Below are 109154 nucleotides of genomic sequence, written 5' to 3'. Positions count from 1 at the left end.
CGCGGCTTGGCGTCGACAAGTGCTCCAGCGCCATCCCATCCCGAAAAGAAAGACGCGAGATGCTCCACGGGCATTTCGGGCCATTCGCGCATAACGTGACGAGCCGCCTTAAAACGGTTGTCAGAACAGTCGGCGCTCGGATTGCTGTACAGCGAATGGAACTCAGTGTTCTCGTCTTGCAGCTTGCTGAAATCGTACTCGCCAAGCGGCGTGCAGAGTTCTTCCCAATCAGGGACGTCAGCTCCGTCGAGTTGCTTGACTACCTCCCGCTCTTTGGACGGGGCGATGTCCTCGTTAAGCTCGGACGACGGAGCACCGATCAGCTCGACAATGTAATCCGGGAGCGGCGGTATTGTCCGGCTGGTGTACGCCTCAATGAACGCCCTGAGTGCGGCCTGATCGCCGTAGCGCTTACCGTCTTCGCGAACAGAGCCAGGGGCCACGAACTGACCGCCGCGCCCGCGCACGTCGCAGCCGTACAGCTTCTTAAGCGCACCCGCGCTGTTCGTGAACGCGTTGTCGGGATCGCTGAAGATGTAGTGGCGCCCACCTGATTGCGTCGTGATGACCTGAACGCCTTCGGGCACGCCGCCATTCGCTTCGAAGAGCGCGGCAATCAGCTCGGGGCCGTTGAATTTGGTATCGGCGTCGATCACGACCAGACTTGCAGGCCCGCATGCAATGGACGGCACAGCGTCCCAGTTGGGCGCGCGCCACATGCGCTTGACAATGTCGGGATCGGTCGTCGCGCCGACGAAGATTGTAAGCTGTTTGTTGCCCTCTTCCCGCGCTTGCTCAATCGCCGCTTCGCGTTCTTCAGGGCTGATTTTGGTGTCGCGGCGATTGTAAAGCTTTACGAGCGGAATTTTGCCGCTCGACGGAAAGACCGGAATCCCGTTGCGGGCAAGCAACATGGCGTTGTGCTTGTTCTGCACGCGGCGCGCGTCATCCCGGTTAGGAAGGGCAACGATGTTTGATGCAGTAGACACGAGCATTCACACTTCCAGTTCAGAGAATTCTAGCTCTGCGTCCTCGACGCCAGCGGCATGCATCGTTGCGCGCAGCGTCGACAGGTTGTCGGCGCTGATTAGCAACTGTTCGCCCTGAAGTACTGCGGGGACAATGACTGTCAGCTCTTCGCCGTCGCGCCCTCTTAGGCTCGCCGTGGCAGTGCCTCGTTTCGGTGATGACATGCTCTAAGCTCCCGCCCGACTGACCGGAAATTCGAATGTAAGCCGCAGCGTCAATCGGCCACGCTCCAACAGTTTGCGAACGTTCGCCTCGCTTAGCCCCAGGGACGCCGCAATCTCCGCGCTTGTCGCCCCCTCGCCTGCCTGAAAGAGCGCGCGTCGCGTGCGTTCAGGCATGCGACCTATTGCTTCGACGATCTGTCTCATTTCCAACTTTGCATGAGGATTATGGGCGTCGGGGAATTCATTGTATTCCCTAACTTCGTCGCGCCCTGCGCCGTCGCGCCCCTCGACGCGCGGCAGATCGGCGTGAAGGACTTCCCGCTTCCGGGTGCGACCACGCTTGCGGTTGTAGTCGTGAAGCAGGTTGCGCATTAAGGCGTAAAGCCAACCAGCAACAGAGCCGCCACAATACTGGTCGTGTCGTTCGATGGCGCGCACGCATGTGGCCTGTAGAAGGTCCTGTGCCGTGTCGTCCGCGTTAGGTTGTCGCGCACAAAGCCCCCGAGCTGCGGTACGAAGAATGGGCTGACAGCGGGCTATTTCGGCGTCGAAATGCTGTCGAGTGATGGGTGATGACATTAGGCTTGGCCCAGGCGACCAATGAGAGTCGCCGCAATCGCGTGAATGGTCAGCCCCTCAGGCTCGCAGTTAATCAACGCGGCAAGAGCAGCGAGTGATGCGGGAGCGGGGCGCCGGTCATTCAGAAGCGACCTCAGCCATTCGAGCAGCGGAAGGTTGCCGACCTTTTGAGGGAGCGGCAGGAAGCCCACGTGGAGCCGGATTACTTGGTCCAGCTTGGCGATCTGTGCGGGGCTCATTGGGCGGCTCCTTCGCTGGTGAGGACGGCGGCAATGGTGCTGGAACGGTAGCGACGCGAGCCACCGAGCTTGAAGCCGCTTCCGACGACGGCGCGACCGGCAGGCGAATACAGCCACGCTCGGCTGACCCGGAGGGCGGTGCAAACTTCATCGACCGTCAGGGCCGTTTCACCTGCGAGGGCGGCCGGGCTGCGCTTATCGACGTGGCGCTCAGAAAAGGACGGCCGGGCAATGGCCGGTTGGGATGACATGGCAAAGGTCTCCTGTTCTCGCAGCGCGGGGCGTTGCGAGTTGTTTGGTTGATGGGGAATTAATGGTTGGCGCCCACCCCTCTCCCCTGATCGGGAGGCCAGTCAGCCGGGATCAGATGCGCGCCTACACATCTAAAAAGCCCCATCTCTGCGGAGCTGTCGATTTTTTCGCCACGACCACTGAAAATATTTTTGGGCGTATCACGACGCGCAAAGACGCTCCCGAGCGCCTCAGGCGGCGTGACAAAAGTTTCCCCACGGTTTCCCGCGAGCAATTTCAGTTGGAAAGGATTTACAAGAAGTGTTTGAAGATCAGCCACTTAGATGGCGCGCTCGGAGAGATTCGAACTCCCGACCCTCGGAATCGAAATCCGATGCTCTATCCAGCTGAGCTACGAGCGCCTGACCCCGGGTATTGGGCCACCGGCCGAAGCGCCGCGGTCCTATGCTGGCAGGCCAGCGCACCGACGACGTTCGGATTGGCTCGAATTAGCAGAGAGGCCGGACAATAAAAAGCCCTCCCCGCCCCATTTCGAGGCGGGCCAAGGCACCCTCACCAGGTGGTGTTGAACAGACCGAAATGCGGCTGCTGCGCCACCAGCATCATCGGCTGGCCACGCTGAGGTGCCGGATGCGCCCGGACGACCTTGCGCTTCGGATGCGCCGGAGCCTGAGGCGTCTGGGCCTGGGCAACCTGAGCTTGCTGAGTGGCGTCGGCCTTCTTCGCTGCAGCTGCTTCGGCCGGCGTGAACTGGGCGAACGTGTCGCGCACCCGTGCCTTGGCCGACATGTCAGCCAACACGTCCGCCTGCGCGGTCGACTGTGGCGCGGCGGCAGCCGTCTTCACCATCGGCGCGGCAAAGGTCGGCTGATTGGTGTCGAGCACGACCCGGTCAGGCAAATGGCGGTCGGACCGGATCCGGATCGCCGGCTGATCGTAGCTCGCAACCCCAATGGTCTGCGCAACCGGCGCTGTCGGCCAAACGAAATCTGCCGCAAACAGCAATGCGAGCAGCGCTCCGCCGACAAACATGAAATACCGAAAGATGGGCATTGACCGCACTCCGCCCCCGCATCCCCGCGTGGGTCCTTCGCCTCAACCGGCGATCCATTAATTGGTTCCTGCGCCCAGCCTTTGGTTCAATTGGCGACGCCAAGATTTCCGGCCAAGGGGCACGGACGGTAACTTTTCCGCTAGCGAATGCGTGGCCTTTTAGGCGCGCCGCGCCGTGACAACCGAGCACTTCGCCTGATCGGCATTCACATTGACGAATCCGACTGGAACGCGTGCAAAAGTCTTGCGGCTCTTCATGCTGACCGTATCAGCCAGCACGCGGCTGCGGTCCGTCAAATGACTGCCGTCGCGCCGCGTGAAGGCGCAGACGATCTCGACATCCTTTACGGCATAGTCGTTGTCATTTCGCACGGTGAACGTCACCAGCGCCTTCGAGCCGAGCCCGCCGCGGCGCCAAGTCTGCGACGATATCTTCATCCGGTCGAGCCCGGCGGCTTTCGTAGCGGAGGTATCTGGGGCTGACGTTGGCGAAGCAGAATCGACTCCTGCCAGCGCCAATTTTACAGGTTCGGTTTGAGCAACATTGCCTTCGGAGGGAGGCATCAACAGCCAGATTGCACCACCGACCACACTCGCGGCGAGCAGCGACAACAGGCCCCGCTTCAACCAAACGCCTGTGGCTGACTGGAGCCGCTGCCGCTCCTCGCCGTCCCCGACGAAATGTCCCAGTCCGATCCGGCCAAACCCTGATTTCATGGGTGCGCTGCTCGCTCATCCTTCAATCCGCGAGGCGAATTAAGGTTCCCACAACTAGGCGGATCCTCCTAGAGCCATGTGGCGATCGTCCATGGGGATCGCTAACATGCGCCGCAACATCGAAGACCCTATCGGGAGGAATTGAAATGCCTGTCGTCGTCACCTGGGATCACGTCCATCTGCGCAGCCCGGATCCGGAAACGACCGCCGCCTGGCTGCGCGATATCCTCGGCGGCGAGATTGTGCGCGCACCGGGACGAATCGACGTGAATCTCGGCGGCGCAAAGATCTTCATTGCGCCTCTGGAAGGCGAAAGCGCCGTCAGCCCGCCGCCTCCACATCCCCATCAGGGCCTCGACCATTTCGGGCTCACCGTGAAGGACATCGACGCGGTCGCGGCCGAGATCAAGGCCAAGGGCGTGACATTCACGCGGGAGCCGACCACGATCCGGCCCGGCGTCCGCATCTGCTTCATCCGCGGTCCCGAAGGCATCTCCGTCGAGCTGCTCGAGCGCGACAAGAAATATACGTGACGCGGCAGGCGAGGCGCTGCCCGGCCAGCTAGGTCATGCTGCCGGGCATAAAGCAGCGGATGGTGACGCCCATATAGCCATAGATCGGCCACACCATGGTTCGTCCAACCCGGTTGGGCTCCGAGATCACGGCCTCCTCCGGCACGTCGACCCAGACGAGTTCCTGCTGCTTGCCCTCAATCATGTAGCCGAGGCGCGGGATGCGGACACGGTAGTGCCCGTCCTTGCTTTCCCAATCGGAGTCCGAGATCGCCGAGCCGTCGGCATCGGAGCAGCATGGCCCTTTGCCGCTGCGCAAGCCGTCGAACCAGGCTTTCAGCTCGGCGTTGGTATTGACGAACTGGCCGCGGTCGCGTGCGTGGCCCCTAGGGGCAACCAACGCGATCAACGCCAGCGCGCAAGCAAGACTTGCCGCGCTTCGCCACCGTGTCGGACGGCCGATCCGCCGTCGTTGTGTTTCGCAAATCGTGGGACGCGCACTGTACAGACGCGGCTCATCGCCGCCGGAATCGATCCAGTTGCTCACGTTTGTCTTGCTCCAGCACCCCGCGGCCAGTGCAACAATGGTTATGCATTTCGCGGGCCAACTCTGATTCGTTGGACAGGCCTCGCTGCATGATGAGACCGTCATGTCAGCGTCACACGCAAGCCGGGACAACTACGGCTCGCGTGCCGGCGCGGGACACAGCCAGCAAAATTGCCGCGTTGCGCGGGAGGTTGCGCTTTGGCATAAAAGCTTCACCGGTGACGCCATTGGGCGATGGTGACCGGCCGATGGGACGTTATGAAGAACGGCCTCTATTCGATTCACGTGAGCCTGCTCGATGGTCGGACAGGGAAAGGCAGCGGCGTGATTCTTTTTCGCGACGGCAAGATCCTTGGCGGCGATGCCTACCTCTATTACACCGGCAGCTACGTGGTGAAGGACGACCACACCTTCAAGGGCGAGGTGCTGGTGCAACGACACACCTCCCCGCGCGGCGATGACAATCCGCTATTCGGTGGCCCTGCCCCTGTTGGCATCGGCGTCAGCGGGACCTACACGGACACCCGTGCGGAGATGACGGGCACGGCGCTGGTCGGCAAAGCCAGCCTGATTTTCGGCGCCACCCTGCACAAGCTCGTCGACGTCGATTAGCCACAGATTTATTCGGCAGCCTGCTCCAGCGGTGCGGTACGCGGCAGGATCATCTGGATACGCGTACCACTGCCAGGCTCGGAATCGAGATCGAGCCGGCCGCCGAGCCGGTTGGTGACGATGCTGTAGACGATGTGCAATCCGAGACCGGTACCGCCCTGGTCGCGCCGCGTCGTGAAAAACGGATCGAAGGCGCGGCGCCGCACGTCGAGGCTCATGCCACAGCCATTGTCAGACACGATGACCTCGACATTGTCCTTGCCGGACTCGCGCACCTGGATGTCGATGATCCCGGGCCGCCCGTCGGGAAAGGCGTGCGCGACCGAATTCAGGAATAGATTGGTCAGCACCTGGCCGTACGGGCCGGGATAGCTGTTCATGGTCAGATTGGGCTGGCACTCGACGTTGAGCGTCAGGTTCTGCTTGCGCAGGCCCGGACGCAGGCTCATCACCACCTGCTCGGTGAGGTCGGCAAGGTCGAAGCTGCGCTGGTCCGAATAGTTGCGGTCGGCCGCGACCTGCTTGAATGACTGGATCAGCTCGGCCGCACGGTTCAGGTTGGAGACGAGCTGCGAGGACGCATCGCGACTGGTGCTGAGATAGTCATTGAGCGTGGATCGGCGAAGCTCGCCGCGCTCGACCTCGGCGCTGAACATGGCGGTCTTGCGCTCGAGCGCCGAGGCGACCGTCAGGCTGATGCCGACGGGATTGTTGACCTCGTGTGCGACACCGGCGACGAGGCGTCCGAGGGCGGCCAGCTTTTCCGCCTCGATCAGCGAGGCCTGGGTCTCGCGCAGATTGCGCAGCGCGGTTTCGGCGGCGTCCTTGGCCTTGCGCATCTCCTGCTCGCCGCGCTTGCGTTCGCCGATGTCGAGCGCCACGGTGACAATCCGCTCGATCTCGCCCTCGGCATCGAGCAGCGGCAGCTTGTTGACCAGCCATTGCCGCATGTTGCCGGAGGCGTCCTTGTATTCCTCCTCGTAGAAGCCGAGACCCTTGCGCTGGCTGAGCACGCGCTTGTCGTTCTCGTCGGTCTTGGCCGCGCCATAGCGCGACATCAGATCGGCGGTTGTGCGGCCGAGCGCGTCGCCGGGTTCGATACCGAAGATGCCGGCCATGTAGCGGTTCATCAGCACGTAGCGGAGATCGCGGTCCTTGACGTTGATGACCGCGGGCACGGTGTCGATGACCTGCTGCAACAGGCGCCGGCCTTCGGCGATGGCATCCTCCGCCCGCTTCTGGTCGGTAATGTCGCGCAGCGTGCCCTCGTAGCGGACGATCGTGCCCTGCTCGTCCCGCACACCGGTCGCGCTGTCGGAGAGCCAGAGGATGTTGCCGCTGCGCTGGCGCACCTGATACTCGAACTCGCGCACCATGCCGTCGCGATGCATCAACCGCTGGTATTCCGCGCGCGCCTCGGGATCGACATAGATGGTGTGGGCGATGTCGTTGATGCTGTCGATCAGGTGTTGCGGGCTGTCATAGCCCATCATCCGCGCCAGCGCCGGATTGGCATTGAGAAGATCGCCGGCCGGCGTCGTCACGTAGATGCCGTCGACCGAGCCCTCGAACAGCTTGCGATAGCTCTCCTCGGCCAGCCGCTGCTCGGTAAGCGCGCGCACCGCCGCCTCGCGCGCGGTATCGGCCTCCTCCAGCGCGCGACGAAACACCTCCGCGGCGCGTGCGATGTCGCCGATCTCATTGTTGAGATCAGCCGAGGGAATCGAGGTCCTTTTCTCGCCGGCCGCAAGCGCGCGAATGGAGCGTGCGATCTGGGCCAGCGGCCGCACCGTCCGCCCCACCACGAAGACGGCGGCGAGGATGCCAATCAACACGCCCATGCTGCCGAGCACGATGCTCTGCCAACGCGCCTCGGCTAGCGTCCGGGCAAAGTCGCGCGACAGCACATGGCCGCGGCGGTCGCTGACGTCGCGCAGCAATTCGGTGACACGGCCGATCAGCCGGCCCTCGGTGCCCAGCACCTCGCGGTCGATATCGGCGATCTGCCGTTCGCGCACCGCGACCGCGATGATGGCATCGGCGTAATTGTTCACCGCCGCCTTCAGCTTGCCATCGGCAATGTCCATCCTCCGCATGCCCTGCGCGGCCTGTTCGGCCGCGGAGGGATTGCGCGCGAGCAATCCAAGCGCGATCCGGCTCTGGGCCTCCGAAAGGCGCGCGGCGAGATCACGATCCCCGCTTTCGGAGACCGCCGCGTCGAACTGGTCGCGCAGCGGAGGCAGCCCGGCAAGCAGTTGCGCGCGGCGATCGATCAGGGTCGATATCCGATCCAGCCCGCTGCGATAGGTCGCAAGCCGCTCGGAGACGCCGTCGATCATGTCCTGCTGTTCGGGGGCAAGCTCGATGCGGGTCTTCTTGAGGATGTCGCTCAGGGTCGACGCGGCCTCGCCGACCTGCTTGAACTGGATGCCGGCGCCGGGATCGGTGACGAAGTCACGCGCGGCGAGCCGCAAATCGTTCATGCGGCGGTCGATATCTTCGGCGAGATCGCCGACGCTTTGCAGCCGCTGGAGCTCGGCGAAGGTGGCGTCGATGTGCCGGATTGCGATCACGCTGGCGGTCGAGGTGACGATGATCACCGCCAGCACCAGGATGAAGCTGCCATACGTCATCTGGCCGATCGAAAGCGAAAACGATCGCTTCGGCGGCGGATTCGGTGGCGTTTCGGCGGACATTGGGGCGGAACCGGACTCCATACCCTCCTAATATACGCTGTATCGCCCCTCCGGGGGAACATGCCTCCACGGGCCGGAACGGGCTGTTTTTCATGATGGTTTAGCGACAGCTGCCCGCCGGGCCGGGATCGTCATGGCGGCGACGCCGAGGACGACGCTAGCCAAGCCAATCCAGGCGGTCCGGCTCAGGATCTCGCCGAGGAAGGCGACGCTGATGGCGACCCCGATGGGGACGCGCAAGTAGGCCTGTGCGGTGGTGCCGACCGAGCCGAGCGTCTGGATCAGCCGGAAATAGATCGCGAACGCGGCTGCGGTCGAGAACACCGCAAGTGCCAACAGCGCGAGGACGGAGCTGAGCGAGGGCGACAGCGTCCAGGGCTGCTCGAGCACGAGCGAGGCCGGGATCAGCACGGCCGCGCCCGCCAGCAGCGAGCCGGCGGCGGGTGCCATCGGATCGAGGCCCTTGAAGCTCCGGCCGAAGATCGCGGCGCAGGCGTAGCAGATGGTGGCGGCGACGATCGCCGCTTCCGCGAGGAGGCCGCTGCCGATCTCGCGGAACGCATCGACGCCGACGATCAGTAGGATGCCGGCCATACCCGCCACCACGCCGAACAGCTTTCGCGGCGTCGTGGCCTCATGGCGCGTGACCATTGCGGTGAGCAGGAAGGTGAAGATGGGGCCGGCCGAATTGAGGATAGTGGCAAGCGCGGCATCGACGTGGCGCTCGCCCCAGGCGATCAGGGTCCATGGGATGACGCTGTTGAGCACGGCCTGGAACGCGAAGCGCTGCCAGGTCGCGGCATCCGTCGGCATGCTGATGCCCCTCGCCCACATGACCGCGAGCAGCAACAGGCCCGCGACCGTCGTGCGGGCGGCGATCAGCGTCACCGGCGGGATGGTGGCGACGCCGAGCTTGATGAAGGTGTAGGAGCCACCCCAGAGCGTTGCGAGCGCGACCAACAGCGCCAGCTCGACGGCGATGTTGGTGTCCTGTCTGACGTCCATCTGATCCGTCCCGTCCATTCGCGATGGACGGAACCTAGCGCATCAGCCGCCGCCAATACTTCGTTCGGTATCGAAGTGTCTTAGCCGACCGCTCCGACCTCGAACACCTCGCCGTCATAGCCGGCCTCGCGGGGAATGCGGAGCTGGCGACCGGTGTCGGTCTTGGTCATCACCGGCATCACCGTGACGATCGACATCCCCTTGGCATGATCGAGCGCGGCCCTCACGCTCGGCTGCTTGGCGAGCCGGATCAGATTGCGCGTGGTCGGGAACGGCAGCTTGAAGCGGCCGCTGTCGCCGCCCTCCACCGCCTCGCGCGCTGAGAGCCAGATCGAGTCGGTCGACTCCCTCCCGTCATGCGCGCCGAGCTGGTCGGGCGGTGCGGCCGCAAGGAAGAACCAGGTGTCGAAGCGCTTCGGCATGCCCTCCGGCGTGATCCAGTGCGCATAAGGCACGAGCGTATCGAGTGCGAGCTGGAGACCGTTGTCGGCCAAAATGCTGAGGAAGCTGATCTTGTGCTCGTTGAGCGCGACGCGATGTGCGTCGGCGATCTCGCCGGCGCGCTTGGCGTCAACAGGTGCGTTCGAGCCCTTCGCACGCGCAAGCAGGATGCCGCTCTCCTCAAACGTCTCGCGGATCGCGGCGATCCGAAAGCCGCGGTCGGCTTCGCTGAGGCCCTCGCCGCCCGAATAAAGATCGGCGCGAGCGACGATCTCATTGTCGCCCGCATCGACGCTGCCGCCCGGAAACACCAGTGCGCCCGAGTTGAACTCGATCTGATGATGGCGGACCATCATGAAGATCTCGACCTCGCCGCGGCCCTCGCCGTCGGCCTTGGCGCCGTCGCGCAGCAGGAGGATCGTCGAGGCCGGGCGTGATGCTGATGTCTCGGGCATTCAACTAACCTGCGGCGCTGGATTGCGGGCCGAGATTGGCGCGCTTGTCGAAACGGGCGACGCGCGACAAGAGGTAATCGACCTCGGCCTTCGCGGTCGCCGTCATCGTCGCGCCCGGCTTGCGCTGGGCGCTGGAGGCGATGATGCCGCGCTTCTGCAACACGTACTTGCGCACGGTCAGCCCGACACCGGGCTGCTGCTCGTAGCGGATCAGCGGCAGATGCGCGTCGAACAGGTCATGCGCGGCGTCGCGCTTGCCCGCCTTGGAGAGGTTGACGACATCGATCAGAAGCTCGGGGAAAGCATAGCCGGTCATGGCGCCGTCGGCGCCGCGCTCCATCTCGAAGTCGAGGAAGGTGCCGCCATTGCCGCAGAGGATCGAGAGCGGACGGAGTGAGCCGTCCTTCTGGAAGCCGCGCAGCGTCGAGATCTTCTCCAGGCCCGGCCAGTCCTCATGCTTGAGCATCACGCAGTTCGGATTGTCCATGACGATCTTGCGGATCACGGCGGGGGTGAACACCACCGTGAGCGTCAGCGGATAGTCCTGGAGCACCCAGGGCACATCGGGGCCGATCGCCTCGGCTGCCTGCTTGAAATAACCAACGATCTGGTCGTCAGTGCGCAAGCTCGGCGGCGGCGCGATCATGACGCCGGCTGCGCCTGCATCCATCGAGGCCCTCGCCAGCGAGCGCATCGTGGCAAAGCCCGGCGCGGAGACGCCGACGATCACCTGCATCTTCTTGGCGCGCTTGACGTAGCGCACTGCCACCTGCTCGGCCTCGGCGGCATCGAGCTTCGGCGCCTCGCCGAGGATGCCCAGCACCGTGACGCCGTCGCAGCCGACCTCCTCGTAGAAATCGGTCAGGCGGTCGATCGAGCGCTCGTCGATCCGGCCGTCGTCGTGGAAAGGTGTCGGCGCGATTGCGAAGGTGCCCTTGGCGTCGGCGGTGAGTTTCATCGTCGTCCTTGTCTCTCTGTCGTGTGGCTAAAACCGCCGCGCGCCCATCTTGATCTGCTCCTCGGAGAAGAAGATCTCCTTGGCATGATCGACGATGTCCTGGGCATTCCACCCCGCATGCGGCGGTTTCCAGCCTTCCATTTCCATCATCCGCATCTCGCGTACGCCGCGGGGCCCGGACACGCCCAGCACCTTGCCGGTCTGGTCACCCGACAGATCGCTGACCATGTATAGCACGGCCGGTGCGATGCCGTCCGGCCCCAGCGCCGCACCTGGGTTCTCCTTATAGCGGGGCAGGTCTGCGGTCATGCGGGTCAGGGCGCCCGGCGCCAGCGTCCAGATCCGGATGTTGTACTTGCGGCCCTCGATCGCCAGCACGTTGGACAGGCCCCAGATGCCGCCCTTGGCCGCGCCGTAATTGGTCTGGCCGAAATTGCCGATCAGACCCGAGGTCGAGGAGGTGTTGACGATGACGCCACCGCCATTTTCCCGCATCCAGCGAAACACCGGCATGGTGCAACAAAAGGTGCCTTTCAAGTGCACCTTGATGACCTTGTCCCAATCGGCCTCACTGGCCTTGTGAAAGGTCTGGTCGCGCAGGATGCCGGCATTGTTGACCAGGATATCGGCGCGTCCGAAATGCTTGATGGCGTCGTCGAACACCGACTGGCCACCTTCCATGGTGGAGATGTCGGCGCCGTTCGCGACCGCCTTGCCGCCCTCGGCCTTGATCGCGTCCACCACAAGCTGCGCCATCGATTTGTCGGCACCGGAGCCGTCACGGGGCCCGCCGAGGTCGTTGACTACGACCGCGGCCCCTTCCCGCGCGAACAGTTTTGCGTAGGCCTCACCGAGCCCGCCGCCCGCGCCGGTAATCAGCGCAACCTTGCCATCGAGTAGTCCCATGGTGGCTTCTCCCTGTTTTTTGTTGTCATTCCGGGGAAGCGCGCAGGCTGAACCCGGAATCCAGAGCCTGTAGAACGAGATTCCGGGTTCGCGCTTTGCGCGCCCCGGAATGACAGCGAGGGCTAACCCAGCACCGTCTTGCCGTTCTTGATCACCGTCACCCCGCGCGACTTCACCTTGGCTTCGAACGAGATCGTGTTGCCGTCCTTCCAGAGGTCCATAGTCACGGTCTCGCCGGGAAAGACCGGTGAGGAGAACCGCGCGACATGCTGGCGGAACGCTGACGCGTCGTAATCGGCATAGGTCTGGAGCACGCCGCGGCAGGTGATGCCGTAGGTGCACATGCCGTGCAGGATCGGACGCGGGAAGCCGGCCTTCCTGGCGAACTCGGGATCCGAATGCAGCGGGTTGCGATCGCCGCAGAGGCGGTAGACCAGCGCCTGGTCCGGGCGCGTGACGATGTCGATGGTCTTGTCGGGCGCGCGCGAGGGGATCTTGTGCGGATCGGGCTGGGTCAGGTTCGGCCCGCCAAAGCCGCCATCGCCGCGAGCGAAGCGCGAGGCGACGAGCGTTGCCAGCTTCTCGCCCTTCTCGTTCTTGAGAACGGTCTGATGGCTGATGACGACACCCTTGTCCTTGCCCTTGTCGTAGACCTCGAGCACGGAGGAATCGGCGGTGATGTTAGCGGCCACCGGCAGTGGCTGATGAAAGGTGATGTCGCGCTCACCATCGACAACCATGACGCGGTTGAGGTTCATCTCGCCGGGGCCCGAGCCCCAGGCGGCGACGGAAGCAAAGGTCGGCACCACCTTCAGTGGCCGCGGCGTGAACGTGCCCTCGTTGACGAAGGCGAGCTCGCTCTCGTCCATCGGGTCTGCGCCGAGGCCGATGCCGTAGGCGTAGAGCATGACCTCGCGATCACCGTAGGCATATTTCTGGCCGAGGTTTTTCAGGCCCTTGAGTTCTTCATATCTAGCGGACATGTTTTGTTTCCTCTCGTTCTCATCCTCATGGTGAGGAGGCGCTCTTGCGCCGTCTCGAACCATGAGGATGCCCGAAACGCTTTCTTGTCGTGGCCATCCTTCGAGACACTTGCTTCGCAAGCTCCTCAGGATGAGGACCGCCCTAGGCCACCGTAAAGAACGGCAGTGGCGCCCCGTCCGTCGGCTTGAACACCACCTTCACCTTCTGGCCGATCTTCAACTTCTCCAAATCGCAGTCGACGAAGTTGGTCTGCACCGAAGGCCCCTCCTTCAGCGTGACGTAGCCGATGGCGTAAGGACCGGTCGGCGACTTCCGCATCAGGCTCCAGGTATAGATCGTGCCCTCGCCCGAGGCCTCCTCCCACACCGTCTTGTCGGAATAGCAGAACGGGCAGATCGAGCGCGGGAAGTAATGCGCCTCGCCGCACGCGGAGCAGCGCTTGATCATGAACTTGCCCTGCTTGGCTGCGTCCCAGAACGCTGCAGTCTCCGGATTGGTCACTGGGGCCGGATATTTCTTCACTTCACTCATCACACGCGCTCCAGAATGGCGGTCGAGGCAGCGTGGCGAACGCCCAAAAGGCCACCTGTGCCGTGCGCGATGGCGAGATCGCAATTTTTCACCTGCACCTTCGGATGCGCCTCGCCGCGCAGCTGTCTGACCGCCTCGATGATCTTGGTCATGCCGCCGCGGTTGACCGGATGGTTGCTGCAGAGGCCGCCGCCGTCGGTGTTGAACGGCAGCTTGCCGACGCCCGAGATCAGATTGCCGTCGGCGACGAACTTGCCGCCCTCGCCCTTCTTGCAGAAGCCGAGGTCCTCGAGCTGCATCAGCACCGTGATGGTGAAGCTGTCATAGATCGAGGCGTATTTGATGTCCTTCGGCGCGATGCCGGCTTCCTCGAACGCGCGCGGGCCGGACCACACACCGGCTGAGTAAGTGAGGTCGAGATCCTTGCCGCCGCGCGGCCCCTTCATCGCCTCGCCATGGCCGATCAAGCGCACCAGCGGCTTCTTCAAGCTCTTGGCAATCTCCGGCGTCGTCACGATCAACGCGCCGCCGCCGTCGGAGACGACGCAGCAATCCATGCGATGCAGCGGATCGGAGATCATCGGCGAGTTCAAGACGTCCTCGACGGTGACGACGTCCTTGAGCATCGCATGCGGATTATATTGCGCATGGTGCGAGGCCGCGACCTTGATCCAGGCGAGTTGCTCGCTGGTGGTGCCATAGTCGTGCATATGGCGCATGGCACACATGCCATAGGCATTGTGCGTGGTCGCGCCGTAAGCAGATTCAAAATCGACCTCGGCGCCGGCCGCACGCGGCGGCATCACGCCGGTGCGCGGCTTGCCGGCCAGCGTGATCAGCGCGATCGAGCATTTGCCCGCGGCGATGGCTTCGGCGGCATGGCCGAGATGGATGATGTAGGAGCAGCCACCGGTCTCGGTGGAATCGACATGACGCAGCTTCTTGGTGTTGAGGCCGAGATAATCGACCATCGGCCAGGCGCCGCCGGGCGCATCGCCCGCGCAGAAATAGCCGTCGACATCGTCCTTGCTGATCCCGGCATCCTCGATCGCGCCCTTGGCGACCTCGGCGTGAAGCTGGGCGGTGGATTTGTCCGGCGCATGCCGGGTCGGGTGTTCGTAGATCCCGGCAATGTAGGCCTTGCCCTTGATGGTCAAAACAGAGGTCTCCGCTCGCGTTTCTTCTTGGCTCTTTTTTCTGGACCGCTGATGCCCTGTTGGCAAGCGCGGAAATATTCCGTCGGGCGAGAGGGCGGCGGATTGGCGCAAATGCGGTGAGGCTGTCGTGTCCCGGATGCGCTTGCGGCCGGAGCACGAAAGGCTGAGCGAAATCCTAAAGATGTTTTGCCCGACGGCACAAGCAATTTTTCGTTTTATCGAAAACGAACCTGCTGGCCGAAAACAACCCCATGCACAGTAGAACGCCGACTGATTTCGAACAGAAAATCGAAACGCCACGAAGGCAGGCGCCCCCTGTGCCAGTTTCCGGAAAATCGCGGGAACGGGATTCTTTCAGGTCTCGAACCCATCGGTACGGTCGAACCAATTCCCGCGTCCGTCCTACTAACGAACACGACGGGCCTTTCTGTTCAAACGAATCTGCCCGGAAGACGCTAACGGACGAGCAAGCATGTTCAGCGGCCGGTCGGAACCCCTATCCTTGGGCGCTATACGGCCGCCCACGACACGTTTATGTTGCAGCGTCAGAAGCCGCTCCGTTCGCCTGGCCGGGAGACACGGAGCGATCGGTGGAGCTAAGAATGCCCGATAGCAAGCCAGCCGCGCCTCTCGATCTCTCCGTCTTTGACAATCTCGACTCATCGCCGGGACAGGTGCCGGCCGTCGCCCCAGTCCCGCAGCCTTTGACCACGACGGACCCGCGGTTGATGCCGGAACCGGCGCCTGAACGGCTTGTCGAGATCGCCAATCTCAGCGCCGCGGATTTGACGGCCGCCCAAACCTCGGCCGCGAAGGTGGATTTCCGGAACACCACCACCCTATTGGCGCACGGCGATGGAGCACTCGCCGCCATCGCCCAGACATCGCGGCAATTGTTGACGGGCGTCCGGCTCGAGGATGCCGGCGAGGTCGGACGAATTGCCGCGAGTGTGATTGACGGCGTGAACATCCTACGGATCCAGGACCTACAAGCCGAAGCAAGAGGCGATCAGCCGGTCACACGCAAAGGGCTGCTCGGCAAATTGATCGGCGCCGTAGCCGATGCTCGCACTGCGTTCAGCGGCTTCCTGGAGAACCGCAAGAAGTTCCTCGACTTGATGGATGCCGAACAGGCCAAGGCGCGCAAGACCAAGGCGGACCTGACGATTGCAGTCCAGCTGCTCGACCAGCAGGCGCTGGCAGTGCGGCAAAGTCTCAACGACCTGAAGATCGAGATCGCAGCCGGCCAACTCGCGCTCGACCGCGGTCAGGCCGAGCTGGAAACGCTGCGGCAGCATGCGGTCGGAACCGGCGATGCGACTGATGCCGCCGACGTGATGGAGTTTCGTTCGGCGGTCGCGAACTTCCGCGGCAAGATCGCCGAGATGCGGGAAAATCTCGTGGCATCCGCGATGTTGATCCCGATCATCGGACAGAACAAGAAAGCCGCCGAGACCCGGCTCATGAAGATATCGAACGGGATGCTGGTGGTGATCCCGCGCCTGATGGCGGTGGCAAGCCAGGCGGTGGTGCAAGTCGATATTGCGAGGGCCGCTTCCGAATCCGAGAAGCTGGATGAAGCGGCACGGCAAATCACCATCCTGGCCTCGAAGGGCGCGCATGACGCCGCGACCAGCGCCGCCCGCAGCCTGGGTGGCGATCAGCGCAACATCGACGTGCTGGCGCAGGTCGCGGACGAGGCGATCCAGACCATGCACGAGGTCATCGCGATCGAGCGCGAGGTCGCCTCGGGCGACCGCGAACGCGAGGCCAAGCTGACGGCGATCCGCGACCGCCTGGTGCAGGGCATGCAGGGCGTCAACGCCGCGGCGGTGCAGCGGTGACCGACAACCTCAATTTCGACATCCAGGCCGCGTGGCTGCGCAGGTTCAAGTCGGACGCCGAGAGCAATCTCCGCGCCTTCGCACTCAGGCTCAAGGAAGCCCTGCCAGAACTTGTGACGGTCCACGAAAGCCGTGGGCTTTTTTCGCGCAGTGTGAAGACCAGGGGCGTCTCGGTCGAGCTCGGCGAAAAGCGATACAACCTGGAGATCGACGGCGGCCGGCTCAAGGCTAGCATCGCCATGGTGGTTCACGGCGTCGTGCTCAACACCAAGAGCGTCGACCCCGCCGAATGGTTCGCGCGGCTGGCCGAGGAAACCCGGAAGGCCAGCGACTACGCGCGGGCTCTGAGCGGATCGCTCGGCGATTTCATGGCGGGCTGAGATGGGCATTTTCGACATCTTCAAGCAGCCGGATGCCGAGACCCTCGCCCGGCGTGCCGCCCACGACGAACGCATCGCCGACATCCAGGACTCCCTGCAAAGGCGCGAGGTGCCGAAGGTCATCAAGGAGCGGCTGGAGGGCGTACGCAGCGGACGCCGGCCCTGGACCGCCACGCTGACGCCGGCCGAGCTGTTGATCGCGCGATCACATGGGTTGCGCCCGATCGCGGCGATCTCGGCGACCTGCTGGCTGCATTACGGCTGGTCGTGGACCGAGGGTCACGCCGAGGGCTGGCACACGGCCCTGCGCCGGTTGAAGGAAGAGGCATGGACCGCCGGCGCCAACGCAGTTCTCGATGTCAAGATGCGGACGATCCCGCTCGGCATCGACAACAGCATGGATTTCACCCTGACTGGCACCGCGGTCCGCGTCGAGGGATTGCCGCCAAGCGATGACCCGATCGTCGCCACCGTCCCTGCCCTCGAGTTCGTCAAGTTGCTCGAAGCCGACGTGGTGCCGACGGGCCTCGCGATCGGCGCCTACTATGAATGGCTCAACGACTGGCTCAACAACACGAATCTGACGTGGGCGGGCAACATCGAGTCCACGCGGCTGAGCGAGCTCTGGCAGCACGTTCGCCAGCGGGCTCATCAGGAGCTGCGAACCAATGCGCGCCCCCAGGGCAACGGCGTGCTGGCGCATCTCAATTTCAGCGAGATGTTCGAGCGCGAAGGCCAGAACGATCGAAAGCAGTATCTCGCCCGCCACATCGTCGTGGCGACGACCGTCGACGCCAGGCGCGGTGCCACGATTCTTCATGAGGTGCGCATGGTCGTGGACATGCATGACGGCCGCACGCCATTGGTCGGCACTACGCCACATCACCAATCCTACCAGTCCAATGAGTCCGAGGGAGCCATTTGACATGACCGACGAGATGCCGGCGCACGCCAGGGACCGCCTCAAGGGTTTGCGCAGCTCGGCGCATTCGACCGGCGTGTTCACCTCCGATTTTTCGGTCAATGAGTTCTTGCTGGTGCGCAAGGCCGGCTTCGAGCCGATCGGCTTGTGCGTTGGCAGCTGCGTCTACCATGTCGGCATTCAGTACCGCAGCTGGAGCAAGAACCAGGAGCTCGATGTCCTCTCCAAGGCGATGTATCACGCGCGCGAGCTGGCAATGAGCCGAATGCGGGCAGAAGCCACCGCCATGGGGGCAGACGGCATCGTCGGCGTGAAGCTGACGATCAAGCGGCTGGAGTGGGACGAACATCTGCTCGAGTTCATCGCCATCGGCACCGGCGTCGTGCATGGCGAAGGCCATCCCGGATTCCGCGCCCATGACGGCGGCCCCTTCACCTCCGACCTGTCGGGGCAGGATTTCTGGTCGCTGCTGCATTCCGGCTATCGTCCGGTCGAGATGGTGATGGGAAGCTGCGTCTATCACGTCGCCCATCGCGGCATTCTGGCGGGCCTTGGCAGCATCGGGCAAAACGTCGAGCTCGAGAACTATACCTCGGCCATGTACGAGGCGCGGGAGATTGCCATCGACCGGATGCAGTACGAGGCCGAGGCGGCTCATGCCGAAGGCGTCGTCGGGGTCGATATCCACGAAGGCAGCCATGGCTGGCAGACCCATGTGATCGAGTTCTTTGCGATCGGAACCGCCGTGCTGCCGCTCGACCAGGAAATCGCGCCGGAGAAGATCGCCGATCCGATGATGGTGCTGTCGGTGAACGACTAGGGCGCGATCGGTCGCACGCGATATCGGAACGCCGATCCGTAGGGTGGGCAAAGCGAAGCGTGCCCACGTCTTTCAATATGACTCTGACCAAGATCGTGGGCACGGCGCAAGTGCGCCTTTGCCCACCCTACGAGACCGTCCTATTCGGCAGCGATTTGTCTCGGCGCAGGCGGAGGGCTCGCCAGATCGGCAGCGAGCTGGGCGTAGCGGGCCTTGGCATCCGCCACCGCCTTCTCCTTCACCGGGCCGTAGCCGCGGATGCGGTCGGGCAGCGAGAGGAGTTCGACAGCAGTGTCAACCGTGACGGGTGACAGCAGGCCGAGCACGGTGGCGACGTCCTTCTCGTAGCCGACGATCAGATCGCGCTCGAGCTTGCGGTCGGCGCTGCGGCCAAAGATGTCGAAGGGCGTGCCGCGCAGGAACTTGAACTTCGCCAGCGTACGGAACGCCTTCAGCATCCACGGGCCGAAGGCGCGCTTCTTCGGACGGCCGAGCGCGTCGACGCCGCGGCTGAGGATCGGCGGAGCGAGATTGAAGCTGAAGACGTAGTCGCCTTCGAACTGATCGCGGAGCTGCTGCTCGAACGCGCCGTCGGAGAACAGGCGCGCGACCTCGTACTCGTCCTTGTAGGCGAGCAGTTTTGCGTAATTGATCGCGACCGCGCGCGGCAGCGCATCGCCGTAGCCGCCCTTGACCGCGGCGTCGCGGACCTGGTCGACCAGCTTGCGATAGCGCTTGGCCAGGCGGCCGTTCTGATAGGCGGTGAGATGCTTGGCGCGGTGCTCGATGATCTCGTCGAGCGTCATGGCGTCCAGCGACTTGGGTGCTGCAACCTCGTCCGTTCCCTTCAGCATCTCGGCGAGGCGCGCGGGGTCTGCCACCGCAAGGCGGCCGAGGCGGAAGGCCTCCTTGTTCATCTTGATCGAGACGCCGTTGACCTCGATCGCCTGCTCGATCGATTCAGCCGACAACGGGAACAGGCCCTTCTGATAGGCATAGCCCATCATCATCATGTTGGTGGCAATGCTGTCACCGAGCAGCTGCTCGGCCGGCTTGGTGAAATCGAAGAAGACTGAGTCCTTGTGCAGTGCCGTCTCCAGCAGGCCGTTGAGCTTGCGGGTCTGGAAGTTGAAGTCGCGGTTGAGGACGAAATCGGCGGTGGGGATGACGTGGCTGTTGATGATGCCGCGGGTACGGCTCGAGTCGCAGAGCGAGATCGTGTCCTTGGCGACCGCGACCACCTCGTCGGCGGCGAGCACGAGATCGGCCGTGCCGGTGACGATGCGCGAGCAGGTCACCTCGGCCGTATGATCCGACAGGCGGACGTGGCTGAGCACCGCGCCGCCCTTCTGCGCGAGGCCGGACATGTCGAGGATCATCGAGGCCTTGCCCTCGATGTGCGCGGCCATGCCGAGCAGCGCGCCGATGGTGAGCACGCCGGTGCCGCCGACACCGCCGACGGCGATGTTGTAGGGCCTGTCGAGCGTCGGCTTCGAGGTCGGCTCGGGCAGCGCGCCGATGTCAGCGAGCTCCGCCGGCGCGCGGTGACGCGGCTTGCCACCGTCGACGGTGACGAAGGATGGGCAAAAGCCTTTCAGACAGGAATAGTCCTTGTTGCACGACGACTGGTTGATGGCGCGCTTGCGGCCGAACTCGGTCTCCAGAGGCTCGACCGAGATGCAGTTCGACTGCACCGAGCAGTCGCCGCAGCCTTCGCAGACGGCCGGGTTGATCATGACGCGGCGCGCCGGATCCTCCATCAGGCCGCGCTTGCGGCGGCGGCGCTTCTCGGCGGCGCAGGTCTGCACGAACACGATCGCCGACGTGCCCTTGTACTCCCGGCACATCTTCATGACGTTGTCGAGTTCGTCGCGATGATACTTCTTCACGCCGGGCGCGATGGTGTCGGCCGGATAGGCGTCGGGCGTCTCCGAGACCAGATAGATCTCGCGGATGCCTTCGGCGTGGAGCTGGAAGGTGATCTGCTGCGGCGAGAGATCGCCGTCGTGACGCTGGCCGCCGGTCATGGCGACGGCGTCGTTGTAGAGGATCTTGTAGGTAATGTTGGTCTTGGACGCGACTGCCTGGCGGATAGCGAGCAGGCCCGAGTGGAAATAGGTGCCGTCGCCGAGGTTTGCGAAAATGTGGTTCTCGTCGGTGAAGGGCGCGATGCCGACCCATGGCACGCCCTCGCCGCCCATATGGGTGAACGTTTCGGTCGAGCGATCCATCCACAGCGCCATGAAATGGCAGCCGATGCCGGCGAGCGCGCGGCTGCCTTCGGGGACTTTCGTGGAGGTGTTGTGGGGGCAGCCGGAGCAGAAGTAAGGGGTACGAGAAACTGGCGCCGTGGGGATCATCTGCGACGCCTGCCGACCGTTGAACCAGTCGGCCTTGGCGCGGAGCATCTCGGCAATCTCGGGGTTGAGGTTAAGTCGAAGCAGGCGTTCGGTGAGCGAGGTCGCAAGCGAGGCAACGCTGAGCTCGGCGGCGAAGGTCAGGAAGCGCTTGTCGTGCTCGTCCATCTTGCCGACGATGCGCGGGCGAACGTCATCGCGCCAGTTGAACAGCTCCTGCTTGACCTGGTTCTCGACGATCTCGCGGCGCTCCTCGACGATGAAGATTTCCTCTAGGCCGACGGCAAACTGCCGTACGCCTTCCGGCTCCAGCGGCCAGGGCATGCCAATCTTGTAGAGGCGAAGGCCGATTCTAGCGGCGACCTCTTCCGTGATGCCGAGCTCGCGCAGCGCCTGGCGGACATCCTCGTAGCTCTTGCCCGAGGCCATGATGCCGAAACGGGCGTTCGGCGAATCCATGGTGACGCGGTTGACCTTGTTGGCGCGGGCAAAGGCGATCGCGGCAAAGCCCTTGTAGTCCTGCAGGCGGCGGTCCTGCTCGAACCGGTCGTCAGGCCAGCGCAGATTGAGGCCGCCGGGCGGTAGCTCGAAATCGGGCGGGATAATGAAGGGCTTCATCTCGTCGGTGAGGTCGATCTCGGCCGTGGTCTCCACCGTCTCGGTGATCACCTTCATCCCGACCCAGCAGCCGGAATAGCGCGACATCGCGATGCCGAGCAGGCCCATCTCGATCATCTCGTGGATGCTCGAGGGATAGAGATAGGGCATCAGCGCCGAGATGAAGGCATGGTCGGACTGATGCGGGACGGTGGAGGATTTGGCGCCGTGGTCGTCACCGGCGAGGCAGAGTACGCCGCCGTTCTTGGCGGAGCCGGCGGCGTTGCCGTGGCGGAAGACGTCGCCGCAGCGGTCGACGCCGGGGCCTTTGCCGTACCAGATGCCGACCACACCATCATATTTGGCGCCGGGCGAGAGGTTGAGCTGCTGCGAGCCCCAGACGGCGGTCGCCGCCAAGTCCTCGTTCACGCCGGGCTGGAATTTGATGTTGTACTGCTCGAGGTGCTTCCGCGCGGCGAAAAGCTGCTGGTCGTAGCCGCCGAGGGGCGAGCCGCGGTAGCCGGAGATGAAGCCGGCGGTGTTCAGGCCGGCGGCGCGGTCGCGGCGAATCTGTGCCATGGGCAGACGGACCAGGGCCTGGATGCCCGTCGTGAAGATATGGCCGGTGTCCTGGGTGTATTTTTGATCGAGACTGATCGGACCCTGGTTGATGCCCATTCTTGTCCTCTTCCGCCCTTATGAGCGTTTGGCTGCTTAAGCCGTTGCCTGCCCATTGCTTTTAGCTAGGGCACGCCGACCACCTCTGCCACTCTATGTCGGATATTTAACCCGGCGCATCACAAATCTGGCCCATCCGTGGCGGCAGGAAAAAAACGCAATTTCGTGGCCGGAAAGGCATTGGCGATTTTCAGTTTGTGTCACCATACCCCCGCTGTCGCGAAACGACATGACGCCGTTATGATCCGGCTGTCGATTGAGGGGCGCAGGAGAAGGCATTCGATGCGGACGATTCTGGCTGTTGCACTGTTGTGCAGTGCGGTTACGAAGGCCGCCCTCGCCGCCGAGCCGTCGCCCGAGCTGATCGCCTATGGCAAGACGCTGGTCGAGGCCGGCGACTGCGCGGGCTGCCACACCGCCGATCCCGCCAAGCCGTTCGCCGGGGGCAAGCGCATCGACACGCCTTTCGGTGCGATCTATGCGCCGAACCTGACCCCGGATCGCGACACCGGCATCGGCGCCTGGCAGGACGCCGATTTCACCCGCGCCCTGCGCTATGGCACCAAGCCGGACGGCTCGCTGTATTATCCGGCGTTTCCCTACCCCTACTTCACGCGCATGACCAAGGACGACACGCTGGCGATCCGCGCCTATCTCGGCACCCTCGCGCCTGTGACCAGCCGCAACAAGCCGCCGGAGCTGCACTGGCCGCTCAACTATCGCTTCCTGATGCGCGGCTGGAATTTGCTGTTCTTCACGCCCGGCCTGTTCGAGCCGGACCAAAGCAAGAGCGCGGCGTGGAACAGGGGCGGCTATCTCGTCACCGGCCCCGGCCATTGCGGTGCCTGCCACACGCCGAAGAACTATTTTGGCGCAGACAAGACCGCGCAGGCGCTGGCCGGCAGCCAACTCGGCGGCTGGTACGCGCCGCGGCTCGATGGCGCCACGCGCACGGGGTTGCAGTCGTGGAGCGCGGACGACATTACCGAATATCTGCAGAGCGGCCGCAACGCCAAAAGTCATGCCGGCGGCCCCATGGCCGAGGTGATCGTCGGCTCGACCTCGAAGATGAGCGATGCAGATGTGCGCGCGATCGCGACGTATCTGAAAGACCTGCCGCCGGTGCGGCGCGAGCCGAAGGTGACGCCGCCCGATGAGGCCGAGATGAAAGCCGGCCAGGCCGTCTACGCCAAATTCTGCATCGCCTGCCATGAAGCCGACGGCTCCGGTGCGCCGCGAATCTATCCGCCGTTGCCGGGCAATGCGCTGCTGCAATCGATCAATCCGTCGTCGACCTTGCGCGTCATCCTCGACGGCGCGCACACCGTGACGACGCCGCGCGCGCCGAACACCGGCGAGATGCCGGGCTATGCCAAGCAATTGTCGGACGAGGAGATCGCGGCGGTGACGAACTACATCCGCAATTCCTGGGGCAATGCCGGCCCACCGGTGACGCCGGCGCAGGTAGCAAAGGCGCGCGGGCAAGAGCCGTAGCTACTTCTCCTCGTCTCCCGTGAACACGAATTTCGGCATCTCCCATTTGTAGCGCACGGCGAGGAGACGAAAACTGATGCCGAGGACGAAGGTCAGGATGGTCCAGAGCTCCGCGTTGGGCTTGAGCCCGAACGCCGTGGCATAGAACAAGCCCGTCACCACCGAGACGCTGGCGTAGAGCTCGGAGCGAAACAGCAGCGGCACGTCGTTGCAGAGCACGTCGCGGAGCACGCCGCCGGCACAGCCCGTCACCATGCCGGAGACGATCACGATCGGCAGCGATGCATCCATCTGCCAGGCGATGTCGCAGCCGGTCATGGTGAAGACGACGAGGCCGATGGCATCGAGCACGATGAAGGCAAGCTTCAGCCGGTGCACGAGACGCGCGAACAAGATTGTGAGGAAGGCCGCGCCGCCGGCGAGCGCGAGATAGATCGGGTTCTGCACCCAGGCCAGCGGATAGTGCCCGAGAAAGAGGTCGCGCAGCGTGCCGCCGCCGAGTGCGGTGATGCAGCCGAGGAAGCAGACCCCTAGCCAATCCATGCTGCGGCGGCCGGCGGCGAGTGCGGCGGTCATGCCTTGCGCGGCAACTGCAACCAGAGAGAGGAAATGCAGCACGCTATCGCTCGGTGGCAGGCTCCACATCGCTTTGTTCCCTCATCCCCGGCCGCGGAACTTACGTCTTTGGTTCCCCGCGGAACAGGTTCCCGATTCCCGGCGCGGGGGCAACATGCGACGAAAGTATCGGAGAACGCGGAACAGAATCTTGGATTTCCGGGTTGTCACGCCGCAATAAACGAGGAGACCCAATCGATGGCTGACGACCGTTTTCCCAACGATCCGTACCGCCCGAACCTCGCCGACGATGAGTATCTTCGGGCGACGCGCCGGGATGCCGACCTCCAGGCTGATCCAGAGCTCGGCGAAGGCCCCGCCTCCAGCGGCAAGATCGCGCTGTTCGCGGTGGCTATCGCCCTGGTGCTGGGCGCCGTGTTCTATGGCTTGAACAACACCAGTACCGGCAACCAGGCGAGCAATACGCCTGCGACACAGACCGCGCAGCAGACGGCTCCGGCTAACCCCGCCGCACCTCCCGGCATGCGTGACGTGACGCCGCGCAACAACACTGCGCCGGGCGTGACCACGGGTGCCGCGCCGGCCAAGCCGGCCGCTCCGGCGGATACGCCTGCGGCCAAGCCGGCGCCGGACACGAAGACGCCGTCTGAGGGCGCCAAGTAACGATTTGCAACGACGTGCAACAGCGGCGGGATCGAAAACTCCCGCCGCTGTTGTCTTATGGCGCTAGCTGAACATCTTGTTGAGCTCGCCGCCGGAATAACCGCTGGCGAGTTCGCCAAACGTACCCTTCTCCGCCATCTCCTTCGCCGCGCGCATGAAGCCGCCCCAGGCGGCGCGGGCGAGCGAGCCGCCGACGCTGATGCGGCGCACGCCGAGATCTTCGGCTTCCTTCAACGACAGGCCGGAGCCGCCGATCAGCAAATTGAACGGCTTGGGTGCAACGGCCTTCACCACCCCGGCGATGTCCTCACGCGTCTTCAGGCCCGGCGCGTAGAGGCAATCGGCACCGGCATCCGCGTAAGCGGTGAGCCGGTCGATGACGAGCTTGAGATCGGTGATGCCCCACAGATAAGCCTCGCAGCGACCGACCAGCAGCGTGTTGCTGTCGCCGATCGCCTTGCGCGAGGCCTTGATGCGCTCGACCGCAAGCGCGCGATCGTAGAGCGGCTTGTCCTTGTCGCCGGTGGAATCCTCGATCGACAGGCCCGCGACGCCGGTGCGCACGCCGCGCTCGACATTATCCGCGACCCTGTCCGGCTCGACCGCAAATCCGCCCTCGAAATCCGCGTTCACGGGAATATCGACGGACGAGCTCAATGCTGCCAGATGCTGACAGACATCCTCGACCGTGACGCGGTTGTCGGCCTTGCCGATGGTCCAGGCAAAGCCCGCGCTCGACGAGGCGATCGCCTTGAAACCGAGATGCTGCAACGCCTTGGCGCCGCCGACATCGACCGGATTGGGCAGGATGAAGCATCCGCTCTCGTGCAGCTTCCTGAACGTCGCGCGCTTGTCAGCGGTTGTCACGTGCATGTTTCTCTCCCTTGTTGGCCGCGCAGAGATAGGCACGCTTATTGAAACGCGCTAGTGCGCATCGTGCACGGCGCGGCTGTCCTTCGGCGCCTGCGCGCGATCGGTCATGCCGTAGTCCCTGATTACGCTGGCGATGCGCAGGTGATAGTCCGCAAAGATCTTTGCTCTGCCCTTGGCTTGCGTGCGGCGGTGCTCCATCGTGTTGCGCCAGGCTTGCACCGCGGCCTCGTCCCGCCAGAATGACAGCGACAGCACCTTGCCCTTCTCGGTGAGACTCTCGAACCGCTCGACCGAAATGAAACCGTCGATGGTTTGCAAGATCGGCTTCAGATCGGCCGCGAGGTCGAAATAGTCCTGGCGATGGTCCGGCTTGGGCCAGACCTCGAAGATCACAGCGATCATGGGCATCTCCTTCGCGTTGATGGCCTAGACTACCACCTTGCGCAGGAAGGTGCGCTCTTCCGCAAGGATGAATTTATTGTCCTCGGCGAAATGGAAGTTCGCCATGCCTTCGGCGTCCTGCCGCAGCCGCGCGCGATAGGCCTCGTAGGCGGCAAGACTCTCGAAGGTGATCAGCGCGAAGGCGATGTTGTTGGTGCCTTCATGCGGCATGAAATAGCCGATCAGGTCGCCGCCGCACTTCGGAATGATGCTGAGCCAGCGCTTCGAATACTCCTCGAACTGCGCGCGTTTGAAGGGATCGAGCTGGTAGCGGATGAAGACGGTGACGGACATGTTGGGCTCTCCTGACGTTTTCTCGGCCATCGCGAAAAGCGCGAGCAACACCGTCGCCGCTGAAGCATCCTGGATTGCTTCGCTGCGCTCGCAATGACGATGTGGTGAGAGAGTACTGGCTTGCCCGACCACAATGCTTCGGCTACCATCGAAGCATGAAATCAGGACCCGACATCGCCATGGTCGCCTCGCTGGTCGGCGACCCCGCCCGCGCCAACATGCTCACGGCGCTGATGAACGGACGCGCGCTCACGGCGAGCGAGCTGGCGCAAGAGGCCGGCATCACGCCGCAGACCGCGAGCTCGCATCTGGCAAAACTCGAGGCCGGCGGGCTGGTCGAGCCGGAGAAGCAGGGCCGCCACCGCTACTATCGCCTCACCGACGACGACGTCGCCGGCGTGCTCGAAGGCCTCGCCGGCCTTGCGGCACGCACCGGCCATATGCGTGTGCGCACCGGGCCGAAGGATCCGGCGCTGCGCCGGGCGCGGATCTGTTACGACCACCTCGCCGGCGACCTCGGCGTGCAGATGCTGGACTCACTTCGGTCGCGAAACCTGGTGAAGCAGAAGAAGCAGGATATCGAGCTGACGGCCGAGGGCGAGCGCTTCCTCGCCAAGAATTTGCAGATCTCGCCCGACATGCTCAGCCATCCGCGCCGCCCGGTCTGCAAGGCCTGCCTCGACTGGAGCGAGCGGCGCCACCATCTCGCCGGCACACTCGGGGCTGCCATGATGCAGCGCTTCGCGGAACTGAAATGGGCCGCGCGCGACACAACACCCGGCAGCCGCGTGGTGAATTTCACCCGCACCGGCGAGAAGCAGTTTGCGGCGCTGTTCGGGAACGGCAAGGACTGATCACGCGAGATGAGTGACGGCACACAATCGCGTGTGAACTGTCACCGTCGTCATGGCCGGGCTTGACCCGGCCATCAACGCGCTTATGCGAACGATCATCCCGTCGCCGTCAGAGACGTCCCTATGATCCGCATCCTCCCGGCCGCGCTCGCCGCAGCCTTCCTCATTTCCCCACTCACGACCGCACGCGCCGCCGACACGCCCCAACGCGAGCCTTACGGCATTGCGCTCGAAGGCTTTGCCTATCCCTATCCCGTGCATCTGCTGCCTATCGTCAATGACGGCGAGCAGCTCAGCATGGCCTATATGGACGTCCCACCAGCGCAGCCGAACGGCCGCACTGTCGTGCTGCTGCATGGGCGCAATTTCCCGTCGAGCTACTGGGCGCCTGTCATCAAGATGCTCAACGAGGCTGGCTATCGTGTGGTGGTGCCGGACCAGATCGGCTTCGGCAAATCTTCCAAGCCCGTGGGCGAGCTGCATTTCGACACGCTGGCGCGCAACACCATCGCGCTGCTCGACCAACTCAAGATCGACAAGGCCGACATCGTCGCGCATTCGCTCGGCGGCATGCTGGGCGTGCGCATCGCCCGCGCCTACCCTGATCGTGTCGCCCATCTGGTGCTGACCGCGCCGATCGGCCTCGAAGACTACCGTCTCTACGTGCCGCCGACGCCGACCGAGAAGATGATCGAGACCGAGGACAAGCTCACCGCCGACGGCTACCGAAAACAGCTCCAGACCAATTACGCGATCAAGTTGCCGCCTGAGGCGATCACGCCCTTCATCGACGCCCGCTTCAACATCAAAGGCAGCCCCGACTATCCGCGCTGGCTGCGCGCCTTCGTCTCATCCGGCCAGATGATCTATCGCGAGCCGGTCGCACACGAGATAGCTGAGATCACCGAGCCGACGCTGTTCATCATGGGCGCCGACGACCACAACGCGCCGGGCCGGCCGAATGCGCCGGAGGCGTTGCGCGCAAAGATGGGGCAGAACGCCGAGCTTGCAAAAGCGTTTGCTGCGAAGATGCCGAATGCGCGCGCCGAGGTGATCCCAGACACGGGACATCTCGTCTTCCTGGAGGCGCCCGAAAAGTACAAGGAGCTGGTGCTTGGCTTTCTCGGCCGCTAGCGCCCATGTCATGTCGCGTAGGGCAGTACGGGAAAATGTTCATGCCGCATTCAGGTCATGATTGGCAGGTTTGGATCGCGACGCATCGGCACGTGTCCAAATTTAATGTGTCGAATCGTGTCTTTTGATTCATTGTGCGCCGCAAGCGCCAATCCCTAGAGCCTGCCTCAAGAATTTCCTCCGAGAACGAGAAGGACGATCAAATGAAATATCTGTTTGCCGCCGTGATGCTCGCCAGCGCGGTCGTTGGTTTCAGCGAAGCGGCGAGCGCCGCGGGTGGTTGCGGCCCGGGCTGGTACCGCGGCCCCTATGGGGGCTGCCGTCCGATGCGCGGTCCCGTTGTCGTGGCTCCCGGCCCGGTCGTGGTCGCCCCGCCCGTCGTCGTCGTGCGTCCGCGCGTGTGCCCCTATGGCTTCCGCTGGTACGCCGGGCGCTGCCGTCCGTTCTGATCGCTCGCATTTGCGAATTGGCCGCGCGGCATTGGCTCGCGCGGTCATTTTCTTGAGACGCACAGACAAATCAAAAGGGGATCGCAATCGCGATCCCCTTTTTCAGTCCAGGCGCGGACGTTACCAGTGACGCCAGTGGCGGCGATGCCAGCGACGGCGCCAACCCCAATGACGGTGACGCCAACCCCAGTGCCGGTGGTGCCAGCCCCAGTGACGGTGATGCCAGTGGCCGTGACCCCAGCGCACCTGCTCGGGCTTGAGCTGGGCTGCTTCCTCGCTGGTGGTGACGGCGGGATGAGCGTCCGGATTGGCTGATGGCATGCTGCCATTTCCCAGCACCTGCGGCGCCAGCGGCGCGGCCTGCGCGGCGGCGGCGAACGCGGCAGCTCCTGCCGCGACACCGAATGCAAGTTTCAAAAAGTTCCGGCGCTCCATGACCTAATCCTCTGATTCATCGATCGAGTGATGCAGAGGAAGTGTCGCGGCGACGACATGAACTGCCGCTGAATCGCGCGTTCAGATTCGTTGCAAGGCGGCGCGTTTTTCGGCATCGGTGATGATGGCGCGGCCGACGAAGTAGGCAGCGGGCATCGGATTTCCTCCTGTTGTTTGGCCGCAGCATAGCTTGATATAGTGCCGGCAACAAAAAGACCGCGCGACGAAACATGAGCGCGCGACATCAGGGAAGGGCCGCCATGCGCAGGATCGTCACGAGCCTCATCGGGATCGCTTGCCTCTTCCCCCCGGCCTCGCGCGCCGAGATCGTCCGCTTCGACATCATTGAACGCGTGCCAGCCTTTGCCGGGCGCAGCTTTGGCAATGTCGGCACCTATGAGCGCATCACCGCGCGCGCGATCTTCGCGCTTAATCCGGCTGATGAGCGCAACGCCGTCATTACCGATCTTGCGCTCGCCCCGCGCAATGCCGACGGCAAGGTCGAGGCCACCGCCGATGTCGTGATCCTCAGGCCTAGCGATCCCACCCACGGCAACGGCACGCTGCTGCTGGATGTGCCCAATCGCGGCCGCAAGCTCGCACCGCAATTGTTTGACGATTCCGCCCAGCCCGGCGCCAACAATGCCGACAAGGCCGAGGATGCCGGCATCGGCTTCCTGCATCGCCAGGGCTATACGATGGTCTGGGTCGGCTGGCAGGGTGACATCCCGTCCAAGCCCGGGCAGCTCGCGATGAGCGCGCCGATGATCAAAAGCATCACAGGCCCTGCACGCGAAGAGGTGATCTTCGACAACACCACGAGTCCCGCACGCGCAAAGCTGACCTGGCCCGCGGCGGACGCCGCCAACCTCAACGTCACCGTGCGCGCGGCCTGGGCCGATCCGCGGCAGACGCCACCAGGCCTTTCTGCCAAACTCGTCGATCCCGCGACCGTGGAGATCACCAGGCCCGACGGCTTTGATGCCGGCGCGCTCTACGAGATCACCTACACCGCGCGCGATCCGGTGCCGCTCGGCATGGGCTTTGCCGCCGTGCGCGATGTCGTCAGCTTCCTCCGCCACGACGAGACGCCAGCCAACCCGCTGCTCGAAGGCCTGCATCCCTCGGTCAGCCGCGCCATTGGCTTTGGCGTCTCGCAATCCGGCCGCTTCCTGCGAGACTTCCTCTATCTCGGCTTCAACGAGGATCTGCCGGGCCGGATGGTGTTCGACGGATTGATGCCGCACGTCGCCGGCACGCGGCGGATGGCGACCAATGTCCGCTTCGGTCAACCTGGTCGCAACCCGCGCCATATGCAGGATCCGGCGTGGCAGGCCGATCTCTTCCCCTTCACCTATGCAAGCCTCAGCGATCCCTATTCCGGCAAGACCGACGGCCTGCTCCGCCGATGCTCGCTCTCTGCGACCTGCCCGAAGGTGATGCAGACCGACAGTGAGCACGAATGGTGGGCCTCGCATGCCTCGCTGCTGGTCACCGATCTCGCCGGCAATCACATCGACCTGCCGGACAACGTCCGCGCCTACATGATCACGGGCACGCCGCATTTCGCGGAAGCCGCTGACGTCATGAAGAAGGGCTTGCCGGCAATGTCGCTGCCGCAGAATCCGATGCATGCGGGCATGCCGATGCGCGCGCTGCTCACCGACCTCAACGCCTGGATCAGCGACGGCACCAGGCCGCCCGCAAGCCGCGTTCCCATGCGTGCCCACGGCACGCTTGTGCCGGCGCAAGGCGCGGTGCCGACCGATATCCCCGGCCTGCCCTATGCCGGCATCCACACGCTGGCCGCCTTCTCCGACCAGAGCGTGCTGCCGCCCAAGGAGATCGGCCGCTATCCCGTGTTCGTGCCAAAGGCGGATGATGACGGCATGGCCATCGCAGGCATTCGCCAGCTTGCGCTGGCCGTGCCGCGCGCGACCTACACCGCCTGGAATCCGCGCGCGCAAGGTTTCGGCCCGACCGCGCTCTATCCGCTGCAAGGCGCGGTGGTGCCGTTCGCACCCACGGAAGCGGCGCGGAAGGAGGTGCACGACCCCAGGCTGTCGATTGCGGAGCGATATGCAGACGACGGCGCCTATGTGGCTGCGGTGAAGCGCGAGGCCGCACGGCAGATCGCGGAGCGGACTCTGCTGCCGGAGGATGCGGAGCGTGCGGTTGAGGCCGCAAAACAAGGCAAGCTGGCGAAGCTCGGGCCGTAGCGGACGTGTGCGCCGGCCTCGGCATCACATCAGCTTGATCGGTGCGTCGCCTTGCGAACCCTGCTCACGAAGCGTAGCCTTTCACCACAGGTCGTTTCATTCGAAAGCGATCTGTCAGGTTCGGCCTAGCGGGAGAGAGCGATGGTGGACCAGGTCTCATGGCACCTTGTCGGTGACTATTTCGAAAATTGCAGTTGCAGCATCGTATGTCCGTGTCTCGTATCGGCCGGCCCCCCGCTGACCGCACGACCGACCGAGGGCTTCTGCAATGTGCCGCTGATCTTCCACGTGGAGAGTGGCCGCTACGGTGACACAGCGCTCGATGGACTGAACGTTCTGGTTATCCTCCACGCGCCGGGCGTCATGGCTGACGGAGACTGGTCGCAAGCCACTTACGTGGATCAGCGGGCAGACGATCAGCAAACCGAGGCCCTGGCCGCGATCTTCAGCGGCACGGCGGGTGGTCCTATGGCCGCGTTCACGCCACTGATCAGCAAGAACCTCGGGGTGAGCAAAGTCCCGATCACATTCCGGATCGACGGCAAGACGCGGTCGGCGGAAATCCCGGGAATTCTGCACATGTCCGTCGATCCGTTGCCGACCATGCATCCGAGCGGAGAAATCTGGGCCAACATCGGCCATCCGGTGAGCCCCGACAGAATGGTGATGGCCGTCGGCGCTCCCGGCAATACGTTCAGCGATCACGGCATGCGCTGGGACAACTCGGGCAAGAACGGCCTCTATGCGCCGATCCAGTGGTCGAACCAGGCTTGATGCCGCCCCTGCCGTGACGGCTGGCGCGAAGGCCCGTAACACGCTTCGCAGATGACCGACAGCGCCCTGGAAACCGTGCTGCGGCGCGATCGCTGGATTGTCAGCGGCGCGATCGGCGTCGTCGTCGCGCTGGCATGGAGTTATGTGCTCTGGCTCGCAAACGACATGGACATGGGCGGCATGGACATGACCGGTTTTCGCATGATTCCCGCGGGAATCGGAATCATGCTCCCGGCCAATGAGCCGTGGCGGGTGATCGAGTTTACTTACGTCTTCCTGATGTGGGTCATCATGATGGTCGGAATGATGGCACCGTCGGCAACGCCCATGATCCTCATGTACGCCCGTGTGGCTCGACAGGCGATGGCACAGGGCAAGCCGTTCGCCGCGACGGGCTGGTTTGCGGCGGGCTATCTCCTCGCCTGGAGCGGCTTTTCGCTGGCGGCAACTTTTCTGCAATGGGTGATCGAGCGGATGGCCATGCTGGACTCCCGGATGACGCTCGCCAATAACCTGCTCGGGGCGTTTGTGCTGATTGCGGTCGGCATCTATCAATGGACACCGCTCAAGGACGCCTGTCTCGTCCAATGCCAGTCGCCGCTTCTATTCCTGATGCGCCACGGCGGCTTTCGCGGCCACCCGCGTGGCAGCCTTCTGCTGGGATTGCGGCACGGAGGCTATTGCGTCGGCTGCTGCTGGCTCTTGATGGCGCTTTTGTTCATTGGCGGCGTGATGAACGTGCTCTGGATTGCGCTTTTGGCCCTGCTGGTCCTGTTGGAGAAACTGACGCCGGTCGGACGATGGATCGCGCGTGCTGCCGGCATTGCCTGTGTGGGCGCGGGCGCGTGGCTGCTGGCTTTCTCACTGCAGTGAGAATGTCGCACCGGCAAGGTCGGCCCGCGAGCGAGCTGACCGGCTAAACCGACCTGCGGACTGCAGCGAAAAACTTTCCTGCCGCTGTCGGAACGGGTCGCCTCCAGCCGTCCTAGGCTTGAGACAACACGGAGAGATCGCATGCCCGCCCTCACGCTCACCACCTTCGATTGGGTTCCCCCGCCCCCGCGCGGTTTCGTGCGCGATCTTCGCGTGCGCTGGGCGCTGGAAGAGGCCGCGCTGCCCTATCGCGTCGCAAGCGTGCCGTTCGACGGACGCGGCGCAGAACATCTTGCGCACCAGCCCTTCGGCCAGGTGCCGTGGCTGACCGATGGCGACATCTCGATCTTCGAGAGCGGCGCGATCCTGCTGCATCTCGGCGGGCTCAGCGATAGGCTGATGCCATCAGATCCGCACGGCCGCAGCGAAGCAACGGAATGGGTGTTCGCCGCGCTCAATTCGGTCGAGATGGCCGGCCTGCCCTGGGCCATGTCGAAGTTCATGGGTCATCCGAGCGATACGGCGGCGTGGAAATTCGTCGACGATTTCCTCAAGCTCCGCCTCAAGCATCTGGAGCCGGTGCTGGCTGGCCGTGAATGGCTGGCGGGTTCCTTCTCCGTCGCCGACATCCTGATGTCGGACGTGTTGCGCGTCGTCGACGGTTTCGACGCTCTGGCGGACAGTCCCGGCTGCCGCGCATACGTCGCGCGCGCGATCGGCCGTCCGGCCTTCGCAAAGGCTCATGCCGATCAGATGGCGCACTTTGCTGCGGCGGATAAGACGCGCGGAATGTGACCCACAGCACATCGTTAACCCGGTATTAGCCATAGGCTTACGGCCACTGGAACGATGCAATTTGCTTCAAATTACCTTGGCGGAAGGTGACACATGGCCCGCATCGACTATCTCAGAGAGCAAGTAGCCCGTGCCGAGCGTCTGGCGAAGGCGATCCTCGACCAGCAAACTGCGGAACGGCTGCAAGCCTTCGCCGCCGAATGCCGCGCGGAGTTGCAGGTTCTGACCGTCAAGGCTGCCGCATGAAGCAGCGCACTACACGAGCTTCATCGGCGTATCGGCGACCACGCGCAAATCGATGCTGCCGATGAGCGCCGACCGGCGCGCTTCCGCGGCGCCGATCGCATTGTCCGTTTGCCGCAACGTGCTGATGTTCGAGCCGAGCGAGACGATGCCGCCAAGCACCAGAGCGATCGAACCGAGCGCGGCGGTCTGACCAAACCCAAACAGCCCGAGGATGGTGACCAGGAGCAGCGCCGCACCGCCGCCGATCGCGATCTTGGACGCCAGGATGTATTTGCGGCACCGCTCGGCGATCTCGGCGAGCCGTTCGATCCGGTCTTCGATGTCGGAGATTTCGTCGGTCGGATCGTCTTCGGTCATGGGATTTTGATCGAACCTGTAGGGTGGGTGAGCCCTGCCGATTCGCGAAGCGCATCTGCTCGGCGTAACCCACCAAAATCTCGGCACGGTCAGTTCCGTTGGTGGGTTACGGCTTCGCCTAACCCACCCTACTCATTTTTTACAACGGCAAATTGTCGTGCTTCTTTGCCGGCGCTTCGACCTTCTTGTCCTTCAGCATCGCCAGCGCCCTTGCGATCCGCTTCCGCGTCGAGTGCGGCATGATGACGTCGTCGATGTAGCCGCGCTCGGCGGCGATGAAGGGCGACAGGAAGCGGTCTTCATATTCCTTGGTGCGCGCGGCGATCTTGTCGGGATCGCCGATGTCGCTGCGGAAGATGATCTCGACCGCACCCTTGGCGCCCATCACGGCGATCTGGGCGGTCGGCCAGGCGTAGTTCATGTCGGCGCCGATTTCCTTCGAAGCCATGACGTCGAAGGCGCCGCCATAGGCCTTGCGGGTGATGATCGTCACCAGCGGCACGGTGCACTGCGAATAGGCGAACAGCAGCTTTGCGCCGTGCTTGATCAGGCCGCCATATTCCTGCGCGGTGCCGGGCAGGAAGCCAGGCACGTCGACGAAGGTGACGATCGGGATATTGAAGGCATCACAAAAACGAACGAAGCGCGCGGCCTTCCGAGACGCGTCGCTGTCGAGCACGCCGGCCAGTACCATCGGCTGGTTGGCGACGAAGCCGACGGTGCGGCCGGCGATGCGGCCAAATCCCGTGACGATGTTCTTGGCGAAGGCTTCCGCGATCTCGAAGAAGTCGCCCTCGTCCACGACCTTCAGGATCAGCTCCTTCATGTCGTAGGGCTTGTTCGGATTGTCCGGGATCAGCGTGTCCAGGGACATGTCGATGCGGGCGGTGTCGTCGAAGCTCGGCCATTCCGGCACGCCGTCGGTGTTGTTGGACGGCAGGAAGTCGATCAGGCGACGCATCTGCAGAAGCGTCTCGACGTCGTTCTCGAAGGCGCCGTCGGCGATCGAGGAGCGCGTCGCGTGCACCGAGGCACCGCCGAGCTCTTCGGCGGTGACGACCTCGTTGGTCACGGTCTTCACCACGTCAGGGCCGGTGACGAACATGTAGCTGGTGTTCTTCACCATGAAGATGAAGTCGGTCATGGCGGGCGAATAGACATCGCCGCCGGCGCAGGGGCCCATGATGACCGAGATCTGCGGGATCACGCCCGAGGCGAGCACGTTGCGGCGGAACACGTAGGAATAGCCGGCGAGCGCGGCGACGCCTTCCTGGATGCGCGCGCCGCCCGCGTCGTAAAGGCCGATGATGGGCGCCCGCGCCTTCATCGCCATGTCCTGGAGTTTCGTGATCTTCAGCGCGTGCGTTTCCGAGAGCGAGCCGCCGAACACCGTGAAGTCTTTGGCGAAGACGAAGGTCTTGCGGCCGTTGACGGTGCCCCAGCCGGTGACGACGCCGTCGCCGGGGATCTTGTTCTTCTCCATGCCGAACTCGGTGGAGCGGTGCTCGACGAACATGTCGAACTCCTCGAACGATCCCTTGTCGAGCAGGAGCTCGATGCGCTCGCGGGCGGTCAGCTTGCCGCGGGCGTGCTGCGCCTCGATGCGCTTCTCCCCGCCACCGAGCTTGGCGCCGGCACGACGGTCTTCAAGGGCGTCCAGGATATGTTTCATTTGCTCCCGCCAGTTCTTAAGCCTTAAGTGAAGCGGGTTCTAACACGGCATTTTGCGAGCCGGGAAGCGGCTTTCGGCGCCGCAGGGCTGCCCTGAAGTAGCGTGAAAGCGCAAGGAATTACAAAGTTTTGCCCTGGAGGCCAGGATGGACGAAAGACCTGTTGAAACAGGCGCCGTGACCGGCGGCGTCAGGATCCTGCTGCGGCTCGAGGGGCTCGCTCTGTTCGCGGCCATGACTGCGCTCTATGCGACCTGGGGCGGCTCCTGGTGGGTCTACGCCCTGCTCTTCCTGGTCCCGGATCTGAGCTTCCTGGCATACCTGTCGGACGCCAAGTTCGGCGCGCTGGTCTACAACGCCGCCCACAGCTACATGGCGCCGGTGACGCTGATGACGCTGGGTTTTGGCCTCGCCTCGTCCCTCACCCTCTCCATTGCCTTGATCTGGCTCGCCCATATCGGCATCGACCGAGCTCTGGGCTACGGCCTGAAATATTCCGCTGGCTTCGGCTTCACCCATCTGGGGCGGATCGGGCGGCAGAAGGACGCTTGACGCCAAAGGACGGGATGCCGACGATTTGCCCGTTCAGGTCGGTTGACCGGGCCTGCCGATTCAGGCTTGCTCCCTGCTTACGATCAGGCGCCGAATGTTGCGTGAGCTCAGTCGGTACGGCGGCGGTCATCACGTCCGGCTGCAAGCATCACCTCATGTCCGCCACAGTCGTTCCCCTGCCTCCGAACAGCGCGTCCGAGACCACCGACTTCCTGCGGCGCATGGCCAGCATGGTGTCGGGGCGGAACGGCCAGATGCTGCTGCGCGCGGCAAGTCTGATCGAGTCGCTGGCACAGCGGGCGATGTCGGCCGAACGGTTCTATCACCAGGCGCAGGAAGAGAGCACGCGTAACGCCGAACGCCACGAAGCCGCAGAGCTTGCCTCCGACGCCATGGTGGGCCAGATCGCCGCGCTGCGGGCGCAGCTTGCGGAGGTGACCGCAGCCGCGGCCGCCGAGCGCGCTGCCTTCGACACCGAGCGCGGCAAACTGCTCAGCCTGATGCAGGATGCGGAAAGCCACATCGGCAAGCTCACCACCGAGCTGGAGACGTTGCGCGCCTCCATTGACGCTTTCAACGAGACCGCGGTCTCGGTGCCGATCGAGGTGCTGCGGCTGGCGCGGACGCAGTTCGACTATCTCTCCAGCGGATTTGCGCGCAAGGGCGACGTGATCTCGCAGGCGATGAGCGAGATCGGGGGCTTTGCCATCGATCAGGCGCTGACGGCGAAGATGCCCGCCGACAAGGCCTGAGACTGCCTCCCGCAAATTGACAGCGCGCATGCGCGTTGATCTACTTCCCAAAAATCTTAAGGGGAGGATTCAATGCCGACGGCATTCCGCGTCGCTCTGGCACTCGTCGCGCTCTGCGTTTCACCAGGGTTCGCCGGCGCTCAATCGCTTCCCAAGGAAGCACCAGCCCGGACCGAGATCTTCCCGATCCCGTCACTCACCCTCTCCGACCAGCAATTCCTCAGCGGCGATGCCGCGTCCGGCAAGCCGGTAACCGTTGCCGGTGAATTCCGCGTGGCGCAGGGATCAGGCAAGATGCCGGTCGTGGTGCTGATGCACGGCTCGAGCGGCGTCGGCGCCACCACGGAAGCCTGGGTGCACGAATTCAACGCCATGGGCATCTCGACCTTCGTGATCGACGGCTTTACCGGCCGCGGGCTGACGGTGACGGGGCCGAACCAGGCCCTGCTCGGCCGCCTCAACCTGATCATCGACATCTACCGCTCGCTGGAGATTCTGGCGAAGCATCCCCGCGTCGATCCTGACCGCATCGTGCTGATGGGTTTTTCACGCGGAGGACAGGCGACGCTCTATGCGAGCCTCGACCGCTTCCACAAGCTCTGGAACAAGTCTGGCCTGCAGTTCGCGGGCTATATCCCGTTCTATCCGGACTGCTCGACGACCTATCGGACGGACACCGACGTTGCCGCGCGCCCGATCCGCATCTTCCACGGCACGCCTGATGATTATAACCCGGTGAAGAGTTGCAAGGCCTTTGTCGAACGGCTGAAAGCTGCGGGCCGCGACGTGGTGCTGACCGAATATCCAGACAGCGCGCACGGCTTTGACAGTGGGCTGCTCGGCGTCAACTCGGTCGTGGTATCGGCCAACGCCCAGACCGTGCGCAACTGCCATATCAAGGAAGGCGACGGCGGCGTGCTGATGAACGGCGATACCAACGCGCCCTTCACCTACAAGGACCCTTGCGTCGAGCTCAACCCGCATGTCGGTGGCAATCCCACAACGGCCGCGGAATCGCGCAAAGCGGTGGTGGAGTTTTTGCAGGCGCTGTTCAAGCTGGGATAGAGGCCACACACTCCGTCATTGCGAGCGCACCGAAGCAATCCAGAGTCCCTCCGCGGAAAGATTCTGGATTGCTTCGCTGCGCTCGCAATGACGCATGGAGAGAGATAAGCGTTGGCGTTATGCGCTAGCGCGCGCGGCCCGACAGCCGCAGCACGAACACCAGAACTTCGGCGACGGCCTTGTAGAGATCGGGCGGAATCTCCTCGCTGAGCTCGACCTTGGACAGCGCGCCGGCCAAAATCTCGTTCTCCTCGATCGGAATATCATTGGCCTTGGCGATCTCGACGATCTTTTCGCCGATCGTGCCCTTGCCCTTGGCGACGACGACAGGCGCCCCGCTGCCCTTCTCGTAGTGCAGCGCAATCGCGAGCTTGGATTGGTCGCTCATGTGGCGCGATCCAGGAAATGCCCGGCACGCGCCGGAGCCGGTTGCGGCGGCGTGCCGTCGCGCACGATGATGTCGCCCGGCTTGAGCTCGGCCTTGGCCAGCGCCTGATTGAGCTCGCCGATGCCGGCGCGGAGCTGCTGCGCGGTCGCCGGCCGCTCCGCCCACATTCGCACGAAGGTCTTGTCGCCGTTGAGCGTGATCAGCGCGTGCACGGGTCCTGATGGCTCGACATTGATCGTGAAGCGCGCGCGCCAGGCGCGCTTGGCGGGATCTGGCGTTTCGTTGCCGCCGTCGCGCGAGATCTCGAACTGCGCCATCGCGGTGCCTTGCGGGGTCGCAAACGGAATCTCGAAATTCCACTGCGGCGCGGTCGGGTCGCTGCGATGACCGCTGGCATCGACGCGGTCAGGGAGCGAAGCCACCTGCAGCAGCGTCTGCCGCGCGATCGCAGCATCGGTATCGTCGAGCAGGCGATGCACGGTCGCAGCGAGCGGCGTGTCGGGCGCGAGCGTCGGCGAAGCGACAGATTGCGGCGCCGGCAGCGCTCCACGGAACGGCGGTGGCGTCGTCGTGCGCGCGGCCGCCTCGAAGACATGGCCGTCAGGAACGGCCTTGGTCGCACCCGGCACATTGCCGGTCAGGCGCGGCAGGTTTTGCGTGACCTCCTGCAGCAGGCTCGCGGCAAGGCCTGCCGACATGGTGGTGCGAGGCAGAGCCGCCTGGGGCGTTTCGCCGGTGATGTTGGCCAGCACCGCAGTGGCCGGCGCAGCCTCGCGCGGCAATTGCGCAGGCTGAGCAATCGCCGCACCGGGCGACGGAAGCACCGCCTGTGCTGTCTCGCCCGCCACCTGCGGCGCCGAGACTGCAGTCTGCAGAACGACCGAAGTGCCAGGCGCTGCGTTCTGTGCTGCGACTTGTGGCGCGGCGGTCGCGGGCAGGCCTGACGTCGCCGCCAATGTCTGGCGCAGCACCAGCAGCGCTGCCTTCAGATCCGGCACCGCACCTGACTGGGGCGTCGTGCCAGCGGCCAGCGAAGCTTCGAGAAACAGGCCGGACTTCTGAAACGCGGACTCGATATCGCCGCCATCCAGCGCAGCATTGAGGGGTGTCTGCTGCGCCAGCACGTCCAGCACGGCCTGTTTCAGTCCGGCCGGCAAATCGCTGCCGGTGACGACCGATGCGAGATTGGCGAACAGCGGCGCCTGGCTGCCCTGCTTTGTGACCGCCTCGGCCGAGGCTGCTGTAACGGCGACCTGCTCCAAAGGTGTCAACGTGTTGCGTGCCGCATTGACCGACGGCGCCAGCGGCGGGCTGTCGACCAGCGACGCCGCGGTCGGCGTCAGCGTGACCTGATCGGCGCTTGCCTCGCCTGCGCCGCCCACGACGGCGAGCCTGATGGTGCCATCGTTCTGCGACACCGCGAGCTGGAGATTTTGCCCGGGGGTCAGCGCCACCTCGGACATCACGTCCATCGAGAGGTTGGCGATCGCGATCCGCACCAGATTGTCGGCAAGCAAGCTGACGACTTTGGCATCGACGACGCTGCCGGCCTGAAGCACAAGATCGGGCGTTGCCGCATCAGCCACGGGGCTGGCGGCACTGACCGGAAGGATCGAGCTTATCGGCGTCGGCATCTGAAGGGCCCGAGAATCTGGCCCACCCTAAGAGCCCCTCGTAAACCTCTCGTTAAGGACCTTGGGCCGCAGGCGGCTTCACGGCGGTCAAAACTGCCACGGCGGCGTCGAAATCGCGCAGGCGGGTGGCCCGGCGGGCGGCGGCCTCCTCGTCCACACCCCATTGGTCGATGTTCCAGTCCTCATCGACATGAGCCGCGGCCCAGACCTGGTCGGCGTCGCGCATACCATGGGCCAGCGCCAGCGCCAGCAGCGCCGAGCCGGTCAGGGTCGTCACCATGTGGAGGGCGGCCACGGACCAGGGATCGCCAGGCAACGCCGCACGGGCAGCCTGGAGCGCCTCGTCCGGCTGCCTCACATGCATGATGCCCTCGGAGAGGATGAAATGCGCCCCCAGCGCCTCTGCGGCCCAGAACAGCACGGGGTCCCAATGCGCAGCCTCGCGGGCGACCAGCCCCTCGGGGTGGCCGGCGCGATAGAACAGCAGGTCGGTCTCGAAGTATTTCGCGAGGTCATCAGTGACGAGCTCGACGCGGTCGACCACGCCCTCGACCACGCTGTTGGCGATCCGCGTCAGCGGCATGGTCACGGGATCGATCGCCTCGCCCTGAGCGGCCCATTCCGCGGCCACGGCATCGGCCAGCGCGCGCGAGGGAATCACCACCTGGCGGCCAGAGGGCGTGCGGATCGGCCTGCCATCGAGGGTGATGCCAAAGCCGCCTTCGGTCTCCGCAACGCCGGCCTCCTTGTAGAAGCGCTTGCGCAACGGCGTCCGCGCCGAGGCGCGCGCCGATTCCCTGGGGTCCGGCGGGGGCTGGCCGGCTGCTTCTTCGAACAGTTCGCGCATGTGAGTTTTCGGTCCCGGTCGCTGAGTGCTAAGCTTTTAAAATAAGACCGGCAGCCGATAAAGCGAGCGGCGGGCATGAGGGAACTTGCGGGCATTGTGGCCCTGTTCGCCGGGCTTTGGCCGGCCGCGGCCGAGGCCGGCTTTCGCACCCCGGAATCGCTGATCCGCAACGTCTATGCCTATTACGGCGCGGGCTCGCCGGAGCTGTCGAGGGGCCTGCCGCGGGATGCTGCGACGACCCGGCAATTCTTCGACCCCTCCTTGCGCAAAGCGTGGTCTGCGCCGCGCAGCGAGCCCTATGATTTCCTGGTGCAGAGCACGAACTGGAAGCTCGGCCCGGTCGCAATCGCGATCACCCGCAAGCAATACGACAAGACCTATGTCGCGGCGGTCTTCGACAATCACGGCCGCAAGGTCGTGCTGAACTTCATCCTGGTCAACGGTCCGGAGGGCTGGCTGATCATGGATGTCGAGAGCCCGCATGACAGCTTGCGGATGTTTCTGGAGCAATTTCGAAATTGAGGGGGGCTTCAGTCGCATCCACAATTACCGCTGTCATGCCCCGCGAAGGCGGGGCATCCAGTACGCCGCGGCGGATGTGGTGAGAGCGAGCTCTCCAAGGCCGGCCTCTGGAATACTGGATCGCCCGCCTTCGCGGGCGATGACAGAGAACGTGGCTAGATTAGCAGCCTGGCTTACTCCTCCGGCGCGTTCTCGATCGGATCGAACCTGCTTGCGTCGAGCCCGAGCAAATTCCACGACTGCTGCATGTGCGGCGGCAGTGGCGCAGTGGCGTCGATGACGCCGCCGCGGGGATGCGGGATGACGATGCGGCGCGCGAGCAGATGCAGCCGGTTTTGCAGGCCGCCCGGCAACTGCCAGTTCTCGATGTTGAAATATTTGGGATCGCCGACGATGGGATGACCGATATGGGCCATGTGGGCGCGAAGCTGGTGCGTGCGGCCTGTCACCGGCTTCAGCGACACCCAGGTCAGCTTGTTGCCGGCGGTCTCGACCACCGCGTAATAGGTCACCGCGTGACTGGCGCCCTCGTCGCCATGCTGCGCGATGCGCATGATGGTGTCGTCCTCGCTCTCCTCTTTCGCAAGGAAAGTCGAGATGCGGCCCTGCTTCGGCTTCGGCAGGCCCGGCACCAATGCCCAATAGACCTTGCGCGCCGAACGCGAGCGGAACGCGCCGGTCAGATGCGAGGCGGCAAAGCGCGTCTTCGCGATCAGCAGGCAGCCTGACGTCTCGCGATCGATGCGATGCACGAGGCGCGGCTTCTGACCCTTGGAATCGCGCATCACCTCCAGCATCTGGTCGATGTGGCGCGTCATGCCCGAGCCGCCCTGCACGGCAAGGCCGGCGGGCTTGTTCAGCACGAGGACGTCGTCGTCCTCGTAGATCGTCATCTCCTTCAGCGCCTTGAGCGTCTTCTGTGCGGCCTCCGAGAGCTCGCCGGCAACCTTCGGTGTGTCGAGCTTCAGCGGCGGAATGCGGACGCTCTGGCCCTCTTCCAGGCGGTCCTTGCTGTCGACACGCTTGCCGTCGACGCGCAGCTCGCCTTTGCGGACGACGCGCTGGATATGGGAGAACGATAGGCCGGGAAAGCGCGCCTCCAGAAAGCGATCGACGCGCATGTTGTTCTCGTCAGCCGTCACCTTGACGGTCTGGACCTTGGTCGGCAGCAACGCCTCGACGGGCTTTGCCGCAGCCGGCTCTTCCATTGCAGCTTTGGGCGCACGCCGTTCTGCGCGCTCGGCCGCAAAGCGCGGCGGCTTTACCCCGGGCTTGGTCCCAGGCCGCGGTCCAGCCTTCTTTGCGCTGCGCGCCTTGAATGGACGCGAATCGTCGCGTTCGTCACGCGAACGGGGCTTTGGGTTCATTCTCTTGATGCGGCGGCTCATGGTTGCCTGCGTACCCTAAAAGCCGGCTCCCGTCACGGCGAAATGGCCGCCTCTAGCCCGCGCCGCCCCGCTCCTTGCGCAGCTTGGCCCAATAATCCAGCCGCTTCCTGATCTCGCGCTCGAAGCCGCGCTCGGGCGGGTCGTAGAAGGTCTGGCGGCCCAGGGCTTCCGGGAAGTAGTCTTGGCCGGAGAAGGCATCGGGGACATCGTGGTCGTATTCGTAGCCTGAACCGTAGCCTTCCGATTTCATCAGCTTGGTCGGTGAGTTCAGGATGTGCTTTGGCGGCAGCAGCGAGCCAGCCTGTTTTGCCACCTGCATCGCCGTGCCGAACGCGGTGTAGACCGCATTCGATTTCGGCGCTGTGGCGAGATAGACCACCGCTTGCGCGATCGCGAGCTCGCCTTCGGGGTGGCCGAGGAAGTCGAAGGCGTCCTTGGCGGCATTGGCGATGACGAGCGCCTGCGGATCGGCAAGGCCGATATCCTCCACCGCCATGCGCACGACGCGGCGCGCCAGGAACAGCGGGTCCTCGCCGGCGTCCAGCATGCGCGCGAGATAATACAGCGCGGCGTCCGGATCGGAGCCGCGCACCGATTTATGCAGGGCCGAGATCAGGTTGTAATGGCCATCCGCCGATTTGTCGTAGATTGGCGCACGCCGTTGCAGGATGTCCTGCAGCTGCGCGGCATTGAAAATCTCGTCGGCTCGCGCCGAGCGCCAGACCTCTTCGGCGAGCGTCAGCGAAGCTCTGCCATCGCCGTCGGCCATGCGCACCAGCGCCGCCCTCGCCTCGGCATCGAGCGGCAACTTGCGGCCCTCGACCGCCTCGGCATGCGCGAACAGCTTTTCGATCGCGGCCGCATCGAGCGAGCGAAACACCAGGACGCGTGCGCGGGACAAAAGCGCCGCGTTGAGCTCGAAGGACGGGTTTTCCGTGGTGGCGCCGACCATGACGACGGTGCCGTCTTCCATCACGGGCAGAAACGAATCCTGCTGGGCGCGGTTGAACCTGTGCACCTCGTCGACGAACAGCAGCGTGCCCTTGCCCATCTCGCGGCGCGCGCGCGCAGCATCGAAGGCCTTCTTCAAATCTGCTACACCCGAGAAGACCGCCGAGATCTGCTCGAAATGCAGGTCGGTCGCATCCGCGAGCAGCCGCGCCACCGTGGTCTTGCCGGTGCCCGGCGGGCCCCAGAACACCAGCGAGCCCAGCGTGCGCGTCTCCAGCATGCGCGTCAGTGCGCCATCAGGGCCGAGGATGTGATCCTGCCCGACGACCTCCGACAGCGCCCGCGGCCGCAGCCGATCCGGCAGCGGATGCGGGGCATCGTGATCGAGCCCCGCCGCGGCAAAGAGAGTTGGCGTCTCCTGTGGTCGCTTCGGACTCATCCGCCCAGCGTGACGTTGATCTGCTGACCGCCGCGCACCAGCGTGATGCGCCAGAGCCGCTGGCTGACGCCTGCCACCTTCTCGAGGTCGCCGGTCTTGCCGATTTTCTGGTTGTTGACGGCCAGGATGATGTCGCCCTTCTGGAAGCCGACCTGGGCGGCCGGGGAGTCATCACCGAGCTCGGTGATGACGACGCCTTCGGTGTCGGCGTCGAGATGCAGCTCGTCGGCGACCGCCGGCGTGATGGTCGAGACCTTCGCGCCCTGGAACGGCGAGCGCGCGGTGACGACGAGCTCGTTGCGGCCGGTATCGGGGGCAGTCTCGAGCGCGATCGTCAGCTTGAGCGGCTTGCCGCCGCGCTGCAGGTCGATCTGCGCTGACCCGCCGATCGGGCGGGTGGCGAAGCGATAGTCAAACGCGTTGGGATCGTCCACGGCCTGGCCGTCGATCCCGGTGATGAGGTCGGAGGATTTCAACCCGGCCTTCGCCGCAGGCCCATTGGCAACGACGCTCGCGACCAGCGCACCGGTCGGCGAGCGCAGACCGAGGCTCTCCGCGATCTCCGGCGTCACCGCCTGCAACTTCGCGCCAAGCCATGGCCGCTTCACCGCCTTGCCGCCACTCTTGGCAGAGGCGACGACGACCCGAACCATATTGGCCGGGATCGCAAAGCCGATGCCCTGCGAGCCGCCGGAGCGCGAATAGATGGCAGTGTTGATGCCGGCGAGCCGGCCGTTCATGTCGACCAGCGCGCCACCGGAATTGCCGGGATTGATCGCAGCATCAGTCTGGATGAAGAACTGATAGTCGGTGATGCCGACCTGCGTACGCGCTAGCGCCGAGATGATGCCATGGGTCACGGTCTGGCCGACGCCGAAGGGGTTGCCGATCGCCATCACGACGTCGCCGACCATCAGCTCGTCCGAATTGGTGAATTCGAGCGCCGGAAACTTCTCCTTGGTATCCTTCAGACGCAGCACCGCGAGATCGCTGCGGGAGTCCTTCAAGACGATCTCGGCCTCGAACTCGCGCTTGTCCGACAGCGACACCTTCACCTGGTCGGCGCCTTCGATAACATGAACGTTGGTGACGACGAGCCCGGAGGAATCGACGATCACGCCCGAACCCAGTGACCGCTGCACCTGCTCCTGCTGCTGGCCCGGCACGCCGAAGAAACGACGGAAGATCGGGTCGTCCAGCAGCGGGTTGCGGTTCTGCACCACCTTGGCGGCATAAACGTTGACGACCGCCGGCTGCACCCGCTGCACGATCGGCGCATAGGACAGCCGCAGCTCGGCCTGTGACGAGGGCACGCGACGGTCTTGCGCCGCAGCCGGATTGAAGTGGGCCGAAAAGCCTATGCACAATGCCGTGACGACGGCGATCCAGGTCGATCGAAACATTCCTACCTCTTGGAAAAGACGCCGGAATATAGGCGCGTTCGCCTCCCAATAGAAGGGCGCCGGGGAGCAATATTCAGCCCCTTTCCGGTGTGTCCGGCATGCAAGCCCGGCGTGCGAAATCACAATCTGACTTGGGCGGTGGATTGGCATGATGCGCATCATCCTGCATGCTCGTGCCAGGCGGATTCGGTTGCGGCGAATTGGCATCAGTGGGAACCGCAGAGCCGGGCGCGCGCCGTCGCGGGGCAGTCATCGATCACTCTTAGGCTCTCCCGTTGCGACTTGGGGAAGTTCGTCAAAGGATGGAGTCACGACATGAGCAGGACAAGAATGGCAGCCACGGCGATTGGTCTCGCCGGCGTGCTGGCGGCCTCACAGGCCCAGGCTCAATCAGCCAGCAATAGCGAGCAGGAGATCGCACTCCTGAAGCAGCAGTTGAAGATGCTGGAGCAGAAGCTCGACAAGCTCCAGAACCAGACCGCCGCGAACACGGCCGCCACGGCGAAAGCCAGGCAGGAAGCAAAGGCCGAGGCCAAGGCTGAAGCGCGCTCGGAGGCGAAAGCTGCCCTCGCCAACGCCAACGCGGCCATTCCGGTCAAGGGTCCGGTCGCCCCGTCAGGCGTCGTGGTGACGATGCCGAATAACCGGCCGACCATCTGCACCGCGGACGAGCAGAACTGCGTTGCCATCACGAGCCGCGTGCACTGGGATGTCGGCGGCTACAATTACCGCCCCGACACGGCATCAACCGTGCCGCAAAAGCTCGACAGCGGCGAGAACGTTCGCCGGGCGCGTATCGGCATCGTCGGCAAGTTCTTCGGCGACTGGAATTACTCCCTGATCTACGATTTCGGCGGCACGGCCGACGGTTTTGGCGGCACCGGCGCGGCCGGCGGCACCGCTGTCGGCTTCCTGCCGGGCGGCGGCACGTCGGGCATCGAAAACGCCTATCTGAGCTATACCGGCCTCAAGCCATTCGGCGGCAAGATGGCGGTCGAAGCCGGCGTCATGGATATTGCCTGGACGCTCGACGAATCCACCAGCTCCAACGACATCATGTTCATGGAGCGCGCCTCGGCCGGCATCATCGCGCAGAACATCGCAGCCGGTGACTTCCGCTCGGCGGTTGGCACCCGCTGGTGGAATGACCAGCTCTGGATGGGCGCCTACGTTACAGGACCGACCACGGGCGCGATCCACTCCGCCTCCAGCGTCTCCCCGCCCGGAAGCAGCGAGCAATATGGCGCAGTCGCCCGCATCGCCGGCAACCCGGTCAGCGGCAACGGCTACTCCGTGCATGTCGGCGCCGATGCGGAATGGCTGATCCAGCCGCCGCGCAACCTGGTGACGCAGGCGCAGACGCTAACGCTCAGCGACCGGCCCGAGCTGCGGATCGATCCCACGACGTTGATTTCCACCGGTGCGATTGCCAACGTATCGGGCGCGCAGGTCTACGGCGTCGAAGCGGCCGCGACCTATGGCTCGTTTATCGCGCAGGGCGAATATTACTGGTTCAACGTCGACCGCACGGCGAATACGGGCCTGCCGCCGCTCGGCGCGTCGAGCCTGAAATTCGACGGCGGCTACGCGCAGGTCGGCTACGTGCTGACCGGCGAGAGCCGTGCCTACAACGCGGCGAGCGCCTCGTATGGTGGCATCAAGCCGGCCAATCCCTTCTCGCTGGCCGGTGGCGGCTGGGGCGCCTGGGAAATCGCCGGACGCGTGAGCACGATGAATTTGAACGATCAGCTCGCGACCGCCGCAGGCATCGCGGGCGGACGGCAAACCATCTACACCGCGGCGCTGAACTGGTACGTCAACAACAACGTCCGCTTCATGCTCGATTACCTGCATGGCGACATCTCCAAGCAGGCGAGTGCGACCTCCTCGGTGAACACGGGCTCGACGTTCAACGCGGTCGCAATGCGCACGCAGGTCGCGTTCTAGGCGATCCCTTCCGGGAGCGGCACGCCGCTCCCGGATATTACGCTGCGCGCTTTGGCTTCTTCACCACGTCAGGCGGCGGCGCGCAGGACAGCCGCTGCTGGTGGCTCTCGCCCCAGGCTTTGAGAATATCGATCACCGGCCGCAGGCTCTCCCCCAACTCGGAGAGGCAATACTCCACGCGCGGCGGCACCTCGGCATAGACCTTGCGGATGACCAGCTTGTCCTCCTCCAGCGCGCGAAGCTGCTTGGTCAGCATGCGCTGGGTGATGCCCGGCATCATGCGGCGCAGTTCGCCGAAGCGCTGGGTGCCGCTCTGCAAATGATAGAGGATCACGCCCTTCCACTTGCCGTCGATCAAATCCAGCGTCGCCTCGACCGAGCAGCCGGGGCGACGGGCAAAATTGCGCCGTTTCATGCTTGTTTTCCCAATAGTATCCAAACAGGGACTATATCCCCGAACGTACAGTACTTGCCAAATTGGAGCTAGCGGGACAGTTAAGAGCGGCAGGCGAATACGCCATCTGATGGAGACCAGCCATGAAGGCCGTCGGCTACAAGAAGTCGCTTCCGATCGAGGATCAGGACGCGCTGATCGATTTCGAGACTGCCAAACCAGAGCCCAAAGGACGCGACATCCGCGTCGCCGTAAAGGCGATCTCGGCCAATCCGGTCGATTACAAGGTGCGCAAGCGCGCCGCGCCGCCGGAGGGCGAGACCAAGATCTTGGGCTATGACGCCGCCGGCATCGTCGATGCTGTCGGCCCCGACGTCACGCTTTTCAAGCCGGGCGACGAGGTGTTTTACGCAGGCTCGATCCTGCGCCAGGGCACCAATTCCGAATTCCATCTGGTCGACGAACGCATCGTCGGCAACAGGCCGAAGTCGCTCTCATTCGCGCAGGCCGCCGCCCTGCCCCTCACCTCCATTACCGCATGGGAATTGCTGTTCGATCGTCTCGGCGCAGTCCCGGGCAAGAGCGTCGATCCACGCACGCTCCTGATCACCGGCGGCGCCGGCGGTGTCGGCTCGATCCTGATCCAGCTCGCCCGCCGCCTCACCGGCCTCACCGTGGTTGCGACCGCGACGCGGCCGGAGTCACAGAAATGGTGCCTCGATCTCGGCGCGCACGCGGTGATCGATCACGGCAAGCCGATGAAGGAGCAGATCGAGAAACTGAAGCTGCCGCCGGTCGCGCTGGTGGCAAGCCTCACCTTCACCGACCAGCACTACAAGAGCATCGCCGAGTTCATGGCGCCGCAGGGAAAGTTCGGCCTGATCGACGATCCCCCGGAATTCGCCATGAGCACGTTCAAGGGCAAGGCGATCTCGGTACACTGGGAATCGATGTTCACGCGCTCCTCGTTCCAGACGCCTGACATGATCGCGCAACATCACTTGCTGAACGACGTCGCCGATCTCATCGACAAGGGCGTGCTGCGTACCACGCTCGACCAGACTTTCGGCACCATCAACGCGGCTAATCTCAAGCGCGCGCACGCGCTGCTCGAGAGCGGCAAGTCGCGCGGCAAGATCGTGCTGGAGGGGTGGTAGGCGACCACATCGCCGGTGCGTAGGGTGGGCAAAGGCGCCCTTGCGCCGTGCCCACCACCTCGCAACGGCGCGAGAGATGGTGGGCGCGCTTCCGCCTTCGCTCTTCGAGCTACGGCGGACAAGCCGCTTTGCCGACCCTACGATTTCTCGTGTTGTCCCACGATCTCAGCCAACGCCGACAGCAGCCGGTCGATCTGCTCATCCGTTCCGACGGTGATCCGCAAGAAATCCGAGATGCGAGGCGCTGAGAAGTGGCGGACGATCACCGCCTGCTCGCGTAGCGCCGCTGCAAGCGCGGCCCCCTCATACGCGGGATGGCGCGCGAAGACGAAGTTGGCCAGAGACGGCAGCACCTCGAAGCCGGCCGCTTTCAGTCCGCGGGTCAGCCGCTCCCTGCCCTCGATCACGCAAAGGCGGCTCTGTTGGAAATAGGCCTCGTCCGCGATCGACGCGATCGCGCCGGCCTGGGCCGGCCGGCCGAGCGGATATGAATTGAAGCTGTCCTTCACGCGCGTCAGCGCATCGATCAGATCGGCATCGCCGATCGCATATCCGACCCGAAGCCCGGCGAGCGCGCGCGACTTGGACATGGTCTGCACGACCAGCAGATTGCGACGGGACGCGACCAGCGGAATTGCGGTCTCGGCGCCGAAGTCGACATAGGCCTCGTCAACGACCACGGGAATATCGGGATGCTCGTCCAGGAGCGCCGCGATCTCGGCGCGCGACAGCGCGATCCCCGTCGGCGCGTTCGGATTGGGGATGATGATCGCGCCGGCCGGCCGGCGATAATCCGCGATGCGCATCTGCATGGCCTGATCGAGCGGCACGGTCTCATAGTCGATGCCGAACAGACGGCAATAGACCGGATAGAAACTGTAGGTGATATCGGGAAACAGCAGCGGTGCATCGTGCTTCAGCAGCGCGACGAAGGTATGCGCCAGCACCTCGTCCGAGCCGTTGCCGACGAACACCTGCTCCGGTCTCACGCCGTGATAGGCGGCCAGGGCTGCCCGCAGCGCGGTTGCCTGCGGGTCCGGATACAGACGCAGCGTATCGGCTGCCGCGTCGCGGATCGCCTCCAGCGCACGCGGCGACGGGCCGAGCGGATTCTCGTTGGTGTTCAGCTTGACCAGGTCCGCCATGCGCGGCTGTTCGCCCGGCACGTAGGGCTTCAAATCATGCGTCAAGCTGCTCCAGAAACGGCTCATCTTCCCTCCCCCTCGCGCGGACGCGTCGCCCGCTCGACAAAGCCTTTCGCGAGCGCGTGATAGATACCCTCCTCGCAGATCATGCGCGAGACGAAATGCGCGATCAGCGCGGCCGCCATCAGCGGCACGACCATGCCGCGATTGTCGGTCATCTCGGTCACGATCACGAAGGCGGTGATCGGCGCCTGCACGACGCCGGCGAAATACGAGACCATGCCGAGCAGCATGATCGCACCAAGCGGCGCGTCGTGGAAGAACGCGGCGATGTTGCTGCCGATGCCGGCGCCGACGGCGAGCGAAGGCGAAAAGATGCCGCCCGGTATGCCGCTGATCGCGGCGAAGCTCGTCGCCAGCAGCTTGAGCACGCCGAAGTTCTGCGGCAGCGGGGTGCCGTGATCCAGCGCCTCTTTCACCTGCACGTATCCCGTGCCGTAAACTGTATCGCCGGACACCAGGCCGCAAATCGCCACGGCGAAGCCGCAGGCAAAAGCAAACCAGAGTGGGTGGCCCTTGATCGCACGTCCGAGCGGGTTCTTGAAACCGCGCGCCATGGCGATGACAACACGGCTGAACAGGCCGCCGGCGAGGCCGCCGACGACGCCGCAGGCCGGAACGGCCAGCCAGTCGGCGCCACGCGCCAGCGACATCGCGCTGCTGCCGAAATAGGCGTAATTGCCGGCCAGCGCGAGCGACGTCAGGCCGGCGGCGATGACGGCGGCAATGATCAGGCTGGATGTGCGGGTCTCGAATGCTCGGCTCATCTCCTCGATGCCGAAGACGATTCCGGCGAGCGGCGTATTGAAGGCCGCGGCGACGCCGGCAGCCGCACCGGCCAGGATCAATCCAGGCTGGCGACGCGGCGAGACACGACCGAGCGCGAACATGATGGACGCGCCGACCTGAACGGTCGGCCCTTCCCGCCCCACAGAGCCGCCGCACAGCAACCCGAACAGGGTCAGGATCATCTTGCCGATCGCGATCCGGATCGAGACCAGGCTCTCACGCGCCGCCTGATCGGTCAGATGGCGCGCGGCGATCGCCTGCGGGATGCCGCTGCCCTGCGCATTCGGAAAAAGACGGATGGTCATATAGGCCGACAGCATGAAGCCGAGCGGCGTCACCGCCAGCACGGCATAGCGCGACTTGGCCAGCAGGAGCGCGAAGGCGTGCTGCGCGAGATCGGCCAGCTGCGCCAGCGCCACCGCTGCAGCGCCGACCCCGATCCCGCCGAGCAGAAAGATCGCCCGCCGCTGCCAGCGCGCGGATGTCAGCCTGAACAGGCGCTTGTGGCGGGTCGAGAGGGGCCAGAGCATGGTGGCCCGTTTTAGCCAGTCTCGCCACGAATGAAAGGGGCGCGGGAGCAGAACAGCTAGGCTGGAACTCCCGCTCCCGACGCCCGATGACGGCTTAAGCGATAGTGTTGACGATGCCGCCTTCTGCCCGTAGCGCCGCGCCGTTGGTCGCGGATGCCTCCTTCGAGGCGACATAGACCACCATGTTGGCGATCTCGTCGACGCTGGCAAAACGCTGGATCAGCGAGCTCGGGCGGTGCTGCCTGACGAAATTGGCGGCGGCTTCATCCACCGATTGCCCGTTTTGCCTAGCGAGATCCTTCACGAAAGTCTCGACGCCCTCGGACATGGTCGGGCCAGGCAGCACCGAGTTCACGGTAACGCTGGTACCCTGGGTGAGCTGCGCGAGGCCACGCGCGACCGCGAGCTGGGCTGTTTTGCTCATGCCGTAGTGAATCATCTCGGCGGGAATATTGAGTCCGGACTCGGAGGAGATGAAGACGATGCGGCCCCAGTTGCGCTTCAGCATGCCCTGCATGTAGGCGCGCGACAGCCGCACGCCGCTCATCACGTTGACCTCGAAGAAGCGGCTCCAATCCTCGTCCGGAATCTCGAAGAAGCCCTTCGGCTCGAATATGCCGGCGTTGTTGATGAGGATGTCGACCTCAGGCAGTGCCGCAACGAGCGCCTTGCAACCAGCAGCGGTCGAGACGTCGGCGGCGATGCCTCGCACCTTGCTACCCGTCCCTTCCAGCTTGCGCACAGCGGCATCGACCTTGTCCTGGCCGCGCCCATTGATCACGACGCTCGCACCCGAGCCCGCGAGGCCCTTGGCGATGGCGTGGCCGATGCCGGCGGTCGAGCCGGTGACGAGGGCAGTCTTTCCGGAAAGGTCAATCTTCATCAGTCAATCTCCATTGCTGTTGACGGAGATATCGTGCGCTGCGCACGCAGCTTCAATCGTCCCTCACCGACGCGTGAGGTTTCAGCTTTTCGGCGGTAGCGTTCGGACGAACGCGACGATGGCATCGAGATCCTGGGCCGTCATGGTGGCGTAGCCAGCATAAGCCATCGGCGGCTTGAGCTTGCGACCATCGCGCGCGACGCCTTGCGTAATCGCACGTTTGATTTCGTCGTCGCTCCACTGCCCGATGCCGGCCGCAGGATCCGAGGTGATGTTGGGCGAGACAGATTCGCCCCACGGCCCCCTGAAGGTGCGTCCACCCTTCCCGCTGGCATCAGCGAAGTCGTGCACGACGGACCGGCCCTCCGGCGTGTGGCATTCGAGGCAATGGGCGATGGTCAGGAGGTAGCGGCCGCGGGCAAGCTTGTCGGCCAGCTCCGCCTCGGTCGCCTGCTTGCCCGCATAGGTCGGCATTTCTGGCTTCAGTGAGATCTTGTATTCCGGCGCCGGCGTCTCGCGATGCACCGATGGCACCGAGCGCAAGTAGGCAGTGAGTGCATCGAGATCGCGGGTCGTGAGCACCGTGTAGAAGATGGTCGGCATGATCGGCGCAACGGCCGATCCGTTCGGCCTGACGCCGCTGACGAGGAAATGCTTCAGCTCGGCATCGCTCCAGCTGCCGATGCCGGTCTCCTTATCGGGCGTGATGTTGGATGCGGTGACCTTGAAAGCGGGCTCGTCAAAGGTCTGGCCGCCCGAGAGCATGCGCGTCATGTCGAGGCCCTGCGGCCCACGCGGCGTGTGGCAGTTGTTACAGACCATCACGCTGCCAACGAGATAGGCGCCGCGCTCGACCAGCGTCTCGGCTGTAGCGGGCGATATCAGCAGCGCCAGCGCAATCCCAAAGGCGATCCTCATCGAAGCCCCCAATCAAAACGTTCTGTCAAAATCATCGCGTCCGCAGCATGAGAAATGGCTGCGGGATACAAAAAAGCGGCACCCGAGGGCGCCGCTTTCTCAAAAAATTCAAATGCCGTCCGGCTTACGCCGCCTCGGCTTCCTTTGCCTGCACCGGACCTGAGTCCTGGCCCTTGGCATCGACGTCGCGATCGACGAACTCGATCACGGCCATCGCGGCGTTGTCGCCGTAGCGGAAGCCGGCCTTGATGATGCGGGTGTAGCCGCCCTGGCGATCCTTGTAGCGGGGCGCCAGAACATCGAACAGCTTCTTGACCTGGTCCTTGTCGCGCATCTCGGAGATGGCCTGGCGGCGCATGGAGAGGCCGCCCTTCTTGCCGAGAGTGACGAGCTTCTCGACGATCGGACGAAGCTCCTTGGCCTTGGGCAGCGTGGTGACGATCTGCTCGTGCTTGATCAGCGCGGCCGCCATGTTGGCGAACATCGCGCGGCGGTGCTCGGCCGTGCGGTTGAGCTTCCGATGAACCTTGCCGTGACGCATGTGTGGTGTCCTTACTTAAAACTGCCGCGACGGTTCGTCGGACATGTTGCTCAGGTGGGCTGCCTGCGTTCGCCCAATAAAAATCGTGGCCGGATGACTCCGGCCACGACTGTGGAAATACTCAGTAGTGATCCTCGAAGCGCTTGGCGAGCTCGTCGATGTTCTCCGGCGGCCAGCCCGGCACTTCCATGCCGAGATGCAGACCCATCTGGGCCAGCACTTCCTTGATCTCGTTCAGCGACTTGCGACCGAAGTTCGGGGTGCGGAGCATTTCCGCTTCGCTCTTCTGCACGAGGTCGCCGATGTAGACGATGTTGTCGTTCTTCAAGCAGTTGGCCGAACGCACCGACAGCTCGAGCTCGTCCACCTTCTTGAGGAAGGCCGGGTTGAAGGCGAGGTCCGGGATGATTTCCTGGGCGACTTCCTTGCGCGGCTCTTCGAAGTTGACGAACACGTTGAGCTGATCCTGCAGGATGCGGGCGGCGTAGGCCACCGAGTCATCCGGCGAGATCGCGCCGTTGGTCTCGATCGTCATGGTCAGCTTGTCGTAGTCGAGGATCTGGCCCTCGCGGGTGTTCTCGACCTTGTAGGAGACCTTGCGGACCGGCGAGTACAGGCTGTCGACCGGGATCAGGCCGATCGGCGCGTCCTCGGGACGGTTGCGCTCGGCCGGCACGTAGCCCTTGCCGGTGGAGACCGTGAACTCCATGCGGATCTCGGCGCCCTCGTCGAGCGTGCAGATCTGGAGGTCCGGGTTCAGCACGACGACGTCGCCGACGGTCTGGATGTCGCCAGCTGTGACAGTGCCCGGGCCCGACTTCTTCACGACCATGCGCTTGGGGCCTTCGCCCTGCATCTTGATCGCGATGTCCTTGATGTTCAGCACGATGTCGGTGACGTCCTCACGGACGCCAGCGATCGAGGAGAACTCGTGCAGCACGCCGTCGATGTGCACCGACTGCACCGCCGCGCCCTGGAGCGAGGAGAGCAGGATGCGGCGCAGCGCGTTGCCGAGCGTCTGGCCGAAACCACGCTCGAGCGGCTCGGCGACGATGGTCGCGAAACGCGAGGAATCGCTGCCGGGCTGCACCTGGAGCTTGTTCGGCCGAATCAGTTCTTGCCAATTTTTCTGGATCGTCACTGTTTCACCCATACAGGCCAGTCGATTTGAAAATTCAAACACTGGCGTTGGAGAAAGGCCGCAGATCAAACCCGCGGCTTCTTAAAAAAAGCATCGCGGGCACCACAGCGCCCGCAACTTCGTATCAGACGCGCCGACGCTTCCGCGGACGGCAACCGTTGTGCGGGATCGTGGTCACGTCGCGGATCGAGGTGACGGTGAAGCCCGCGGCCTGCAGCGCGCGGAGCGCTGACTCACGGCCCGAACCGGGACCGGCGACTTCGACTTCCAGCGTGCGCATGCCGTGTTCCTGCGCCTTCTTGGACACGTCTTCAGCGGCGACCTGCGCGGCATACGGGGTCGACTTGCGCGAGCCCTTGAAGCCCATCGTGCCGGCGGAAGACCAGGCAATCGTGTTGCCCTGTGCGTCGGTGATGGTGATGGTCGTGTTGTTGAAGGACGAGTTCACGTGCGCGACGCCGGAGGCGATGTTCTTACGCTCACGACGACGAACGCGGGTGGCTTCCTTGCCCATAGAGTACCTTTCCTGGAGATCTCAAACGCCGCCGTAATGCCAGCGGCTACACCTGATGGAACGAAAGGCGCGTGGCGAACGGGTTTCCCCTATCGCCACACGCCGCGATTGGATTCGAAAACTTACTTCTTCTTGCCGGCGATGGCCTTGGCCGGACCCTTGCGCGTACGCGCATTGGTGTGGGTGCGCTGACCGCGCACCGGCAGACCGCGACGATGACGCAGGCCGCGATAGCAGCCGAGGTCCATCAGACGCTTGATGTTGATACCGACTTCACGACGCAGATCACCCTCGACGAGATAGTCGCGGTCGATGACTTCGCGGATCTGGAGCACTTCGGCATCGCTGAGCTGATTGACGCGACGATCCTCGGGGATCTTCACCTTTTCGAGGATCTCACCAGCGATCTTCTGGCCGATGCCATGGATGTACTGGAGCGCGATCAGCACGCGCTTGTTGGTCGGAATGTTCACGCCGGCAATACGGGCCACGGCCTTCTCTCCTGTTGCCGATCCCTCGTCAGGAATCGGGCTTTAAGTGCTTATGTTTCTCGGGCAGGTGTTCACAAACGCGAACACGACGCCCACCCCTAGTCTTCCTGGGGCCCGGCATCGTTTGAAACTATCCGACTTGGATGCGGGGCTTATTAAGGGATTCAGGGGGCTTTCGTCAACCGCCGCTAGCGCTTGGCTCGCTTTTTCGTGACCTTTTTTGCGGCCTTTTTGGCACCCTTTTTGACTGCCGTCTTGGCGGCCTTCTTGACCGATTTCTTGGCAACCTTCTTCGCCGCTTTCTTGGCGCCCTTCACAGCCTTTTTGGCTGATTTCGCCGATTTGGCAGCCTTTTTGGCCGTTTTCGCCGGCTTTTTGGCTACCTTGGCCTTCTTGGCCCCCTTCTTGGCGGGCGCCGCCTTGGCCGCGCTGCGAGCATGGGTCTTGGGCTCGACCGCGCCCAGCGCCAGCAGCTGGCGGTGGATGGCACGGGTGACCTCGTCGATGGCCATCATGCCGTCGATGGTCGAGAGCTTCCGGCGTTCGGAATAGTAGTGAATCAACGGTTCCGTCTGGCTGCGGTAGCTGGCGAGTCGCCTGGTCAGGACCTCCGGGGTGTCGTCGACCCGGACCTCCTCCCCGCGCTCCCGCATCTGGGCGACACGAGTCTCGACGCGGCTCAAAAGTGCACTCTCGTTGACGCGCAGCTCGATCACGGCGTCGAGCTTCATGTGCTTGTGCTTCAGGAGCTCGTCCAGCGCCTCGGCCTGCGGCACAGTGCGCGGGAATCCGTCCAGGATGAAACCATTCTTCGCGTCCGGCTGGTCGATCCGATCGGAGATGATTCCAACCACGATGTCGTCAGGGACGAGACCGCCGCTGGCCATGATCTCCTTGGCCTTGAGCCCGACCGGCGTTCCGGCCGCCACGGCTGCGCGCAACATCTCGCCGGTCGAGAGCTGGACGATGCCATAGCGCTGCACCAGTCGCTGCGCCTGGGTCCCCTTGCCCGACCCTGGCGGTCCAAGAAGTATAATTCTCATCGGCGTACGCCCCCCGGATTGGTGAGCGATAGGTCGCGCACCTGTGTTTGAATGTCGAGAATAGTGCAAACCACAATCAGCGCTGCACCACCACCCATTTTGTAATCTAGCCCATTCCCGTAGGCCAAGAACACCTCCGGAATCAGCGAAATCGCAGTCAAATAGGCCGCACCCAACAGCGTCGTCGACGACACCACGCGGTCGAGATATTCAGCGGTGGCCTCACCCGGCATGACGCCGGGAATCACCCCGCCCTGCCGGGCAAGCGATTCGGCGGCGTTATCGGGATCGACGACAAACGCCGTGTAGACGATTGCGAGCACGAACACGGCAAGCGATCCGACGATGAGATGCGCCGGCCGGCCATAGTGAAGATGCAGATAGACCGCGTTGAGCCAGGGCGTATCGGCAGTGAAGATCCAATCGGCAAAGGCGAGCGGCAAATAGATCAGCCACGGCCCCACCGTGCTGGGCACCAGATAACCGGCGCTGTTGATCTTGATCGGCAGCACTACCGCTCGCGACAGAAGGACGCGCTCACCGACGCGGCGCTCGGCAAATTGCACCGGCACATTCCGCCGCGCGGATTCGACGACGACGATCAGCACGACCATCGCTATCCAAAGCGCCGCATGGCCCAGCACGAGATTGCTGGAAACCGCGCCACGCCGCACCAAGTCGAGAATCGCGGCGAGCTCACCCGGAAGGTCAGGAATGATGGCCACGCTGAGAATCAGCGCGAGGCCGTTGCCGATGCCGCGGCGCGTAATCTGCTCGCTGAGCCAGATCAGAAAGAACACGCCCCCCGTCATCGAGACTGCGGTCGAGAGCACGAACCAGCCGCCGGAATCAGCGGCGATCTCCGGAATCCGCTGAATGGCCGTCGCTATGCCCCAGGCCTGGAACGTGGTGAGCAGCAGGGTGAGAAGCAGCGTGTAGCGCGCGATGCTGGTGCGGCCGCGCTCGCTGGAGCGCTCGATCGCGCTGAGCCGTTTCCAGACCAGCGACAGCAATCGAATGAAGATCGCCGCGCTCAGATAGGGGATGAGACCAAGAGAGAAGATCGACAACCGGGCAAATGCGCCCGGCGGCAGTGCGCCCATCGACGTCGAGACGCCGGTGACCGGGATGTGCGTTCCGAGCCTATAAACGAGAAGCGCGCCGATCGTGATAGCGATGCGGCGCGCGAGCTCGTTCGTCATGTTGCGGTGCGCGCTACCTGCGGCGGCCCCGCAGCTTCGACTTGCGGATCAGGCCTTCGTACTGATGAGCCAGCAGATAGCCCTGCACCTGCGCCACCGTGTCCATGGTGACACTGACAACGATCAGCAACGAGGTGCCGCCGAAATAGAACGGCACCGAGGCGTAGGAGATCAGGATCTCCGGGATCAAGCAGACGATCGCCAGGTAGATCGCACCCAGCACGGTGATGCGCGACAGCACGTAGTCGATATATTCGGCCGTGCGCTCGCCGGGGCGGATGCCCGGGACGAAGCCGCCGTGCTTCTTCAGATTGTCGGCGGTCTCGGTCGGGTTGAACACGATCGCGGTGTAGAAGAAGGCGAAGAACACGATCAGCGCGAGATAGAGGATCAGAAACAGCGGACGGCCGTGGCCGAGCTGGGTGGTGATCCACTGGAACCATTCCGGCCCCTTGCCGGCGTTGAAGTTCGCAACCGTGGTCGGCAGCAGCAGCAGCGAGGACGCGAAGATCGGCGGAATCACGCCCGAGGTGTTGAGCTTGAGCGGCAGATGCGAGGACTGGCCCTCGAACATCTTGTTGCCGACCTGGCGCTTCGGATACTGGATCAGCAGCCGGCGCTGGGCACGCTCCATGAACACGATGAAGGCGATCACAGCGACCGCCATCACGATCACGACCAGGATCAGGCCGGTCGACATCGCACCCTGACGGCCAAGCTCGAGCATGTTGGCGAGCGCCGCCGGCAGCTCGGCAACGATGCCGGAGAGAATGATCAGCGAGATACCGTTGCCGATACCGCGCGAGGTGATCTGCTCGCCCAGCCACATCAGGAACATGGTGCCGCCGGTCAGCGTGATCGCGGTGGAAAGACGGAAGAACATGCCGGGATCGCTGACGACGTTGCCGGCGCCTTCGAGACCGACCGCGATGCCGTAGGACTGGAACGCGGCCAGGATCACCGTCAGATAGCGGGTGTACTGGTTCAGCGTCTTGCGGCCCGCCTCACCTTCCTTCTTCAGCGCCTCGAGCTGCGGCGAGACGGTGGTCAGGAGCTGAATGATGATCGAGGCCGAGATGTACGGCATGATGTTCAGCGCGAAGATCGCCATGCGGTGGATACCGCCGCCGGCGAACATGTTGAACATGCCGAGGATGCCGCCTGCCTGCGACTTGAACACCTGCTCCCAGATGTTGGGATCGATGCCGGGCAGCGGGATGTAGGTGCCGAGCCGATAAACGAGCAGCGCACCCAGCGTGAACCAGATGCGCTTCTTCAGTTCGTCGGCCTTGGCGAACGCGCCGAAATTGAGGTTGGCTGCCAGTTGTTCCGCTGCAGAGGCCATATTGGACTTTCTCCCGCCGCCTTTTGCGCCGTCATACCCGCGGCCGGGCTATTCTAGCGGACGCCGGACATTATCTGGGGCTTCGGCTTCGATAAGTCCATCGTCCCGCATGCGAAAAAGGCCCGCGAGGCGCGGGCCAATGACGCGTTTGTTACGCCGCCTCGCCTTCTTCCTTGGCAGGGGCGAGGATCTTCACCGAACCACCGGCCTTCTCGACCGCTTCGATCGCGGACTTGGTGGCGCCGTGGACTTCGATGTTCAGCTTGGCCTTGAGCTCGCCGCGGCCGAGCAGCCGCAGGCCGGCCTTGGCGCGACGCAGCACGCCCGCCTTCACCAGCGCCTCGACGTTGACGACGCTGCCAGTGTCGAGCTTCTTGGCATCGACCGCATCCTGGAGACGGTCGAGATTGATCTCGGCGTACTCAACGCGGAAGATGTTGTTGAAGCCGCGCTTGGGCAGACGGCGATGCATCGGCATCTGGCCGCCCTCGAAACCCTTGATGCGCACGCCCGAACGCGCGGTCTGGCCCTTGCCGCCGCGGCCGGACTGCTTGCCCTTGCCCGAACCGATGCCACGGCCGACGCGCATGCGCTTCTTGCGCGAGCCGGCGTTGTCGGCGATATCGCTGAGCTTCATCGCCCTGCTCCTTGTGTTTTGCGCATGATCTGGTCCGAAAACCGGGATCCGCCCTTCGGGATCATGCGCGCAATTTTACTTCTCGTCGACGATGCGAACGAGATGGTGAACCTTTTCGATCATGCCGCGGACGGCCGGGGTGTCCGGCAGTTCGCTGACGCGGCCGATCTTGTTGAGCTTGAGCCCGATCAGCGTCGAACGCTGCGAGTGATGGCGGCGGATCGCGCTGCCGGTCTGCTCGAGCTTGATCGTCTTTGCGGCCTTGGCCATCGTGGTCTACTCCGAAAAGCGTTGGTTAGTCCGCCGCCGCCTCGGCATCGCCGCCGATGCGACGACCCTGGAGGGTGGACACCTTGATGTTGCGGCGCGCCGCGACCGAACGCGGTGAGTCCTGGTGCTTCAGCGCATCGAAGGTCGCGCGAACCATGTTGTACGGGTTCGACGAGCCGATCGACTTCGCCACCACGTCCTGGACGCCGAGCGTCTCGAACACGGCGCGCATCGGGCCACCGGCGATGATGCCGGTACCGGCCGGAGCTGCACGCAGGTAGACGCGGCCAGCGCCATGACGGCCGGCGATGTCGTGATGCAGCGTACGACCCTCGCGCAGCGACACGCGGGTCAGGTTGCGCTTGGCGGACTCGGTGGCCTTGCGGATCGCCTCGGGCACTTCGCGCGCCTTGCCATGACCGAAGCCGGCGCGGCCCTTCTGATCGCCGATCACGACCAGCGCAGCGAAACCGAAGCGCTTGCCGCCCTTGACGACCTTGGCCACGCGATTGATGTGGACGAGCTTGTCGACGAACTCGCTGTCGCGCTCCTCGCGCTCCTTGCGTTCACGCCCGCCGCCGCGTTGATCGCGTCCACCACGTTGTTCGCGTTCTGCCATTTTTCCAATCCTTCAGAGGCTTGCGCCTCAATCCTCAAATTCTGTTAGAAGCTCAGCCCGCTCTCACGCGCAGCGTCGGCGAGAGCCTTGACGCGCCCGTGGTAGAGGTAGCTGCCGCGATCGAACACGACTTCCTTGACGCCCTTCTCGGCGGCGCGTTCGGCCAGCAGCTTGCCGACCGCCTTCGCTGCATCGATGTCGGCGCCGGTCTTGCCGCCGTCGCGCATCGACTTCTCGAGCGACGAGGCAGAGGCCAGCGTCTCGCCCTTCAGGTCGTCGATGACCTGGGCGTAGATGTGCTTGGACGAGCGGAACACCGACAGACGCGGACGACCACCACCGGAGCGGCGCAGCTTCAGCCGCACACTCCGCTTGCGCCGGGCATTGGTAACCTTGGCTTTGGACATGACCGGCTCCGTTACTTCTTCTTGCCTTCCTTGCGGAAGATGAATTCGCCCACATACTTCACGCCCTTGCCCTTGTAGGGCTCCGGCGGACGATAGGAGCGGATCTCGGCGGCAACCTGGCCGACGCGCTGAATGTCGCTGCCCGACACCGTGATTTCGGTCGGCTTCGGCACGGCGATCGTGATCCCTTCCGGGATCGCGTAGATCACGTCGTGGCTGTACCCGAGCGCGAGTTGCAGGTTCTTTCCCTGCATCGCGGCGCGGTAACCGACGCCGGTGATCTCAAGCTTCTTCTCGAAGCCCTTGGTGACGCCTTCGACCAGATTCGCGACCTGGGCGCGAGCGGTGCCATACAGCGCCCGCGCGCGATTGGTCTCAGCCCGCGGCTTGACCTTGATCTGGCCGCTCTCGAGCTTCACCTCGACGTCGTCATGGACGACGAACTGAAGCTGGCCCTTCGGGCCCTTCATCTTGACGGTCTGCCCATCGACGGTCGCGGTCACACCGGACGGCACCGCCACAGGCCTTTTGCCAACTCGTGACATGGATCAAAAACCCTTCTCAGAACACCGTGAAGAGGACTTCACCGCCCACGTTCGCTTCACGCGCACTGTGGTCGGCCATGATCCCCTTCGGCGTCGACAACACCGAAATACCGAGCCCGTTATTGACCCGCGGCAGGTTCTTCACCGAGGCGTACACGCGACGCCCTGGCTTGGAGACACGTTCGATCTCGCGGATGACGGGCTCGCCGTCGAAATACTTCAGCTCGATCTCGATCTCGCTGCGGCCCGAGGCGTGCTCGAGGGTGGCGTAACCGCGGATGTAGCCCTCGCTCTTGAGCACTTCGAGGACGTTCTCGCGCATCTTCGAGCCGGGCGTGGAGACCTTGCTCTTGGAGCGCATCTGCGCGTTGCGAATGCGGGTGATCAGATCGCTGATTGGATCGTGCGTAGACATCTAAACGACCCTCCTTACCAGCTCGACTTCACGAGACCCGGGACCATGCCCTTGGAGCCAAGGTCGCGGAGCGCGATACGGGACAGCTTGTTCTTGCGATAGTTCGAGCGCGGGCGGCCCGACAGCTCGCAACGCAGACGAATGCGGGTGGCCGACGAATTGCGCGGCATTTCCGCAAGCTTCAGGGTGGCGGCGAACCGCTCCTCCATCGGCAGCGTCTTGTCGGCGATGATCGCCTTCAACCGCTCGCGCTTCGGGGCGGCGTTCTTCACCATCCGCTTGCGCCGGTTGTTCTTCTCGATTGAACTCTTCTTTGCCATGCTTGGCTCCTGGGTATCCGCGTTTGAGAGGCTTTAGGTCAGCGTCTCACTGCCGGAACGGGAAATTGAAAGCGGTCAACAAGGCCCTCGCCTCTTCGTCGGTCTTGGCCGTGGTGCAGACGGTGATGTCCATACCACGGGCTTCCGTGACCTTGTCGAAGTCGATCTCGGGGAAAATGATGTGCTCCTTGATGCCGAGCGAGTAGTTGCCGCGGCCGTCAAAGCTCTTCGGGTTCAGGCCGCGGAAGTCGCGGACGCGCGGCAGCGCGACCGTCACCAGGCGATCGATGAACTCGTACATACGGGCCTTGCGCAGCGTGACCTTGCAGCCGATCGGCTGATTCTCACGCAGCTTGAAGGTCGCGATCGCGATACGCGAGTAGGTCACGATTGCCTTCTGGCCGGCGATCTGGGTCAGCTCGGCAGCTGCGGTCTCGGCCTTCTTGCGGTCGTTGACGGAATCGCCAACGCCCATGTTCAGCACGACCTTGTCCAGACGCGGAACCTGCATCACGTTCTGATAACCGAACTTCTCGGTCATCGCCGTGCGGATCTTCGCATCGTATTCCGCGCGCAGGCGCGGGGTATAAGCGGCCTCAGCCATCGATCTCAGCTCCCGAGCTCTTGGCGATGCGGACCTTCTTGCCGTCCGCCAGAATCTTGAATCCGACGCGGGTCGGCTTTCCGTCCTTGCCGACATACGCGATGTTGGACAGTTGGATCGGCGACTCCTTCGAGATGATGCCGCCCTCCTGGGCCTGCGTCTGCTTCTGGTGACGCTTGACCATGTTGATGCCGCGCACGAGCGCCGTACCGGCGTCGGGGCGAACTTCAAACACCTCGCCGGTGCGACCCTTGTCGCGGCCGGTCAGCACGACGACCTTGTCGCCCTTGCGGATCTTCGCAGCCATCACAGCACCTCCGGCGCGAGCGAAATGATCTTCATGTGATTTTTCGCACGCAGCTCGCGCGGCACGGGCCCGAAGATACGGGTGCCGACCGGCTCGGCCTGGTTGTTGATCAGGACAGCGGCGTTGCGGTCGAAGCGGATGACCGAACCGTCAGCGCGGCGGATGTCCTTGCGGACACGCACCACGACGGCCTTCATCACGTCGCCCTTCTTCACCTTGCCACGTGGAATGGCTTCCTTGATCGAGACGACAATGATGTCGCCGATCGTCGCGTAGCGGCGCTTGGAGCCTCCGAGCACCTTGATACACATGACACGGCGTGCGCCAGAATTATCGGCCACGTCGAGGTTGGTCTGCATCTGAATCATTGATGCACCTCGTCCTCTTTCTCTTTGCGCCAGCCTAGCCGGCGCTCAACATTTCCCTGAAGTCAGTCGGCCAAGGCCAACAGATCAGGCGCTTTTCTTGTGTTCGCCCCGGATCACGATCCAGCACTTCAACTTCGAAATCGGCTTGGTCTCTTCGATCCAGACCATGTCGCCCGGCTTGAACTCGTTGTTCTCGTCGTGCGCGTGGTAGTTCTTCGAACGACGGATCGTCTTCTTGTAGATCGGGTGCGTGAAGCGGCGATCGACGCGCACCACGACGGTCTTGGCAGTCTTGTCGCTGACGACCACGCCTTGCAAAGTACGTTTCGGCATATCCGTTAGCCCCTTACTTCTTCTTCGCGCGCGCTTGCGCGGCGACGGTCTTGATCCGGGCGATGTCGCGGCGAGCCTCGCGCAGACGCGAGGTGTTCTCGAGCTGCCCGGTGGCACGCTGGAAGCGCAGGTTGAAGCGCTCCTTCTTCAGGTTCAGGACTGCATCGTCCTGCTGGTCGGGGCTCATCGCGCGGATGTCTTCGATCTTCATCTGGGCCATGGCCATTACTCCGCAATGCGCTCGACGAAGCGCGTCTTGATCGGCAGCTTGGCGGCCGCGAGCGTCAGCGCTTCGCGCGCCGTCTGGGTGTTGACGCCGTCGATCTCGAACAGCACCCGGCCCGGCTTGACGCGGGCGACCCACAGTTCCGGCGAACCCTTGCCGGAGCCCATGCGGACTTCGGCCGGCTTCTTCGACACCGGAACGTCGGGGAACACGCGGATCCAGACGCGGCCGGCGCGCTTCATGTGGCGGGTCAGCGCGCGGCGGGCGGCTTCGATCTGGCGCGCGGTGACGCGCTCAGGCTCGGTCGCCTTCAGGCCGAACTGGCCGAACGCCAACGTCGCGCCCGACGACGCAACGCCGTGGATACGGCCCTTATGCGCCTTCCGGAACTTCGTTTTCTTAGGTTGCATCATGGCTTTAAGCCCTCAAATTCCTGTGCTGGATCAGGCCGCAGCCGTATCGCGGCGCTGACGGCCACCACGATCACCACCGCCACCCGTCTCGCCTTCGGCCATTCTCTTGTCCTGGGCCATCGGATCGTGCTCGAGGATCTCACCCTTGAAGATCCAGACCTTGACGCCGCAGGTGCCGAAGGTCGTGAACGCGGTCGCAACGCCGTAATCGATGTCGGCGCGCAGGGTGTGCAGCGGCACGCGGCCTTCGCGATACCACTCCATGCGCGCGATTTCCGCACCGCCCAGACGACCCGAGCAGTTGATGCGGATGCCTTCCGCGCCGAGACGCATCGCCGATTGAACGGCGCGCTTCATGGCACGGCGGAACGCAACGCGGCGCTCCAGCTGCTGGGCGATCGACTCGGCCACCAGCGTCGCATCGAGCTCCGGCTTGCGGATTTCGACGATGTTGATGACGACGTCGGACGAGGTGATGTCCGCGACCTTCTTGCGCAGCTTGTCGATGTCGGCGCCCTTCTTGCCGATCACCACGCCCGGACGAGCCGAGTGGATGGTGACGCGGCACTTCTTGTGCGGACGCTCGATCACGATGCGGGCGACGGCCGCCTGCTTGAGCTCCTTGTGCAGGATCTCGCGGATCTTGACGTCCTCGTGCAGCAGCTTGCCGTATTCCTGCTTGCCGGCGAACCAGCGGGAATCCCAGGTCCGGTTGATGCCGAGACGCAGACCGATCGGATTGATCTTTTGACCCATCGTTTTCTCCTGCGACCCTTAAGCCGCTGCTGCTTCGGCTTCGACCTGACGAACAATGATCGTCAGCTGCGAAAATGGTTTGTAGACACGGCCCGAGCGGCCACGGCCGCGGGCGGCAAAACGCTTCATCACGAGGCCGTTGCCGACGAAGGCCTGCGCTACGACGAGATCATCGACGTCGAGGTCGTGGTTGTTCTCGGCATTGGCGATAGCCGATTCCAGGCACTTCTTCACGTCGACCGCGATCCGCTTGCGCGAGAACTGCAGATCGGCGAGCGCAGCGGAAGCCTTCCGGCCGCGAATGAGCTGGGCGACCAGGTTGAGCTTCTGCGGGCTCACCCGCAGCATCCGGGCGACCGCCTTGGCCTCGTTCTCGGCGAGGCTCCGTTCGCGCTTAGGTTTGCTCATCGTTTAATCCTCAAGCCTTCTTGGCTTTCTTGTCGCCGGAGTGGCCATGGAAGGTCCGGGTCGGCGAGAACTCGCCGAACTTGTGACCGACCATTTCCTCGTTGACGGCCACCGGCACGTGCTTCTGACCGTTGTAGACGCCGAAGGTCAGACCGACGAATTGCGGCAGGATCGTCGAACGACGGCTCCAGATCTTGATGACGTCGTGACGGCCGGACGAGCGGGCGGCATCTGCCTTCTTGAGCAGAGAACCCTCGACGAACGGGCCTTTCCAGACTGAACGAACCATGTCCGGCGTTCCTTACTTCTTCCGCTTGTGGCGGCTTAGGAGAATGAATTTGTTGGTCGACTTGTTGGTGCGGGTCTTCTTGCCCTTGGTCGGCTTGCCCCACGGGGTGACCGGGTGGCGACCGCCCGAGGTACGACCTTCACCACCGCCGTGCGGATGGTCGATCGGGTTCATCGAAACACCGCGGTTATGCGGCTTGCGGCCCAGCCAACGGTTGCGGCCGGCCTTGCCGATCGAGGTATTCATGTGATCCGGGTTCGACACCGCGCCGATCGTGCCGCGGCAACGGCCGTGCACCAGACGCTGCTCACCCGAATTCAGACGGATGATCACGTAGTCCTGATCGCGACCGACGAGCTGGGCATAGGTGCCGGCGGAGCGGGCGAGCTGACCGCCCTTCCCGATCTTGACCTCGATGTTGTGGATGATCGTGCCGACCGGCATGTTGCCAAGCGGCATGACGTTGCCCGGCTTCACGTCGACATAGTTGCCGGCAACCACGGAATCGCCGACCGCCAGACGCTGCGGCGCCAGGATATAGGCCTGGGTGCCGTCTTCGTACTTGACCAGCGCGATAAACGCGGTGCGGTTCGGATCGTATTCCAGCCGCTCAACGGTCGCGGGCGCGTCGACCTTGTCGCGCTTGAAGTCGACAATGCGGAGGGTCTGCTTGTGACCGCCGCCGCGGAAGCGCACGGTGATGCGACCGGTATTGTTGCGACCGCCCGAGGAGTGCTTGCCTTCGGTGAGCGCCTTGACCGGCTTGCCCTTGTAGAGGGCCGAACGATCGACCATGACCAGCTGGCGCTGGCCCGGTGTCGTGGGATTGAATTTCTTCAGTGCCATCGTCGTGCGACCTTACAGACCGGTGGTCACGTCGATCCGATGACCCTCTTCGAGGGTCACGATCGCGCGCTTGGTGTTCGACTGCGAACCGAGATTGCCGCGGAAGACCTTGGTCTTGCCCTTGCGGACCAGCGTGTTGACGCTCTTGACCTTGACGTCGAACAGCTTCTCGATTGCTTCCTTGATCTGCGGCTTGGTCGCCTTCGCGGCCACCTTGAACAGGACCTTGTTGTGCTCGGACGCCAGCGTCGCCTTTTCGGTGACGACCGGTGCGACGATCACGTCATAATGCCGAGGCTCGATGTTCTTGCTCATTTGAAGCGCGCCTCCAGCGCATCGATGGCGGCCTTGGTCAGAACGAGCTTCTGACGGCGCAGGATGTCATAGACGTTGATGCCCTGGATCGGCAGCACGTCCATGTTCGGGATGTTGCGGGCCGCAGCGGCGAAGCCGTTGTTGAGCTCGGCACCGTCGATGATCAGCGCGTTGGTGAGCCCGAGGCCCGAGAAGTGACCGAGCAGCGCCTTGGTCTTGGCGGCTTCCAGCGCGGCCTTGTCGATCACGAGCAGATCGCCGTCCTTGGCCTTGGCCGACAGCGCATGCTTCAGAGCGAGCGCACGGACCTTCTTCGGCAGGTCGGTCGCGTGCGAACGCACGACCGGTCCGAAGGCACGACCGCCGCCGCGGAACTGCGGCACGCGGGCCGAGCCGTGACGAGCACCGCCGGTGCCCTTCTGCTTGTACATCTTCTTGCCGGTGCGCCAGATCTCGGCGCGACCCTTGGCCTTGTGCGTGCCGGCCTGACGCTTGTTGAGCTGCCACTGCACGCAACGCGCAATGATGTCCTGGCGCGGCTCAAGGCCGAAAATGGCGTCGGACAGCTGGACCGAGCCCGCTTCCTTACCTTCGAGGGTGGTGACCTTTAGTTCCATCTCACGCACCCTCTTGCTGGGCCGCAGCCTCGGCTTCGCCGCCCGCAACCTTGAACTTGCCGGGCTTCGGAGCTTCCTTCGGCAGCGGCTTCTTGACGGCGTCGCGCACGCGGATCCAGCCGCCCTTGGAGCCGGGAACGGCGCCTTCGACGAGGATCAGGCCACGCTCGACATCGGTCTGGACGACGCGAAGGTTCAGCGTGGTGATGCGATCGACACCCATGTGGCCGGGCATCTTCTTGTTCTTCCAGGTCTTGCCGGGGTCCTGACGGCCACCGGTCGAACCGATCGAACGATGCGAGACCGACACACCGTGCGTGGCGCGCAGACCGCCGAAATTCCAGCGCTTCATACCGCCGGCAAAGCCCTTACCGACCGAAGTGCCGGTGACGTCGACGAACTGGCCTACGACGAAATGGTCGGCGAGGATCTCGGCGCCCACGGGGATCATGGCGTCCGCGGACACGCGGAACTCCTCGACCTGCCGCTTCGGCTCGACCTTGGCGACCGCGAACTGGCCGCGCTCAGCCTTGGGCATGTACACGGTCTTGCGGCTGCCAGAACCAAGCTGGAGCGCGACGTAACCGTTCTTCTCTTCAGTGCGGTGGCCTACGACCTGGCAATTGCCGAGCTTCAGCACGGTCACGGGGATATGTTCGCCGGCCTCTGTAAAGACCCGCGTCATCCCGACCTTTTGTGCGATCACTCCGGAGCGCATCGGCGTGCTTCCTGTTCTTTCTGTCCGCGAGGTGCGAACGTGATCCAAAAATCTTAGAGCTTGATCTCGACGTCGACACCGGCGGCCAGGTCGAGCTTCATCAAAGCATCGACGGTCTGCGGGGTCGGATCGACGATGTCGAGCAGGCGCTTGTGAGTGCGCATCTCGAACTGTTCGCGGCTCTTCTTGTCAACGTGCGGCGAACGGTTGACGGTGAACTTCTCGATGCGGGTGGGTAGCGGAATGGGTCCGCGGACCTGCGCACCGGTGCGCTTCGCCGTGTTCACGATCTCGCGGGTCGACGTATCGAGGATACGATGGTCGAACGCCTTGAGACGGATGCGAATATTTTGGCCGTTCATTGCCGTGGTCTCTCTTCGTTGGGTGGCGAATAGCGAATAGCGAATGTGTCCATTCGCTACTCGCCGATCCCTATTCTCGTAATTACTCGATGATCGAAGCGACGACGCCGGCGCCGACGGTGCGGCCGCCTTCGCGGATCGCGAAGCGGAGCTTCTCTTCCATCGCGATCGGCACGATCAGGTGCACTTCCATCGCAATGTTGTCGCCCGGCATCACCATCTCGGTACCTTCCGGCAGATGCACGACACCGGTCACGTCGGTGGTGCGGAAGTAGAACTGCGGACGATAGTTGGTGAAGAACGGGGTGTGACGACCGCCCTCTTCCTTGGTGAGGATGTAAGCCTCAGCCTTGAACTTGGTGTGCGGCTTGACCGAACCCGGCTTGCAGAGCACCTGGCCGCGCTCGACGTCTTCACGCTTGGTACCGCGGAGCAGCGCACCGATGTTGTCGCCGGCCTGGCCCTGATCGAGCAGCTTGCGGAACATTTCGACGCCGGTGACGGTGGTCTTCTGGGTGGCGCGGAGACCTACGATCTCGATTTCCTCGCCGACCTTGACGACGCCGCGCTCGACACGGCCGGTCACGACGGTGCCGCGGCCCGAGATCGAGAACACGTCTTCAACCGGCATCAGGAACGGCTGGTCGATCGGACGCTCCGGCTGCGGGATATAGCTGTCGACGTTCTTCATCAGCTCGAGGATGGCGTCGTGGCCGAGCTTCTTGTCCGAGTCTTCGAGGGCGGCGAGAGCCGAACCCTTGATGATCGGGATCTTGTCGCCCGGGAAGTCGTACTTCGAGAGCAGCTCGCGGACTTCGAGCTCGACGAGCTCGAGCAGTTCCGGATCGTCGACCATGTCGCACTTGTTGAGGAACACGACGAGCGCGGGCACGCCGACCTGGCGGGCGAGCAGGATGTGCTCGCGGGTCTGCGGCATCGGGCCGTCAGCAGCCGACACGACCAGGATAGCACCGTCCATCTGTGCGGCGCCGGTGATCATGTTCTTCACGTAGTCGGCGTGGCCGGGGCAGTCGACGTGCGCGTAGTGGCGGTTCGGCGTCTCGTACTCGACGTGCGCGGTCGAGATGGTGATGCCGCGCGCCTTCTCTTCCGGCGCCTTGTCGATCTGGTCGTACGCGGTGAACGTCGCACCCCCGGCTTCGGCGAGAACCTTGGTGATCGCCGCGGTCAGCGACGTCTTGCCATGGTCGACGTGACCGATGGTGCCGATGTTGCAGTGCGGCTTGGTACGTTCAAACTTTGCTTTGGCCATTTGACTCTCCGTTCAATCGTCAGCTTTAGACCGACGACAATCAGGCAAACTTCTTTTGGACTTCTGCCGACACGTTAGCCGGCGCTTCTGCGTAGTGATCGAACTGCATGGTGAAGGTCGCGCGCCCCTGGCTCATCGAGCGCAGGTTGTTCACGTAACCGAACATGTTCATGAGCGGCACCATCGCGTTGATGACGTTGGCGTTGCCGCGCATGTCCTGGCCCTGGATCTGACCGCGCCGGGAATTCAGGTCGCCAATGACCGAACCGGTATAGTCTTCCGGGGTCACCACTTCGACCTTCATGATCGGCTCGAGCAGGACGGACTTGCCCTTCTGCAGCGCTTCGCGGAAAGCCGCGCGCGATGCGATTTCGAAGGCGAGCGCCGACGAGTCGACGTCGTGATACTTGCCGTCGACGAGCTGAACCTTGACGTCGACCACGGGGAAGCCCGCGACCACGCCAGAGCTCATCACGCTGTTGAGGCCCTTTTCGACGCCGGGGATGTATTCCTTCGGCACCGCGCCACCAACGATCTTCGACTCGAACTCGTAGCCCTTGCCGGGCTCGTTCGGCTCGACGACGATCGACACTTCGGCGAACTGACCGGTACCACCGGTCTGCTTCTTGTGGGTGTACTTGACCTCGGCCTTCTTGGTGACGCGCTCACGGAACGCAACCTGGGGCGCGCCGATGTTGGCGTCGACCTTGTAGGTACGGCGGAGGATGTCGACCTTGATGTCGAGATGGAGTTCGCCCATGCCCTTGAGGATGGTCTGACCGGACTCCTGGTCGGTCGAGACGCGGAAGGACGGATCCTCCGCAGCGAGCTTGGCCAGCGCCACGCCGAGCTTTTCCTGGTCGGCCTTGGACTTCGGCTCGATCGCGATCTCGATGACCGGCTCGGGGAATTCCATCTTCTCCAGGACCACCTGCTTGTCGGGATCGCACAGCGTGTCACCGGTGCGCGCTTCCTTCAGGCCGGCCAGCGCGACGATATCGCCGGCATAGGCTTCCTTGATGTCTTCGCGGTTGTTCGCATGCATCAACAGCATGCGCCCAATGCGCTCCTTCTTCTCGCGGGTCGAGTTCACGACGCCGGTGCCGCTCTGCAGAACGCCGGAGTAGATGCGGCAGAATGTAATGGTGCCGACGAACGGGTCGTCCATGATCTTGAACGCGAGCAGCGCGAGCGGCTCCTTGTCGTCCGCCCTGCGCACGACTTCGTTGCCGCTGTCGTCGGTGCCCTTGATCGCGGGCACGTCGATCGGCGACGGCAGATAGTCGACGACGGCGTCGAGCAGCGGCTGCACGCCCTTGTTCTTGAAGGCCGAGCCGCACAGCACGGGATAGAACGCACCGGTCAGCACCGCCTTGCGCAGCAGGCGCTTCAGGGTCGCCTCATCAGGCTCCTTACCGTCGAGATAGGCGGCCATGGCGTCGTCGTCGAGCTCGACGGCGGCTTCCACCATCTTCTCGCGGTATTCCTTGGCCTGATCGACCATGTCTTCCGGAATGTCGACATAGTCGAACTTCGCGCCGAGCGACTCGTCGTTCCAGACGATGCCCTTCATCTTCACGAGGTCGACGAGACCCTTGAAGTTGTTCTCGGCACCGATCGGAAGCTGGATCGCGATCGGCTTGGCACCGAGGCGGTCAACGATGTCGGCCAGGCACTTGAAGAAGTCGGCGCCGGTCTTGTCCATCTTGTTGGCGAAGACGATGCGCGGAACCTTGTACTTGTCGCCCTGGCGCCAGACGGTCTCGGTCTGGGGCTCAACGCCCTGGTTCGAGTCGAGCACGCAGACGGCGCCGTCGAGCACGCGCAGCGAACGCTCGACTTCGATGGTGAAGTCGACGTGGCCGGGAGTATCGATGATGTTCAGGCGCTTGCCGGCCCAGAACGCGGTGGTCGCAGCCGAGGTGATCGTGATGCCACGCTCCTGCTCCTGCTCCATCCAGTCCATCGTCGCGGCACCTTCGTGCACTTCGCCGATCTTGTGGCTCTTGCCGGTGTAATAGAGGATGCGCTCGGTCGTCGTCGTCTTGCCGGCGTCGATATGGGCCATGATACCGAAGTTGCGGTAGTCTTCGATGGCATGTTGGCGGGGCATGGGGTGTTCCTTGCGAGTCCGTTTGTTTCGCCGTTACCAGCGATAGTGCGAGAAGGCACGGTTGGCTTCCGCCATCCGGTGCACGTCTTCACGCTTCTTGACGGCGTTGCCACGGTTGTTCGATGCGTCCAGGAGCTCAGCCGAGAGCCGCTCGGTCATGGTCTTCTCGTTGCGCTCGCGCGCAGCCGAAATCAGCCAGCGAATGCCCAGCGCCTGACGGCGGGTCGAACGAACTTCGACCGGAACCTGATAGGTCGCACCGCCGACGCGGCGGGAGCGCACTTCGATCGTCGGCATGACGTTTTCGAGCGCCTGCTCGAACACGCCGAGCGGGTTCTGCTTGGTCTTGGATTCGATGATGCCGAACGCACCGTAGACGATGCCTTCCGCGACCGACTTCTTGCCGGCGTACATCACCGAGTTCATGAACTTCGTGACGATGATGTTCCCGAACTTCGGATCGGGAAGAACTTCGCGCTTTTCCGCTGAGTGGCGACGAGACATTGAGCTGGTTCCCGCTTACTTCGGACGCTTCGCGCCGTACTTCGAACGACGCTGCTTACGGTTCTTGACGCCCTGGGTATCCAGAACGCCGCGGAGGATGTGGTAGCGCACGCCGGGCAAGTCCTTGACGCGGCCGCCGCGGATCATGACCACCGAGTGCTCCTGAAGGTTATGGCCTTCACCCGGGATGTAGCCGATCACCTCGAAACCGTTGGTCAGACGCACCTTGGCGACCTTACGAAGCGCCGAGTTCGGCTTCTTCGGGGTCGTGGTGTAGACGCGCGTGCAAACGCCACGCTTCTGCGGCGACTGCTGCAGCGCTGGCACCTTCTTGCGCGACTTCTGCACTTCACGCGGTTGAGCGATCAGCTGGTTGATCGTCGGCATCCTGGCCTTACCCTTTGTTATCGCAGCCCCTTGCGGGTCCGCTGTCTTGCCGCGAGCCCGTTTCCGGGACCGCAAATTCTTGTCGCGCTACCCGCCCGACGAGGCCCGCTTCGCACGGGAACAATCCGCACAAAGCGAAATCGCGCCAACCGCCCATCGCTGAGTGGAAAGCGCTTCGACGCCACAGAGGACCGCAGTATTGCGGCCGATCAGCGTAAAGCCGCGGCCCGCGCACTGAGGTCATGCATCCGAATTCGGCCTCACGAGAACAAGCTCGGAAGACCTAAAATCGCACTGGCATTGCCTAGCTATTATCGACAGCGTTTGAGCGGCATTCGTCGAGGTTGGTGCCCGTCTTTGCGACCCCTTCGGGATCAAACGGGTGGCCCGTTCCGACGTTGGCGATGCTCACCGCCTGTCGTTAAGTGAGGCGCTTTCTATAAGTGAGACTCGCTCAAGTCAAGGCGAAACGACAGTCACAAAGCGCTTCTCGCACCTTCAGAAATTGCCTGCCTGGCGCCCTTACGGTGCGTCCTGAATATGGGGGCGAGGCCCCTGCTCTGCCAGCCTCACTCCAATTTTTACCCGGATGAAATGTACTTTTATAACCAATGCTAAGGCTTTTTTTCCTCTTGATGCGTCAATCTGCCACCTCCGGGCAGAGACAAGCGCCATGCGGTATACCGATATTGCCATCATTGGCGGGGGACTTGCCGGTTCGACCGCCGCCGCAATGCTTGGGCGCGCCGGCATTTCGGCTGTCATGATCGACCCGCACGAGACCTATCCGGGCGATTTTCGCGTCGAGAAGCTCAGTGGTCACCTGCAGGTCGAGCGATTCCAGCGAACGGGAATCGCCGACTCAGTCCTGCGCCGCGCGACTTTCTCTGGCGAGAACTGGATCGCACGGTTCGGCCATCTCCTCGACAAGGCGCCGAGCCGGCAGTTCAACATCCTCTATGATTCCCTGGTCAATGCGATCCGCGACGAGATTCCCGACACTGTCGAGCGAATCTGGACCAAGGCGGTATCGGTCGAGACCAGCTCCGAGCGGCAGAGAATCGCGCTCGCCAATGACGAGACGGTTTCGGCCCGCCTGGTCGTGCTCGCCAACGGCCTGAACGTCGGTCTGCGGCATCAGCTTGGCATCACCAGAAACATCATCAGCGCCTGCCATTCGATCTCGATCGGCTTCGATGTGGCGCCGGCCGGACGGAACGCGTTCGACTTCCCGGCGCTGACCTATTTCTCCGAACGGCCGAACGACCGTATTGCCTACATCTCACTGTTTCCGATCGGCACGCGCATGCGGGCCAACCTGTTCGTGTATCGCAACTTCGACGATCCCTGGCTGCGCGAGCTCCGCCGCGCGCCGGCCGAGACTTTGAATGCCGCCCTGCCCCGGCTGAAGCGCATCACCGGCGCCTTCGACATCATGGGCGAGGTGAAGATTCGCCCGGTCGATCTCTACGTGAACGATTCCAGCCATCAGCCGGGCGTGGTGCTGGCAGGCGATGCCTTCGCGACCTCCTGCCCGGCCGCCGGCACAGGCTGCGACAAGGTGTTCACGGATGTCGAGCGGCTCTGCAACGTCCACATCCCGCAATGGCTAGCGTCCGACGGGATGGATGCAAACAAGATCGCGGCCTTCTACAACGATCCTGTCAAGCGAGCCTGCGATGAATGGTCGGCGGCAAAAGCATTCGGCTTCCGCTCGGTATCGATTGCGACGAGCCCCTACTGGACGGCGCAGCGCTGGGCGCGCTTCACGGCGTGGTCGACCCAGGGATTATTGCGGCGGCTGGGAGGGGTACTCCATCTGGAGCCGAACTTCCTCGGTCACTCCTCGTCGTCCTCGTCCTCATCATCCTCGTCGAGGTCCTCATCGTCCTCGTCATCATCGCTGTCGTCGTCGGCCTGAGCGGCCACGCCGTTCGGCTGGTGGATCTGGTCGTTCCACAGCTTGCGATAGGTGCCATTCTTGGCGAGCAGCTCCGCATGCGAACCGCGCTCGATCGCCCTGCCCCCTGAAATCACGATGATCTCGTCCATCTCGACCACAGAGGTCAAGCGATGGGTCGACCAGATCAGGGTGCGGCCCTTGGCGACCTTCAGCAATGTACGGTTGATCGCGGCCTCCGTGGTCTGGTCGAGCGCCGAGGTCGCCTCGTCCAGCAGCAGCACGGAGGGATTGCGGATGACCGCGCGTGCGATCGCAATGCGCTGGCGCTGACCGCCGGACAGCGTATCGCCGCGCTCGCCGACCGGCGTGTCGTAGCGCTGCGGCAGGCTCATGATGTAGCGGTGGATCTCGGCCTTCTTGGCCGCCTCCTCCACCTCATCGTCGGTCGCGCCCTCCTTGCCGAGCCGGATGTTCTCGCGGATCGACATGTTGAACAGCATGTTCTCCTGAAACACCACCGCCATGCTCCGGCGCAGCGAATCCAGCGTCACCTTGCGGACGTCGACGCCGTCGATGGTGACGCGGCCCTCGTCCGGCACGTAGAGCCGCAAGATCAGGTTGAGCAGCGTGCTCTTGCCGGAGCCCGATGGGCCGACGATGGCGATGCGCTTGCCGGCATTGAGCTTGAGGCTGAGATTGTCCAGCACCGGGGTCTGCGCGCCCTCGTACTGGAACGTCACGTGGTCGAAGGTGATGTCGTGGGTGATGCGCGGCAGATCGGGCGCGCCGGGACGATCGGCACCACGGGTGGGCTCGTCCAGCAACTCCTGCATGTGGCGGATCGCGGCGGCCGAGGAGATCGACACCGGGATGAAGTGCATCACATGGGCGATGTTGTAGGAAACCTCCCAGAACGCGCTCTCGAAAGTGACGAAGGTGCCGATGGTGATCTGGCCCTTGGTCGCCAGATAGGCGCCGATGGCAAGCACGACGAGGTGCAACAACAGCACCGAGATGGTGACGGTGCGCTCCACCATCGTCGACAGGAAGCCGGCGGCCGCGATCCTGTTGCGGGTCGCATCGTTGCGGAAGGTGAAGAAACCGAACATCTTGCGCTGCAGGCTGAACGCCTTGATCACGGCCTGCGCCGCCACGTTCTCCTGCACCATGCCGAGCAGCGCGCTTTCGTTGAGCTTCTGCTCGTAATTGGCCTGCACGGCCTTCGGCGTCAGGATGCGCGGGCCGATCAGCGTGATCGGGAACACCAGCAGCGCGACGAGGGCGAGCTGCCAGTTCAGGAAGAACATCAGTATGATGCCCGCGATCAATTCCAGGAACGGCAGCGCGGCGCTGTTGGCGAACGACTTGACCGAGCCTTCGAAGGCCGAGAGGTCGACCGAGAAGCGCGACAGGATCTCGCCGCGCTTGGTGCGGCCGAAATAGGCGGCCGGCAGGTCCTGGACGTGCTCGAACAGGCGCTTGCGGACATCGGAGATCACGGAAGCTGCCAGCCGCGCGTCCCAGCGCTCGTACCAGACCGCGACGATCGAGGTGAAGATGCCGGCGACCGCGAGCACGCCGAGGATCTTGTACAGCGCCTGGAAATCCTCCTCGCCGAGCGCGTCGTCGATCAGGAACTTCAAGCTGAGCGGCATGATGACGTTGAACAGCGTCTCGACCAGAACGCCGAACGCCACATAGCCCAGGATGCGCTTGTAGTTGGACAGGAAAGGCTTGACGAAACCCAGGATGGTCGCAAGCGCGCCGGCGGCTTCGCGCGCGGTAAAGACGACGAGGTCCTCGTCATCATCGTCGTCGTCGAGATCAAGCTCGTCATCATCCTCGTCTTCGTCGTCCTCGTCGTCTTCGAGGTCCGGCTTGGCGCTGGAGGCGAGTTTGTCGTCGAGCTCGGTCGCCTCTTGCGCGGCGAGCTTCTGTTTGTCGGGAGAGAGAGGCCTGGACGCCATGAAACCAACCGATGCTGACGGCCGGCATGACCGCAGAGAAAGCAGGGAAATAGCGGAAGCCGCTACTTGCACCGATTCTATGCGATCAGGATGAATTCGGCAAAACAATTGGCGAATTCATCCGCCCTGTGATGCTTAGTCGTCGTCTTCGTCCTCGACCTTGTCGAAGAAGGAATAGCGCAAGCTGTCGGCGTCGGCGTACCACTGCCCTGGGCCCTTGCCCGCGGCGAGCGTCGCGGTCCAGAGCGCGTCGGTGCAGTCCTTGCGGTGCATCGACAGATCGAAGCCGTTGCCGAAGAACAGCTCGGACCATTCCCACCAGGTGCCGAGCTTCTTGACCCCGCGCAAGAGGTCGTAGCGGTCGATCACGGCTGATGCCATGTCCGAGGTGACAGAGCCGAACACGAGGCCGGTCTTGACCACGCGGTTGAGCTCGCGGATCGCACGGACCACCTGCTTCGGGGCGACGTGGCAGAGGCTGGTCTCGAACACGAAGTCGAAGCTGCCATCCTTGAACGGCATGTCGGTGATCGAGCCGAGCTTGTTGTACTTCTTCAGCGCCTTCGGCGTCTTGGCGTGGATCGCACGGTTGTTCTCGATGCCCCAGGCATCGATGCCGCGATCGCGCAGCGCGCCGACCAGCTCGCCGCTGGCGGAGCCCGCGACCAGAAGCTTGGCGCCCTTGACCTTGCCCCAGACGATGCCGATCAGCTTGGTCAGATAGTCGGGATCGGTGAAATGACTCCACGTTTCGCTATAGGGGCCGAGGCCGCGATAGTTCTCGAAATAGTCGCGGTCGATCTTGTCGGAGATCGGCTCGCCCTCTTCCTGCGCGCGCTCACGGCGCAGGCGCATCATCTCGGTCAGGATGATGTCGGTCGCTGCGTCCGAGGAATCGAGGAGGCCGTTCAGGGTGGAGTCGAACAGGTAATCGCCGACCACGACGATGCCGGGATGTTCCTTCGGCTCGGGCCGGTGGTTGGTCATGACGTCGCGCACGGGCAGACCGCCCGGTATCGCGTTCACCGACGACAGCCAGCGGTGGATCTTGCCCTCCATGAAGTGCGCACGCGCGTCCCCGAGCGAGGCCGGCAGCGATTTCAGCGCGGCGTCGATCAACTCCTGATCCGACAGATTGGCGAAGGCGAGCGCATCGGAACCGGGAATGAGCCAGTTCAAGACGCCGTGCTTGCCGACGTCGTGGCGCGCGCCCTCGTTGTAGACGCAGCAGCCGCCAAAGGCTTCCGACATGAACCAGGCGCCGGGAATCTTTTCACCCCAGAACGGAGAGTCGAACAGGATCGAGACGCGCAGATAGTGCGCCGGACGATCGAAATAGGAGACGTGCTTGACCATCGACTTGCGCAGCTGCTCGCCTTCCCACCCCATCGTGGAGAGCCAGGAATGCGGCAGGCAGACCAGCACGAGATCGAAGTCGCGCGTCTCCGGCCCCTTCCCGTTCATCATCTTGAGCTGATAGCGGCCGGTCGACGCCTTGCCGACGGCGAGCACGCGATGATTGAGCTGGATGTCGGCGTTGACCTCCGACTGCAGGCATTCGATCAGCTGCTCGTTGCCATTCTGGATGGAGTAGAGACCGATATAACCGTCGACATCCATCAGGTAGTTCTTGAGCGCGTTGAGGCCGTTGGTGTTGTGGCTCTCCGTCGCGATATCCGAGCGCGCCATCACCTTGAAGAAGCGCTTGGCGATCTCGTCCTTGACCTCCTCGTCGAGCACCTGTTCGGCAGTCTTGTAGGCCCAGGGGTTCTCGTTGTCGTGGGCGCCGACGCCTTCGTAATACTCGATCGGCGACATCGCGTCGGCGCAACGCTTGCGGAACGCTTCGATCGCCGCCGCGGTCTTGGCGCCATATTTGCGGCGCATGCCGGCGACGTCGTCGAGCAGCTCGCCGCCGAACTGGACCTGTTCGGCGTCCATCGGAATGGTCTGCAGGCCGAAATGCTGGATCAGCTCGCGCAGCGGATCTGGACCCGTCATCGAGTAGTCGTAGATCTCGGCGACGCCGGCCTCGTACATCGCCGGCGCAGAATCGAATTTGCGCGTGACGATCTTGCCGCCGAGCCGGTCGGAGGCCTCGAAGATGGTGATGCGGCAGAGGTCGCCAAGCTTACGCTTCAGGTACCAAGCACTCATCAGCCCGCCGGGGCCGCCGCCAACGATTGCGAGATCAAGCATGTTAGTTCCGTGGTCTCCGGCCCTGCCCCCGTCACGGGACCACCGGTCTAAGTTCCCTTAGCAGAAGCGCTTTTGCGCCTGAAGGAAAGATGAACAAAGGTTGATCCCGCATCGCAACAGGCAAACAAAGCAGCAAAAAGGCCGGCTTTCGCCGGCCTTTTCATTGTCCTCAGTAATCCTACGGATGAACGATCATTCCGCGGGCGGCAGCGCAGGAAGCTCCGCTTCCGGGGCGGGCGACACAACGGCCGCCTGCTTCTCGCGCTCGTCGAGAATCAGCTTGTCGCGCTTCATCGCGACTTCGCGGATCTTGGCCATGGAGGCGCCGGTGCCCGCCGGGATCAGCCGGCCGACGATGACGTTCTCCTTGAGGCCTTCGAGCGGATCGACCTTGCCGTTGACCGCCGCCTCCGTGAGGACGCGGGTGGTCTCCTGGAACGAGGCCGCCGAGAAGAAGGAGCGGGTCTGCAGGCTCGCCTTGGTGATGCCGAGCAGAACCGGCGTACCAGTGGCGGGCTTCTTGCCCTCTTCCTTGGCCTTCTCGTTGAGCGCGTCGAACTCGATCTTGTCGACCTGCTCGCCGGAGATCATGTCCGTGTCGCCCTGGTCGGTGACTTCCACCTTCTGGAGCATCTGACGGACAATCACCTCGATGTGCTTGTCGTTGATGAGCACGCCCTGGAGCCGGTAGACCTCCTGGATCTCGTTGACCAGGTAGGCCGCCAGTTCCTCGATGCCCTTGACCGCAAGGATGTCGTGCGGCGCCGGGTTGCCTTCCACGATGAAGTCGCCCTTTTCGACGATGTCGCCGTCCTGAAGGTGGATGTGCTTACCCTTCGGGATCAGGTACTCGCGCGGCTCGTCGGTCTTGTCCATCGGCTCGATCGAGATGCGACGCTTGTTCTTGTAGTCGCGTCCAAACCGGATGGTGCCCGCGATTTCGGCGATGATCGCCGCATCCTTCGGACGCCGTGCCTCGAACAGTTCCGCCACCCGCGGCAGACCGCCGGTGATGTCACGCGTCTTGGCGCTTTCAGTCGAGACACGGGCGAGGATGTCGCCCGGGTTGACCTTGGCTCCGACGTCGACCGACAGAATGCCGTCGACCGACAGCATGTAGCGGGCATCGCCGCCACGGGCGAGCTTCAGCACCTTGCCGTCCTTGCCCTTGACCACGATGGCCGGACGCAGGTCCGAGCCGCCGCGGGTCGAGCGCCAGTCGATGACAACGCGCTTGGCGATACCGGTGGCCTCGTCCAGCGTTTCCGAGATCGACTGGCCTTCGACCAGATCCTCGAAGCCGATGGTGCCTTCCACTTCGGTGAGAAGCGGACGGGTGTACGGATCCCACTCGACGATGCGCTGGCCACGCTTGACCATGTCGCCCTCGTCCACGTGCAGGCGCGCGCCGTACTGAATACGGTGCGTCGCACGCTCGGTACCGTCGGCATCGACGATCGCAATCACCATGTTGCGGACCATCGCGACCAGGTGACCTTCGCTGTTGCGGGCGATGGCCTTGTTCCGGATCACGATCTTGCCGTCGAAATTGGCTTCGACGAACGACTGCTCGTTGAGCTGCGCCGCACCACCGATGTGGAAGGTGCGCATGGTCAGCTGGGTGCCCGGCTCGCCGATCGACTGCGCCGCGATGACGCCGACCGCTTCGCCGTGGTTGACCGGCGTACCGCGAGCGAGATCGCGGCCGTAGCACTTGCCGCAGATGCCGTTGACGAGTTCGCAAGTCAGCGCCGAGCGGATCTTCACCTCCTGCACACCACCCTGCTGGATGGCGTCCAGATGGCTCTCTTCCATCAGCGTGTCGCGCTTGATGATCACCTTGCCCGAAGCGTCCTTCACGTCTTCGCAGGCCGTGCGTCCGAGGATGCGCGAACCGAGCGAAGCGACCACGGTGCCGGCATCGACGATGGCGCGCATCTTGATGCCGAGCTTCGTGCCGCAGTCGGACTGCGTGATGATGCAATCCTGCGCGACGTCGACCAGACGACGGGTCAGGTAGCCGGAGTTCGCGGTCTTCAACGCGGTGTCCGCGAGGCCCTTACGGGCACCGTGGGTCGAGTTGAAGTACTCGAGAACCGAGAGGCCTTCCTTGAAGTTCGAGATGATCGGCGTCTCGATGATCTCACCCGACGGCTTGGCCATCAGGCCGCGCATGCCGGCAAGCTGGCGCATCTGGGCCGGCGAACCGCGGGCACCGGAGTGAGCCATCATGTAGATCGAGTTGATGTCGGCATCGGCTCCAGCCGCCGTCTTCTTGGTGGAGGAGATCTCCTTCATCATCGCCTTGGCGATTTCTTCCGTGGCCTTCGACCAGGCGTCGACGACCTTGTTGTACTTCTCGCCATGGGTGATCAGACCGTCATTGTACTGCTGCTCGAAATCCTTCGCCAGCGTACGAGTGGTGTCGACGATCTTCCACTTGGAGTGCGGAACGACCATGTCGTCCTTGCCGAACGAGATGCCGGCCTTGAACGCGTTGTAGAAGCCGAGCGCCATGATGCGGTCGCAGAAGATCACAGTCTCCTTCTGGCCGCAGTGACGGTAGACCTGGTCGATGACGCCCGAGATCTCGCGCTTGGTCATCAGCTTGTTGATGATCTCGTACGAGATGCGCGGGTTCTTCGGCAGCAGATTGCCGAGCATGACGCGGCCGGCGGTGGTTTCGATCCAGCGCTTGGAGATCTTGCCGGTCTCGTCCATGCCTTCCCACCGATACTTGATCTTGGTGTGGAGGTGGATGACCTTCGCATGCAGGGCGTGCTCGAGCTCGGCCATGTCGCCGAACAGCTTGCCCTCGCCGGGCAGGCCTTCGCGCATGATCGAGACGTAGTAGAGACCGAGCACGATGTCCTGCGACGGCACGATGATCGGCTGGCCGTTCGCCGGATGCAGGATGTTGTTGGTCGACATCATCAGGACGCGCGCTTCCAGCTGCGCTTCAAGCGACAGCGGAACGTGCACGGCCATCTGGTCGCCGTCGAAGTCGGCGTTGAACGCCGAGCAGACCAGCGGGTGAAGCTGGATCGCCTTGCCCTCGATCAGTACCGGCTCGAACGCCTGGATGCCCAGACGATGCAGCGTCGGCGCGCGGTTGAGCAGCACGGGATGCTCGCGGATCACCTCGTCCAGGATGTCCCAGACCTCGGGCCGCTCCTTCTCGACCAGCTTCTTCGCCTGCTTCACGGTGGTGGACAGGCCCTTGGCGTCAAGCCGCGAATAAATGAACGGCTTGAACAGCTCGAGCGCCATCTTCTTCGGCAGGCCGCACTGATGCAGGCGCAGCTCGGGACCGACCACGATCACCGAACGGCCTGAATAGTCGACGCGCTTGCCGAGCAGGTTCTGACGGAAGCGACCCTGCTTGCCCTTGAGCATGTCGGCGAGCGACTTCAGCGGGCGCTTGTTGGCACCCGTGATGACGCGGCCACGGCGGCCGTTGTCGAACAGCGCGTCGACCGCTTCCTGAAGCATGCGCTTCTCGTTGCGGATGATGATGTCGGGCGCGCGCAGCTCCATCAGCCGCTTCAAGCGGTTGTTGCGGTTGATGACGCGGCGGTAGAGGTCGTTGAGATCCGAGGTCGCGAAGCGGCCGCCGTCCAGCGGCACCAGCGGACGCAGGTCCGGCGGGATCACGGGAACGACAGTCAGGATCATCCATTCCGGCTTGTTGCCGGAGTGGCGGAAGGCCTCGACGATCTTCAGACGCTTGGCGAGCTTCTTGTGCTTGATGTCGGAGTCGGTCTCCTGCATCTCGGCGCGCAGCGACAGCTCGAGCTTCTCGAGGTCCATGCCCTTGAGCAGCTCGCGGATCGCCTCGGCGCCGATCATGGCGGTGAAGGAATCCTGGCCGTACTCGTCCTGCGCCTTCAGATACTCGTCTTCCGACAGCAGCTGACGGTCCTTCAGCGCGGTCAGGCCCGGCTCAAGCACGACGTAGTATTCGAAGTAGAGGATCCGCTCGAGATCCTTCAGCGTCATATCGAGCAAAAGGCCGATGCGCGAGGGCAGCGACTTCAAAAACCAGATGTGAGCAACGGGCGCCGCGAGCTCGATGTGGCCCATGCGCTCGCGCCGAACGCGCGACAGCGTGACCTCGACCGAGCACTTCTCGCAGATGATGCCCTTGTACTTCATGCGCTTGTACTTGCCGCACAAGCACTCGTAGTCCTTGATCGGTCCGAAGATGCGGGCGCAGAACAGGCCGTCGCGCTCGGGCTTGAAGGTACGGTAGTTGATGGTCTCCGGCTTCTTGATCTCGCCGTAGGACCAGGACAGAATCTTCTCCGGGGACGCGATCGAGATCCGGATCTGGTCGAAGACCTGAGCCGGCGTCGTCGGGTTAAAGAGATTCATAATTTCTTGGTTCATCGTCTTCTCCTCGCGTACCGGTCGCCTCCGGCCGCAAATTCGAAAATCACTCGAGCGGGGCGCCCTGCCCTCAAGGCATCGGGAGGGGCGCCAATGCCCGGCCGCGAAGGCCGGGCATGAAAGGTCGTGTTACTCGGCCGCTTCCGACGTCGGTGCCGGACCGATCTTGGAATTGTGCAGATCGACGTTGAGGCCGAGCGAGCGCATTTCCTTGACCAGCACGTTGAACGATTCCGGAATACCGGCCTCGAAGGTGTCGTCGCCACGCACGATCGCCTCGTACACCTTGGTACGGCCGGCGACGTCGTCCGACTTCACGGTCAGCATTTCCTGGAGCGTGTAGGCCGCGCCGTAAGCTTCGAGCGCCCACACCTCCATTTCGCCGAAACGCTGGCCGCCGAACTGCGCCTTGCCGCCCAGCGGCTGCTGGGTGACGAGCGAGTACGGACCGATCGAACGCGCGTGGATCTTGTCGTCCACGAGATGGTGCAGCTTGAGCATGTAGATGTAGCCCACCGTCACCTTGCGATCGAATGCATCGCCGGTGCGGCCGTCATAGACGGTCGACTGACCCGATGCGTCCAGACCCGCCAGCTTCAGCATCTCCTCGATGTCGGTCTCCTTGGCGCCATCGAACACCGGCGTTGCGATCGGCACGCCGCGGCTCAGATTGTGGCCGAGTTCAAGCAGCTCGCTGTCGTTGAGCGTCTTGATCGTCTCGTCCTCGCCGTAGACCTTCTTCAAGGTTTCCTTCAGCGGCTTGATGTCCTGCTTCGACAAATAAGCATCGACCGTCTGGCCGATACGCTTGCCGAGGCCGGCGCAAGCCCAGCCGAGATGCGTCTCGAGGATCTGTCCGACGTTCATGCGCGAGGGCACGCCCAGCGGGTTGAGCACGATGTCGGCGTGCGTGCCGTCTTCGAGGAACGGCATGTCCTCGATCGGCACGATCTTCGACACCACGCCCTTGTTGCCGTGGCGGCCGGCCATCTTGTCGCCGGGCTGGATCTTGCGCTTCACCGCGACGAAGACCTTGACCATCTTCATCACGCCGGGCGGCAATTCGTCACCGCGCTGAAGCTTCTCGACCTTGTCGAGGAAGCGCTGCTCGAGCCCCTTCTTCGACTCGTCGTACTGCTTCCGCATGGCCTCGATCTCGGCCATCAGCTTGTCGTTCGGCGAAGCGAACAGCCACCACTGCGACTTCGGGTACTCCTCGAGCACCGCACGGGTGATCTTGGTGTCCTTCTTGAAGCCCTTGGGACCGGCAATGCCCTGCCGCCCCTCGAGGAGCTCGGCAAGACGGTTGTAGACGTTGCGGTCCAGGATCGCCTGCTCGTCGTCGCGGTCCTTGGCCAGACGCTCGATCTCTTCCCGCTCGATCGCCAGCGCACGCTCGTCCTTGTCGACGCCGTGGCGGTTGAACACGCGGACTTCCACGATCGTACCCTGCACGCCCGGGGGAACGCGCAGCGAGGTGTCGCGAACGTCGGAGGCCTTTTCGCCGAAGATGGCGCGCAGGAGCTTTTCCTCCGGCGTCATCGGGCTTTCGCCCTTCGGCGTGATCTTGCCGACCAGGATGTCGCCGGCGCGCACTTCTGCACCGATGTAGACGATGCCGGCTTCGTCGAGGTTCTTCAGCGCTTCTTCCGAGACGTTCGGAATATCGCGGGTGATTTCCTCAGGTCCGAGCTTGGTGTCGCGGGCCATCACCTCGAATTCTTCGATATGAATTGAGGTAAACACGTCTTCCTTCACGATCCGCTCAGAGAGCAGGATCGAGTCTTCGAAGTTGTAGCCGTTCCACGGCATGAACGCGACGAGCACGTTCCGGCCGAGCGCGAGCTCGCCGAGATCGGTCGACGGACCGTCGGCGATGATGTCGCCCTTCTTGACGGTGTCGCCGACCTTCACCAGCGGACGCTGGTTGATGCAGGTCGACTGGTTGGAACGCTGGTACTTCATCAGACGGTAGATATCGACGCCCGACTTGGTCGGATCGAGATCTTCGGTGGCGCGGATAACGACGCGGGTCGCGTCGATCTGGTCGATCACGCCCGAACGGCGCGCCGCGATCGCAGCACCCGAGTCACGCGCAACCACGCCTTCCATGCCGGTGCCGACGAACGGCGCCTCGGCGCGAACCAGCGGCACCGCCTGGCGCTGCATGTTCGAGCCCATCAGCGCGCGGTTGGCGTCGTCGTTCTCGAGGAACGGGATCAGCGCCGCGGCGACCGAAACGAGCTGCTTCGGCGACACGTCCATGTAGTCGACCTTGTCCGGCGTCATCGGCACGACGTCGCGGGTACCGCTCGCGCGGCAGACCACGAGGTCTTCAGTGAAGCGGCCCTTGGCGTCGACCGGCACGTTGGCCTGGGCGACCGAGTAGCGGCCTTCTTCCATCGCCGAGAGATACACGACCTCGTCGGTGACGCGACCGTCCTTGACCTTGCGATACGGCGTCTCGACGAAACCGTATTTGTTCACGCGCGCGAAGGTGGCGAGCGAGTTGATCAGACCGATGTTCGGACCTTCCGGCGTCTCAATCGGGCAGATGCGGCCGTAATGCGTCGGATGCACGTCGCGCACCTCGAAGCCGGCGCGCTCGCGGGTCAGACCGCCCGGTCCAAGTGCCGAGAGGCGGCGCTTGTGGGTAATCTCCGACAGCGGGTTGGTCTGGTCCATGAACTGCGAAAGCTGCGAGGAGCCGAAGAACTCGCGCACGGCGGCAGCCGCCGGCTTGGCGTTGATCAGATCCTGCGGCATGACCGTGTCGATGTCGACCGAGGACATGCGCTCCTTGATCGCGCGCTCCATACGCAGGAGGCCGATGCGGTACTGGTTCTCCATGAGCTCGCCGACCGAGCGCACACGGCGGTTGCCGAGATGGTCGATGTCGTCGATCTCGCCCTTGCCGTCGCGCAGATCCACCAGCGTCTTGATGACGCAGAGGATGTCTTCCTTGCGCAGCGTGCGCTGGGTGTCGGGCGCATCGAGATCGAGGCGCATGTTCATCTTGACGCGGCCGACCGCGGAGAGGTCATAACGCTCGGCATCGAAGAACAGCGACTGGAACATCGCCTGCGCCGAATCCAGCGTCGGCGGCTCGCCCGGGCGCATCACGCGGTAGATGTCGAACAGCGCGTCTTCACGCGTCATGTTCTTGTCGGCCGAGAGCGTGTTGCGGATATAGGCGCCGACATTGACGTGGTCGATGTCGAGCAGCGGCAGTTCCTTGTAGCCGTGCTCGTTGAGGGCCTTCATCGACTTGTCGGTGATTTCTTCACCGGCTTCGGCGTGGATCTCGCCGGTCTTCGGGTTGACGAGATCCTCGGCGAGGTAATTGCCGACGAGTTCCTCATCCGACAGACGCAGCGCCTTGAGCCCCTTCTCCTGGAGCTGGCGGGCGGCGCGAACGGTGAGCTTCTTGCCGGCCTCGAGCACGACCTTGCCGGTGTCGGCGTCGATCAGGTCGTTGATGGTCGAGTAACCGCGGAAACGGTTGGCGTCGAACGGAACGCGCCAGCCTTCCTTGGTCCGCTTGTAGAGGATCTTCTTGTAGAACGTGGACAGGATCGCCTCGCCGTCGAGGCCGAGGGCGAACATCAGCGACGTCACCGGAATCTTGCGGCGACGGTCGATACGCGCATAGACGATGTCCTTGGCGTCGAACTCGATGTCGAGCCAGGAGCCGCGATACGGGATCACGCGGGCAGCGAACAGCAGCTTGCCCGAGGAGTGGGTCTTGCCCTTGTCGTGGTCGAAGAACACGCCCGGCGAACGATGCATCTGCGAGACGATGACGCGCTCGGTGCCATTCACGATGAAGGTGCCGTTCATCGTCATGAGCGGAATATCGCCCATGTAGACGTCCTGCTCCTTGATGTCCTTGACCGACTTCGCGCCGGTTTCTTCATCGATATCGAACACGATGAGGCGCAGCGTCACCTTGAGGGGGGCAGCGAAGGTCATGCCGCGCTGGCGGCACTCGTCGACGTCATACTTGGGCTGCTCGAACTCGTAGCGGACGAATTCCAGCATCGACGTGCCCGAGAAGTCGGAAATCGGGAACACGGAACGGAACACAGCCTGCAGGCCCTCGTCGAGGCGCCCGCCCGCGGGTTCATCGACCATCAGGAACTGGTCATAGGACGCCTTCTGAACCTCGATGAGGTTCGGCATCTCGGCGACTTCCTTGATGTGTCCGAAAAACTTGCGAACGCGTTTGCGACCGGTGAATGTCTGCTGCGCCATCGTGGCCTCTCATTTTCGTCGCCCGCTCTGGGCGAACCGTCCGGAACGCAGCTGCCGCCGCTCCCCGGGTTGAATTTTTCGAACCCGTTTTGGGGAACCGAAAATCCAGTTTCAGGCCGTCATGTCCTGAATCTGTTCTTCAGACCTTCAAAACGCAAAACGACGCGCGGGGCGCATAGGCACGCCCGCCCGTCACAACGATCCTCTTCACGGACTGCAAAAGCCCGAAATAGCCTGCTCTCCCAACGGCTTACAGGGAAATCCGGCATCCCTGCCCACCGCGCTTTCGTGCTGCCGACCCGATATGGGGCGACAATAGTGCAGATTCGAGGGGTAAACCCTCAAATCCCCACACATTTTCGTGTCTGGCCTGCGTCGGGACGATCCGTCGCACGCCTTTTGCATCTGACTGCCATCTTGAGGTCGCCCTCTTGAGGGGCAGAAAAGGTCCCGGGCCTCGGCCCGGGACCCCGTAAGCGTTGCTTACTTGAGCTCGACCTTGGCGCCAGCCTTCTCGATCTGGGCCTTGATCTTCTCGGCTTCTTCCTTGTTCACGCCTTCCTTCAGCGGCTTCGGAGCACCCTCGACGAGGTCCTTTGCTTCCTTGAGGCCGAGACCGGTGATGGCGCGGACTTCCTTGATGACCTCGATCTTCTTCTCGCCAGCCGAGGCGAGAACGACCGTGAACTCGGTCTTCTCTTCCGCCGGAGCGGCGGCAGCGCCACCACCAGCCGGGCCGGCCACGGCGACAGCCGCGGCAGCCGAAACGCCCCACTTCTCTTCGAGGAGCTTCGCCAGTTCAGCGGCTTCGAGCACGGTGAGGCTCGAGAGGTCGTCAACGATCTTCTGCAAGTCAGCCATTGTTCAGTTTCCTTGAGTGTAAGTCTGGTTCGGGTTTGAGTTTTGCGAAGGGCGTCAGGCCGCTTCGCCCTTTGAGGCATGAGCCTGGATGACGCGCGCGAGCTTGCCCGCGGGCGCGTTGGCGAGCTGAGCGAGCTTGGTCGCCGGGGCCACGATTAGGCCGACGATCTTGCCGCGCAGTTCGTCAAGCGACGGCAGCGAGGCAAGCGCCTTCACGCCGTCGACATTCAGGACGGTCTTTCCCATCGAGCCGCCGATGATGACGAACTTTTCGTTCGCCTTGGCGAATTCGATGGCGACCTTTGGCGCCGCTACCGGATCGTTCGAAGTGGCGATCACGGTCGGTCCCTTGAGCATGGGGCCGATGGCAACGACGTCAGTGCCTTCAAGAGCAATTTTGGCGAGACGGTTCTTCGAGACCTTCACCGAGGCGCCAGCCTGCTTCATCTGCATGCGCAGCTTCTGCATCTGGGCAACGGTCAGGCCGGAATATTGGGCAACGACCGCGACGCTCGTGGTCTTGAAGACCCCATTGAGCTGTTCGACCGCTTCCTTTTTTGCCGCTCGTTCCACAGCAAGCTCTTTCCGGTTGGCGGTCATCGCGAAAGCGGGACCGCCGGGTTGCACCCATTGTCCCGCTCAAACCTGAACCTCTGGGCCAAAACCCTTTGGACACGCCGGGGCGAGACAACGATTAAAGCCTGCCCTCCCGGAACTCTTGCAAGGTCCACGGGGTGTCGAGGTCCGAACCAAACTCCTTCCGCGACCACCCTCAAGTGGAAAGCGAAGTGAAATCCGGTCTTCACCCGTCTATGCAGGCCATGCGATTAAGCCGTTGAGAAATCGAAATTTCCCGCGGGCGCCTGCAGTCTTGGACAGGACAAGGCCAGCCGGCGAACCGTCTGACCTTTGCCCGCATCCCACCGGCCGATGGATTTTCCTTCCTTTTCGGGCAAATCCTTGCGGACGTCCTGAAAAGGAATGATCTCCTGCGTGTCGGGTTTTCGGAATGCGTGCACGAACGCGCCAGCCAAGGCCGGCACGTCCGGAAGCGGCTCTTTAACCGCTCTCTGCCGGATTGCCAAGAGCAAAATTCGCACCAGTTCCAATCCGTTGCCTGTTCGGCTTGATCCGGGCCAACAAGGGCCGATTCAGGCCGATTTGACCTCATACGGTAGCGGCTTGCCCTCGAAAAATGCGCTCAGGTTCGCCAGCACGCAGTTCTGCATGGCGACATGCGATTCGAGGGTGTGGCCGCCGATATGCGGGGCGAACACCACATTCGGCAGCGCCGTCAGCGCGTCGGGGGCGTGCGGCTCCTTCTCGAAGACGTCGAGGCCGGCGCCGGCGATGGTCCTCTCGGTCAGCGCCGCGATCAGGGCCTTCTGGTCGATAACGGAGCCGCGGGAGATGTTGACGACATAACCGTCCGCACCGAGCCGCCTGAGGATATCGGCGTTGATCACATGCTGGGTCTCCGCCCCTGCCCGCACCGCGATCATCAGCACGCTGCACCAATCAGCCAGAGCCTCCAATGTCGGGAAATATTGATAGGGCAGATCGTATTTGCTGCGACTGAAATAGCCGACCTCGCTCTCGAACGCGGCGCAGCGCGCGGCGATCTTGCGGCCGATCTGGCCCATGCCGTAGACGCCGATGCGGCGGTCGGGCATGCCGGCTTGCGGGCGCATCATCGGCGACTGTTTCGAGGCGGACCAATCGCCGCTGCGAACATATTGGTCGGCCACCAGGATCCGCCGCGTCGTTGCCAGCATCAGGGTCATCGCGATATCTGCGACCGAGGCGGCATTGGCGCCCGGGCTGTGCCCGACCGCGATGTTGCGCGCAGCGGCAGCCTTCAGGTCGACGCCGTCATAGCCGGTGCCGTAGCAGACGATCGCGCCGAGCTTTGGGAACAGATCCATCGCGTCCGCCCCCAGCGGCGAGCCGCCGGCGGTCAGCAGCGCGCGGATGCCGCCGAGCTCGCGGGCCGAAAACACCTCGTGGGCGGGCTTGCCACCGGTGTCGAGCAGCTCGAACCGCTCGGCGAAGCGCGCCATCATCGACTTGGGAAAGCGCGAGTAGACCAGGACCTTGTCAGCCATTGTTCTTGTTTCCGGTGGATGTGCCCACAAACGACGAGGGGCGGAATCGGTTGCCCGATTCCGCCCCTCGCCTCATGCAATTTCCAAACCTCAGCCGAGAATGGTGCCCGGCTCGACCTTCACGCCCGGGCCCATCGTCGAGGACACCGCAACGCGCTGGATGTAGGTGCCCTTGGAGCCAGCCGGCTTCGCCTTCGCGACCGCGTCAGCGAGAGCCTTGATGTTCTCGACCAGCTTCTCCTCGGAGAACGAGGCCTTGCCGACGCCGGCCTGCAGGATGCCCGCCTTCTCAACGCGGAACTCGACCGAGCCGCCCTTGGCACCCTTCACCGCACCGGCGACGTCCATGGTCACCGTGCCGATCTTCGGGTTCGGCATCAGGCCGCGCGGGCCGAGCACCTTACCGAGACGACCGACCAGCGGCATCATGTCGGGGGTGGCGATGCAGCGGTCGAAATCGATCGCGCCGTTCTGCACCTTCTCGACCAGGTCTTCGGCGCCGACGACGTCAGCACCAGCAGCCTTGGCCTCATCAGCCTTGGCGCCACGGGCGAACACGCCGACGCGGAGCGTACGGCCGGTGCCGTTCGGCAGGGTCACGACGCCGCGGACCATCTGGTCGGCGTGACGCGGATCGACGCCGAGATTGATCGCGACCTCGATGGTCTCGTCGAACTTCGCTTTCGCGCGTTCCTTGACCATCTTGATGGCGTCCGCGAGCGGGTAAAGCTTTTCGCGGTCAACACCTTCGCGGGCTTTGTTCAAACGCTTTCCGATTGCCATAGCCGCTTACCCCGCAACTTCCAGACCCATCGAACGGGCGGAGCCCTCGACCATCTTCATGGCCGATTCGATGGTATCGCAATTGAGATCCTTCATCTTCTTCTCGGCGATCTCGCGCACCTGCGCCTTGGTCACCTTGCCGGCCTTGTCACGGCCCGGCGCCTTCGAGCCGGATTGGATCTTGGCGGCCTGCTTGAGGAAGTAGGACATCGGCGGCGTCTTCATCTCGAAGGTGAAGGAACGGTCCGCATAGATGGTGATGATCACCGGGATCGGCGTGTTCTTCTCTTCCTTCTGGGTCTGGGCGTTGAACGCCTTGCAGAACTCCATGATGTTGAGACCGCGCTGACCGAGCGCGGGACCGATCGGGGGCGAGGGATTCGCCGCACCGGCCGGGACCTGAAGCTTCAGGTATCCGGTCACTTTCTTTGCCATGTATCACTCCTGTTGTGCCGGCAAGCGCCGGCGGTTTCAGGTTCGTGGTCTGGGTCGGATGCGGCTGGCTACCGCCCTCTCCCTCCCACGGCCTCTCTCTGCGCGAGACCTGAGTCTCACGCGCACCCGGTCAGACCTTCTCGACCTGACCGAATTCCAGTTCCACGGGCGTTGCGCGACCGAAGATCGACACCGCAACCTTCACGCGCGAGCGCGCCTCGTCGATTTCCTCGACCACACCCGAGAACGAGGCGAACGGGCCGTCGGCCACGCGCACGTTCTCGCCGATCTCGAACGACACCGACGCCTTCGGCCGTTCCACGCCTTCCTGTACCTGGTGCAGGATGCGCATGGCCTCGGATTCCGAGATCGGCATCGGCTTGTTTTCCGCGCCGAGGAAGCCCGTCACCTTCGGCGTGTTCTTGATGAGATGAAACGCCTCGTCGGTCAGCTTCATCTTCACCAGCACGTAGCCCGGGAAGAACTTGCGCTCGGCGTCGATCTTGCGGCCGCGGCGCACTTCCGTGACCTTCTCGGTCGGAACCAGCACGAGCTCGAACAGCTCCTCGAGACCGCGCTGCTTGGCCTGCTCGCGGATCGATTCGGCGACCTTCTTCTCGAAGTTCGAATAAGCGTGGACGATATACCAGCGCTTGTCGGACGATTGGGTTGCGGCGGCTGTTGCCATCAGTGAATGCCCAAAAGGAAGGTGATGAGGTAGCGGATGATCTGGTCGGCGGCGAAGAAGAAGATCGAGGCCACGGCGACCATCACGAAAACCATGATGGTTGTGATCGTGGTCTCACGACGGGTCGGCCAGGTGACCTTGGCGGTCTCCGAGCGCACTTCCTGCAAGAACTTGAACGGGCTGACTGCCATCGTTTGAGACGCCAATAAGGATTTCGGGGATCCGAACAGCCGCCTGTGGCCCAGCCCTCTGTCTCGAAGGATGAGCCGGAAAACCGGGCTCTGATGTTCGGGGATTTCAAAGCCGCGCCGGAGATCCGCGTCTAACGGGCCGGCTGCGAGTGCGGGGTATCTACTGCGGATGGGGCCAAAGGTCAAGATCGAGGGAGCCTTCCCGGCCCGGCCGGCTTTGCTTGGACGACCAAGCAGAGCCCAAACCGATCAAGGGCTTATCCGTCTCTTACGGGCGCGTCCCAAAAGGCGTTGACCCGTTCCCTGCAGATCGCCCATCAGCGCCCTCCCCTCGGGCGCTTTTGGCGATCGCCCCTCAGACGGCACTGTCGACCATGGAAATGCCCGGCAACGGCACCACGAACTTTCCGCCCTCGGCGAAATAGCTGGCGTGCTTTGCCCGGATCGGGTCCACATAGCGCCAGGCGAAGACGACGACGAAGGCCGGCTTGCGCTCGTAGAGTGCGGCGGGGGGCAGGATCGGGATGTCGTACCCCGGGCCCGCCATCACGTTCCCCTTCTTGGGATCGTCGTCCACGAGGAAGTCGATTTTGCTCTCCAGGCCGAACTGCGGCAGCAGCGCCGTGGTGCCGACCGAAACGCCGTAGCCGGCGACCAATTGGCCCTGCGCGTGGGCGGCATCGGCCATCGCGACCAGTTCGTCGCGAATGGCTGCGATTCTCTTGACGTAGGGCGCGTAATAGGCCGGCTGATCGACGCCGAGCCGGTCTTCCTCGGCGATGAAGCGCGCGACCTCCGCCGACGGTTTCTTGGCGCCGCCCGCGCGCTGAACCGTCACGCGGATCGAGCCACCTTTGGTCCAGATGTGCTGGACGTCGATCAATTCCATCCCGAGTCGCGCAAAGAAGCGCGTCAGCGGCTTGATGTTAGAATACGACGGATGCTCGTGATAAACGGTATCGAGCAGATTCTTCTCGGTGACGTCGACGCCGTATTGCGTCTCGAATACGAACAGGCCGTCCCGCGCAGCACATCGCGAACCACGATCACCAGCGGATCGAGATTGTCGACATTGGCGATCATGTTGTTGGCAATCACGACGCTGGCCGCGCCATGGCTCTTCAGGAGGCCTGCGGCGATTGGGGCCTGCCCCAGATCGTCAGACCGATCGACCCCGACATTCTGTATCGGCAGTTCAACTACAATTTCAGCAGCTGGAAGCCGGAGCCGCACCAAGTGGACGAGCTCGATACCATCGCGAAATTCTCGAAGCATCAATCTGTGTTCGAGATCGGATGTAACGACGGCCTGTTCATGGACCGGTTGCGCGAGCGCGGCGCGAAGGTCTTGGTCGGCGTGGAGCCCAACCCGGTCTCAGGCAAGATCGCCCGCGGGCGCGGCATCAAGGTCTATGCCGACATGATCAGCCCGGCACTGTGCCACGATGCGGTCGCACACGCCGGCAAGTTCGATCTCGTGGTCTCGCGACAGGTGCTGGAACACATCATCGATTTCGAGAACTTCTTCGCCTGTATAAAGATCGCGCTCAGCGACGACGGACTGCTGTTCATCGACGTGCCTGATTTCGCGCCCGGCTCCATGGCGGGCGACCTCTCAGTGCTCTGGGAGGAGCACGTCAGTTACTTTACCGAGCCGACGCTGCTTGCGTTGCTGGCGCGCCATGGCTTCGAGGCGGTCTCCGTCAAGAAATACAATTTCAGCGGCGGCAGCCTGGCCATCGCAGCCCGCCGCGCCACAGGCGCAGTGACAGCGCCGCCTGCGCCGGCTGGCGTCGGCGAGAAATTCGGTCAGCGTGCGAGGGAGTACGGCGCCCGTCTCCGCCCGATCCTCGCCAAGGCCCGCGCCAGCGGCGCCGAGATCGCAATCTACGGCGCCGGCTGCCGCGCACCTGCACCTTCACCAATGCCCACGAACTCGCGGAGCTGGTCGATGTCTCGGTCGACGACCAGAAGGAGCGCCAGGGATTGTTCCTGCCCGGCACCGGCATTCCGATCCGCTCGCCGGAAGACCTCACCGGCAGATTCGGCCCGCTGGTTTGTCTTCTCGCCGTGAACCAGGAGAATGAAGACAAGGTCAGCAACCGGCTGCGCGAGAATTTGAAGCGCCCGCTCCAGATCGTCTCGATCTTCGCGCCGTCCGACATCTGGAGCGAACTCGACCGGCTCGACGCCGCCGCAGGGTCGCTGCATGGCTGAGGATAAACTCTTCAACTATTACGAACGCCAAGACGTTCTGCCGACGTTCGGCAATTTCAAATCGTCCGCCGCGCTCGAAGCCTATGCCGGCCAGCGACGGGAGTTGTTTTCGGACAAGCTGGTGCTGCCGCCGCGCCTGTTCCAAGACGCTGAGGTGCTGGAGTTCGGCCCCGATTCCGGCGAGAACGCACTGGTGTTTGCGCGGTGGGGAGCGAACTTGACGCTCGCTGAGCCGAACCGGCATGCGCACGCCAAAATTCACGCTTACTTCGCGCAATTCGGCCAAACGACATGTCTGCGTGAGCTTGTATCGTCGGATGTCGAGGCATTCCGCAGCGATCGTCGCTTCGACGTCATCGATGCCGAAGGATTCATCTACACGGTGCAGCCGACCGAAAATTGGCTCGGCATCTTTCACCGGTTGCTCAATCCGGACGGTTTCGCCGTCGTCTCCTACTATGAGCGCTACGGCGGCTTCTTTGAACTCGCACTCAAGGCGGTCCACGCGGCCGGCAAGGCGTTGACGGGCCGATCTGCGCTCAAAACCGCGAAGACGCTGTTCGAAGCGAAGTGGGACAGCATTCCGCACACCCGCAGCTTCGAATCCCGGCTGATGGACGTGCTCGAAAACCCCTTCGTCCGCTACCGCTACTTTCTCGATGCGGCGGCCTTGTGCACGGCGGCGCACGGTCAAGGATTTGATATCCATTCCGCGTGGCCATCTTATCACGACAGCCTTGCCGTCTACTGGCACAAAAAGGTCCTGTCCGGCGACGAGAAGCTGCAGCGCGCGACGCGTCACCTCGGTCGCAGCCGCCTCAGCTTCCTCGGCGGACGCAAGCTCTATCTGGTCGGCAAGGCCGAAGCCGTGGGGCGCGATCTCGGCTTCGATCGAAGCGCTGGTGCTCGATGTCGATAGGATGATCGACGATCCCTTCGGCGACAGCCTGCCGCGCGTAATTGCGAGTCTGGCCTCGCTGCGCGCGACGATCCGAAGCGCCCAGATTCTTGCCGACGACCCGGCCGAGCTCGAGGCCTTTGCCGCGACGCTCGAGAGCTCCACCATATCTTCAGCGCGATCGCGCAGCGGGATATGGCAGGGGTCACCGCCTTCACCCAATCCGATCAGGCGTTCCTCAACGACTGGGGACAGCCAGCGCATTTCCTCGTCGTCCGGAAGCGCGCAGCGGGAGCGTAGCACGTGAAGCCAGGAATTGGCATTGTCGGAACGGGCATGGTCGGCCAGATGTGCCACCTTGCCAATTTCGCCGCCAATCCCGCCTGCCGCGTCGTCGCGATCGCTGATCTCCGGCCTGATCTCGCTGCCGCAGCAGCACAGAAATTCGGCGTCTCGCGGATATACGGGACGCACCACGAGCTACTCGCGGATCGCGAGGTCTCCGCCGTCGTCGTCGTGACCAAGCGTCGCGCGACCGGCCCGATAGTCCTGGATGCGCTCGACAGCGGCCGCCACGTACTGTCGGAAAAGCCGATGGCTTACACGACGGACCAGGCTGCGTCGCTGATCGAAGCCGCGCGGCGACAAAACCTGGTCTATGCGATCGGCTACATGAAGCGTCACGATGCCGGCGTGGCGCGCGCACTGGCCGAGCTGGTACGCCTTCAAACGGACCAGTCGCTTGGGCGTATCGTCGGCGCGCGCGGCTGGTGTTTCGGCGGCCACACCGGCGGATCGCACGACACCTTTGTGATGACCAGTGAGGCTCGCCCCGATGGTCTTGAACTCTGGCAGGACGGTCCGGACTCCTAACGCACCGCCGGAGACTGAGACGGTGACAGCAAAAGGCCCGCCGGTCATACTGGCGGGCCTAGCACTCCTGGCGCACTGATCCGCAATTGAATCGGCAGCCGGGAGCATTGGGGGCTGGAAGAGCGAGCCGTGCCATGTTCGGCTGTTAATGACAATGGGTGGAACCGTGAACTCCGGTAGTTATACGGAGTCCATTTTCGGAACGGGGTGTTCTACCGTAGGAACACCGGCGAGATTTAAACCCTAGTCATTTCAAGTTGCCCGGGATGGGCCGCAGTGGGGCTGGAACCGCGCTGCGGCTTTTCCGTATCCGGATCAGACGAAAGCTCCTGCGCCGGTTCACGCTGGCGGGCCTTTTAGCTTTGGAGCAACTGCGGCACGAGCAGCGGCCTTCAACGCCGCCTCGATGGTCTTGAGCCGCGTACCTCGAGGAGCTCTTCCCCTCTGCCGCTTGGGCTTCGATGATCTGGACGCTCTGGCAACTAGCCACAGATCGCTACCGCAGCTGGCGCATTCATACAGCTTCAGCTCGTAGCCTTTGACCACGGGGAAAATAGCTTTGAGCAGTCGAGCTTGGCTACAAACCGTGCATCCGGCTTCGCCGTTCACGATCGCCCCCTTTGGCCCAATGATAGGGAATTAGGACTGAGTCTCGATTCAGGAGCAATAGCGGTTCACGCTGGCGGGCCTTTGCCTTGGGACCAGCCCTCAATCAAGCCGCGCATAATTCGCGCGAACATCGTCGCCAGATCGAGCGCTTGCTCGCGGAGCATTTGCTTCGGCCTCAGCCGACGCGACGGCAGGTCGTCGAAGTAGCAGTAGACACTCCGACGACCATCAGCGAAGCGCACCTCGAAGCTGCCGGTGCCAGGCACGGCTTCGTGTTTGATGAGACGGACAGTCATGTCGCCATCGAAGCGCCGCGCCGGCGAGAGTCAAATCGTCAATCGGTGGTGGCTCGGCGCACGCGTGAGATACTGCGCGTCGTGGGTGTGGGAAAGTAAGAGGCGCAGCAGGCGCGCGGTTTCCGCCCGCTCATCTAGGAAGCAAATATCGTTTTTTCTTCACCTCGGCTGACGGATCGAACGTCGAACCGGACAGGCTTTCTCCAAATCGCGATCCTTTTTGCTTCCTCGATTGCATCCCGCTCGTTGAGGGCCTTAATTGGCAGGGCGTCGCACGCGAGCCCGCCCGGCTTCGTCACGTCGGGGAAATAACAGTCCATCATGAAATGAGACATGGGGAAGCCCCGCTAACCGCGCTCGCTCATCGTTCGCATGATCGCACGATTCGCCAAGGTTGCAGTGAGATAGGCAGACTACGTGCCGTGTTTGGCTACTTTTTGAGGATCAGCCGCAACTCCCGTGCCATGCGCCGTACCGATCCGATGTGTCGGCCGAGAGCTTCCGCTATTTCAGCGGCAGTCCGGCGGCGTGCCAGCCACGCTAGCCGTCTCTGTTCCGCCGCGGTCCACTCTTTGGCCTTGGGTGATTTCATTTCGAGATGATCTGACTGTCGCAGTCGGGGCGACATTGGGAAATTTCCGGGTGGTGCCGGCTCTTGACGGGTTGGCACGGCGGGGAGTCTGATCGTCGGCATGGGGCAGCATCAGCACGACTTCGACGAGCTCGCGCGCATGGAGCGCATCTGCCGGGATCTGGCAGAGGAAAGCGCCCTGCCCCTGGAGCGCGACGCGCTGCTCGATCTGGCAGCCAACTATCGCGCTGCTACCCAGGCGCTACTATAGCCGATTTGCCGTAGCGCGGGCTCGTCAATTTCCTGATAAGTCATTGAGATTGCTTGGCAGGAGTGGCAGGGCTCGAACCTGCGACCCCCGGTTTTGGAGACCGCTTGGGTAGGTCCCTGCCTCGCACATCAGCTCCCTTTTAGTGCTGATTTATCAGCACTCTTGGCTGTCGAAAGTCGTTCTAGTTTCGTCCAATCCCTTCGGGTTTTGGATGGTTTGTTAGCAAGCCGTTAGCAGGCGTTCTGCCTCTGTGCCCTCACCCGATCACCCGGTACGCCTTCGCCCGCTTCCGCCTTGGCCCCGGCTCAGCCATGCCCCGGTTCAGCGCCCGCATGATCCCGATCTCGGCGAGCATCACGGGCCCGCCGCGCTCGACCACCAGCAGCAGCGCCTCAAGGGCGGCTTGCCATGCCGGCTGATCGTGCACGGTCTCAGGGAGCGCGGCGATGTACTCGCCAGCGTCCCGCACAGTGCACAGCACAGGCGACTGGGCTTTTCTCTCCTACACTCACACTGACCCAGTACCCCAAGGGCTCGCCTAGAGCTTGTCCTCTTGATTAAGAGAGCGTAGCATTTGATTTTCTTTATTTCGAATTTTGGAGGTATTATGAGCCCCAAGTTCTACCGGTTTTGTTCAATAGCGTTTTGCTACTGCGCACTTTCTCTGGTCGGCACGCAGGCCAGAGCAGTTGTACTCTTCGACAATCCGGGGATTGTCGGTGCGGGGACGCAGTGGTGTGATCCATGCTCATCAGGCAATACGGGCTACCGGGTGTGGGACTCCTTTACGCTTAGTCAGAGATCAACGCTCCAGTCTTTACGATGGGTGGGGCTTCGCTCCGACGCGTTGACCATGGGAGTGGATGTCGAAATCGCTACAGCTCCGTACGGATCAAATGCGTTCTTGGCAGTCGGCCTGCTTAACAACGAGCCGCATGGTCCGGACATCTTTTCCGCTCACTTTATGCTTGCGCAAATCACTGACGGTGACGCGGGCATCAGCTCTAGTTTTAGAATAGTGCAACTTCCAGATATTGTGCTGAATGGCGGGACGTATTGGCTCTCAGTGCATGGAGCGTCGATTTCCGAGCAGCACACATGGCTTGGCGAGTTCGAACCGAGCGGCGACAATTCGCTGATACAGTACGGTCCTGATCCTAATAACCCGCATTTTGTTATTCCCCGCACTCAAGACGCAGTCTTCCGAGTGAGCGGGTTGATCACGCCAGTCCCCGAACCCTCCACATGGGCCATGATGATCCTTGGCTTCTGCGGCCTCGGCTTCATGGCGTATCGGCGCAAGCAGAACGGCAGTGCACTCGCAGCCGCCTGACCCGTAATATCGAGCAACGAAAGCCGCTCCTGATCGGGGCGGCTTTTTGCTATCATCACTGCAAATGCTCACCCTTCGCTTAATCGGCCCCGACGACTACAGCGTCCATGAGGACGGCCACCCGATCGGCCGCATCCGGCTCGACGATCGTTTCTGGTTGTGGACGGTCGTGGTGACGCTGCCCGGTCCGCCGTCCGGCTCGGCGCAGAGCCTCGACGCCGCCAAGGCCGCGTTCAAGACGGCGTGGCAGGACTTCAAGGGCAAGCACGGTCCGGAAGAGCTGGCGAAGGCGTTCGAGGCGATGGCCCATGCGAACCGGCCGGATCGTTATCGGCGGTGATCGGTGCTACTAGCGATCGGGTGTTTTGGGAGCACTCTCAGGGATTGCAGTTTTCCATTTCCTAGTGATGGTCCGCTTTGCGCCGCCTAGCTCTACAAGCGTGCCTTCGATCTCCACTAGCGAACCTTGATCGCTTTGCGGTGTCTGAGGAGTATGCACCAGAACCAGCACGGCGCCGGAGCTTTCGGTGGGTTGAAAAATTGTCGGATTGAGGATGACCGATGAAGGGGCGCTACTAGACCGGGCCTTCTCAATTCCGCCCGGCTTGGCCTCGGCTATTTCCGATCCGGCGGGTTGCAATATTTCTACCTTCTCCAACCGCATTGGCTCTCGCCCGGTAAAAAACTGAACGTATGCCGTTCGATAGTTATCGCGCGTAAGCTGGTCTTGCATATGAATTTGAACTTGGATGGCGTCATCATCCTCTCTCTGCCACCTAGCACCTTGGCGCTGATACGTAACGATATTTACTGTCAGGCCAATTAGTCCAACCGTCAACACGACCAGACTAATCGATGGTCCAATCCATGATTGGGACAGCCACTTTTGAAATCGGTTCATGGATATCGGCGCTTTGCAGTGTTTCACTCTCACTAGCAATACTTCCAAGCGCATGCCTGCGAGAAGGGTGCCATGGCTTGTTGTCCCCTTAAAGTAGAGAGACAGGACGGAGCGCGGGTCTCAATCCGCGCCCCGTTGAGAGAATGTTTTCGGTAAAAACGGTTCAGAGCCGCCGACGCAAGCCCATCACCGCAAGTAGCTCAGGACCTTAGTCCTTGGGCCGCACGTGAGCGCGCACATGCTCGGGCCGCCGATGGCGAACGCGAACGTAGGAACGCACCCAGTGCTTCTGGCGTTTACGCATCCGTAAACCTCCACATAGGTTGTCTCGGAGGTCCGGTTGAAAAGCACGCACGAACATGCAAGTCTGCGAGTGTGCCCCGCGATCATGCTGAGTCTCCAACCGGGACCGGTTTGCGCGGTCTGAGGCCTGCATCACGTGCAAGGTGGTGCAGGCCTTTACGCCTTCAGGGGCCGACCGCACGCCCCTGACGCGGCTAACGTCATCCCATCGCTAGTGTCCATCATCTGTCATGCGTGCTGAATTGCAGCGCATGCGAGTGACCGCTTTCTCCAAAACTAAAACCGGAGCAGTTACTGGACCGTTCCTCAGGCCGTTTGGAATCAGCGTGAGCACATGACGATCATTGGACACCCGGATGCCGATACGACGCAACGCCCAAGGTAGGCACTCGCTGACTTGCAAGCAGGCACTTGCCTGTAATTTGTGCGAATCTCTGTCTATATTGGCGCCTTTCCAGAAATTGTCGCTTGCTCGCCACATCCGGGTGATACCGGGGGATCAACCATTTGGCGCCGCAGCATTGATTAATGCTCTGCGCAGCTCGGCCGCTTTGCGCCACAACTCCGGATGCAGCTCCTGCTCCGGCGGCTCGCCTTCGCAGTTCAGCGGCGACAGATCAAACGCCTGCAGACCGAGCGCGTGATCCAGCTGCACCGAGATTTCGAGAAATTCGCGGCGCCGGGCGCCGTCGCAGGCTTGGATGTCGAGAGCGCGCTGGAACAGTGCGGTGCCCCAGCCGAACTTCCACCTAATGCAGCCGCTGGTGAGCAGGACGCACCTCACCCATCAGGGCTAGTCGCTGCTCCAATTGCTCGTTCAGCAGCATCAACGCTCTGAGCGCACCGCGCAGGTCACCGTCACAAGCGGCGACGATCTCATCGACGGCAAAAGCAGAGTTGGTGCGTTGGCGTGGCATGCGAACACATCCAAACAGAAATGACGATCGCGGTTGAGCCACTGGCGATCAGGTACTCGATCTCCGCCTTGTAGCAGACGAAGGTCAACGAGACGCTGCGATGATGAATGAAAAGATCACCACCGCAAATAACAGACCGCCGAGTACCATAGCCGCCTTAACCCGCTTTCATACTCCTTTTTTAAGTGATTCACGGCTTCGGCAGTGCGCTGCCGCTTAGCAGAGCAACGAGATCGCTTTGACGACCCAGACCGGTTTTGCCCAATACCGACTTGAGCTGATTGCGGATGGTGACCCTGGATAATCCGGATGCGCGCGCAACTTTCTCCACGGTTTCGCCAAGCGCTATCTCTCGTGCCACACGCGCCTCCGCAGGCGTTAGATCGAATAGACCTGCGATGACCTCGGCGTTCGGAACCGCACCTCGATCCACAGGCGTGACGATGACCAGCTTGGATGCAGCCGAGAAGATATCCTGTGCATTGCCGCTGACGGGGACCAGATGAACGATCATCGGCACCCGGCCCGCGCCCGCTGGCACTGGAATGGAACAGACCCGCAGCGGGCCGACAACGTGTGTGTCGATGGCGTCAAGTCCACCCATAAATAGGCGATCGATGGCCGGTTCACTGAATTTCAGGCGCGAAGGCTGGTCGTGGATTACATCCGGCATCAGGGTCTCGAACAGCTCATTGGCCGCATAGACTTTGCCCCTGGCTTTCAGTACGGCGGCGGGTAGACCCAGCTTCCTAAGGGCCTCCGTCATCGCCAACGCCCGCTCCAGCCCGAGTCGCGAGGCCAGCAACGCTGCCCTTGCCAAGTGCGGCCGAAGGGAATCCAGAAATTCGACGGCCTCCACCGCAATCGGCCCATCTAGATAGTGCTTCTCAAAAGAGAAAGTGATCGCATCGCCGCTAGGGACGCTCAAAACGGTGCCTGCCGCGTATCCGAGCCCTTTGCTCCGGAGGAAGCCGTAAACGGGATGGTTGTCGAGTTCATCAGCCGTGAAGTGATCGTTGTCCCGGATGAACCCAGCATGGTTGGTGGCCGCTAATCGAGCTGGACGGGGATTGATGGCGGCCCAGCCGTCCCGGATAAACTCGACGAAATCGGCATGCAGATTGGGAGACGAAGTCCACCGAAAGCTCTCGGGGCTGGTGGCGGTACGCAGGATCCCGCCGACGCCATCGACCATGCGGGAGAGCGTTCCGAGTACGACTGGCCAACGCTCCGGAACAGCGGCTGCCTCATAGATTGAGCTGACCAGCTCAGATAGTTCCTCTGCCATGGCGCGTCGATCTGCTTGTGCCTTTTTCCCAATCCAACCGAATCGCCCTTAGCCAATTGCCAAAGCCAAAAAGCCGCGCGCCCAGCGTCGCCACTGTATCAGCTAGGTAGTGCGAGAGCGTTGGGGTCTGCTTTCCTGTTAAACCATTTTATCACGGCTTGGTCCATTTGGATCATGACGGCTGGTGCTGGGCCCTGATCATTGGGCGCCACGAGCTGGGATAAAGCTTGGCGAACCACGCGCGAAAAAGTCAGAAGTTAACAGGTGATTTCATGCATCCGATTGAAACAACTCTACCGGTGAAGTCCGCACTTTTTGTTGTGATGATGTTTGGTTTGCCCGCAATTTCCTGCACTAATGCGTTTGCTGATACGATGTTACCAGACGCCATCGTAGTAGGTGGCCCGTCAGGAGGTGAAGGCGCAAGCAATTGCTGCAGCGGAAATTTTACTCCCACAAACCAGTTTGGAACAACGTCAACGTCGATTAGGTCGGCGGATGGAGGCTCGGGAAGTGCCTCATTCATCGCAAGTGCTTCGCCGGCTGTCAGAGCTTCAATCGATCTACAGGCTGGAACAAGCTACGTAGCTAATGGGCACATCGGGGCAGCCGCAAGCGGCGGCGTGAGCTATTATTTCGAGGTACTCGCGCCTCAGAGCCGGAACATCACCTTGGACATCACAGCAGCAGGCGGAATCACAGGTACAGGATGGTTGTTGGCGGCAAGCGACTCAGCGCGCTCACAGCTTACCATTGATCCGATACAGACGTCGAACGCCAACGGATACGCGCTCGTACTCGGTGACTATCGGTCCAACGGTTTGTTCTCCACCGCAGACTTCAATACATCATGGTCCACGATCAACCAGCAGTTCGACGTTGCGACAAACAGAGTCTATACAGTCACGTTGACGGCTTTTGTCTCTGCAGACGTCTATAACGGTGCAAGCGCATCGTTAAGTTCGTTCGTTGATCCGAGTTTTAGTATAGATTCGTCCAATGCAAATGCCGACCAACTGCGGCTCGTATTTTCCTCCAATATCGGTGCCGTTCCGGAGCCCTCGACATGGGCAATGATGATCCTCGGCTTCTGCGGCGTTGGCTTCATGGCGCATCGGCGCAAACAGAACGGCAGCGCGCTCGTAGCGGCCTAAGGCTTCCTTCGCCGGCGGTATGCTGGGAAAAATCCAATATGAGCGCGAGTGCTCAGGCATATTCAGTCAGATGCAAGTGCAATGTCCCAAATGCAAAGTAATCGCCTCCATCGGGCGCACTCAGTGGTTCTTCGACGGCGAAGAATGCGCCGAGATTCGTGGCACTCAGGCGGGCAATGCCAAAGAGTATGAAAACTGCCCGATCTTGAGAGAAGCAGTGGCCAACGCAGAGAAGTGTGCCACCAGAGCCCCGCGTCGAAATAGACGCCCATGACCTGTGCTGGTCGATCGCCCGCGCCAACACCACCGGCTCGGCGAGCAGCAGCAGCGCTTCCATGGCCGGTTTTGTCCAGAGCATCGTGCTTAGACGCAATCGCTTCCGACGCATTCTTCCACACCCACTACGCGCAATAACTCGCGCGCCTTCCGAACCCCCACTAATCGATAATTTGACTCTCGCCGGCGCCGCGCTTCGATGGCGCCATGGCACGCCCTCGAAAGGACCGCACCGAACCTGACGGCCGCCCCCTCAAGATCACGCTGGGTGGCCTGCGGTCGACGGGTGTGCGCGATCTGCTCGTTTTTTGCCAGGACTATCGCTGCAGCCACAACGTCAAGCTCTCGGCGAAATACGTCGATCGATGGCCGGACGAGATACGAATCTCACAGATCGAGCCGCGGTTCGTCTGCACGGCATGTGGCATGCGCGGGTCGAACATTGTCGCCGGCAGCAACAGCACCGAAATGGCCATTATGCCGAGGAAGGTGCGCTGACGCGGCGGAATTGGTACTCGGGTTGCAACCGATCGTCGTTCCGCCGTGTTGTCATCTTATGGGGCCTAACGCTGGTATCGAGCAACTGAGTTCGGCCGAAGATTTAAAGGAAAACGAATTTGGTGGACGCGTGGCTAATGCTTTCGACGTTGAAGTTACCGCACTGGCTGATGATTGCCGGAGGTTTGCTTGTTATTGTCGGCTGTCTAGGCATGCTGCTTGGGGGTAGGAAGGCAGAGGAAGTCGACGCTCCCGAGCAACCGATCGAGTCTCCCAAGCAAATGCCTGCCCTCCCGAAACTCCTTAGCTCTCAAAAGAAAGCTCGGACCTCGGACCAGCGACGGTGAGCCGCTGAACTAAGAATCGCCTATAGCTCGCCGGCAATTGCGGCTGGGGAGCCAATCCATGAAGTTGATGAGTGATCGACCGTACTCCGATCCGGAGGCCGCAGCGCGGAAGCTGATCGACCTCGCCAAGGGTATCGAAGCTGTCCAGGACGGCCGCATACACATCGAGAAGATCAACGCGCCATTCCTGTTCACGCTCAAGGCCAGCGGTGCCGAGTTCGGCGCCGGCATCAAGTACGCGATCGAAAAGGGCTGGATGGAACTGCACGAGAGCGGAACCTATGTCCGGCTCTTGACGCCGGGCGACGATCTCATGTCGCACTAAGCGCCCGAGGCACCAACTGAGGAAGCCCTACTCTTTGTCCTCAGTCCAACTTCGTTCGCCACACTGGCACTCAAACATGCGCACGGTTATGCCGCGCACCGGGTCCATCATCTTGTGAGCCAACCGGGGCTGCGCACCGCACCTGCAGCGCTGCTCTTCCCGAGTCTTAGGTCCTGAAAATTTGTCGCTACTGAAAAAGTTCAAGGGAATCACCCTGCCAAAGGCGACTCAACAAGTACCAAAGTGGACATTTGTTCCCTAGCCCAATCTCAGCCTACTGCTCGGAAGGGCTTGGCTCCGGCAAGCCGAGCATCTTGGCGCGCTTCGCCGCCATGATCCGGTAAGCCTTCGCTTGGCTCTCCATCGCGGCCTTTAAATCTGGGTCGGATTCTTCGGCTGCCATCCGTTCAAACTGGAGAGCGTTTTCCAGATACTCGCCGAGCAGCTTCACGCCCTGATCCATCCCGTTAGGCAGCATCGAAATAGTCTCATTCGGGCGGCAGTAATCCGGGTGATTGGAGCCAATCACTCACATGGGCGCCGGTCTGCGCAATCCTGGCTCGCTTGAGCAGCGCCTCGCGCTCTGCCCCAGCGGGTAACTGGCTGGCCTGTTCTTTCAGCTTTGCCGCCTGTTCTGCGATTCGTTCCTCAAGGGAGCGGGTCTGTATGACCTTACGACGAAGCTGCGTCATGGTGCCTTCCAGTGAATGACTAAGAACAATTCCAAAACCGGGAATAGCTCGTTGCGGTTCCGTGAACGAACTAGGCCTTTCGTAGATCAACGAGCCTGACGGAAGTGCCGTGGCCGGCTGGTCAGGAACAAAGCCCGCCGCATGCGCTTTGTGAATCTCGCTGGCTTGCCGCCCAGTCTGGCGGAGCGACCCCGGCCCCCAAGCCCCCAAGCCGGGGCCGCCTCTCCGCTATCGCTATGAAAGCCACCTCCTCCACCATCGCGGAACGACGAGGAGCTTGCCAAGTTTTCCCGGCAGCCCAAGGTTCGTGATCCTTGGGCCAGAAGGTGACTTGAGCCCCAGCTCACTTTTCCTTTGGTGGCGCTGGGGCCTTTTTTGTCTTTCCGCCCACCAGCGTGAAACCGGGGGCTTGAGCCCATGCAGCTGGACGAGAAATCAGGCCGCTAAAGATCCGGTCTACTGCTGACAACCGACATATCCTCGGCCGTGGGATACGGCAGCGATGGGCACAGAAGCGAACTTCGGTCGTCCGTCGGGTTTGCTAGACGGGGTAGCGCCACCTTAGAGCGCGGCGGACGACGATCAGCGCCAAAACATTCGCCGCGAGGCCAATCCAAAGAACCGTCGGCACTGACCACGCGATGCACGTGCGGATCAGGTAAATGACCTGCCCGATCAGACAGGCGAGCAATGCAACTCTAGTCCAGCCCAATAGCGTTCGCGGTATCCAATCATCGGACTGGTCGATTAAGTTTGCCGCGATCCAACCTGACAGGAATTCCATGCTTTGCCATAACACCCGGTCGTTCGCAGGCATTTAAGAACTCGCGTCAATATTGATCAAGTCCGCAACAGGTCAGAGGACTAAACCGCTCGCGCGGTAGGGGCCGGCAGCCGGCAGCACGGCTGAGAGGATAGCGCAACGAGGCGTCCTGT

122 protein-coding genes, 1 tRNA gene and 3 pseudogenes (1 of these 126 running past the window's edge) are annotated in these 109154 nt (G+C 63.1%); 35 read left to right on the top strand and 91 right to left on the bottom strand.

Going from position 1 to position 109154, the window contains the following annotated elements; translation table 11 throughout:
* From XI06_RS23570 to XI06_RS23535, 8 genes are all read right to left on the bottom strand, one after another.
* Window positions 1-995 carry the 5' end (the start) of an AAA family ATPase gene (locus tag XI06_RS23570; RefSeq protein WP_271606610.1) on the bottom strand. It extends 1384 nt beyond the left edge of the window, so only the first 995 of its 2379 coding nucleotides appear in the window; it begins with the start codon at window positions 993-995; the stop codon falls past the left edge of the window.
* A complete protein-coding gene (locus tag XI06_RS23565) occupies window positions 996-1193 on the bottom strand; it encodes a hypothetical protein (protein WP_271606609.1) in 198 nt (65 codons plus the stop codon).
* 3 nt (window positions 1194-1196) lie between these two features.
* Window positions 1197-1772 carry an RNA polymerase sigma factor gene (locus XI06_RS23560; protein ID WP_271606608.1) on the bottom strand — a complete coding sequence of 192 codons (576 nt, stop codon included), beginning with the start codon at window positions 1770-1772 and terminating at the stop codon, window positions 1197-1199.
* Entirely contained in the window at window positions 1772-2011 is a 240-nt protein-coding gene (locus tag XI06_RS23555; protein WP_271606607.1) for a hypothetical protein, read from the bottom strand. Before XI06_RS23555 ends, XI06_RS23560 begins: the two co-directional genes overlap by 1 nt.
* Complete coding sequence (locus XI06_RS23550; protein WP_271606606.1) at window positions 2008-2262, bottom strand: hypothetical protein; 255 nt, start codon at window positions 2260-2262, stop codon at window positions 2008-2010. The genes XI06_RS23555 and XI06_RS23550 overlap by 4 nt, the downstream gene beginning before the upstream one ends.
* A 325-nt stretch (window positions 2263-2587) precedes the next feature.
* Window positions 2588-2664, bottom strand: a tRNA-Arg gene (locus XI06_RS23545).
* A gap of 151 nt (window positions 2665-2815) precedes the next feature.
* On the bottom strand, window positions 2816-3316 hold the full coding sequence (locus XI06_RS23540; RefSeq protein ID WP_237861509.1) for a hypothetical protein: 501 nt from the start codon (window positions 3314-3316) through the stop codon (window positions 2816-2818).
* Between the two features lie 159 nt (window positions 3317-3475).
* Window positions 3476-4033 (bottom strand): hypothetical protein, encoded by a 558-nt coding sequence (locus XI06_RS23535; RefSeq protein WP_237861507.1) that lies wholly within the window; start codon window positions 4031-4033, stop codon window positions 3476-3478.
* 146 nt (window positions 4034-4179) lie between these two features.
* Between XI06_RS23535 and XI06_RS23530 the strand changes: the two genes are divergently transcribed.
* On the top strand, window positions 4180-4566 hold the full coding sequence (locus XI06_RS23530) for a VOC family protein (protein ID WP_237861506.1): 387 nt from the start codon (window positions 4180-4182) through the stop codon (window positions 4564-4566).
* Window positions 4567-4594: 28 nt separating this feature from the next.
* Here XI06_RS23530 and XI06_RS23525 read toward each other — a convergent pair whose 3' ends face one another.
* Window positions 4595-5092: a hypothetical protein gene (locus XI06_RS23525; protein ID WP_237861505.1), complete on the bottom strand. Its 498-nt coding sequence runs from the start codon at window positions 5090-5092 to the stop codon at window positions 4595-4597.
* A gap of 258 nt (window positions 5093-5350) precedes the next feature.
* On the opposite strand from XI06_RS23525, the gene XI06_RS23520 reads away from it, so the two are divergent.
* On the top strand, window positions 5351-5704 hold the full coding sequence (locus XI06_RS23520) for a GrlR family regulatory protein (RefSeq protein ID WP_237861504.1): 354 nt from the start codon (window positions 5351-5353) through the stop codon (window positions 5702-5704).
* Between the two features lie 8 nt (window positions 5705-5712).
* Here the strand turns inward: XI06_RS23520 and XI06_RS23515 are convergent, their stop codons facing one another.
* The 8 genes from XI06_RS23515 to XI06_RS23480 all read right to left on the bottom strand — a co-directional run bounded on the left by XI06_RS23515 (window position 5713) and on the right by XI06_RS23480 (window position 14837).
* Complete coding sequence (locus XI06_RS23515) at window positions 5713-8400, bottom strand: PAS domain S-box protein (protein WP_237861503.1); 2688 nt, start codon at window positions 8398-8400, stop codon at window positions 5713-5715.
* 90 nt (window positions 8401-8490) lie between these two features.
* Window positions 8491-9405: a DMT family transporter gene (locus tag XI06_RS23510; protein WP_237861502.1), complete on the bottom strand. Its 915-nt coding sequence runs from the start codon at window positions 9403-9405 to the stop codon at window positions 8491-8493.
* 80 nt (window positions 9406-9485) lie between these two features.
* Window positions 9486-10301 carry an NUDIX hydrolase gene (locus tag XI06_RS23505; RefSeq protein ID WP_271606605.1) on the bottom strand — a complete coding sequence of 272 codons (816 nt, stop codon included), beginning with the start codon at window positions 10299-10301 and terminating at the stop codon, window positions 9486-9488.
* Window positions 10302-10305: 4 nt separating this feature from the next.
* Window positions 10306-11259 carry a dihydrodipicolinate synthase family protein gene (locus XI06_RS23500; protein ID WP_014494558.1) on the bottom strand — a complete coding sequence of 318 codons (954 nt, stop codon included), beginning with the start codon at window positions 11257-11259 and terminating at the stop codon, window positions 10306-10308.
* A gap of 27 nt (window positions 11260-11286) precedes the next feature.
* Window positions 11287-12165 (bottom strand): SDR family oxidoreductase, encoded by an 879-nt coding sequence (locus XI06_RS23495; protein ID WP_237861500.1) that lies wholly within the window; start codon window positions 12163-12165, stop codon window positions 11287-11289.
* Between the two features lie 122 nt (window positions 12166-12287).
* Window positions 12288-13148: a MaoC family dehydratase gene (locus XI06_RS23490; RefSeq protein WP_271606604.1), complete on the bottom strand. Its 861-nt coding sequence runs from the start codon at window positions 13146-13148 to the stop codon at window positions 12288-12290.
* Between the two features lie 142 nt (window positions 13149-13290).
* Window positions 13291-13680: a Zn-ribbon domain-containing OB-fold protein gene (locus XI06_RS23485; RefSeq protein ID WP_237861498.1), complete on the bottom strand. Its 390-nt coding sequence runs from the start codon at window positions 13678-13680 to the stop codon at window positions 13291-13293.
* On the bottom strand, window positions 13680-14837 hold the full coding sequence (locus XI06_RS23480) for a thiolase domain-containing protein (protein WP_237861497.1): 1158 nt from the start codon (window positions 14835-14837) through the stop codon (window positions 13680-13682). Before XI06_RS23480 ends, XI06_RS23485 begins: the two co-directional genes overlap by 1 nt.
* A gap of 602 nt (window positions 14838-15439) precedes the next feature.
* Between XI06_RS23480 and XI06_RS23475 the strand changes: the two genes are divergently transcribed.
* From XI06_RS23475 to XI06_RS23460, 4 genes are read left to right on the top strand one after another with little or no spacing between them, the layout of a single operon-like run.
* Window positions 15440-16681 (top strand): toxic anion resistance protein, encoded by a 1242-nt coding sequence (locus tag XI06_RS23475; RefSeq protein ID WP_237861496.1) that lies wholly within the window; start codon window positions 15440-15442, stop codon window positions 16679-16681.
* Complete coding sequence (locus XI06_RS23470; protein WP_237873513.1) at window positions 16678-17061, top strand: hypothetical protein; 384 nt, start codon at window positions 16678-16680, stop codon at window positions 17059-17061. The genes XI06_RS23475 and XI06_RS23470 overlap by 4 nt, the downstream gene beginning before the upstream one ends.
* A gap of 1 nt (window position 17062) precedes the next feature.
* Window positions 17063-17986 (top strand): heavy metal-binding domain-containing protein, encoded by a 924-nt coding sequence (locus tag XI06_RS23465; protein WP_237873515.1) that lies wholly within the window; start codon window positions 17063-17065, stop codon window positions 17984-17986.
* Window position 17987: 1 nt separating this feature from the next.
* Window positions 17988-18803, top strand: a complete 816-nt coding sequence (locus XI06_RS23460; RefSeq protein WP_237861493.1) for a heavy metal-binding domain-containing protein — start codon at window positions 17988-17990, stop codon at window positions 18801-18803.
* A 140-nt stretch (window positions 18804-18943) separates the two neighbouring features.
* Here the strand turns inward: XI06_RS23460 and XI06_RS23455 are convergent, their stop codons facing one another.
* A complete protein-coding gene (locus XI06_RS23455) occupies window positions 18944-22435 on the bottom strand; it encodes an indolepyruvate ferredoxin oxidoreductase family protein (RefSeq protein ID WP_271606603.1) in 3492 nt (1163 codons plus the stop codon).
* Window positions 22436-22717: 282 nt separating this feature from the next.
* On the opposite strand from XI06_RS23455, the gene XI06_RS23450 reads away from it, so the two are divergent.
* Entirely contained in the window at window positions 22718-23929 is a 1212-nt protein-coding gene (locus XI06_RS23450; RefSeq protein ID WP_271606602.1) for a c-type cytochrome, read from the top strand.
* Here XI06_RS23450 and XI06_RS23445 read toward each other — a convergent pair whose 3' ends face one another.
* Entirely contained in the window at window positions 23930-24574 is a 645-nt protein-coding gene (locus XI06_RS23445; RefSeq protein WP_271606601.1) for a trimeric intracellular cation channel family protein, read from the bottom strand.
* Between the two features lie 168 nt (window positions 24575-24742).
* Between XI06_RS23445 and XI06_RS23440 the strand changes: the two genes are divergently transcribed.
* Window positions 24743-25168: a hypothetical protein gene (locus tag XI06_RS23440; RefSeq protein WP_271606600.1), complete on the top strand. Its 426-nt coding sequence runs from the start codon at window positions 24743-24745 to the stop codon at window positions 25166-25168.
* Window positions 25169-25231: 63 nt separating this feature from the next.
* Here XI06_RS23440 and XI06_RS23435 read toward each other — a convergent pair whose 3' ends face one another.
* Genes XI06_RS23435 through XI06_RS23425 form a run of 3 tightly spaced genes read right to left on the bottom strand, consistent with a single transcriptional unit; the run spans window position 25232 to window position 26776 of the window.
* Window positions 25232-26041, bottom strand: a complete 810-nt coding sequence (locus tag XI06_RS23435) for an isocitrate lyase/PEP mutase family protein (RefSeq protein ID WP_271606599.1) — start codon at window positions 26039-26041, stop codon at window positions 25232-25234.
* Window positions 26042-26092: 51 nt separating this feature from the next.
* Window positions 26093-26443 carry an antibiotic biosynthesis monooxygenase family protein gene (locus XI06_RS23430; protein ID WP_237861486.1) on the bottom strand — a complete coding sequence of 117 codons (351 nt, stop codon included), beginning with the start codon at window positions 26441-26443 and terminating at the stop codon, window positions 26093-26095.
* A gap of 24 nt (window positions 26444-26467) precedes the next feature.
* Entirely contained in the window at window positions 26468-26776 is a 309-nt protein-coding gene (locus tag XI06_RS23425; RefSeq protein ID WP_237861485.1) for an NIPSNAP family protein, read from the bottom strand.
* A 155-nt stretch (window positions 26777-26931) separates the two neighbouring features.
* Between XI06_RS23425 and XI06_RS23420 the strand changes: the two genes are divergently transcribed.
* The 3 genes from XI06_RS23420 to XI06_RS23410 all read left to right on the top strand — a co-directional run bounded on the left by XI06_RS23420 (window position 26932) and on the right by XI06_RS23410 (window position 29213).
* Window positions 26932-27630, top strand: a complete 699-nt coding sequence (locus XI06_RS23420; RefSeq protein WP_237861484.1) for a winged helix-turn-helix domain-containing protein — start codon at window positions 26932-26934, stop codon at window positions 27628-27630.
* Window positions 27631-27753: 123 nt separating this feature from the next.
* Window positions 27754-28764: an alpha/beta fold hydrolase gene (locus XI06_RS23415; protein WP_271606598.1), complete on the top strand. Its 1011-nt coding sequence runs from the start codon at window positions 27754-27756 to the stop codon at window positions 28762-28764.
* Between the two features lie 203 nt (window positions 28765-28967).
* Complete coding sequence (locus tag XI06_RS23410) at window positions 28968-29213, top strand: GCG_CRPN prefix-to-repeats domain-containing protein (protein WP_128966804.1); 246 nt, start codon at window positions 28968-28970, stop codon at window positions 29211-29213.
* A gap of 120 nt (window positions 29214-29333) precedes the next feature.
* Here the strand turns inward: XI06_RS23410 and XI06_RS23405 are convergent, their stop codons facing one another.
* Window positions 29334-29648: a twin-arginine translocation signal domain-containing protein gene (locus tag XI06_RS23405; RefSeq protein ID WP_271606597.1), complete on the bottom strand. Its 315-nt coding sequence runs from the start codon at window positions 29646-29648 to the stop codon at window positions 29334-29336.
* 260 nt (window positions 29649-29908) lie between these two features.
* Here XI06_RS23405 and XI06_RS23400 point away from each other — a divergent pair, with 260 nt between their 5' ends.
* The 5 genes from XI06_RS23400 (at window position 29909) to XI06_RS23380 (ending at window position 34555) form a co-directional block, all read left to right on the top strand.
* Window positions 29909-31867 (top strand): alpha/beta hydrolase domain-containing protein, encoded by a 1959-nt coding sequence (locus XI06_RS23400; protein WP_271606596.1) that lies wholly within the window; start codon window positions 29909-29911, stop codon window positions 31865-31867.
* Between the two features lie 141 nt (window positions 31868-32008).
* On the top strand, window positions 32009-32641 hold the full coding sequence (locus XI06_RS23395) for a DUF1326 domain-containing protein (protein ID WP_271606595.1): 633 nt from the start codon (window positions 32009-32011) through the stop codon (window positions 32639-32641).
* A 51-nt stretch (window positions 32642-32692) separates the two neighbouring features.
* Entirely contained in the window at window positions 32693-33514 is an 822-nt protein-coding gene (locus tag XI06_RS23390) for a DUF2182 domain-containing protein (RefSeq protein WP_271606594.1), read from the top strand.
* Between the two features lie 141 nt (window positions 33515-33655).
* Window positions 33656-34309: a glutathione S-transferase family protein gene (locus tag XI06_RS23385; protein WP_237861477.1), complete on the top strand. Its 654-nt coding sequence runs from the start codon at window positions 33656-33658 to the stop codon at window positions 34307-34309.
* A gap of 93 nt (window positions 34310-34402) precedes the next feature.
* Window positions 34403-34555, top strand: coding sequence for a hypothetical protein (locus XI06_RS23380; RefSeq protein WP_237861476.1), 153 nt, complete (start codon window positions 34403-34405; stop codon window positions 34553-34555).
* A gap of 9 nt (window positions 34556-34564) precedes the next feature.
* Here XI06_RS23380 and XI06_RS23375 read toward each other — a convergent pair whose 3' ends face one another.
* Together XI06_RS23375 and XI06_RS23370 are read right to left on the bottom strand one after the other, a co-directional pair.
* Entirely contained in the window at window positions 34565-34912 is a 348-nt protein-coding gene (locus XI06_RS23375) for a hypothetical protein (protein WP_237861475.1), read from the bottom strand.
* 139 nt (window positions 34913-35051) lie between these two features.
* Window positions 35052-36584, bottom strand: a complete 1533-nt coding sequence (locus tag XI06_RS23370; protein WP_237861474.1) for an acyl-CoA carboxylase subunit beta — start codon at window positions 36582-36584, stop codon at window positions 35052-35054.
* 145 nt (window positions 36585-36729) lie between these two features.
* Here XI06_RS23370 and XI06_RS23365 point away from each other — a divergent pair, with 145 nt between their 5' ends.
* The 3 genes from XI06_RS23365 to XI06_RS23355 all read left to right on the top strand — a co-directional run bounded on the left by XI06_RS23365 (window position 36730) and on the right by XI06_RS23355 (window position 38951).
* A complete protein-coding gene (locus XI06_RS23365) occupies window positions 36730-37134 on the top strand; it encodes a DUF4260 domain-containing protein (RefSeq protein WP_237861472.1) in 405 nt (134 codons plus the stop codon).
* Between the two features lie 155 nt (window positions 37135-37289).
* A complete protein-coding gene (locus XI06_RS23360; protein WP_271606593.1) occupies window positions 37290-37886 on the top strand; it encodes a hypothetical protein in 597 nt (198 codons plus the stop codon).
* A gap of 72 nt (window positions 37887-37958) precedes the next feature.
* A complete protein-coding gene (locus XI06_RS23355; RefSeq protein ID WP_271606592.1) occupies window positions 37959-38951 on the top strand; it encodes a dienelactone hydrolase family protein in 993 nt (330 codons plus the stop codon).
* A 124-nt stretch (window positions 38952-39075) separates the two neighbouring features.
* Here the strand turns inward: XI06_RS23355 and XI06_RS23350 are convergent, their stop codons facing one another.
* From XI06_RS23350 to XI06_RS23340, 3 genes are read right to left on the bottom strand one after another with little or no spacing between them, the layout of a single operon-like run.
* Window positions 39076-39339: an EscU/YscU/HrcU family type III secretion system export apparatus switch protein gene (locus tag XI06_RS23350; protein WP_271606591.1), complete on the bottom strand. Its 264-nt coding sequence runs from the start codon at window positions 39337-39339 to the stop codon at window positions 39076-39078.
* Window positions 39336-40973 carry a flagellar hook-length control protein FliK gene (gene fliK, locus XI06_RS23345; RefSeq protein ID WP_271606590.1) on the bottom strand — a complete coding sequence of 546 codons (1638 nt, stop codon included), beginning with the start codon at window positions 40971-40973 and terminating at the stop codon, window positions 39336-39338. The genes XI06_RS23350 and fliK overlap by 4 nt, the downstream gene beginning before the upstream one ends.
* A gap of 52 nt (window positions 40974-41025) precedes the next feature.
* Window positions 41026-41820 carry an ATP12 family chaperone protein gene (locus XI06_RS23340; RefSeq protein WP_237861464.1) on the bottom strand — a complete coding sequence of 265 codons (795 nt, stop codon included), beginning with the start codon at window positions 41818-41820 and terminating at the stop codon, window positions 41026-41028.
* 75 nt (window positions 41821-41895) lie between these two features.
* On the opposite strand from XI06_RS23340, the gene XI06_RS23335 reads away from it, so the two are divergent.
* On the top strand, window positions 41896-42342 hold the full coding sequence (locus tag XI06_RS23335) for a hypothetical protein (protein WP_237861463.1): 447 nt from the start codon (window positions 41896-41898) through the stop codon (window positions 42340-42342).
* 173 nt (window positions 42343-42515) lie between these two features.
* Here the strand turns inward: XI06_RS23335 and XI06_RS23330 are convergent, their stop codons facing one another.
* Genes XI06_RS23330 through XI06_RS23320 form a run of 3 tightly spaced genes read right to left on the bottom strand, consistent with a single transcriptional unit; the run spans window position 42516 to window position 46523 of the window.
* Window positions 42516-43730, bottom strand: a complete 1215-nt coding sequence (locus XI06_RS23330) for an RluA family pseudouridine synthase (protein WP_237861462.1) — start codon at window positions 43728-43730, stop codon at window positions 42516-42518.
* Between the two features lie 52 nt (window positions 43731-43782).
* Window positions 43783-45120, bottom strand: a complete 1338-nt coding sequence (locus XI06_RS23325) for a replication-associated recombination protein A (protein WP_237861461.1) — start codon at window positions 45118-45120, stop codon at window positions 43783-43785.
* Window positions 45117-46523, bottom strand: a complete 1407-nt coding sequence (locus XI06_RS23320; RefSeq protein ID WP_237861460.1) for a DegQ family serine endoprotease — start codon at window positions 46521-46523, stop codon at window positions 45117-45119. Before XI06_RS23320 ends, XI06_RS23325 begins: the two co-directional genes overlap by 4 nt.
* Before the next feature lie 315 nt (window positions 46524-46838).
* Between XI06_RS23320 and XI06_RS23315 the strand changes: the two genes are divergently transcribed.
* The gene (locus XI06_RS23315) at window positions 46839-48470 is read left to right on the top strand and encodes an OprO/OprP family phosphate-selective porin (RefSeq protein ID WP_237861459.1); all 1632 of its coding nucleotides are present in this window, start codon (window positions 46839-46841) and stop codon (window positions 48468-48470) included.
* A 37-nt stretch (window positions 48471-48507) separates the two neighbouring features.
* Here XI06_RS23315 and XI06_RS23310 read toward each other — a convergent pair whose 3' ends face one another.
* Entirely contained in the window at window positions 48508-48885 is a 378-nt protein-coding gene (locus XI06_RS23310) for a winged helix-turn-helix transcriptional regulator (RefSeq protein ID WP_237861457.1), read from the bottom strand.
* A gap of 122 nt (window positions 48886-49007) precedes the next feature.
* Between XI06_RS23310 and XI06_RS23305 the strand changes: the two genes are divergently transcribed.
* Window positions 49008-50021: a zinc-binding alcohol dehydrogenase family protein gene (locus tag XI06_RS23305; protein ID WP_237861456.1), complete on the top strand. Its 1014-nt coding sequence runs from the start codon at window positions 49008-49010 to the stop codon at window positions 50019-50021.
* Window positions 50022-50158: 137 nt separating this feature from the next.
* Here the strand turns inward: XI06_RS23305 and hisC are convergent, their stop codons facing one another.
* From hisC to rpsL, 36 genes are all read right to left on the bottom strand, one after another.
* Window positions 50159-51232, bottom strand: coding sequence for a histidinol-phosphate transaminase (gene hisC, locus XI06_RS23300; RefSeq protein ID WP_271606589.1), 1074 nt, complete (start codon window positions 51230-51232; stop codon window positions 50159-50161).
* Window positions 51229-52545 (bottom strand): chloride channel protein, encoded by a 1317-nt coding sequence (locus tag XI06_RS23295; protein WP_237873558.1) that lies wholly within the window; start codon window positions 52543-52545, stop codon window positions 51229-51231. The genes hisC and XI06_RS23295 overlap by 4 nt, the downstream gene beginning before the upstream one ends.
* A gap of 94 nt (window positions 52546-52639) precedes the next feature.
* Entirely contained in the window at window positions 52640-53428 is a 789-nt protein-coding gene (locus XI06_RS23290; protein ID WP_271606588.1) for an SDR family NAD(P)-dependent oxidoreductase, read from the bottom strand.
* Window positions 53429-53509: 81 nt separating this feature from the next.
* Window positions 53510-54346: a c-type cytochrome gene (locus XI06_RS23285; protein ID WP_237861452.1), complete on the bottom strand. Its 837-nt coding sequence runs from the start codon at window positions 54344-54346 to the stop codon at window positions 53510-53512.
* Window positions 54347-54470: 124 nt separating this feature from the next.
* Complete coding sequence (gene rplQ / locus XI06_RS23280; RefSeq protein WP_057745449.1) at window positions 54471-54887, bottom strand: 50S ribosomal protein L17; 417 nt, start codon at window positions 54885-54887, stop codon at window positions 54471-54473.
* Between the two features lie 121 nt (window positions 54888-55008).
* Entirely contained in the window at window positions 55009-56040 is a 1032-nt protein-coding gene (locus tag XI06_RS23275; RefSeq protein ID WP_097658748.1) for a DNA-directed RNA polymerase subunit alpha, read from the bottom strand.
* Between the two features lie 112 nt (window positions 56041-56152).
* Window positions 56153-56542 (bottom strand): 30S ribosomal protein S11, encoded by a 390-nt coding sequence (gene rpsK, locus XI06_RS23270; protein WP_007603045.1) that lies wholly within the window; start codon window positions 56540-56542, stop codon window positions 56153-56155.
* A 122-nt stretch (window positions 56543-56664) separates the two neighbouring features.
* On the bottom strand, window positions 56665-57033 hold the full coding sequence (gene rpsM / locus XI06_RS23265) for a 30S ribosomal protein S13 (RefSeq protein ID WP_014494511.1): 369 nt from the start codon (window positions 57031-57033) through the stop codon (window positions 56665-56667).
* A gap of 188 nt (window positions 57034-57221) precedes the next feature.
* A complete protein-coding gene (locus tag XI06_RS23260) occupies window positions 57222-58076 on the bottom strand; it encodes an adenylate kinase (RefSeq protein WP_237861450.1) in 855 nt (284 codons plus the stop codon).
* Window positions 58073-59278: a preprotein translocase subunit SecY gene (locus tag XI06_RS23255; RefSeq protein ID WP_237873562.1), complete on the bottom strand. Its 1206-nt coding sequence runs from the start codon at window positions 59276-59278 to the stop codon at window positions 58073-58075. Before XI06_RS23255 ends, XI06_RS23260 begins: the two co-directional genes overlap by 4 nt.
* 13 nt (window positions 59279-59291) lie before the next feature.
* Window positions 59292-60623, bottom strand: a complete 1332-nt coding sequence (gene secY / locus XI06_RS23250; RefSeq protein WP_237861446.1) for a preprotein translocase subunit SecY — start codon at window positions 60621-60623, stop codon at window positions 59292-59294.
* Window positions 60624-60774: 151 nt separating this feature from the next.
* Window positions 60775-61260, bottom strand: a complete 486-nt coding sequence (gene rplO / locus XI06_RS23245; protein WP_128951226.1) for a 50S ribosomal protein L15 — start codon at window positions 61258-61260, stop codon at window positions 60775-60777.
* A 75-nt stretch (window positions 61261-61335) separates the two neighbouring features.
* Window positions 61336-61530, bottom strand: a complete 195-nt coding sequence (gene rpmD, locus XI06_RS23240; protein WP_063682061.1) for a 50S ribosomal protein L30 — start codon at window positions 61528-61530, stop codon at window positions 61336-61338.
* Window positions 61531-61555: 25 nt separating this feature from the next.
* Window positions 61556-62149 (bottom strand): 30S ribosomal protein S5, encoded by a 594-nt coding sequence (rpsE, locus tag XI06_RS23235; RefSeq protein ID WP_057745465.1) that lies wholly within the window; start codon window positions 62147-62149, stop codon window positions 61556-61558.
* Window positions 62150-62193: 44 nt separating this feature from the next.
* Entirely contained in the window at window positions 62194-62556 is a 363-nt protein-coding gene (gene rplR / locus XI06_RS23230) for a 50S ribosomal protein L18 (protein ID WP_007603036.1), read from the bottom strand.
* Between the two features lie 11 nt (window positions 62557-62567).
* Window positions 62568-63101, bottom strand: coding sequence for a 50S ribosomal protein L6 (gene rplF, locus XI06_RS23225; RefSeq protein WP_237861445.1), 534 nt, complete (start codon window positions 63099-63101; stop codon window positions 62568-62570).
* A 16-nt stretch (window positions 63102-63117) separates the two neighbouring features.
* Window positions 63118-63516 carry a 30S ribosomal protein S8 gene (gene rpsH, locus XI06_RS23220; RefSeq protein WP_057745471.1) on the bottom strand — a complete coding sequence of 133 codons (399 nt, stop codon included), beginning with the start codon at window positions 63514-63516 and terminating at the stop codon, window positions 63118-63120.
* A 14-nt stretch (window positions 63517-63530) separates the two neighbouring features.
* Window positions 63531-63836, bottom strand: coding sequence for a 30S ribosomal protein S14 (rpsN, locus tag XI06_RS23215; protein WP_027535302.1), 306 nt, complete (start codon window positions 63834-63836; stop codon window positions 63531-63533).
* 46 nt (window positions 63837-63882) lie between these two features.
* Window positions 63883-64440: a 50S ribosomal protein L5 gene (rplE, locus tag XI06_RS23210; RefSeq protein WP_128966828.1), complete on the bottom strand. Its 558-nt coding sequence runs from the start codon at window positions 64438-64440 to the stop codon at window positions 63883-63885.
* The gene (gene rplX, locus XI06_RS23205; protein WP_007603031.1) at window positions 64433-64747 is read right to left on the bottom strand and encodes a 50S ribosomal protein L24; all 315 of its coding nucleotides are present in this window, start codon (window positions 64745-64747) and stop codon (window positions 64433-64435) included. Before rplX ends, rplE begins: the two co-directional genes overlap by 8 nt.
* A complete protein-coding gene (rplN, locus tag XI06_RS23200) occupies window positions 64747-65115 on the bottom strand; it encodes a 50S ribosomal protein L14 (RefSeq protein ID WP_008549246.1) in 369 nt (122 codons plus the stop codon). The genes rplX and rplN overlap by 1 nt, the downstream gene beginning before the upstream one ends.
* Before the next feature lie 84 nt (window positions 65116-65199).
* Window positions 65200-65448 (bottom strand): 30S ribosomal protein S17, encoded by a 249-nt coding sequence (gene rpsQ, locus XI06_RS23195; protein ID WP_057745481.1) that lies wholly within the window; start codon window positions 65446-65448, stop codon window positions 65200-65202.
* Window positions 65449-65461: 13 nt separating this feature from the next.
* Window positions 65462-65668, bottom strand: a complete 207-nt coding sequence (gene rpmC, locus XI06_RS23190; RefSeq protein ID WP_027535297.1) for a 50S ribosomal protein L29 — start codon at window positions 65666-65668, stop codon at window positions 65462-65464.
* Window positions 65669-65673: 5 nt separating this feature from the next.
* Window positions 65674-66087 (bottom strand): 50S ribosomal protein L16, encoded by a 414-nt coding sequence (gene rplP / locus XI06_RS23185; RefSeq protein ID WP_008136349.1) that lies wholly within the window; start codon window positions 66085-66087, stop codon window positions 65674-65676.
* Between the two features lie 30 nt (window positions 66088-66117).
* Window positions 66118-66843, bottom strand: coding sequence for a 30S ribosomal protein S3 (rpsC, locus tag XI06_RS23180; RefSeq protein WP_237861444.1), 726 nt, complete (start codon window positions 66841-66843; stop codon window positions 66118-66120).
* Between the two features lie 18 nt (window positions 66844-66861).
* The gene (gene rplV, locus XI06_RS23175; protein ID WP_057745488.1) at window positions 66862-67251 is read right to left on the bottom strand and encodes a 50S ribosomal protein L22; all 390 of its coding nucleotides are present in this window, start codon (window positions 67249-67251) and stop codon (window positions 66862-66864) included.
* Window positions 67252-67261: 10 nt separating this feature from the next.
* Entirely contained in the window at window positions 67262-67540 is a 279-nt protein-coding gene (rpsS, locus tag XI06_RS23170) for a 30S ribosomal protein S19 (protein ID WP_007603021.1), read from the bottom strand.
* Window positions 67541-67552: 12 nt separating this feature from the next.
* Window positions 67553-68386, bottom strand: coding sequence for a 50S ribosomal protein L2 (rplB, locus tag XI06_RS23165; RefSeq protein ID WP_237861443.1), 834 nt, complete (start codon window positions 68384-68386; stop codon window positions 67553-67555).
* Between the two features lie 12 nt (window positions 68387-68398).
* Window positions 68399-68701 carry a 50S ribosomal protein L23 gene (locus XI06_RS23160; RefSeq protein ID WP_237861442.1) on the bottom strand — a complete coding sequence of 101 codons (303 nt, stop codon included), beginning with the start codon at window positions 68699-68701 and terminating at the stop codon, window positions 68399-68401.
* Window positions 68698-69318, bottom strand: a complete 621-nt coding sequence (rplD, locus tag XI06_RS23155) for a 50S ribosomal protein L4 (RefSeq protein WP_011088150.1) — start codon at window positions 69316-69318, stop codon at window positions 68698-68700. Before rplD ends, XI06_RS23160 begins: the two co-directional genes overlap by 4 nt.
* Before the next feature lies 1 nt (window position 69319).
* Complete coding sequence (rplC, locus tag XI06_RS23150; protein ID WP_092294142.1) at window positions 69320-70036, bottom strand: 50S ribosomal protein L3; 717 nt, start codon at window positions 70034-70036, stop codon at window positions 69320-69322.
* A 53-nt stretch (window positions 70037-70089) separates the two neighbouring features.
* Window positions 70090-70398 (bottom strand): 30S ribosomal protein S10, encoded by a 309-nt coding sequence (rpsJ, locus tag XI06_RS23145; RefSeq protein WP_002712302.1) that lies wholly within the window; start codon window positions 70396-70398, stop codon window positions 70090-70092.
* 82 nt (window positions 70399-70480) lie between these two features.
* Window positions 70481-71671, bottom strand: a complete 1191-nt coding sequence (gene tuf / locus XI06_RS23140; protein ID WP_057745503.1) for an elongation factor Tu — start codon at window positions 71669-71671, stop codon at window positions 70481-70483.
* Between the two features lie 40 nt (window positions 71672-71711).
* A complete protein-coding gene (gene fusA, locus XI06_RS23135; protein WP_237861441.1) occupies window positions 71712-73784 on the bottom strand; it encodes an elongation factor G in 2073 nt (690 codons plus the stop codon).
* Between the two features lie 33 nt (window positions 73785-73817).
* A complete protein-coding gene (rpsG, locus tag XI06_RS23130; RefSeq protein ID WP_008136420.1) occupies window positions 73818-74288 on the bottom strand; it encodes a 30S ribosomal protein S7 in 471 nt (156 codons plus the stop codon).
* 15 nt (window positions 74289-74303) lie between these two features.
* The gene (gene rpsL, locus XI06_RS23125; RefSeq protein WP_007603006.1) at window positions 74304-74675 is read right to left on the bottom strand and encodes a 30S ribosomal protein S12; all 372 of its coding nucleotides are present in this window, start codon (window positions 74673-74675) and stop codon (window positions 74304-74306) included.
* Between the two features lie 673 nt (window positions 74676-75348).
* Here rpsL and XI06_RS23120 point away from each other — a divergent pair.
* Window positions 75349-76596: an FAD-dependent oxidoreductase gene (locus XI06_RS23120; protein WP_237873563.1), complete on the top strand. Its 1248-nt coding sequence runs from the start codon at window positions 75349-75351 to the stop codon at window positions 76594-76596.
* Here the strand turns inward: XI06_RS23120 and XI06_RS23115 are convergent.
* From XI06_RS23115 to XI06_RS23055, 13 genes are all read right to left on the bottom strand, one after another.
* Entirely contained in the window at window positions 76515-78545 is a 2031-nt protein-coding gene (locus XI06_RS23115; protein ID WP_237873566.1) for an ABC transporter ATP-binding protein, read from the bottom strand. The two genes, XI06_RS23120 and XI06_RS23115, sit on opposite strands and share 82 nt — an antisense overlap.
* 135 nt (window positions 78546-78680) lie before the next feature.
* Complete coding sequence (locus tag XI06_RS23110; RefSeq protein WP_237873568.1) at window positions 78681-80744, bottom strand: FAD-dependent oxidoreductase; 2064 nt, start codon at window positions 80742-80744, stop codon at window positions 78681-78683.
* A 192-nt stretch (window positions 80745-80936) separates the two neighbouring features.
* On the bottom strand, window positions 80937-85133 hold the full coding sequence (gene rpoC, locus XI06_RS23105; protein WP_237861434.1) for a DNA-directed RNA polymerase subunit beta': 4197 nt from the start codon (window positions 85131-85133) through the stop codon (window positions 80937-80939).
* A 129-nt stretch (window positions 85134-85262) separates the two neighbouring features.
* Complete coding sequence (gene rpoB / locus XI06_RS23100; protein WP_237873569.1) at window positions 85263-89387, bottom strand: DNA-directed RNA polymerase subunit beta; 4125 nt, start codon at window positions 89385-89387, stop codon at window positions 85263-85265.
* Between the two features lie 483 nt (window positions 89388-89870).
* Window positions 89871-90248 carry a 50S ribosomal protein L7/L12 gene (gene rplL / locus XI06_RS23095; protein WP_018647233.1) on the bottom strand — a complete coding sequence of 126 codons (378 nt, stop codon included), beginning with the start codon at window positions 90246-90248 and terminating at the stop codon, window positions 89871-89873.
* A 54-nt stretch (window positions 90249-90302) separates the two neighbouring features.
* On the bottom strand, window positions 90303-90821 hold the full coding sequence (gene rplJ / locus XI06_RS23090; protein ID WP_140976519.1) for a 50S ribosomal protein L10: 519 nt from the start codon (window positions 90819-90821) through the stop codon (window positions 90303-90305).
* A gap of 254 nt (window positions 90822-91075) precedes the next feature.
* Window positions 91076-91357 (bottom strand): hypothetical protein, encoded by a 282-nt coding sequence (locus tag XI06_RS23085; protein ID WP_237873570.1) that lies wholly within the window; start codon window positions 91355-91357, stop codon window positions 91076-91078.
* Window positions 91358-91399: 42 nt separating this feature from the next.
* Window positions 91400-92353, bottom strand: coding sequence for a 2-hydroxyacid dehydrogenase (locus XI06_RS23080; protein WP_237873572.1), 954 nt, complete (start codon window positions 92351-92353; stop codon window positions 91400-91402).
* A 90-nt stretch (window positions 92354-92443) separates the two neighbouring features.
* Window positions 92444-93136, bottom strand: coding sequence for a 50S ribosomal protein L1 (gene rplA, locus XI06_RS23075; RefSeq protein WP_237873573.1), 693 nt, complete (start codon window positions 93134-93136; stop codon window positions 92444-92446).
* 6 nt (window positions 93137-93142) lie between these two features.
* Complete coding sequence (rplK, locus tag XI06_RS23070; RefSeq protein ID WP_011088164.1) at window positions 93143-93571, bottom strand: 50S ribosomal protein L11; 429 nt, start codon at window positions 93569-93571, stop codon at window positions 93143-93145.
* A gap of 130 nt (window positions 93572-93701) precedes the next feature.
* Entirely contained in the window at window positions 93702-94259 is a 558-nt protein-coding gene (gene nusG, locus XI06_RS23065; protein WP_015685389.1) for a transcription termination/antitermination protein NusG, read from the bottom strand.
* Window positions 94259-94450, bottom strand: a complete 192-nt coding sequence (gene secE / locus XI06_RS23060; RefSeq protein ID WP_007611620.1) for a preprotein translocase subunit SecE — start codon at window positions 94448-94450, stop codon at window positions 94259-94261. The genes nusG and secE overlap by 1 nt, the downstream gene beginning before the upstream one ends.
* Window positions 94451-94805: 355 nt before the next feature.
* A complete protein-coding gene (locus tag XI06_RS23055; RefSeq protein WP_237861428.1) occupies window positions 94806-95339 on the bottom strand; it encodes a methyltransferase C-terminal domain-containing protein in 534 nt (177 codons plus the stop codon).
* A 224-nt stretch (window positions 95340-95563) separates the two neighbouring features.
* Between XI06_RS23055 and XI06_RS43570 the strand changes: the two are divergent.
* The 6 genes and pseudogenes from XI06_RS43570 to XI06_RS23025 form a co-directional block, all read left to right on the top strand.
* Window positions 95564-96091, top strand: a pseudogene (locus tag XI06_RS43570) (class I SAM-dependent methyltransferase); the annotation flags it as partial.
* Window positions 96073-96477: pseudogene (locus tag XI06_RS43565) on the top strand (hypothetical protein); the annotation flags it as partial. The pseudogenes XI06_RS43570 and XI06_RS43565, both read left to right, overlap by 19 nt.
* Before the next feature lie 42 nt (window positions 96478-96519).
* A complete protein-coding gene (locus tag XI06_RS23040) occupies window positions 96520-96666 on the top strand; it encodes a hypothetical protein (protein WP_237861426.1) in 147 nt (48 codons plus the stop codon).
* Entirely contained in the window at window positions 96659-97585 is a 927-nt protein-coding gene (locus XI06_RS23035) for a class I SAM-dependent methyltransferase (RefSeq protein WP_237861425.1), read from the top strand. The genes XI06_RS23040 and XI06_RS23035 overlap by 8 nt, the downstream gene beginning before the upstream one ends.
* 1 nt (window position 97586) lies before the next feature.
* On the top strand, window positions 97587-97871 hold the full coding sequence (locus XI06_RS23030; RefSeq protein WP_237873574.1) for a hypothetical protein: 285 nt from the start codon (window positions 97587-97589) through the stop codon (window positions 97869-97871).
* The gene (locus XI06_RS23025) at window positions 97868-98437 is read left to right on the top strand and encodes a Gfo/Idh/MocA family protein (RefSeq protein WP_237873576.1); all 570 of its coding nucleotides are present in this window, start codon (window positions 97868-97870) and stop codon (window positions 98435-98437) included. The genes XI06_RS23030 and XI06_RS23025 overlap by 4 nt, the downstream gene beginning before the upstream one ends.
* 674 nt (window positions 98438-99111) lie before the next feature.
* Here the strand turns inward: XI06_RS23025 and XI06_RS23020 are convergent.
* Complete coding sequence (locus tag XI06_RS23020) at window positions 99112-99342, bottom strand: hypothetical protein (RefSeq protein WP_237861421.1); 231 nt, start codon at window positions 99340-99342, stop codon at window positions 99112-99114.
* Window positions 99343-100034: 692 nt separating this feature from the next.
* On the opposite strand from XI06_RS23020, the gene XI06_RS23015 reads away from it, so the two are divergent.
* The gene (locus tag XI06_RS23015; RefSeq protein WP_237873577.1) at window positions 100035-100184 is read left to right on the top strand and encodes a hypothetical protein; all 150 of its coding nucleotides are present in this window, start codon (window positions 100035-100037) and stop codon (window positions 100182-100184) included.
* 256 nt (window positions 100185-100440) lie between these two features.
* Here XI06_RS23015 and XI06_RS23010 read toward each other — a convergent pair whose 3' ends face one another.
* Entirely contained in the window at window positions 100441-100665 is a 225-nt protein-coding gene (locus XI06_RS23010) for a hypothetical protein (protein ID WP_271606587.1), read from the bottom strand.
* 741 nt (window positions 100666-101406) lie between these two features.
* Between XI06_RS23010 and XI06_RS43960 the strand changes: the two are divergent.
* Both XI06_RS43960 and XI06_RS23000 read left to right on the top strand, forming a co-directional pair.
* Window positions 101407-101517, top strand: a pseudogene (locus XI06_RS43960) (PEPxxWA-CTERM sorting domain-containing protein); the annotation flags it as partial.
* 64 nt (window positions 101518-101581) lie between these two features.
* Window positions 101582-101857 carry a DUF4398 domain-containing protein gene (locus XI06_RS23000; protein ID WP_271606585.1) on the top strand — a complete coding sequence of 92 codons (276 nt, stop codon included), beginning with the start codon at window positions 101582-101584 and terminating at the stop codon, window positions 101855-101857.
* A 9-nt stretch (window positions 101858-101866) separates the two neighbouring features.
* Here XI06_RS23000 and XI06_RS22995 read toward each other — a convergent pair whose 3' ends face one another.
* The 4 genes from XI06_RS22995 to XI06_RS22980 all read right to left on the bottom strand — a co-directional run bounded on the left by XI06_RS22995 (window position 101867) and on the right by XI06_RS22980 (window position 104926).
* Complete coding sequence (locus XI06_RS22995) at window positions 101867-102418, bottom strand: hypothetical protein (protein ID WP_271606584.1); 552 nt, start codon at window positions 102416-102418, stop codon at window positions 101867-101869.
* A gap of 802 nt (window positions 102419-103220) precedes the next feature.
* Window positions 103221-103376: a hypothetical protein gene (locus tag XI06_RS22990; RefSeq protein WP_271606583.1), complete on the bottom strand. Its 156-nt coding sequence runs from the start codon at window positions 103374-103376 to the stop codon at window positions 103221-103223.
* Between the two features lie 94 nt (window positions 103377-103470).
* Complete coding sequence (locus XI06_RS22985) at window positions 103471-103638, bottom strand: hypothetical protein (protein WP_271606582.1); 168 nt, start codon at window positions 103636-103638, stop codon at window positions 103471-103473.
* 190 nt (window positions 103639-103828) lie between these two features.
* Window positions 103829-104926, bottom strand: coding sequence for a helix-turn-helix transcriptional regulator (locus XI06_RS22980; RefSeq protein ID WP_271606581.1), 1098 nt, complete (start codon window positions 104924-104926; stop codon window positions 103829-103831).
* Window positions 104927-105153: 227 nt separating this feature from the next.
* Between XI06_RS22980 and XI06_RS22975 the strand changes: the two genes are divergently transcribed.
* Window positions 105154-106080, top strand: coding sequence for a PEPxxWA-CTERM sorting domain-containing protein (locus tag XI06_RS22975; protein WP_271606580.1), 927 nt, complete (start codon window positions 105154-105156; stop codon window positions 106078-106080).
* Window positions 106081-106132: 52 nt separating this feature from the next.
* Here the strand turns inward: XI06_RS22975 and XI06_RS22970 are convergent, their stop codons facing one another.
* Complete coding sequence (locus XI06_RS22970) at window positions 106133-106417, bottom strand: hypothetical protein (RefSeq protein WP_271606579.1); 285 nt, start codon at window positions 106415-106417, stop codon at window positions 106133-106135.
* A gap of 146 nt (window positions 106418-106563) precedes the next feature.
* On the opposite strand from XI06_RS22970, the gene XI06_RS22965 reads away from it, so the two are divergent.
* Together XI06_RS22965 and XI06_RS22960 are read left to right on the top strand one after the other, a co-directional pair.
* Window positions 106564-106854: a hypothetical protein gene (locus tag XI06_RS22965; RefSeq protein ID WP_271606578.1), complete on the top strand. Its 291-nt coding sequence runs from the start codon at window positions 106564-106566 to the stop codon at window positions 106852-106854.
* Between the two features lie 405 nt (window positions 106855-107259).
* Window positions 107260-107526, top strand: a complete 267-nt coding sequence (locus tag XI06_RS22960; protein WP_271606577.1) for a hypothetical protein — start codon at window positions 107260-107262, stop codon at window positions 107524-107526.
* 274 nt (window positions 107527-107800) lie between these two features.
* On the opposite strand, the gene XI06_RS22955 is transcribed toward XI06_RS22960, so the two are convergent.
* The 3 genes from XI06_RS22955 to XI06_RS22945 all read right to left on the bottom strand — a co-directional run bounded on the left by XI06_RS22955 (window position 107801) and on the right by XI06_RS22945 (window position 109035).
* Window positions 107801-107977: a hypothetical protein gene (locus tag XI06_RS22955; RefSeq protein ID WP_271606576.1), complete on the bottom strand. Its 177-nt coding sequence runs from the start codon at window positions 107975-107977 to the stop codon at window positions 107801-107803.
* Window positions 107978-108014: 37 nt separating this feature from the next.
* Window positions 108015-108218 (bottom strand): hypothetical protein, encoded by a 204-nt coding sequence (locus XI06_RS22950; protein WP_237891571.1) that lies wholly within the window; start codon window positions 108216-108218, stop codon window positions 108015-108017.
* A gap of 541 nt (window positions 108219-108759) precedes the next feature.
* Window positions 108760-109035, bottom strand: coding sequence for a hypothetical protein (locus tag XI06_RS22945; RefSeq protein ID WP_271606575.1), 276 nt, complete (start codon window positions 109033-109035; stop codon window positions 108760-108762).
* Between the last annotated feature and the right edge of the window lie 119 nt (window positions 109036-109154).

This window comes from Bradyrhizobium sp. CCBAU 11434, assembly GCF_028128895.1.
Lineage (GTDB): Bacteria > Pseudomonadota > Alphaproteobacteria > Rhizobiales > Xanthobacteraceae > Bradyrhizobium > Bradyrhizobium zhengyangense.
Note: the sequence above shows the minus strand (reverse complement) of the source record. Positions and strands in the feature narration are given on the sequence as shown.

What these genes read in the sequence shown, in the direction of transcription:
- XI06_RS23565 (WP_271606609.1), bottom strand. Translation starts at nt 1,193, where the DNA reads ATGTCATCACCGAAACGAGGCACTGCCACGGCGAGCCTAAGAGGGCGC.
- XI06_RS23560 (WP_271606608.1), bottom strand. Translation starts at nt 1,772, where the DNA reads ATGTCATCACCCATCACTCGACAGCATTTCGACGCCGAAATAGCCCGC.
- XI06_RS23555 (WP_271606607.1), bottom strand. Translation starts at nt 2,011, where the DNA reads ATGAGCCCCGCACAGATCGCCAAGCTGGACCAAGTAATCCGGCTCCAC.
- XI06_RS23550 (WP_271606606.1), bottom strand. Translation starts at nt 2,262, where the DNA reads ATGTCATCCCAACCGGCCATTGCCCGGCCGTCCTTTTCTGAGCGCCAC.
- XI06_RS23540 (WP_237861509.1), bottom strand. Translation starts at nt 3,316, where the DNA reads ATGCCCATCTTTCGGTATTTCATGTTTGTCGGCGGAGCGCTGCTCGCA.
- XI06_RS23535 (WP_237861507.1), bottom strand. Translation starts at nt 4,033, where the DNA reads ATGAAATCAGGGTTTGGCCGGATCGGACTGGGACATTTCGTCGGGGAC.
- XI06_RS23530 (WP_237861506.1), top strand. Translation starts at nt 4,180, where the DNA reads ATGCCTGTCGTCGTCACCTGGGATCACGTCCATCTGCGCAGCCCGGAT.
- XI06_RS23520 (WP_237861504.1), top strand. Translation starts at nt 5,351, where the DNA reads ATGAAGAACGGCCTCTATTCGATTCACGTGAGCCTGCTCGATGGTCGG.
- XI06_RS23515 (WP_237861503.1), bottom strand. Translation starts at nt 8,400, where the DNA reads ATGTCCGCCGAAACGCCACCGAATCCGCCGCCGAAGCGATCGTTTTCG.
- XI06_RS23510 (WP_237861502.1), bottom strand. Translation starts at nt 9,405, where the DNA reads ATGGACGTCAGACAGGACACCAACATCGCCGTCGAGCTGGCGCTGTTG.
- XI06_RS23505 (WP_271606605.1), bottom strand. Translation starts at nt 10,301, where the DNA reads ATGCCCGAGACATCAGCATCACGCCCGGCCTCGACGATCCTCCTGCTG.
- XI06_RS23500 (WP_014494558.1), bottom strand. Translation starts at nt 11,259, where the DNA reads ATGAAACTCACCGCCGACGCCAAGGGCACCTTCGCAATCGCGCCGACA.
- XI06_RS23495 (WP_237861500.1), bottom strand. Translation starts at nt 12,165, where the DNA reads ATGGGACTACTCGATGGCAAGGTTGCGCTGATTACCGGCGCGGGCGGC.
- XI06_RS23490 (WP_271606604.1), bottom strand. Translation starts at nt 13,148, where the DNA reads ATGTCCGCTAGATATGAAGAACTCAAGGGCCTGAAAAACCTCGGCCAG.
- XI06_RS23485 (WP_237861498.1), bottom strand. Translation starts at nt 13,680, where the DNA reads ATGAGTGAAGTGAAGAAATATCCGGCCCCAGTGACCAATCCGGAGACT.
- XI06_RS23475 (WP_237861496.1), top strand. Translation starts at nt 15,440, where the DNA reads ATGCCCGATAGCAAGCCAGCCGCGCCTCTCGATCTCTCCGTCTTTGAC.
- XI06_RS23465 (WP_237873515.1), top strand. Translation starts at nt 17,063, where the DNA reads ATGGGCATTTTCGACATCTTCAAGCAGCCGGATGCCGAGACCCTCGCC.
- XI06_RS23460 (WP_237861493.1), top strand. Translation starts at nt 17,988, where the DNA reads ATGACCGACGAGATGCCGGCGCACGCCAGGGACCGCCTCAAGGGTTTG.
- XI06_RS23455 (WP_271606603.1), bottom strand. Translation starts at nt 22,435, where the DNA reads ATGGGCATCAACCAGGGTCCGATCAGTCTCGATCAAAAATACACCCAG.
- XI06_RS23450 (WP_271606602.1), top strand. Translation starts at nt 22,718, where the DNA reads ATGCGGACGATTCTGGCTGTTGCACTGTTGTGCAGTGCGGTTACGAAG.
- XI06_RS23445 (WP_271606601.1), bottom strand. Translation starts at nt 24,574, where the DNA reads ATGTGGAGCCTGCCACCGAGCGATAGCGTGCTGCATTTCCTCTCTCTG.
- XI06_RS23440 (WP_271606600.1), top strand. Translation starts at nt 24,743, where the DNA reads ATGGCTGACGACCGTTTTCCCAACGATCCGTACCGCCCGAACCTCGCC.
- XI06_RS23435 (WP_271606599.1), bottom strand. Translation starts at nt 26,041, where the DNA reads ATGCACGTGACAACCGCTGACAAGCGCGCGACGTTCAGGAAGCTGCAC.
- XI06_RS23430 (WP_237861486.1), bottom strand. Translation starts at nt 26,443, where the DNA reads ATGATCGCTGTGATCTTCGAGGTCTGGCCCAAGCCGGACCATCGCCAG.
- XI06_RS23425 (WP_237861485.1), bottom strand. Translation starts at nt 26,776, where the DNA reads ATGTCCGTCACCGTCTTCATCCGCTACCAGCTCGATCCCTTCAAACGC.
- XI06_RS23420 (WP_237861484.1), top strand. Translation starts at nt 26,932, where the DNA reads ATGAAATCAGGACCCGACATCGCCATGGTCGCCTCGCTGGTCGGCGAC.
- XI06_RS23415 (WP_271606598.1), top strand. Translation starts at nt 27,754, where the DNA reads ATGATCCGCATCCTCCCGGCCGCGCTCGCCGCAGCCTTCCTCATTTCC.
- XI06_RS23410 (WP_128966804.1), top strand. Translation starts at nt 28,968, where the DNA reads ATGAAATATCTGTTTGCCGCCGTGATGCTCGCCAGCGCGGTCGTTGGT.
- XI06_RS23405 (WP_271606597.1), bottom strand. Translation starts at nt 29,648, where the DNA reads ATGGAGCGCCGGAACTTTTTGAAACTTGCATTCGGTGTCGCGGCAGGA.
- XI06_RS23400 (WP_271606596.1), top strand. Translation starts at nt 29,909, where the DNA reads ATGCGCAGGATCGTCACGAGCCTCATCGGGATCGCTTGCCTCTTCCCC.
- XI06_RS23395 (WP_271606595.1), top strand. Translation starts at nt 32,009, where the DNA reads ATGGTGGACCAGGTCTCATGGCACCTTGTCGGTGACTATTTCGAAAAT.
- XI06_RS23390 (WP_271606594.1), top strand. Translation starts at nt 32,693, where the DNA reads ATGACCGACAGCGCCCTGGAAACCGTGCTGCGGCGCGATCGCTGGATT.
- XI06_RS23385 (WP_237861477.1), top strand. Translation starts at nt 33,656, where the DNA reads ATGCCCGCCCTCACGCTCACCACCTTCGATTGGGTTCCCCCGCCCCCG.
- XI06_RS23380 (WP_237861476.1), top strand. Translation starts at nt 34,403, where the DNA reads ATGGCCCGCATCGACTATCTCAGAGAGCAAGTAGCCCGTGCCGAGCGT.
- XI06_RS23375 (WP_237861475.1), bottom strand. Translation starts at nt 34,912, where the DNA reads ATGACCGAAGACGATCCGACCGACGAAATCTCCGACATCGAAGACCGG.
- XI06_RS23370 (WP_237861474.1), bottom strand. Translation starts at nt 36,584, where the DNA reads ATGAAACATATCCTGGACGCCCTTGAAGACCGTCGTGCCGGCGCCAAG.
- XI06_RS23365 (WP_237861472.1), top strand. Translation starts at nt 36,730, where the DNA reads ATGGACGAAAGACCTGTTGAAACAGGCGCCGTGACCGGCGGCGTCAGG.
- XI06_RS23360 (WP_271606593.1), top strand. Translation starts at nt 37,290, where the DNA reads ATGTCCGCCACAGTCGTTCCCCTGCCTCCGAACAGCGCGTCCGAGACC.
- XI06_RS23355 (WP_271606592.1), top strand. Translation starts at nt 37,959, where the DNA reads ATGCCGACGGCATTCCGCGTCGCTCTGGCACTCGTCGCGCTCTGCGTT.
- XI06_RS23350 (WP_271606591.1), bottom strand. Translation starts at nt 39,339, where the DNA reads ATGAGCGACCAATCCAAGCTCGCGATTGCGCTGCACTACGAGAAGGGC.
- fliK (WP_271606590.1), bottom strand. Translation starts at nt 40,973, where the DNA reads ATGCCGACGCCGATAAGCTCGATCCTTCCGGTCAGTGCCGCCAGCCCC.
- XI06_RS23340 (WP_237861464.1), bottom strand. Translation starts at nt 41,820, where the DNA reads ATGCGCGAACTGTTCGAAGAAGCAGCCGGCCAGCCCCCGCCGGACCCC.
- XI06_RS23335 (WP_237861463.1), top strand. Translation starts at nt 41,896, where the DNA reads ATGAGGGAACTTGCGGGCATTGTGGCCCTGTTCGCCGGGCTTTGGCCG.
- XI06_RS23330 (WP_237861462.1), bottom strand. Translation starts at nt 43,730, where the DNA reads ATGAGCCGCCGCATCAAGAGAATGAACCCAAAGCCCCGTTCGCGTGAC.
- XI06_RS23325 (WP_237861461.1), bottom strand. Translation starts at nt 45,120, where the DNA reads ATGAGTCCGAAGCGACCACAGGAGACGCCAACTCTCTTTGCCGCGGCG.
- XI06_RS23320 (WP_237861460.1), bottom strand. Translation starts at nt 46,523, where the DNA reads ATGTTTCGATCGACCTGGATCGCCGTCGTCACGGCATTGTGCATAGGC.
- XI06_RS23315 (WP_237861459.1), top strand. Translation starts at nt 46,839, where the DNA reads ATGAGCAGGACAAGAATGGCAGCCACGGCGATTGGTCTCGCCGGCGTG.
- XI06_RS23310 (WP_237861457.1), bottom strand. Translation starts at nt 48,885, where the DNA reads ATGAAACGGCGCAATTTTGCCCGTCGCCCCGGCTGCTCGGTCGAGGCG.
- XI06_RS23305 (WP_237861456.1), top strand. Translation starts at nt 49,008, where the DNA reads ATGAAGGCCGTCGGCTACAAGAAGTCGCTTCCGATCGAGGATCAGGAC.
- hisC (WP_271606589.1), bottom strand. Translation starts at nt 51,232, where the DNA reads ATGAGCCGTTTCTGGAGCAGCTTGACGCATGATTTGAAGCCCTACGTG.
- XI06_RS23295 (WP_237873558.1), bottom strand. Translation starts at nt 52,545, where the DNA reads ATGCTCTGGCCCCTCTCGACCCGCCACAAGCGCCTGTTCAGGCTGACA.
- XI06_RS23290 (WP_271606588.1), bottom strand. Translation starts at nt 53,428, where the DNA reads ATGAAGATTGACCTTTCCGGAAAGACTGCCCTCGTCACCGGCTCGACC.
- XI06_RS23285 (WP_237861452.1), bottom strand. Translation starts at nt 54,346, where the DNA reads ATGAGGATCGCCTTTGGGATTGCGCTGGCGCTGCTGATATCGCCCGCT.
- rplQ (WP_057745449.1), bottom strand. Translation starts at nt 54,887, where the DNA reads ATGCGTCACGGCAAGGTTCATCGGAAGCTCAACCGCACGGCCGAGCAC.
- XI06_RS23275 (WP_097658748.1), bottom strand. Translation starts at nt 56,040, where the DNA reads ATGGGTGAAACAGTGACGATCCAGAAAAATTGGCAAGAACTGATTCGG.
- rpsK (WP_007603045.1), bottom strand. Translation starts at nt 56,542, where the DNA reads ATGGGCAAGGAAGCCACCCGCGTTCGTCGTCGTGAGCGTAAGAACATC.
- XI06_RS23260 (WP_237861450.1), bottom strand. Translation starts at nt 58,076, where the DNA reads ATGAGAATTATACTTCTTGGACCGCCAGGGTCGGGCAAGGGGACCCAG.
- XI06_RS23255 (WP_237873562.1), bottom strand. Translation starts at nt 59,278, where the DNA reads ATGACGAACGAGCTCGCGCGCCGCATCGCTATCACGATCGGCGCGCTT.
- secY (WP_237861446.1), bottom strand. Translation starts at nt 60,623, where the DNA reads ATGGCCTCTGCAGCGGAACAACTGGCAGCCAACCTCAATTTCGGCGCG.
- rplO (WP_128951226.1), bottom strand. Translation starts at nt 61,260, where the DNA reads ATGAAGCTCAGCGATATCGCCGACAACGCCGGCTCGCGCAAGAAGCGC.
- rpmD (WP_063682061.1), bottom strand. Translation starts at nt 61,530, where the DNA reads ATGGCCAAGGCCGCAAAGACGATCAAGCTCGAGCAGACCGGCAGCGCG.
- rpsE (WP_057745465.1), bottom strand. Translation starts at nt 62,149, where the DNA reads ATGGCAGAACGCGAACAACGTGGTGGACGCGATCAACGCGGCGGCGGG.
- rplR (WP_007603036.1), bottom strand. Translation starts at nt 62,556, where the DNA reads ATGTCCAAAGCCAAGGTTACCAATGCCCGGCGCAAGCGGAGTGTGCGG.
- rplF (WP_237861445.1), bottom strand. Translation starts at nt 63,101, where the DNA reads ATGTCACGAGTTGGCAAAAGGCCTGTGGCGGTGCCGTCCGGTGTGACC.
- rpsH (WP_057745471.1), bottom strand. Translation starts at nt 63,516, where the DNA reads ATGTCTACGCACGATCCAATCAGCGATCTGATCACCCGCATTCGCAAC.
- rpsN (WP_027535302.1), bottom strand. Translation starts at nt 63,836, where the DNA reads ATGGCAAAGAAGAGTTCAATCGAGAAGAACAACCGGCGCAAGCGGATG.
- rplE (WP_128966828.1), bottom strand. Translation starts at nt 64,440, where the DNA reads ATGGCTGAGGCCGCTTATACCCCGCGCCTGCGCGCGGAATACGATGCG.
- rplX (WP_007603031.1), bottom strand. Translation starts at nt 64,747, where the DNA reads ATGGCTGCGAAGATCCGCAAGGGCGACAAGGTCGTCGTGCTGACCGGC.
- rplN (WP_008549246.1), bottom strand. Translation starts at nt 65,115, where the DNA reads ATGATTCAGATGCAGACCAACCTCGACGTGGCCGATAATTCTGGCGCA.
- rpsQ (WP_057745481.1), bottom strand. Translation starts at nt 65,448, where the DNA reads ATGCCGAAACGTACTTTGCAAGGCGTGGTCGTCAGCGACAAGACTGCC.
- rpmC (WP_027535297.1), bottom strand. Translation starts at nt 65,668, where the DNA reads ATGGCCCAGATGAAGATCGAAGACATCCGCGCGATGAGCCCCGACCAG.
- rplP (WP_008136349.1), bottom strand. Translation starts at nt 66,087, where the DNA reads ATGATGCAACCTAAGAAAACGAAGTTCCGGAAGGCGCATAAGGGCCGT.
- rpsC (WP_237861444.1), bottom strand. Translation starts at nt 66,843, where the DNA reads ATGGGTCAAAAGATCAATCCGATCGGTCTGCGTCTCGGCATCAACCGG.
- rplV (WP_057745488.1), bottom strand. Translation starts at nt 67,251, where the DNA reads ATGAGCAAACCTAAGCGCGAACGGAGCCTCGCCGAGAACGAGGCCAAG.
- rpsS (WP_007603021.1), bottom strand. Translation starts at nt 67,540, where the DNA reads ATGGTTCGTTCAGTCTGGAAAGGCCCGTTCGTCGAGGGTTCTCTGCTC.
- rplB (WP_237861443.1), bottom strand. Translation starts at nt 68,386, where the DNA reads ATGGCACTGAAGAAATTCAATCCCACGACACCGGGCCAGCGCCAGCTG.
- XI06_RS23160 (WP_237861442.1), bottom strand. Translation starts at nt 68,701, where the DNA reads ATGAGCAAGAACATCGAGCCTCGGCATTATGACGTGATCGTCGCACCG.
- rplD (WP_011088150.1), bottom strand. Translation starts at nt 69,318, where the DNA reads ATGGAACTAAAGGTCACCACCCTCGAAGGTAAGGAAGCGGGCTCGGTC.
- rplC (WP_092294142.1), bottom strand. Translation starts at nt 70,036, where the DNA reads ATGCGCTCCGGAGTGATCGCACAAAAGGTCGGGATGACGCGGGTCTTT.
- rpsJ (WP_002712302.1), bottom strand. Translation starts at nt 70,398, where the DNA reads ATGAACGGCCAAAATATTCGCATCCGTCTCAAGGCGTTCGACCATCGT.
- tuf (WP_057745503.1), bottom strand. Translation starts at nt 71,671, where the DNA reads ATGGCCAAAGCAAAGTTTGAACGTACCAAGCCGCACTGCAACATCGGC.
- fusA (WP_237861441.1), bottom strand. Translation starts at nt 73,784, where the DNA reads ATGCCCCGCCAACATGCCATCGAAGACTACCGCAACTTCGGTATCATG.
- rpsG (WP_008136420.1), bottom strand. Translation starts at nt 74,288, where the DNA reads ATGTCTCGTCGCCACTCAGCGGAAAAGCGCGAAGTTCTTCCCGATCCG.
- rpsL (WP_007603006.1), bottom strand. Translation starts at nt 74,675, where the DNA reads ATGCCGACGATCAACCAGCTGATCGCTCAACCGCGTGAAGTGCAGAAG.
- XI06_RS23120 (WP_237873563.1), top strand. Translation starts at nt 75,349, where the DNA reads ATGCGGTATACCGATATTGCCATCATTGGCGGGGGACTTGCCGGTTCG.
- XI06_RS23115 (WP_237873566.1), bottom strand. Translation starts at nt 78,545, where the DNA reads ATGGCGTCCAGGCCTCTCTCTCCCGACAAACAGAAGCTCGCCGCGCAA.
- XI06_RS23110 (WP_237873568.1), bottom strand. Translation starts at nt 80,744, where the DNA reads ATGCTTGATCTCGCAATCGTTGGCGGCGGCCCCGGCGGGCTGATGAGT.
- rpoC (WP_237861434.1), bottom strand. Translation starts at nt 85,133, where the DNA reads ATGAACCAAGAAATTATGAATCTCTTTAACCCGACGACGCCGGCTCAG.
- rpoB (WP_237873569.1), bottom strand. Translation starts at nt 89,387, where the DNA reads ATGGCGCAGCAGACATTCACCGGTCGCAAACGCGTTCGCAAGTTTTTC.
- rplL (WP_018647233.1), bottom strand. Translation starts at nt 90,248, where the DNA reads ATGGCTGACTTGCAGAAGATCGTTGACGACCTCTCGAGCCTCACCGTG.
- XI06_RS23080 (WP_237873572.1), bottom strand. Translation starts at nt 92,353, where the DNA reads ATGGCTGACAAGGTCCTGGTCTACTCGCGCTTTCCCAAGTCGATGATG.
- rplA (WP_237873573.1), bottom strand. Translation starts at nt 93,136, where the DNA reads ATGGCAATCGGAAAGCGTTTGAACAAAGCCCGCGAAGGTGTTGACCGC.
- rplK (WP_011088164.1), bottom strand. Translation starts at nt 93,571, where the DNA reads ATGGCAAAGAAAGTGACCGGATACCTGAAGCTTCAGGTCCCGGCCGGT.
- nusG (WP_015685389.1), bottom strand. Translation starts at nt 94,259, where the DNA reads ATGGCAACAGCCGCCGCAACCCAATCGTCCGACAAGCGCTGGTATATC.
- secE (WP_007611620.1), bottom strand. Translation starts at nt 94,450, where the DNA reads ATGGCAGTCAGCCCGTTCAAGTTCTTGCAGGAAGTGCGCTCGGAGACC.
- XI06_RS23055 (WP_237861428.1), bottom strand. Translation starts at nt 95,339, where the DNA reads ATGGAATTGATCGACGTCCAGCACATCTGGACCAAAGGTGGCTCGATC.
- XI06_RS23035 (WP_237861425.1), top strand. Translation starts at nt 96,659, where the DNA reads ATGGCTGAGGATAAACTCTTCAACTATTACGAACGCCAAGACGTTCTG.
- XI06_RS23030 (WP_237873574.1), top strand. Translation starts at nt 97,587, where the DNA reads ATGATCGACGATCCCTTCGGCGACAGCCTGCCGCGCGTAATTGCGAGT.
- XI06_RS23020 (WP_237861421.1), bottom strand. Translation starts at nt 99,342, where the DNA reads ATGACTGTCCGTCTCATCAAACACGAAGCCGTGCCTGGCACCGGCAGC.
- XI06_RS23015 (WP_237873577.1), top strand. Translation starts at nt 100,035, where the DNA reads ATGGGGCAGCATCAGCACGACTTCGACGAGCTCGCGCGCATGGAGCGC.
- XI06_RS23000 (WP_271606585.1), top strand. Translation starts at nt 101,582, where the DNA reads ATGCTCACCCTTCGCTTAATCGGCCCCGACGACTACAGCGTCCATGAG.
- XI06_RS22995 (WP_271606584.1), bottom strand. Translation starts at nt 102,418, where the DNA reads ATGAACCGATTTCAAAAGTGGCTGTCCCAATCATGGATTGGACCATCG.
- XI06_RS22985 (WP_271606582.1), bottom strand. Translation starts at nt 103,638, where the DNA reads ATGCCACGCCAACGCACCAACTCTGCTTTTGCCGTCGATGAGATCGTC.
- XI06_RS22980 (WP_271606581.1), bottom strand. Translation starts at nt 104,926, where the DNA reads ATGGCAGAGGAACTATCTGAGCTGGTCAGCTCAATCTATGAGGCAGCC.
- XI06_RS22970 (WP_271606579.1), bottom strand. Translation starts at nt 106,417, where the DNA reads ATGGAAGCGCTGCTGCTGCTCGCCGAGCCGGTGGTGTTGGCGCGGGCG.
- XI06_RS22965 (WP_271606578.1), top strand. Translation starts at nt 106,564, where the DNA reads ATGGCACGCCCTCGAAAGGACCGCACCGAACCTGACGGCCGCCCCCTC.
- XI06_RS22960 (WP_271606577.1), top strand. Translation starts at nt 107,260, where the DNA reads ATGAAGTTGATGAGTGATCGACCGTACTCCGATCCGGAGGCCGCAGCG.
- XI06_RS22950 (WP_237891571.1), bottom strand. Translation starts at nt 108,218, where the DNA reads ATGACGCAGCTTCGTCGTAAGGTCATACAGACCCGCTCCCTTGAGGAA.
- XI06_RS22945 (WP_271606575.1), bottom strand. Translation starts at nt 109,035, where the DNA reads ATGCCTGCGAACGACCGGGTGTTATGGCAAAGCATGGAATTCCTGTCA.